We start from the raw sequence: 115343 nt of genomic DNA on the forward strand, positions 1-115343 counted from the left end.
CTATTTTCTGGCAATAGATGTGGTTTGTCTTCTTTAGTACCAACCAAGATTACTTTTTGTCGCATAGCTTTAGTTGTTTCAGTTTTTTCTGTTGGATTTGTTAACTCTCCTGTCTCCGGATTAACTTCATAAGTTTTAGTGACGGTTGTTTCCCCTTGCTCACCTGCATCTTCAACCTCTTCTTTTCCTTTTGGAAGTTCAGGGTTATCTTTTCTCAACTCAGTGATTTCTATAGGTGACACTATCTTTTCCACATTTCCAACTTTTACTATTTTGTCTTTAGCTGGAGTGTTTTCTGTTGTAGTTGCTTCTGAGATAGCTCCTGTTTCTTGATTTACTGTGTATTTTGTAGTTGATACTGTACGCCCTTTTTCACCTGGTGTTTCTTCTTCTTGCACATTGTAACTTAAATCTGGCGATGCTTTATAAATTGTCTTAAAAGGAATTTCTTGTGATTGAACTGTTGGTTTTGTTCCTACTGCCGTTATTTTCGCTTGCATTGGCTTAGCGACTTTTGTCGTTACATCTGGTTCAGTCAAGTCTCCTGTTTGTTCATTTACTTTGTAAACTTTTATTGTTGTCGTTTCTTCGTCCTGACCTTGATTTCTGACTTCTTTGACACCTTTATCAAGTGACTCATCCGCGACAAACTGTTCACCTCTTTTGGTTGTTGAGGTTGTTTCTTCTACATTTCCAACCTTAACAACTCTATCTACTGGATGTTTTTCTATCTTTGTTGAAGTGTTTTCTACTATTTTCCCAGTACTTTCATCAAAACTGTAAGAAGTAGTTGTCACTTCCTTACCATTTTCGCCTGCTACTTCTACTCGTTGCTCTTTGTAATTTAAGGCTGGTGAAGCTTTATATGTTGTTTTATAGTCCAGTACTTTTTCTTTCATTACTGGACTTGGGACAGTTGGTTGCTCTTGGGGAGCTAAAGGTTCAGGCTGAACAGCTGGAGCTGGTTCATTTCCTTGACTTGGGTTGACCTCTGGAGATGGAGCCGTTTGTTCTGGTTGTTTTTGGGTTTCTTGTGGGGCAGACTCACCAGCATCTTTTGCCCCCTCAACTGGATTCTCCAGCTGGTTCTCCTCACCCTTTTGTTCCGCAGGAGATTGATCTTCTTCGCGTCCTGATTCCACGGCTGGGCTTGCTGGTTCAGAATCTTTGGTCTCAGCAGTTTCTTTAGATGGTTGATTGGACCCAGTACCTTGTTGGGCAAGAGTTTGATTCTCCTCGCCCCCTGATTCCACGGCTGGGCTTGCTAGCTCTGGTTGCTTCGGCTCGGCTTCGGGTTTGTCAGGTGTTTGTTTCTCGCCCGGCGTTTCTTCTGCTCCTGGTGTTGGTTGTCCTATTCCATCAGCTGGTTTTTTCTCTGTTTCATTCTCTACTATTGGAGTTTTTTCAGGTTGAACTGGTCTACTTTCCTCAGATTTTGGTCCAACTTCTTCCTTAGTCCCAACTGCAATCACCTTGTTCACCGGTTCTTTTGTGATTATATTTTCTATAACTTTGCTAGATTTTTCCCCGTTAACGATAGTGACTTCCGTATAGGTGGTGCGTTCACCAACAACACCTTCTTGAACAACTTTAGTTTGCCCTTTAGCTAAGGTTGCATCTTCTTGTTCTATCGTTTGGAAAGCAACCTCCTCTGTAGTGACTAGCAATTCTGGTTTCTCTACTGTGGCATTTAACACACCTTCCTCAGGACTTGTTTTATAATCACTATTATCTTCTGCTTTCGGTTGTTCTACTTGGGGATTTCCTGCAACTTCCTCCTTAGTCCCTATGGGCACAATTTCATCAGGAGCTTGTTTGCTTACAGGAGCTTCAACAATTTTCTCAACTGCGTAGGATGGTTGAGGAGATTGCACAAAATCTTCAGTCGAGCTAAAATGAAATACAGTCTGTGGTACAATCTTCTTAGATTGAAGTTCTGAACTTTCCTCCTTTTGAGATAATGCTGGCGACTCTACCTTATCAACAGTAAGTTCCTTGCTACCACTATCTCTTACCAAATAATATCCCGTAAATTCATATCCTTGAACTCTTTCAGGACTTGGTAAAAACTGACCTTCTACTCTCTTAACAAGGGCTGGTTGCAATTCTACCAGATTTTCTAAAGCAGAGATGGATACTCCCCATCCACCAACAGCAAAGACGCTCACAAGGAAGTAAGACGCTCCCTTTTTTCTCTTGATTAAAGTGAAGGAAAGCAATAATAATCCTGCCCCCAAGATAAACATCCCATCATTAGAAAACAGACCTGTTTCTGGTAATCTTGTAGCCAATTTTCGATAGACAAAATAGTATTCTTTCCCCTCTTTTACCTCAATCTTATTTTCTTCAAACCATTGCAACTCAGATTTCAGCTTTTCAGGTAAATTCTGCTCATCCAAATAATGACTTGAAATTAGTGTTGAAGTCGTTTCTGCAGCCTGTACGGGTTGAGCACCCATACCAGCAAAAAATAAACTCGTTCCTAGCAAGACTGAGCAAGCTCCTATTGCATATTTCCTCAAAGAAAAACGCTGCTTTCTCTCAAATTGAAATTCTTTCATCCCATCTCCCATCATTCATTATTACTGTATATTTAGTATATCAGAAATAGTCTGTATTCACAAATCTTTCTAGTTATTCCCTTATCATTCCTAATTAAAGTAGACAATATACAATAATTTTTAGTTAAATGTATATCAATGTTCTTTGTTTTTCTTAACAAACGTAATACAAAAAGAGCCTGTTGCCAAGCTCTTTAATCTATTATTTCTTCTCAGCGCGAAGGGCTGACAAGATTTGTGTACGGATATCATCTACACCATTTGGTGTATTTGGTAAAAAGATCGTTTGATTACCTTTTGCAGCAAAAGTATTCAAAGTGTCCAAATACTGGTTGGTCAAGAGGATGGACATGATTTGTTCTTCTGTCATGCCAACATTGGCTTCCTTGAGTTCGGTGATAGACTCTGCCAATCCATCCACAATCGCCTTTCGTTGTTGGGCAATCCCCACACCATGAAGGCGGTCTTTTTCTGCTTCGGCTTCAGCTGCAGTGACGATTTTAATCTTATCGGCTTCTGCCAATTCTTGCGCTGCGACCCGCTTACGTTGCGCCGCATTGATTTCATTCATGGATTGCTTAACTTCTGCATCTGGCTCCACCTTAGTAATCAAGGTTTTCACGATAATATAACCGTAAGTTGTCATTTCTTCCGCCACTTGGTGTTGAACTTCAAGGGCAATCTCATCTTTTTTCTCAAACAATTCATCCAAGGTTAATTTTGGAACAGAAGAGCGAAGAGCGTCTTCGATATAAGATTTAATCTGAGATTCTGGACGCATAAGTTTATAGTAGGCATCTGTCACGCTCTGCTCGTTGACACGGTACTGGGTCGCTACATTCATCATAACGAACACATTGTCCTTGGTCTTAGTCTCAACCACAATATCACTTTGCAACAAGCGCAACTGAATCCGAGCTGCAATCGAGTCAATCCCAAAAGGCAAGCGAATATGAATACCGCTATTGGCAACCTTTTGGTATTTCCCAAAGCGTTCAATAATCGCCACCGACTGCTGACGAACCACATAAACTGTACTCAGTGTGACTATCAGCAATAGGAGCACACAAACAATCAGAAAAATCATGAAAAATATTGCCATAATGGAACCTCCACAAGTATTTTTCTAGTATTATAGCACATTTAAAGAAGGCTGTGCCGTTTTTACTGCGATTTTTCCTGAAATGTCAATAATTAGAGGTGAATTGTCACATTGTCGTCTAATCCTTGCTAAAATAACTGGTAAGGAATTAAGCGCACCATGCTAGTTCTTTCCAGACCACCCTTATTTCTATTTTAAACAATTAAGAGTCAAACTGGAAACAGACAGATATTGAGCTAATGTAAATCTGTTTGTGACAAATGTTTTTAATATAATGTTTTATCCTTCAAGTTAATGAAGAGAGTTGTTATATATAGCAATTTTACTCACAACGTAAGTTAGTTTTAATATACAAGCTGCCATACTTCAAGAATTAAGCAATGTTGATGATCTGAATGTAGTGTGATATACTATTTTTGTCATCGGTTACCGATTACGTTCCTATGGGTTCGTGAGAGGAGGTGAAACTAATGAGCCTTATCATAGAGCTCGCTCTTACTATTGTAGCGGATGTTATAGCTGGAATTATCTTGTATTTCGTCTGCAGATGGCTAGATAGTAAGGAGTAGACCGAGTGACTAGCCTATAAACACCCGTTAAATCGCTAAGATACGTCAAAAAAGCCCTTAACTACGGCAATAGTTAGGGGCTTTGGTGTTCTAATGAACCTTATCAATTAACTATATTCTAGCATATAATCTACAATAGTTCAAGCATTAAGTGACCTTGATGATCTAAATTTAGTGTGGTATAATACTTTTGTCATCGGTTACCGATTACGTTCCTATGGGTTCGTGAGAGGAGGTGAAACTAATGAGCCTTATACCAGAGCTTGCTCTTACTATTATAGCAGATGTTATAGCTGGAATTATCTTGTATTTCGTCTGCAAATGGCTAGATGGTAAGAAGTAGACCGAATGACTAGCCTATCAACACCCGTTAAATCGCTAAGATACGTCAAAAAAGCCCTTAACTATGGCACTAGTTAGGGGCTTTGGTGTTCTAATGAACCTTATACACTAACTACATTCTAGCATATAAGTCCTAATATTTCAAGCATTAAGCAATGTTGATGATCTAAATTTAATGTGATATACTATTTTTGTCATCGGTTACCGATTACGTTCCTTACGGTTCGTGAGAGGAGGTGAAACTAATGAACCTTGCCCCAGAGCTCGTTCTTACTATTGTAGCGGACGTCATAGCAGGAATTATCTTGTATTTCGTCTGCAAATGGCTAGATGGTAAGAAGTAGACCGAATGACTAGCCTATCAACACCCGTTAAATCGCTAAGATACGTCAAAAAAGCCCTTAACTACGGCCATAGTTAAGGGCTTTGGTGTTCTAATGAACCTTGCCTATCAATTTTATTCTAACATACAGGTCCAGATATTTCAAGAGTTTTATTTATTTTTTTAAAGTGCCTTAGGTATCTGAAAGGTCTATAATGAAGTTATATTCAATGAAAATCAAAGAGCAAACTAGGAAGCTAGCCACAGGCTGCTCAAAGCACTACTCTGAGGCTGTAGATAGAACTGACGAAGTCAGCTCAAAACACTATTTTGAGGTTGCAGATAGAACTGACGAAGTCAGTAACCATACGCACGGCAAGGCGACGTTAACGCGGCTTGAAGAGATTTTCGAAGAGTATTACCATCTAGTACCCCAAAAACCGACCAGCTCTTATGAACTAGTCGGTTTTTTCATCAATGCGCCAACATTTCTTGGGCGATTTCTTGGCCAGATAGGTTATCTGGATAGTAGGTTGGCCAGTTGTTCATTTCTTCAAAGAGGGCTTCTTGGCTTGTGCCTCCAAAGAAGATATGGAAATGTTCTGCCTTAACTGGGGCGATATTGTGGTCACTAAACTGAACATACTTGAATTGTCCAGCATCAGCATCTGTGGCTTCAAAGAGGAAGCGTACTCCACGATTGCCTTTCTTGTAAGTCAAGATTTTCTTGCCGACATACTTGTAGGTGAATTTCTTACTTTGTCCACCTTGAACAAATTCCATAGTATTATCAGTAATGTTGATCTTAGTGACATCCGTCTGATAGCCTTTTGTATAGTAAGCCTTGTACTCAGCTTGGGTCATCTTACCAGTCAACTTAGCCTTGTAGTCAAAGACTTGGTCAAAAGTGCCATCTTCAAGGAAAGGATAAACTGATTGCCAGTTACCTGCATAGTCACTCAAGGTGCGGTCCTTGACATCTGCATCCTCAAAGTAACCATTTTGAACTGTCTTGGTATCCTCTGCCTTTTCAGGCTCAATTGCTGGGCCTTCTTGGTCCGTTGTTTGTTTCAAAGACTTGAGGTTTTTCTCCATGATAGAGATATAATTTTCTCCCGCCTTGGTATCTTCTTCTGTCAGACTTTCTAAAGGATTAAGGACATCTGTTTTGACACCTGCCTCTTTTGAAAGTGTGTTAGCAAGGGCTTGTGAGGCATTTTCTTCAAAGTAGATATAGGCAATTTTATTTTTCTTGACGTACTCTGTCAATTCTGCCAGACGTGCAGCTGATGGCTCTGCATCTGGAGAAAGTCCTGAGATAGCGACTTGTTTGAGCCCATAGTCTAAAGCAAGGTAGTTAAAGGCTGCGTGCTGAGTCACAAAGCTCTTTTGTTTAGCTTGAGACAAGCCTTCTGCATAAGCCTTATTCAAGGCTTGCAATTTTTCGATATAGGCAGCCGCATTCTTCTCAAAGGTCTCTTTTTTATCAGGATAATCTGCTGACAAGCTATCACGGATGTGCTCTACAAGTTTAATGGCACGGACTGGTGATAACCAAACATGGGGGTCAAACTCATGGTGATGGCCTTCTTCTCCATGGTCATGGTCTCCCTCTTCTTCCTCACCACCTGGCAAGAGCAACATATCGCCTGTCGCCTTGATGGTTTTCACCTTTTTCTTATCCAAAGTATCTAGCAATTTAGGGACCCATGTTTCCATGTTTTCATTTTCATAAACGAAGGTATCTGCGTCTTGGATTTTGGCAACTGCCTTGGCAGACGGTTCGTATTCATGGGGTTCTGTACCAGCACCGATGAGGAGTTCTACATTAGCAGTATCTCCTGCGACTTGCTTGGTAAATTCATAGACAGGGTAAAAGGTTGTCACAATATTTAGTTTGCCATCTGCCTGCTTTTGATTGGAACAAGCCACTAAAAACAAGGCACATAGACTGGCTAGTAATAAGCTAATTTTTTTCATCTTAGTCTCCTATTTGATAAAACGTCTTACTAAACTAATGAGCAAGAAAACAGTTACAAAAATAATAGTAATACTTGCACTTGCAGGTGTTTCTGCATAGTAGGAAATGTAAAGTCCTGCTACCATTCCCAAAAATCCAATCGCACTGGCAAGCAGCATAACCGATTTAAAGTTTTTCCCCAGACGCAGGGCAATACTAGCTGGCAAGACCATGATGGTCGATACCAGAAGAGCTCCTGCTGCAGGAATCATAAGGGCAATAGCCACTCCTGTAACCATGTTAAAAAGAATAGACATGGTACGAACTGGCAAGCCATCCACAAAGGCCGTATCCTCATCAAAGGTCAAAATGTACATCGGACGAAGGAAGAGGAAGGTCAAAATCAAGACAACCGCCGCAATGACAAAGAGGGAAATAACCTGCTCCTCGCTAATCGTCACGATTGAACCAAAAAGATACTGGTCCAAACTCATAGAACTAGAGCTTTTTCCCTTGCTCATGACAATCAGAGAAACAGCCAGACCTGTTGACATGAGGATAGCTGTCCCGATTTCCATAAAGCTCTTGTAAACCGTACGGAGATACTCCAGGAAGACCGCCGCAATCAAGACAATAGCAATAGTAGAAACAGTTGGAGAAATCCCTAGGACCAACCCAAAGGCTACACCCGAAAGCGAGACGTGGCTGAGGGTATCACTCATCAAACTCTGACGGCGCAAGATAAGGAAGGTTCCAAGAACTGGCGAGAAAAGACTCATGGCAATAACAGCCAGAAAGGCACGTTGCATAAAGTCATAAGATAACAAACTAAGCATGGCCCACCTCCTGATCATTCTCATGAACGTTGAAACAACGCCATGGCGAGTCTTGGTTACGGACTAGATGAATATTGCGGTCCGCATAATCCTTAACTTCTTCAGGGTCATGGGTAATCATCAAAACAGCCTTGCCATGATGATGGGCGCTGTGGTGCATAAGTTCGTAAAATTCATTTTTACTTCCTGCATCCATCCCCGTTGTCGGCTCATCTAGGATAAACACATCTGGGTCCGAAGCAAACATACGAGCAATCACCGCTCGCTGCTTTTGTCCCCCAGATAGAGACCCCAAGCGTTTGTCTCGGTGTTCCCACATACCAACTGAGTCCAAACTAGCCTTGATATGCTCCTCATCATGAGCATTCAAACGACGGAACCAGCCTTTTCGCGGATAGCGACCCGACTTGACAAATTCATAAACCGTACTTGGAAAACCAGCGTTAAAACTGGCAATCTGTTGAGGAAGGTAAGCTATTCTCAATTTCTTACCCTGCGTATTTGTCTTTGAAATGGTCACCTTTCCAATGCGTGGCTGGAGGATTCCAAGACTGGCCTTGATGAGTGTCGTCTTAGCCGCCCCATTTTCCCCCGTCAAGGTAACAAATTCCCCACTATCAACACTATAATTGATATGTTCAAGAACGGGCTCCTTATCATAATAGAAGGATAAATCCTCTACCGTAATATATCTCATTATTTGATTTCTCCTACTAAAGCAGTCAAAAACCGCTGGATCACTTTTTGTTCATTTGGAGTAAACTGAGTCGCCACTTGTTCATAGGTTAAAAGTGTATGCTCATGGTGATGATGGTGCTCCTCAGCGATTGGACGAGCCAAATCAGTCAACTGATAAAAAATCACACGCGCATCCTTAGGATCTTTAGATGTTTCCAACATCCCTTCCTTGACCAAAGACTTAATGGCCTTGGTAACTGCCGCCTGACTGACATTGAGACGACGAGCCAACTCTGAATTTGTTAAAGATTCCTCCGACAAGAGCATGAGGATATGCTCCTGGGTATTGGTCAGAGCTACCTCGCTAGTACAATGACCTATTAGGATTTCATGTTGGTTTTCTGCCTGTAAAATCACCTCATTCAAAAAAGCATCGATATCCTTCGCTAGCTGTCTCATATCTGACTCCTTTCCTTTTAGACTTCTCTTTTTTAAAAGAAAAATACTATTCTTTGAAAAATTATTTACTGGTTAATTATATCACAACCAAAAAAAGAGTCAAGAAAAAACGTGAAAACTAGTTTCATCCTTGAACTCTTCTATACTATTATCTATTGAAATGCCTTGACATCTCCATCATAAGTCGCCCAGTCTTTACTGAAAAAGCGCTCATTCAGATGGTACGTCGGAGCTGGGGTGGGATTGGATAGGAAGGGATCAACGGCCTTATCAAATGCCAACCAACCTAACCAACCAAGGTGAATGGTGTCCTTCATAAAGAAAGGCTCCCCGCCGTCCTTAGAAAAATCTGCTATATTGGTAAAACCTTGACTTTCTAATTGGTAGCGAATCTTCTGCACCGTTTGTTGGTACATATCCTCTCGTAAACCAGCGTAGTCCATCCATTTTTTATTAACAGGTGGAATGATAAAAATCGGGTTTACCCTAGATTTAGAAAACTGTGTTAAAACCAACTGCAAGTCATTATACTCTGGCGACTTGAGATAGGTAAAGCTTTTCTGAGAGTCCTTTAATTTCTTCAAATCCTTCTTGATCTGCGTATTATAGAAATAATTTTCCATTCCCAGATCATTATTGGAAGTATTCTTTTCAGCATCTGCTTTAACAATATCTTCTATGGCTTGATAAGAAAACTGGTCTGGCAAGGTCTTTAAATACTTAACTACATGCTTATCATAATTGACATAGCCTCTAACTGAAAACTGACCAAAAAAGGAAGCTTGGCGTTCATTAAACCGAGCCAATAATTCAATCATTTCATTGTCTGCCGTCGACAATTCTTCTTTACTTGCCAACTTCTGAACCAAATCCTTCATAGCTACGTTTGGGAACTGCTGTAGTAAGCGAGTCGCCGCATATTGACTAGCCTGATCTCCAGATTGATGTTCCAGAAAACTGGTCAACTGGTCTCCATTAAAATACTGCTGGAAGGCTGCTGGCTCATAGCCGTTTTTACTGAACCACTGAGGTGAGATAACATACACAACTTGTTTATTCTCCAGTTGTGGCAACATCTGTTGCATTCCAAAATACTGGTTAAGCGATGCAGCTCCCCTCTGTCCTAAAAGATAAGGACGGTAGGATCGATTGTATTTCTCAGCTAATACCGCAGGATGAGCACCGTCAAAACGAAGCCATTCACTAGAGCCAAAGAAGGGAACAAAACGCATATTTGGATCAGATAGTGCTCTGACTTTTTGACTTCGCTCCTTAAAACTATCGATAGTAGTAGCCACCGCTGAACGCTTTTCAGCTCCTAGATTATGATGCATCTCAGTAGGATAAAAGAAAATGAGCAGAAAAACCAACAAACCAGCTATCAAGACCGGTCCGAAGATCATCCATAAGCGTTTAAGCATTTTGTAGCTCCACAATACCAGCTATGATTTTATTAGCTGTATTCCAGTCGTCGCGACCAAACTCTGTCACAGGGACACGAATGTCAAAACGGTTTTCAATCTCCACAATCAACTCAACCGTTCCCATACTATCCAAGACACCTGCATCAAAAAGATCTTCATCCATCATGTCAGAAACATCTTCCATAAACAACTCATCAATAATTTCGATAACTTCTGATTTGATATCCATATTTTATTTCCTTTTATTTTTTAAACCATAAATCATTCAAAAATCCAGAAAAGATTAAGAATGACAGCATGACGACATGGAAGGTGACAACCATGCCAAGCAACTGAATCCAGCGATTCTCAGGTAGAGCAGCTTTCCCTGCTTTTTTCCGTTCCTTATTGAGCGTTTTTTTCTTACGAATCCAAGCGTCATTGATAACCAGTCCAATCCCATGAAAGAGTCCATAGGCGATATAGTACCAGGTCACACCATGCCAAAATCCCATAATCAGCATATTTACAATATAGGCCACACTTGAGGTTACATTACGATTTTTAAAGATCTTCTTTCTGGTCAACACCATCACCATTCGCATAAAGACAAAGTCACGGAACCAGAAAGAGAGGCTCATGTGCCAACGATTCCAAAACTCTTTTAAATCCCTTGATAAAAAGGGCTTGTTAAAGTTGATAGGGCTACGAATTCCCATCAAATTTGAAATGGCTAAGGCAAACATAGAATAACCTGCAAAGTCAAAGAAAAGTTCCAGACCAAAGGTATACATAACTGCCAAGGCATAGAGATTAAAGAAACCACCTGACTGCAAGGCTAAATTCTTCAAAGGAGGCAACAAGGTCTCTCCTAAAACATGAGCTAAGATAAACTTGTACAAAAAGCCCCACATGATATAGCGAACAGATTCATCCAGCATATCCATCAACTCATCTCGCTCAGGAATGGTCTGATAATTTTCATTAAAACGCTTAAAGCGATCGATTGGGCCACTTGAAAAAGTCGGCATAAATAGAAGAAAGCGGAGGAATTCCCAGAAGGTAAAATCCTTAATCACTCCATCTCTCAGCTCGATGATAATTCCAACCGAACGAAAGGTCAGGTAAGAAATTCCCAAGAACCCAAGCAAAGACTGCGTTCCATTGATAGCCGGCTGCACCTTGACAAAGATAATCGGAAGGAGGGATAGAAAGCTAACTAGGTAGAAGACCCACTTGCCATCCTTACTTTTTCGATAGTGCTTGTAGAAGAGTACGAGCAATATTTCCCAGCAAAGGTAAATACCCAAGGCAACCAACTGATTGGTCTTCCCACCTACCAACATGGTGACAATAAAGAAGAGGCTAACCAGCACTTCATACCAGGCAAAGCGTTTCTTGAAAAAGAGGCCGATAAAGATGGGCAAGGTTGCAGCAATCACATAGACAAAATACTGAGGATTGCCATATGGCTCTAAATGAGGAAGCTGTTGAAAGAACTCCATCATCTCTCATTCACCTCGTTAATCAATCCTTTGATGTCAATTTTTCCATTTGGAGTCAGTGGCAGACTGTCTCGATAAAGGAATTTAGACGGCATCATGTAGGACATCATGATATCTGTTAAATCTTCCTTGATAGCCTTGGTAATATCAATATCTCGCTCAAACTGCTCACGCACACCATCTTTTAAGATGACATAGGCCAACAGATTTTGCACCTTATGATCCTTGTTATAACGTGGAACAGCAACAGCAGATTCGATAAAACGAGACTTGTTGAGGTTTTGCGAGACATCTTCTAACTCAATGCGGTAACCGTTGAACTTAATCTGGAAGTCCATGCGTCCGCCGTAGAGAAGCAAGCCCTCATCTGTCATGGTTCCCACATCGCCTGTGTGGTAGGCTGGCAGTCCTTCAAACTCAAAGAAAGCTTCCGCTGTTTTTTCAGGATTGTTCATATAACCTTTTGAAACGGCTGGTCCAGAAACAATGATTTCTCCCTGTTCGCCATTTGGCAATTTATTGCCGTCCTCGTCAATGATAAAGGTTGGAGAATCAGCCTTGGTATAACCGATTGGTAGGCGTTTGAGAGTCGCTAGCATCTCATCTGTCACGGCAACTGCGGACAGGGCCACTGTCGCTTCTGTTGGGCCGTAAGCATTGATAATACGGGCATTGGGGAAACGCTCACGTAGTTTTTGAGCTGTTTTGACCGTCAATTCTTCACCATCAAAGTAGAAATGCGTGATGTCAGGCATTTTTTCGCTATTAAAGTCTTCAGACAACATGGCCATATCTGCAAAAGAAGGGGTTGATGTCCAGATAGCGATTGGCAATGAAAAGATGGTCGTAAAGAGTTGCTTAAAGTCCTGAGTAATAGCTGAAGGAAGAGCGAAGAGCGTACCACCTAATGCCAAGGTCGGAGCCCAGTACATGACAGACAGGTCAAAAGAATAAGGTGGCTGAGCCAGCATTTGCGGACGACTTGGCGTCGCAAATTCCTTGTCCGTAATCATCCAATTGGTAAAGCTGAGGAGGTTATCATGTGAAATCTGCACTCCCTTTGGCTTACCAGTTGTACCAGAAGTAAAGATGATGTAGTAGTTATCATCTCCCTTGACTGGATGCGTGATCTCATATCTAGACCCTTGAGCAAAGGCTTCTTGAACCTGAGCTAGAGTCATCATCGGTGTAGAAACCTGCTCCAATGAAAAGTCTGAGATAGCAATAATCAAACTTGGCTCCGCTACTTCTAAAATAGCCGAAACTCGCTCCAAGGCCGAATGACTATCAATTGGAATGTAGGCATGTCCTGACTTAGTCAAGGCTACAAAAGTTGCCAACATTTCATATTCTTGGCCACCAAAAACGACCACAGGAGACTTCTCAGGCAATCCTAGTTGGTCAATGGCTGCAGCCAAACTATCCGAATCAGCCTTTAAATCGCCATAAGTGTGTTCCTGACCCAAAACATTGTAAACAGGATAGCTAGGCTGTATCTGAGCAAAATGCTCAATGGTTTCAATCATATCTACTATTGGTTTATTTGACACAATAGGAATTCTCCTTCAAGTTAAAATTCATTATAGATAAAGCTTCCTTGACCCTGACCAAGATAGCTAAAGAAGTAAAGCAGCCCTAGAAAGATAAGAAAATACAAGGCTGTCCGACCAAGAAAAAGGTACAATTCTTTTCTCTGTTTCATCAAGAAAAACCATTCATTTCTGTAATTTTTGCTAAATAAGAGTGATTCTTACTAGCTTATTTTTCTACCATTGTACCACTTTATATAGTATTTTTTCAATTGTTTACCGTATGTTTTCAATAGATTTCAGCTTATTTTAAGGATTATGCGGTTTTTCTATGTCTATTTCAAAAGAAAAAAGCCTGAGATTTCCATCTCAAGCTCTATCATCATAATTGTTTTCTAATACTCAATGAAAATCAAAGAGCAAACTAGGAAGCTAGCCGCAAGCTGTACTTGAGTACGGTAAGGCGACGCTGACGTGGTTTGAATTTGATTTTCGAAGAGTATAAACTAGAAAAGTGAGAATACAAGCACTGCCAAGGCTGCACCGATAACAGGTCCCACAACAGGAATCCAAGCATAAGACCAGTCTCCGTCTCCCTTGTTTGAAATTGGAAGGATACTGTGCATGATACGAGGTCCAAGGTCACGCGCAGGGTTCAAGGCATAACCTGTTGTCCCACCTAGTGATAGACCGATACCGACAATCAAAGTCCCCACTGCAAAGGTTCCGATACCTGCCTGAAAATCGTACAGCCCCAAAGCAAAAATTGTCAAGACCAAAACAAAGGTTCCAAGGATTTCGCTGATCAAGTTAGAAACTGTATCCTTGATGGCCGGTCCTGTGCTGAAAGTAGCCAAAATATTTCCTGCATTTTCTTCTGCCTCATAATGCGGTTTGAATTGCAACCAAACCAAAATCTGACCCAGCATAGCCCCTGCAAACTGAGCTAGGATGTAAGGGAAAACGGAAGCCCAAGGCAAACCACCTTTTAAGGCCACACCGATGGTCACAGCTGGGTTTAAATGAGCTGGACTGAGTTTGCCAGATACAAAGACTGCAACTGCAACTGCAATCCCCCAACCCATAGTAATCACAATCCAACCTGAGCTGTTGCTCTTGGTTTTTGGAAGAACCACACCTGCAACAACACCATTTCCTAGAAGAATCAGGATTAAAGTTCCCAAAAATTCTCCAAATAATTCATTCATCATCTTTCTGTCTCCATTAAAAAGGAGGAGAGGGTAGACTAGGAGTCCTGCCCGCCACCTCTTTGATTTTTTCTTAATTTTTTAATTCTGCTAAATCATTATTAGCAAGAGCTGTTTTTACATCAGCACGGTAAGTTGCTTTTTCTTCTTCTGTCCAGTCATAGAATCGTCCCATTTCATCCAAAACTGGCTCAACGATACTATCCAAACTATCACGCATAAAGAGCATATGGTTGGTACGACGAAGAAGGAAGTCAACTGGGCTAAGTGCCAACTCATTGCGCATTGCATAGTGAAGGGACAAGGTATCTGCCAAGCTGAGTCCTGGTGCTTGTTCCAAACTATGAGCAAGAGCAAAGACCTTCGGTGCATTTGAACCGTAAAGATTTGCTAGGTAATGAGCTTCCTTGCTATCCAATCCACGTGACACTCCAAGTTGTGCAAAGGCTTCGATTTCTGAATCTACATTTGCTGGGTTCAATTCCCCACCTGAAACAGGATAAGTCTTCGAGTTGATCAGTTTAAAGCTACGGTCAAATTCTGCTTTGAGGATGTCAACCACGCGCTCCATAGCTCCTTCAGCCATCTTACGGTAGTCTGTGATTTTACCACCAGCAAGGGTCAAGAGACCATTATCATCTCGGTCCAAGCTAGAACCGCGAGAAACTGCAGATGGGTCCAAATGTTTCTCAGAGGTACTGCTTTCAAGCTTGCTGACAGCAGACTCAACATCTTCACGCGTTTTTTCCTTAGAGAGATAAGATTCGACAGTAGCGATTAAGTTGTTAAAGCTTTCATCACTGATGGTCCCGTTATTTCCTCCATTATAGTCAGAAGCACTATTGCCTGCGATCAATGGACGAAGACCTGCCCAACTGCTTTCAATATCATCAATGGTGATGTTGGCTTCTGGGAAGCGGTTGTTGACAATGCCAAGTAGGTAATCTACATCTTCCTGCGTCACTTTTGGATGTTCCAAATCCCCTGTGTAGTCTGTATCAGTTGTACCGAAGTAAGTCTTGTTTTCACGTGGGAGAACAAAGACCATACGGCCATCACCCAAACCTGTATCAAAGTAAACTGGCTGTGAAACCTTGATTTTGCTTGAATCCACTACCAAGTGAACTCCCTTAGTTGGACGCATTTGTGAGAATTGGGTTCCCTTATTAGACAAATTGCGTACCTTGTCGCTCCAAGGGCCTGTTGTGTTAATCACCAGACGGGCCTTGATTTCAAAGACTTGGTCTGTCAACAAATCACGAGCTACAACACCTGTAATCTTGCCACTTTCGTCAAAGAGGAAGCCTTCTGCCTTCACGTGGTTGGCAATGAGGGCACCGTCTTGGTTGGCACGTTTGATATTTTCAATCACGAGACGCGCATCGTTGTTACGGAAGTCAAGGTAAACCCCACCTCCTACCAAACCTTCTTTCTTCAAGTTTGGTTGGCGTTCCAAGACTTCTTCCTTGCTCAAAACCTTGTTTGCAGCAGGTGTGTTGTTCACACCTGCTAAAAGATCGTACAAATCCATAGCTACTTTAAGGCGGAAGAGGCTAAAGGTCGCTCCATCTTCTTCATAAACTGGTAAGAGCATTGGGTCTGGTTTTGGAATGTGAGGTGCAATTTGTTGTACCACTGCACGTTCTGAAACCGTATCTGATACCACTTCTACGTCAAATTGCTTAAGGTAACGAAGACCTCCGTGAACCAATTTTGTTGAACGGCTGGATGTTCCTTCTGCAAAGTCTTGCATTTCAATCAATCCAGTCTCAAGACCGCTAGCTGCCGCCTGCAAGGCTACACCAGCACCAGTGATTCCTCCACCGATAATCAAGAGGTCCAGGGTGCGTTCCTGCATTTTTTTAATTGATAATTCACGTGTTTTCTTTGAAAATTCCATATTTACACACTTTCTAAATAAATCGCTTTATTCTGCCAGTATTAGTCGTCTACTTCCGCAAAGACTTGCGTTGCTTTCACAGCCTTCTTCCAGCCCTTGTAGAGTTGTTCCTTGCGCGATTCGTTCATAGATGGCTCAAAGAGTTCTCCTGTCTCGTTCAAGAGTTTCAACTCATCCAAATCCTTCCAGTAGCCTACTGACAAACCTGCTAGGAAGGCTGCTCCTAGAGCTGTTGTTTCCAAGTTTTTGGCGCGTGCGATGTCAATTCCCAAAATATCAGCTTGGAACTGCATGAGGAAATTGTTCATAGCTGCACCACCATCTACTTTCAAGACTTGGATAGCTGTCTGAGCATCCACTTGCATGGTGTCGATAATGTCACGCACTTGATAAGCAATAGATTGCAAAGTCGCCTTGATAAAGTCTTCCTTACTTGTTCCACGAGTCAAGCCAAAGACAGAACCCCGAGCGTTTTGGTTCCAGTATGGAGCGCCTAGACCTGTAAAGGCTGGAACGACATAAACTTCATCATCATTGTGAGAATCACGAGCGTATTTTTCAGATTCTGGTGAATTTTCCACCATGCGAAGACCGTCACGAAGCCACTGAATAGCACTTCCTGCGATGAAGATTGAACCTTCCAAGGCATAGTAAACCTTGCCGTTAATTCCGTAACCAATGGTTGTCAAGAGGTTGTTTTCAGACAACTGCATTTCTTCCCCAGTATTCATGATGATGAAAGAACCTGTTCCATAAGTATTTTTAACCATACCAGGTTCAAAAGCCAACTGTCCAAAGAGGGCTGCCTGTTGGTCCCCAGCCATACCAGATATTGGCACTTCTCCACCGTAGAAATGGAATGGCGCTGTCTTACCATAGATTTCAGAATTAGAACGAACTTCTGGAAGCATAGCCTTAGGAATGTTGAGGATTTCCAAAATCTCATCATCCCATTTGAGTTCTTTAATGTTATAAAGCATGGTACGAGCTGCATTTGAGTAGTCCGTCACGTGAGCCGCACCGTCAGTCAATTTCCAAACCAACCAAGTATCGATGGTACCAAAGAGCAATTCCCCTTTTTCTGCTCGCTCTTGAGCGCCCTCTACATGGTCCAAAATCCAACGAACCTTGGTAGCAGAGAAGTAAGCATCAATAATCAAACCAGTCTTTTCATGGAATTTTTCCACATAACCTTGGCTTTTTAGTTGTTCAGCCAAAGGAGCAGTTTGCCGTGATTGCCAAACGATAGCATTGTAGATAGGAAGCCCTGTTTTCTTATCCCAAACGACCGTTGTTTCACGTTGGTTGGTAATCCCGATTGCCTCGATTTGATTTGGCTTGACACCACTTTCGATGAAAGCACCCGCAATAACTGACTGAACAGAGTTCCAAATTTCATTGGCATTGTGCTCAACCCAACCTGCCTGAGGGAAAATCTGAGTAAACTCTTTTTGGCTCGAGCTGACCTTTTCTCCTTTTTTATTAAAAATAATGGCACGAGAACTTGTTGTTCCCTGGTCAATAGCCATGATGTATTTTTCTTGTGACATGTGCTGTCCTCCTGATAAAGATCTTGAGGATGTTTCCTCTTTACACTTACTAGTATATAAAATAAAGCGCTTTCTTGTTCATCAACTTTTTTTAATTTTTAAAAAAATGTGAGGAGATTGTGTGAATTTCACAAAAAAGACCTGGAACAACCAAGCCTTTTAAGTGAATAATAACTGACGAATCCCTGCCAAATCTTCCATATCCAAGTCGTTTTTTAAATAATAGACTGGGGTCTGTTCTTTCTTATGAATGGGGTTATTGGTAACCAGTAAATCATAATGCCGAGTTCGGTCATAGGCCTCAATGGTAATAAAACGGTTGTATTCCAAATACCGTTTCAAAATGGCTGCCATCCTTGAAAAGACAAGAAAACCAGATGTCAAATCCAGACCAATCCGCATATGCTGGCCACCGTTTTCAGCCATATATTCGATTAACTGGAGCCATTCCCAGAAAATTTTCTTATCTAAGTCTGTCCCCTGATGAAAAGCAGGTAGAGCATGAAAAATCTCTTCTGCTGTCTCTTTAAAATCATGTTCCATCAGCAAATAGGGATGACGATTCTCCAACTGGTACTTGTAGCGATCCTGTAAAATATAGCCCTTATAGAGATAGACTTGAGCACAAAGCTGACTGAGTTCATAGGTGACATGGTCCTCTGTATAACCGCCCAGCAACTCCTCCTTTTTCATTTCTTGAATCAATTGCGTCAGTAAATCTACCAACTGCCCTCCAAAACCAAGGATATACTCCATAGTATGAAGAGGAAGAATACGATGAGATAGGAGGAAAGAGAAGAAAATCATCATCTCACCATCCTCAGTCCCCAAAGGAATGTGTTGCCCAGCAAAAAAGGACGGAGCCTTTCTCAGCAAACGAAGGTAGAAAATATTGTCAAAATACCCTCGCATTTTCTCTTCTATGACTTGAAACTGACAGGCGTTGACCCGAAGACGCTGTTGACTGATATGAGCCCAGAGAACCAAGTCCAATTTCTGCCCCGCAGACAAACTTGCACCGCAGATTTCTTCTAGTGTAGCAATCTCCTGCTTTCTCTCTGGCTTCTGCATATGGCCTTCCCATTCCTGACTGGACCAGACCTTGCGGAAAAGACAGAAATAGAAGTAACGAATCTGATGCTCTGGACCTCGCCAACGGCCATTTTGGATGGATAAGTCAAATTCTGACAAAATCTGATTTAAACCAGCTAAGTGGCGACCAAGTGTTGCCTCGCTAATCATCAATTCTTGAGCCAGCTGATGGGCTAAAAACTGTTGGTGGTAGAGAAGATAGACCACAATCTGGTATTTAACAGCATTCTCCAAAAACAGGCTCCGAATCTCTCTCCCCTTGGTAGCTGCACCGATTGACAGATGCAAATTTTCATCTTCTAAGGAGATGTTCAGCTCTAAGCCACTATCCAAAGCCTTGTCATTGAGCAGGGTGACATATTTGGTTAGGGTTGCTTTTGAAAATCCTGTTTCCTCCATTACAGCCTTGACAGTCGTCTGAGACTCTTGTAATAGAAAGGAAAGGATTGAAAATTGACCACACTCGGCTTTCTCCATCAAATCTCCTAAATACATTTGTTACCCCTTTCATTTTCTACCTTAAGCATAGCATAAATCTTACAAATGCTGAAATAATCTGTTTCTCTTTTTATTTACCTGCTGATTTTCTGGTCCATTATCCTGAAAATCAGCAAACACACGGCTCCCCCTTTGGGCATTTTTATGCTAAAATAGTAGCTATGGATAAAATTATTAAAACTATATCAGAAAGCGGAGCCTTTCGTGCTTTTGTCCTTGATAGCACGGAAACCGTCCGCACTGCTCAAGAAAAACACAAAACCCAAGCTAGCTCAACTGTAGCGCTTGGTCGAACTCTTATAGCTAGCCAGATTCTCGCAGCCAATGAAAAAGGAAATACTAAACTAACAGTTAAGGTGCTGGGTTCTAGCTCTCTAGGGGCCATTATCACGGTCGCAGATACCAAGGGGAACGTCAAAGGCTATGTTCAAAATCCTGGCGTTGACATCAAAAAGACCGCAACTGGTGAAGTTCTAGTCGGACCTTTCGTTGGAAATGGTCAATTTCTCGTTATCACAGACTACGGCATTGGAAATCCTTATACTTCCTTGACCCCACTCATCTCTGGAGAGATTGGGGAAGACCTTGCTTTCTACCTAACAGAAAGCCAACAAACCCCTTCTGCAGTCGGCCTCAATGTCCTTTTGGACGAAGAAGACAAGGTTAAGGTTGCTGGTGGTTTCCTAGTTCAAGTCTTGCCGGGAGCCAAGGAAGAAGAGATTGCTCGCTTTGAAAAACGCATCCAAGAAATGCCAGCTATCTCAACCCTTCTCGAAAGTGAAGACCATATCGAAGCCCTCCTCAAAGCTATCTACGGTGACGAGGCCTACAAGCGTCTTTCTGAAGAAGAGATCCGTTTCCAATGTGACTGTAGCCATGAGCGCTTTATGAATGCTCTTGCCAGCCTTCCAAGCTCAGACTTACAGGAAATGAAAGAGGAAGACCACGGAGCAGAAATCACTTGTCAATTCTGCCAAACTACTTACAACTTTGATGAAAACGACCTGGAGGAACTCATTCGTGACAAATCTTAATACACCTTTTATGATTGGCAATGTTGAGATTCCCAATCGAACCGTTTTAGCACCCATGGCTGGCGTGACCAACTCAGCCTTTCGGACTATCGCAAAAGAGCTCGGAGCTGGACTCGTTGTCATGGAAATGGTCTCTGACAAGGGAATCCAATACAACAACGAAAAAACACTGCACATGCTTCATATCGATGAAGGCGAAAACCCTGTTTCTATCCAACTATTTGGTAGTGATGAAGACAGCCTCGCACGCGCAGCAGAATTCATCCAAGAAAACACTAAGACCGATATCGTCGATATCAACATGGGCTGCCCAGTTAATAAAATCGTGAAGAACGAAGCTGGCGCTATGTGGCTCAAGGATCCAGACAAGATCTACTCTATTATCAACAAGGTCCAATCTGTCCTTGATATTCCCCTTACTGTCAAAATGCGTACCGGCTGGGCCGACCCATCTCTTGCAGTAGAAAATGCCCTCGCTGCTGAATCAGCAGGTGTTTCTGCCCTCGCCATGCATGGCCGTACCCGTGAACAAATGTACACAGGCCACGCAGACCTTGAGACCTTGCACGACGTAGCTCAAGCTCTGACCAAGATTCCCTTCATCGCCAACGGTGACATCCGTACAGTCCAAGAAGCCAAACAACGTATCGAAGAAGTCGGTGCTGACGCAGTCATGATTGGCCGCGCTGCCATGGGAAATCCTTACCTCTTCAACCAAATCAACCATTACTTTGAAACAGGAGAAATCCTACCTGATTTGACCTTTGAAGATAAGATGAAAATCGCCTATGAACATTTGAAACGCTTGATTAACCTCAAAGGAGAAAACGTCGCAGTTCGTGAATTCCGTGGCCTCGCTCCTCACTACCTCCGTGGGACATCTGGTGCAGCCAAACTCCGTGGAGCCATTTCACAAGCTAGCACTCTGGCAGAGATTGAGGCTCTCTTGCAATTAGATAAGGCTTAAAATGGTTCATACTGCTCTACTGATTATCGATATGCAAAAAGCATTTGATAACCCTATCTGGGGAGAACGGAACAACCCTCAAGCTGAACAACAAGCACTGAGGGTACTGGCATACTTTCGTAAGCACGCTCTTCCAGTCTTACATGTTCAACACATATCTGACAATCCCCAGTCGAAATTTCATAACAAACAAAATCAGGTGTTTAAAAGTGGATTTGAGCCAGTTACTGCCGAACCTGTCTTTCAAAAAACGGTTAATAGCGCCTTTATTGGAACAAATCTTGAAACATATTTACGAAAAAATCAGATTTGTCATTTAGTCGTTGTTGGTTTGACCCTGCCTCATTGTGTATCTACTACGACACGAATGGCAGCAAATCTTGGTTTTGAAGTCACTTTACTAGCAGATGCTACTGCCAGTTTTACCCTATCTAACAAAAACGGTCAGGCCATCTCTCCTGAGACTATCCATGAGATTAATCTCCTTTCTCTACAAAATGAGTTTGCTCAAATTCTTACTACAGAAGAATTTTTAACCCAAGTACAAGTATAAAATAATCCGTCAACTCTTATTGAGCTGACGGATTTTCTTTGATTGTAAAAATTCAAATACTGAGGGTTATTATTGACTCAAAGCAACACTGGAAACCTTACCATCCGCTCCTGTTGTAATTTGGATGACTTTTCCTCCACCAATTTTGGCATTATACTTGCCATCATCAAGAGTATAAGAGTAGCCTCTGATAGAGTAGTTTTCTTTCTTTCCATCAGCAGATTCTACTGTGAATTGACCTCCTGATGAAACTGTGATGGTTTCGCCATTGGCTCCCTTCCAGTTGCCCGCTGCTGCTGAAAAATCACCATCCACCATTGTTAGAACACCCTTGTAGCGTTTATTTTGCTCTACTTGCTTGTCTTGAAGTTTACGGTCAGTTGTTGATTGGTTAGACTGGGCTTGAGGAGCCTGAGCAGGTGTTTGTTGATTAGACACCTCTTGACCATGTCTTTGCTCTGGTGCAGGTGTTGTTTGTGATGGTGTTGTAGTTGCTGCAGACTGGTCGGTAGACGCCTTAGCCTTTTCAGATGAAGCTGAACTTAAGGATTTCTGAGTCTTGCTTTCTTTGCTAGCAGAAGCTGCTTTAGAACTTGATGATTGGCTTGTCTTAGCAGAACTGCTTGCTTGAGTTGTTTCCTTTTTATTTCCACAAGCTCCCAGTAGCAAGGTAGAAGCCAATACAGTTGCTGCCATCAATTTGATATAAGTTTTCTTTTTCATTTTTCTACTCCTTTGTAATATTTTAGTAATATAAAGAAATCTTTTTGTAATGTAATTGTAACATTGGGATTTAAATATGTCAACAATTTATCTAAACTATTTTAAAAATCTTAAATACTTTAGATACATTTACTCCTCCTACTCTTCTATTCGTAATAAAACAGAAAAACAGGAGATTTTTCTATTAAAAATTTGAATTTATTTTTTGTAATCGCTTGCATTGCGTTGGACAAAGGAATATAATAACATTGAAATAGAATATAGGAGATGCACTCTTATGCTAAATAAGTATTACAAGTATCTTCCTTGGTTGATTTTGGGAGCTATTGGCTCTTATCAATCAGCAACTTACTATTCGCGAACTGCATTTGATGTCTTCCATCTGACTACACTCTTTATGATTGTTTATATAGCTTTGCTATTCCTACACGAAAAATATCTCAAGTATCGATACAAAGACTTCTTTACTCACATATTGAATAATCCTAAGAAAGATAGGCATCCCTAAAAGCAGTCGTAACACAAAACCATCTCATTATGGTACATAAAGAGGTCGGGAACTTTGTCCCGACCTCGTTTTTATGCAATATCAAATTTTAACTGGCCAGCTTTGACACCAATCTTAAGTGTGCTGCCTGCCTCTAATTCTCCCTTAAGAAGAAGTTCTGCCAACTTGTCCTCCACTTCTGTTTGTAGGGTTCTGCGAAGTGGACGAGCTCCCATCTCTGGGTCATATCCTTGATTGGCCAACAATTTCAGTGCGGAAGCTTGTAATTTCAAGTCAATGCCTTTTTCAGCTAAACTTGCCTCTAAAGGTTTGACCATAATCTTCACCACTTCCTGCATATGGTCACTAGACAGGCTATGGAAGACCACCTTTTCATCAATACGGTTGATAAACTCAGGTCTATAAGCTTTTTTCAGCTCTTCGAACATGCGTTTTTCCATATTTTCCTGATCAAAACGAATATCCTTAGCTCCAAAACCGACGGTCTTGTCATCCCGAAGGGCTGTCGCACCAAGGTTTGACGTCATGATGATAATGGTATTTGAAAAGTCAACCTTGCGCCCCTTGCTATCTGTCAAGACACCATCATCCAAAACCTGTAAGAGAACATTAAAGATGTCTGGGTGGGCTTTTTCTACCTCATCAAAGAGGAGAACAGAGTATGGTTTGTTGCGAACCTTCTCGGTCAACTCCCCACCTTCTTCATACCCCACATATCCTGGAGGAGCTCCGTTGAGACGACTGGCTGCGAATTTTTCCATATACTCACTCATATCAAAGCGGATAAGAGCTGATTCGTCGTCAAAGAGGACTTCTGCCAGAGCCTTGGCTAATTCAGTCTTCCCGACACCTGTAGGCCCTAAGAACATAAAGGAGCCAATCGGACGCTTGTGACTGCGAATCCCTGACTGATTGCGGCGAATGGCACGGCTAATGCTTGAAACTGCTTGATCTTGACCGATAACACGTTTGTGCAATTCAGCTTCCAAATTCAAGTATTTCTTGGCATCAGTTTGAGTCAGTTTTTGGACTGGAATACCTGACAAGCGACTCAAGGTGGTCAAAATATCAGACTCTGTCACCAAGTCTTTATAGACAGGCACTTCCTCTTCTTTTGCGATTAGCTGAGCTGCCTGTTTCCACTTGCCATCCATCAAGGCCTTGTCAGCTGGACTCAAGTCAGAATCGTCTGCTTTTACATGCTTTGATTTATTTTGCACTGTTGCTGCTGCCTCATCCAAGAGGTCGATAGCAGAGTCTGGCAAGTGACGGCTAGTCAAGTAACGATGAGCCATCTTGACGGCTGTTTCAACCGCCTCATCTGTGATTTGCACACGGTGATGTTTCTCATAAGTCGCCTTCAAGCCTTGCAAAATGGTCATGCTGTCTGCCACACTTGGCTCTTCAATCGTCACTTTGGCGAAACGACGAGAAAGGGCTGCATCTTTTTCGATATGTTTTTGGTATTCTTCCTGAGTGGTGGCACCAACCGTTCTCAAAGTTCCACGCGCCAAGGCTGGCTTCAAGATATTGGCCGCATCCAGAGTTGAGTCAATTCCACTCCCAGAACCCATGATAGTGTGAAGTTCATCGATAAAGAGGATGACTTGGCCATCTTCTTCAATATCCTTAATGATATTGTTCATGCGTTCTTCAAAGTCACCACGGAAGCGTGTCCCTGCAACGACATTCATCAAGTCAAGCTCTAACACGCGCATCTTAGCCATTTCCGCAGGTACATCACCACTAGCAATACGCTGGGCAAGACCAAGCGCCAGAGCTGTTTTCCCGACACCAGCATCCCCAACCAAGACAGGATTATTCTTGGTTTTCCGGCTCAAGATTTGAATCATACGGGATATTTCCTTGTCACGACCGATGACTGGCTCTAATCTGCCAGAGCGAGCCTGGTCCGTCAAATCATGCGTATAGTCCTCAAGTCCACCACTCGGAGTCTGGGGCATTCCCATCATATTAGCCATAGAATTTTGTTTGTCAGCCACAGCACGATGGCGTTGGCGTAAAGCCTTGAGGTCTTCACGAGTCCAGCCTGCCCGTTCTTCTAAATTTCGACGAAGAGCAGCAATCTTGACCTGATCTTTCTTGTCTTCATAAGAAAAACCAGCCCTCTCCAAGATACGAGTCGCCAAGGCATTGCCATCATGCAAAATCGCATAGAGGACGTGCTCTGTCCCTAGCACCTTAGCATGGACCACTGACGCTACATACTCTGCTTCGTCAAAAAGAACCTGCAAACGACGAGAGAACGGCAATTCCGTAAAGGTTTCATCCTGGCTATAGTCCGTTTCAGTCAGTTCCAAAGCCACCTCTTCCAAACGGTCCATCTCATATGGATAATCATTTAAAGTCGCCCCTGCCACACTATAACTGTGATTGGACATGGCAATCAACAAGTGCCAAGACTCTAGATAACGAGCTCCAAAATGGCTAGCAACCATGTAGGCACTTTCGATACATTCATTCAATGCTTTTGAATAGTTCATCTTACTTCCCTTTTCTATCTACCTCTTGTATGACCTGTCGTAGCATGTTTGCACGAACAACTGGAGCTTCTTCTCCTAGAACTCGATCCAAAGCTACCGCTACCAGCAAATTCATCTCCTGCTTGGTCATCAATTCCTGCTCAACCAAAAGCTGTAGAATATCCTCATAAATTTCTTGACTAACTCGCTCGCCAATCGAATAAAGCAACTCTCGGAGCATTTCATGATGACTAGAAAACTCAATCCGTCCTATACGAATGTAGCCTCCGCCACCACGCTTACTTTCAACCAAGTAGCCTCTACTTTCCGTAAAGCGTGTCTTGATCACATAGTTAATCTGACTAGGAACAACCTGAAAGGTATCCGCCAACTGACTCCGTTGCAACTCCACAATTCCAGATTGATCTAAAATCGCCTTGATGTAGGCCTCAATATGATCCGATGTATTTTTAAATCTCATTACAAACCCACCTCTCTCTTTGAACCTTGACTATCTTTGACTATTATACCGAAATTTTCTCATTTTTAAAAGAAAAAGGGCGCTGGTAAAGGATAATCTTCACCAACTCCCTATTTTTCTACTTATCTAAGCCTAATTCTGCCAAGATTTGACGTTTGTAGGCAATCTTTTGGACTTCCTTGTCCTCATCTTCAGACCAATCTAGTTTAATTTCTGAAACAATCTGCCCAGGGCGATTTTTCAAGACATAGATGCGGTCGCTGAGACTGAGGGCCTCCTCGATACTATGCGTGATGATCAAGGTTGTTAGCTGCAACTGCTTATGAATCTCAAGGTACCAAGCGTGGAGTTCCATCTTGGTCATCTCATCCAAGGCACTAAAGGCTTCATCTAAGAGAAAGAGCTTGTGCCCGAAAAGATAGGTACGAAGTAAGGCTACACGCTGGCGCATCCCACCACTGAGTTCATGAGGGTATTTATCTCTTACAGCTGTCAACTGAAAGGTCGCAAGAATTTCATCCGCGCGAGCAATAGCTTCCGCCTTATCCACCTTTTGAATCAAGAGGGGCAGAATGATATTACCAAGCACCGTCTTGTGCTCCAAGAGCAAGTCCTTTTGCAACATATAACTCACGCGCCCCTTGGGATTTTCTTCACCATCAAGGACAATTCTCCCTGACTGAACTTCTAAAATCCCTGCGATCAGATTAAAGAGGGTGGTCTTTCCTACACCACTTGGACCTAGGATGGAAACCACTTCACCTGAAGTCACTTTCAGATTGATGTCCTCTAAAATCCTCTCCTGACCATAGGCATAACTGACGTGTTCTAGTCTAATTTCTGTCATTATTTCACAAATTCGTTAGTGAAGCCTTTATCTGTCAAGTCTTCTTTAAGGATACCATTTTCTTTATCCCATTTGTAGAAGGCATTCCAGCGAGCTGCATCAAATTGACCCCATTTTTCCTTGTCGCTTGCGTATTCTTTTGACAAGTATTTTTGAGATTCGATGACAAAGTCACGTTTTTCCTTGAGTTCAGGTGCATTCTTAATGAGGATATCCGCAGCTTCTTCTGGATGTTCCATAGCGTATTGGTAGCCTTTTTTGATAGCTTGGATAACTTTGCGAGCTTCTTCCTTGTTGTCTTTCAAATAGTCGTTGTTGGCGATGATGACTGGTGAGTAGTAGTCAAATTCTTTAACGTAGTCTTTCAAGTACATGAAATTAGCATCTACACCTTGAGATTTAGCAAGGATACCATCCCATCCATAGTAGATCCAAGCAGTGTCAAATACTCCATTGGCAATCGGTGTGATAGAGTTTGAATCGTTGTTTGGTACTTTTTCGACTTTATCAAAGTCCCCACCTTGTGACTCTACCAATGTTTTCAACATAGCAAGTTCAGTTGGGTCATTCCAAGTTCCGTATTTCTTCCCAACCAAGTCTTTAGGACTATTGATATTGTCAGACTTACGAGAGATGATTCCTGATGTATTGTGCTCAACAATAGCTGCAACGGCAGTAATTCCTGCTCCTTTTTCCAATTTTTTAGCCATATAGTCTTGGAAATACACTGCAAATGGTGCCTTACCGTTAATGACTAAGTCAGAAGAACTTTCTTCTGGTGGCAATTTCAAATCAACATCCACTCCAGCTTCCTTGAAATAACCTTTTTCCTTGGCCACATAAAGCCCTGTGTGGTTGGTATTTGGTGTCCAGTCTAGGATAAAGTCGATCTTCTTGAGTTCTGCTTCTTTATTGTCCTTAGAAGCAGTTCCTTGACCACAAGCTACAAGCACAACAGCTACAAGAGCTGTTAAAACAGTTAAAAACACTTTCCATGTTTTCTTCATTTCAATTTCCTCTTTTCTTTTTCAGAAACATTCTTATTCTACGAACGTTTCCATTTAATAACATATTTTTCACTAATATCGACCAACTTCATACCCAGAAGACTGATAATCGATACCAGAATAATAATAGCAAACATGGTATCATACTGAAACAGTTTCTTGGACTGAATCATGTAGACACCTAGTCCTTCAAAGCCTCCCAACCACTCAGATACTACTGTTGTGATAAAGGCGTAGGAGACACTGACCCTCAGACCAGCATAAAAGTAAGGCAGGCTGACTGGAATTTTAAAATGCCACAGGATTTGCCAAGACTTGGCCCGCATCAGACTAAACAAGGTCAGCATATCCTTGTCACAATGCCTAAAACCGTCCAAAATGCTGACGATAATTGGAAAGGTTGTCGTCAAGATAATCAAGACAATCTTGGGCAAAATCCCATAACCGAGCCACAAGACCAAGATAGGAGCTATAGCAATGGTTGGAATGGTCTGAACGACCACCATCATAGGGTAAATCAGGTCATTGAGCCAAGTCAAACTATCCATAAGTATAGCCATGAGACAGGCAATCAAGACTCCCAAAATCAGTCCCAATAAAGCCACTCTCAAGGTGGCCCAGCTATGGTGCCAGAGAAATTCTCTGGCACGAACAAAGGACTGGAGAATTTCAAGAGGTGTCGGCAGGATAAACTTGGGGAGAAGTTTAAGAAAACCTGCTAACTGCCAGATTGACAAGACTCCCAGAAAGCCCAATAGACTAATGTGTCGTCTCAGTATACTTTTCAAGTTTCTCATCAATACTTAAAATCTCTCCTACATTTATTTTGACATTGGCAAAGACATTATCTGCCTCCTGCCCTGCCACTTCCAGCGCTTCTTTGAGAATACGCATAAGCTCATCAAACTCCCCTTCCAAGACCGTTTCAAATGGTGTCACCACCATGGTCACTTCTTGAGCTTGCAGATAAGCAATGACCTGATCGATAACAGCAATCCGATCAATCCCCTGTGCTAGGGGTAAAACTTGCAAGGCAATGCTTGCTTTCATAAAAACCTCCTCTTCTCATTTTCCTTTGACAAAAAGAAAAACCTTTACCATATATGGAAAAGGTGCAGAATAGACTAAGTATCGTTCCCTACGCTGGCATTACCCAGATCAGGTGCGGTCGAAGTTTAACACTTCCTCTCAGACTGTACACAGACTCCCATATATTATATAGATATATGATAGCGCAAAATAAGAAAAATGTCAAGGAAACTGCTTACAGAAAAGAGCAGGAAAAATTTCCTACTCCAATTTTCTATACTCGTTCTCCATCACTGTTTACTCTGTAGCCATCCACCGTCGTATTGACAGCTAAGGCACCCGAAGAGTAAGAATAATACCACTTACCAGAAACTTGATACCAGCCTGTTTTCATTGCCCCTGAACTATCCAGATAATACCACGAGCCATTTTCCTTTAACCATCCTGTCTGCATTTCACCAGATGATTTCAAATAATACCAGCTAGAACCATCTTTCAACCATGCCGTTGATTTAGACCCATTTGATTTGAAATGATACCAACTACCATTTATTTTCTTCCAACCAACAGTCAATCCATTATTTGAGCTATAATTAGAGCTATTTCCTGATTGATTCTGATAATTCTGTGAAGAGGTTACTCCCTCTAGCTGGATATAGCGACGACTTCCGTTATAAGCCGTATAACTCAACCACTTGTAGCCGTCTTTTTCGAGAATTTGATCATAATGAACCTTCTCCCCAGGATAATAGTAATCAATCGCAGTTGCGCTAGCTAGGGGTTCAGTTTTGATAGCAGACTTAGACTTGAAATAATGTGTTCCTCCTGTTGAAGAAAGACTAGAATTACCTAGAGGATTTTTATTCACAGCCTCCAATTGAACATAACGATAGCTTCCGTTATAAGCTGTATAACTCAACCACTTGTAGCCGTCTTTTTCGAGAATTTGATCATAATGAACATTCTCCCCAGGATAATAGTAATCAATCGCAGTTGCGCTAGCTAGTGGCTGATTTTTGATAGCAGACTTAGACTTGAAATAATGTGTTCCTCCTGTTGAAACTGAGGTTTGACTATTCCCAACACTGCCACCAGCCAAATCTTTAAAATGAATAAATCCTGTCATCGTATTTGCTTTTATACTTCGTTTATTATAGGCTTCTGTATAACCATAGTTATATTCCTCGATCTCAATCTGATCTCCCATTACATTTGACACCCAGGCAACATGCCCATAAGTTCCTGCAGTAGACCAAGCAATGGAGCCAATCGTCGGTGTATTATCTACACGATAGCCTTCACGACGAGCACGATGCCCCCATTCATTCGCATTTCCATAAGCCCTTGGAATCTCAAAACCATTGACATTACTCAAACGAAAGGCTGCAAAAGAAGTACACTGACGAGAATACATGCGCCACTGATCAATCTCCTGGCTCCCATTTTTATAATAAACAGGATAATCATCCCCTCGCGCAATCGATCCATTTCCTCCAGAATAGGCATAGACACTATCACTCGCTGCTAACATCAATCCTACTACTAAAAAAGGAACAAGCTTTTTAACTGACATCTTCAAGTAATAACTTGTCCCTCTTACTATAAACGGTAAAATTTTCATTCTTCCTCCTTGAAAATAATATAGTACTCAATGAAAATCAAAGAGCAAACTAGGAAGCTAGGCGCAGGCTGTACTTGAGTACGGCAAGGCGAAGCTGACGTGGTTTGAATTTGATTTTCGAAGAGTATAAATCGAAGATTGCCTTCACTTAAACTATTCGGAGAAAAAAGAAAAAGTGAGAAAATTTCTCACTTTAGTCAAGATAATGAATCAAATTCTTTTCTGTAAGAATATCTGAATAAGTAAAGGATTCAACATAAACATTAGCTTGTTTATCTCCTTCAACGTTCCCAAATTCCACAATAAATAGGGATGGATAAACTTCAATTAGCTTACCCAATCTATTTTTTTGGCGCTTACGTCCATTTTCCAAAGTCATTTCAATTACATGACCCTCATGTGCCTTGATTTCCTCTTTGATTTTTTTCATCTTAGCTACATCTGTAAATGCATCTGTCATTTTATGCCTCCCTTTTTGAGATACTTGAAAATTTATTGTATTCTTTTTGGAAAATCAATTCCACTGTTCCACGAGCTCCACTACGGTTTTTCTCGATAATAACTTCCACCTTATTATTTGGGATACCGTCCTCTTCTTCACCACCACGCTCATAGTAATCGTCACGATAGAGAAAGGCTACGATATCAGCATCCTGCTCAATAGACCCAGATTCACGAATATCAGACAAGACTGGTCTTTTATCCTGACGTTGTTCTACACCACGAGACAACTGACTCAGAGCGATTACTGGAACCTTCAATTCCTTGGCTAGGATTTTCAACTGACGTGAAATTTCTGAAACTTCTTGTTGGCGGTTTTCTCGCCCAGTTCCCGTGATAAGCTGCAAGTAATCTATCAAAATCAAACCTAGATTGCCCGTTTCTTGAGCCAGTTTACGAGAGCGAGAACGAATCTCTGTAATTCGAATCCCTGGCGTATCATCGATATAGATACTGGCGTTGGCTAAATTACCTTGAGCAATGGTATACTTTTGCCACTCCTCATCAGTCAATTGACCCGTACGGATAGAATGCGATTCCACCAAACCTTCTGCCGCCAACATACGATCCACTAGACTTTCCGCACCCATTTCCAGTGAAAAAATAGCAACCGTTTTGTCTAACTTAGTCCCAATGTTCTGAGCAATATTCAAGGCAAAGGCTGTCTTACCAACCGCTGGACGGGCTGCTAGGATAATCAACTCCTCCTCATGAAGTCCAGTCGTCATATGATCTAAGTCACGATAGCCTGTCGCAATACCTGTAATATCGGTCGTTTGTTGCGAGCGAGCTTCCAGATTTCCAAAGTTGAGATTCAACACATCTCGAATGTTCTTAAATCCACTTCGATTAGCATTTTCGCTGACATCAATCAGCCCTTTTTCTGCCTGAGCAATGATTTCATCAGCTGGTTGCGAAGCCTCGTAAGCTTGATTGACAGACTCTGTCAACTTGGAGATTACTCGCCGTAGCATTGCTTTTTCTGCAACGATTTTAGCATAATACTCCGCATTAGCAGAAGTTGGCACAGAATTGACAATCTCAACTAGGTAAGACAGGCCACCAATATTCTGCAAATCACCTTGATTATCAAGGATAGTACGAACCGTTGTTGCATCTATAGCATCGCCACGATCGGATAAATCAACCATAGCTTGGAAAATCAAACGATGGGCATACTTAAAAAAGTCCCGAGACTCAATATATTCTCGCACAAAAACAAGTTTACTCTCATCAATAAAGATAGCCCCCAAAACAGATTGCTCAGCTAAGATATCTTGAGGTTGTACTCGTAACTCTTCTACTTCTGCCATCAGACTTCCCTTCCTTTTACAATCTTGTCAAGAAGGTGTAAACTTATCCTTCTTTCACACGAAGATTGATTACACTTGTGATATCTTGATAGATTTTCACTGGCACATCAATCAAACCAACCGCTCGAATCGGAGCTTGTACTTGAATATGACGTTTATCAATCTTAATTCCAAATTGCTTTTGCAATTCTTCTGCAATCTTCTTATTGGTAATCGAACCAAAGGTACGACCATCTGGACCAACTTTTTCAACAAATTCTACAATAGTTTCCTCTGCTTCTAATTGGGCTTTAATTGCTTTTGCTTCTGCAATCATCTCAGCATGAGCTTTTTCTTCAGATTTTTGTTTACCACGAAGTTCACCTACAGCTTGAGCAGTTGCTTCTTTGGCTAGATTCTTTTTGATAAGAAAGTTTTGCGCATACCCTGTTGGTACTTCCTTAATTTCGCCTTTTTTACCTTTTCCTTTGACATCTGCTAAAAAGATTACTTTCATTCTTCTTTCTCCTTTTCCTTTATTTCATTTAATACAATCTCTGTCAGTTTTTCACCTACTTCTGACAAGGTTGAATCCTTAATTTGAGCTGCTGCCAAATTAAAGTGGCCTCCACCTCCCAGCTCTTCCATAATCCGTTGTACATTCAGCTTACTACGACTGCGAGCTGAGATAGAGATAAATCCTTGTGTATTCTTCGCAAGAACAAAACTCGCTTCAATACCTGACATAGCTAACATGGCATCTGCTGCCTTACTAATAACAACTGTATCATAGCATTTCGAGTCCGTAGCCTCTGCTATCAATACATCTGAACCTAATTTACGCCCCTGTAAAATCAGTTCATTGACCTCACGATATTCTTCAAAATCTGTCGCAGCGATTTCTTGGATAGCAATACTATCGCTTCCTCTCGTTCTGAGATAGCTAGCAACATCAAATGTCCGACTAGTCACTCGTGAGGTGAAATTTTTAGTATCCAGCATCATACCAGCCATTAAAACACTTGCCTGCATACGACTCAGACGATTTTTCTTAGAATTCTGGAACTGAATCAATTCTGTTACTAACTCACTGGCACTGCTTGCACCACTTTCGATATAAGTAATAACTGCATTGTCTGGAAAATCCTGATCCCTTCTGTGGTGGTCAATAACGATGGTCTGTGTAAACAAATCATAAAATTCTTTTGATAATGTTAAGGCTGTCTTTGAATGGTCTACAAGAATCAACAAAGAACGATTGGTCACCATCCCCATTGCATCCTTAACAGACAACAACTTCGTAACTCCTTCTTTTTCTAAGAATGAAACAGCTCGTTCAATATCTGGAGACATTTGTTCTTCATCATAAAGAGCATAGCTATTTTCAATCACATTGCTGGCGAATAACTGCATACCTACAGCAGAGCCCAAGGCATCCATATCTAAATTTCTATGTCCAACTACAAACACTTGATCCACACTACGAATCTTATCAGATATGGCTGTCATCATTGATCGAGTACGGGTACGAGTGCGCTTGATGGACGCAGCCGACCCACCGCCAAAGTAGACTGGATTTTTCGTTTCATCATTCTCCTTGACAACCACCTGGTCGCCACCACGTACTTCAGCCAAATTCAAGTTAAGCAAAGCAACTTTCCCTATTTCATCATGATTTCCATCGCCATAAGAAAATCCCATACTTAAGGTCAAGGGCAACTGCCTCTGTTTCGACTCTTCTCTGAAAGCATCAATAACAGAAAATTTATCATTCATCAAGCCCTCAAGCACCGTATAGTCCGTAAATAGATAAAATCGATCCATACTTACCCGACGAGAAAACATCATGTATTTTTCTGAAAACTCTGATATAAAATTAGCTACAAAACTATTGATTTGACTAATATCTGACTCAGAAGTTGCATCCTCCAAATCATCATAATTATCCACAGAGACAATCCCAATCACTGGTCGACTTGTTACCAATTCATCTGTTACGGCTTGCTCCCTGGATACATCTACAAAATACAAAACACCGGAAGAAGCATCCATATGAACAGCATAACGCTTCTCACCCAGCTTGGCATAAGTAGACGGATTTCCTACTGAAGCCTTGATAATCGTTTGAACAGCTTCCAAATCAAAATCGCCATCTTCCTTGGTCAAAATCAATTCAGCATAGGGATTAAACCACTCAACCTCTCCAGAAGATAAATTCAATTTCATAACACCTACAGGCATCTGTTCCAATAGAGATGTCAAACTTTCTTCCGCTTGGTGGTTTACATACTGTATCTGTTCTACATCACTCCTTGTATAATGCACTCTCAGTTTCTTAAATAAAAAAACATAGCCTCCTACAAAAAGAAACAAAATTAAAAGCGTCAACAGATTATTATTAACAAAAATAATGAAAGTGGATAAGACTCCAAACGCAATCAATCCTACTAGAATAGGAAAAATTGGACTTACATAAAATTTTTTCATTCCAAACCTCTTGGCACCCATTATACCATAATAACCCTCAAAAAGCGACTTTTAAAGAAGTTTATGGCTATTAGCATTAACAGTTTAGCTGTGAGTTTATACATTCAGTCTCTATTTCTTCTTGATTTGAACATAAAAAATAGAGGAAGAAGTAGTCATCCTCTATTTTCTTCATTAACGATAGTTTCTTTAACTAAAAGAGACTATTCTCCAACTTCTATCTGAAGACCTTTCAATCTTTCTTGAGCTTGGCTTACAATAGACTCTATAATAAACTTACAAGGTTTGATTTCTTTGACTAACCCCGCAATCTGACCACTCATCATTGAACCATTTTCTGTATCTCCTTCATAAACCGCTTTAGAAAGAGATCCGATAGTAATTTCCTCTAATTCCTCACGGTTAGTTCCTTTTTGCTCTAATTCAATATAATGATCAGTCATGGCATTTCGGATGCAACGAACTGGTGCCCCAGCAATCCGTCCAGTAACAGCAGTTGCCGTGTCATTTGCCTCCAAAACTGCTTCTTTGTACTCTGTAGCAATCGGACACTCATCTGAAGCTAGAAAAACAGTTCCCATCTGTACACCTGCTGCTCCTAAAGCAATGGCTGCAGCTAGCCCTCTACCATCCGCAATTCCTCCTGCTGCGATAACAGGAATCGTAACAGCATCTACAATTTGCGGGATAAGAGCCATAGTATTACTTTCTCCGATGTGACCACCTGCTTCTGAACCTTCTGCAATAACAGCATCAACTCCGAGTTCTTGCATTTTTTGAGCATGTTTCACACTAGCAATAACTGGAATAACCTTAATTCCAGCTTCCTTCAAATAAGGCATGACATGTTTTGGTGTTCCCGCCCCAGTTGTAACAACAGGTACTTTTTCTTCGATAATAACTGTAACAATATCTTTGATATTCTTCATCATCAACATAATATTGACACCAAAAGGCTTATCTGTCAACTTTCTTAACTCACGAATTTCTTCACGTAACTGTTCTCCAGTCATCCCACCGGAGGCAATAATTCCCAATCCCCCAGCTTCTGATACAGCTGCAGCTAATTGATAATGAGAAATTTGAGCCATAGCTCCTTGAAAAATTGGATATTTAATTTGTAAAAGTTTTGTAATAGACATGTGAATACTCCTTTATTTTCTGTTGCTTCTTGTTGGCGTATGGGTAGTCATCCCACCTGATCCAAGTCAACAAGAAAATGAAATCATTTGTCTCCTTATATACGACTATCCTAAAAAAATTGGTTTGCGATCTTGCCTATCTGTAAAAGGAATTATTGGAGGTCGAGAGCGTGGCACATAATCTACAAATTCTTTACCTTCTTTATCAAACTGGGCGACTGCTAAAAATTGATCATGATAAAAGAAAAATTTATAGTCATTTTCAAAAGCTTGACGGAGCCACTTCTCTTTTGCCAAGATTGATTTCATAGGGTAATCATCCACTGCAGGAACCCACAGAGAATTCCGATGAACATGTGTCAACATCAAATCTCCCATATGAATCATCGTATCCTTTCCTTGTTTCAATAGAATAATACTATGACCATTACTATGACCACTCGTACGAATCATTTGAATTTCTGGAATCACATTAATGTATTCTGAAAAAGTTGTTACTTGCTTTTCAATTGGTTCCCAGTTTTCTCTAAGATAAGTGCCTTTTGTCCGATTATTAGGATTTCGCATTTCATACCATTCGACATCGTTTACAATGATTTTTGCTTTGGGATACTTGGATACCAAGTCTCCAGAGACATCCCTATAGGTCAAACCACCTGAATGATCATGATGCATATGAGTCATGAGAACAACATCAATCTGACTAGTAGTCAATCCTAAGAGTTCCAAACTCTCCTCAACCCTGCTCTCTGATAAAATACCTAAATTTCGTCTTTGTTTTTCTGATAATTTAGCTGTATCAAAACTAGTATCAATAAGGTAATTTTTCTCCTTATATTGAATCAAAATTGGATCTGTTAGCTCAGCCATCATATTATCCTCATTGGTTGGATAATAGCGCGACCATACAACTTTAGGAACAGGGCCAAAAAGTGTTCCTGCATCAGTTAATTTATCTGCACCACGTAGCCAAGTCAACTTCATATCATGGAACTGGTATTCCTGTAGTGTGAGATTTGTCATTCTTTACTCCTTTAGCCACTGACAGGCAATTCGCTTGCGAATCGAATCTCCTGATTTACCATACATTTCAAGCGTTTTAGCATCTTTTAAATACCGGTCAATGGGAATATCTTCCACAGTATGCAGAGGGCTCATCAACCGAATAATATCCTCAGAAATCTCCAAGGCAACTTTTGTTGTATAAAGTTTAATCTGACATACAAACAAAAGTGCATCTCCCATGTTATCTTGATACGAATTAAAATACGCTTTTGCTGAACACAATTTTGTATACAAGTCTGCAAACTGATACTGATAAACAGTTGCATCTAGTAAACGCTTGCCAAATCCACGTTTAACTTTCACAAAAGACAATCCTTTTTCAAATGCACCTTCAGCAACTCCGAGGGAGACTGCACTAAGACCAAGCTGTAATTTTTGAAGAATATCATTCAATTGTTCAGCACCTGATAAGCTCAAACCCAATAATCTGTCTTGCGTCAGAAGCACATTGTCAAAGGCAACAGAACTGATGGGTAACCCCTTTAGACCTGGTTTACTAATGTCATCACCAATAACAACACCTGGGTCTCTTGTATCGACTATGAAAAAACCAAAAGAATCTTTTCCCCCATCTGCTTCTATCTTCGCAAGGATCAATAAAATATCAGCAAATCGACAATTAGACACAATTGATTTTTCACCTGATAAACGCCAACCAGTAGCTGTTTTCGCAGCAGTAGTTTCAATTACTGACAAACTTTCCATGGATTTTCCTTCAGAGAATCCCAAGCCTACTAATCTCTCACCTTTGACTAATGATTCAAGATAATGAGACTGCTGGTCTATGGTTCCAAAGCGCATAAAAGGGTAGATTCCATAGTAAGCTTGAGTCAATAAAATTGTAGAAAATGCTGGAAAATACTTTGCAATCAGACGAATAAGAGTTAGAAAAGGTACAGTCGCCCCATCAAGCTGACTATCTACACAAGAGGAAAAAATATTATATTTATCAATAAATTTAGAGAGTAACTCTCTCGGAAATTGATTTTCATCCTCCCTGTTCCTCAAATAGGGTAAAAGTAAATTCCGTAACTCTGCATCCAGTTCATGCTCCAAGGCATTATTATCAATCATCATCTTCACCTCAATTTAATTATCAGCAACAGGTTGGTAATAATCCCTCAATAGCTCTTCGTAAACATATGATTCAACCTCACTATAGGAAGATTTATATGGTCTACAAAACCAAATATTAAATGGAATCGGATCTTTAAAAGTCACTGCTTTAAAGCGACTACTATCTACTAGATGGCTAATCGGTTTAGGTAAAATCGCGATTAAGTCCGTTTGGTAAGTTGACTCAACCAAAAAGTCCCATGTAGAGGAAAGATAAGCAAATTTAGGAGAAATTCCCTGTGAAGCGAATTTTTCAGTAACCAAATCATAAGTAGTAAAGGACTTATTAAAGGTTGCTATCTCATAGTCAGATATATCTGACCATTCCAGCAATCCTTTATCTGAAAGTGGATGATTTTTATCCATATAAGCAACATACTCATCCAGTTGGATAACATGCTGATCAAACTTCTTTGTATCCAACAAGGTAGGCTCAATCAAAAATGCTAGGCTCAAATCTCCTTCCGTCATTTTTTGACGAATTTCTTTTCCCCCTCCTTCTGTCACTTGTATATGGATATGAGGGTTATTTTTGAAAAATTGTGGAAGCAAACTAGCAAAATACACACGTAAAATCAAGGATGGAATTCCAAGGTTTATTGTCCCTTTTTGTTTTTGCGCTTCACTATGAATCATGGAAAGCATTTCTTCATGACGATTCACAATCTCAGTAGCAAACCGATAAATCTTTCTTCCAGCTCCAGTGAGACTTTCTAATCTCCCATTTTTTCTATGAAATAACTGAACCCCTTCAGTCGCTTCAAAATTTGTTACAAACTGACTTAAGGCAGACTGACTGATGTGGATTTTTTTCGCAGCAATGGAAAGATTACATCCACATTCTATAATATTGATAAAATAATTCATTTGAATAATATCCACTGGCCAATCACCTCTCTTTCCTTCGCTACTATAGATACTATCTTTTTCACCAAACTTATACGCAAACAGGAAACTCTAAACTAACACAAGCTCAGTTCTATCTCCGTTATTTATACAAGCTACCCAATAATTAAATCTTATAGCAAATCATATAATTTAGAAATCTTTCAACCTCTTTTCATTAGGTATAGTCTGTTAGATAACTATTGCACTCTCATTTATAAATCGCTTACAAAAGTTATCAATATATATCATACCACACTATGAAAAAAATAGCTTCCTAACGATTGCTCATTATCAAATAGGCATGATTTTCAAATCATCTGAAACAATAACATCTCCGTCTGTCTTTTCAAGGACTTCCTCTAAAGTCACACCAGGAGCTAATTCCTTCAATAAGAATTTACCATCTTGGATTCCAAAAACAGCTAAATCAGTAATAATCAAATCCAATACTCCTTTAGCTGATAAAGGAAGGGTACACTCTTTCAACAATTTTGATTGACCATCCCCTGTCGTATGTTGAATCGCACCAATAACACGTTTTGCTCCAACCAGTAAGTCCATAGCACCACCCATACCTGGGGCAAACTTACCTGGAATAATCCAGTTTGCGATACTACCGTCTTGGCTCACTTCAAGTGCACCTAATACTGTAGCATCCACATGACCTCCACGAATAATCGCAAAAGATGTTTGCAAATCAAACAAGGCGGCTCCTGGCAACAAGGTGATTGGGGCACCTCCCGAATTTGCCAAGTTTGCATTGTATCCATCTTTGGTAGGGGTTTCCCCAAAACGAAGAGCTCCATTTTCTGCTTGAAGAATGACATTAACTCCCTCAGGGATATAATCGGCAGATGCATTTGGAATACCAAAGCCCAGATTCACAACATCCCCATCTTTAAACTCAAGCGCCACACGTCTTGCAATAATTTCTTTTGCCTTCATTTTAGTTTACCCCCGCAAGTTTCTTAGTCTCTGTCCACAAATCACCCATCATTTTATGATGCTCTTCTGGAGACAATCCCTGAACAACATAATCGACAAGGATACCTGGGATGTAAATATCATTAGGATCAATTTCTCCCACTTCTAACAACTCATTAGTTTCTACAATGACTGTATTAGCTGCCAAAGCTAGCTGAAGTGAAATATTTTTTGTCGTACCGTCCAAGTATAAGTTCCCATACTTGTCTGCCTTCGTAGCCTTAATCAAAGCTACATCAATCTTCAATGGATCATAAATTAAATATTCTTTTCCATTGCGAGTAACCTTCTCCTGATCTTTTTCCAAAATAGTACCTACACCTGTTGGTGTCAATACTGCTCCTAGACCAGCTCCAGCTGCATGTAATCGTTCAACAACAGTTCCCATTGGAGTAAATTCAACTTCCATATTTCCACTGAAATACTCGTGTTGAGCTGCTGCAGACGTTCCTACGTGAGCTGCAATGTATTTTTTAACTTGGTGATTTTCACAAAGACGCCCCACACCGACTTCCTTACCAGGTTGAGATGTTACGACTGATACCAATGTCAAATCTTGCTGGTTTTGAGAAACCAATTCTTCAATCAATTCAAGTGGTTCCCCTACTCCAAGAAAACCTGAAATTCCTACTTTATCTCCTGAGTGAATCAAGGAAATTGCATCCGATAATGTTACAACTTGCATCTTCTATCTCCTCTTTCTATTTACGCTGAAACTCAGCTTTGCGTTTCTCAACAAAAGCGCGCATTCCTTCTACCTTATCTTCTGTTGAGAAGAGGAGAGCTTCAGCTTCTGTTTCTAATCGAATCGCATTTTTCAGTGGGAGTTCTGATCCAACTTGAATAATATGCTTGGCTTTTTCAACTGCCAAAGGAGCGTTTTTCATAATAGAGACTGCCAATTCCTCAGCTGCTGTCAACAATTCCTCGGCTGCCACCAATTTATTCAAGATGCCTAATTCATAGGCTTCTTGACCTTTAACCATTCTAGCAGTAAAAATTAGTTCTTTTGTCTTGCTGGTACCAATTAAGCGAGACATTCTTTGTGTTCCAGCAAATCCTGGAATAATACCTAGGCCTACCTCTGGAAATCCTACAGTGGTCTTTTCGTAACCAATACGAATATCTGTTGATAGAGCTAATTCCAAACCACCTCCTAAAGCATAACCGTTTAGAACTGCAATAGTTGGTTGCGTTAGTTCAGATAGACGGGTAAACGTATCATTAGCATAGGTCATATAATCATGTGCTTGGATAGGAGACATTTGATCCATCTCTTTGATATCCGCTCCTGCAACAAATGCTTTTTCACCTTGTCCAGTCACAATCACAACACGAATATCATCACTTGCTTCAATTTTGTCTAAAACATGATTTAAGTCAGTCAAAACTTCTGAACTTAAAGCATTCAAAGCTGCTGGACGATTTATTGTAAGGTAACCAATCCCATTCTTCTGCTCTAATAAAACTGTTTTACTCATTATTCTGCTCCTACTTAATTTTTTTTGAGTACAGAGTACAGTGTCAACAAATACCGATACCAAATGTAAGAGCTTACATTTTTATGATAACTCATTTAAATCAATTCGTCTACTTAATCTTAGTTTATAATTCTATAAGTACAGCTTATAGTTTAATTTTGCTTCAAATAATCCCCATCAAATGAACGATAGCAATCACATAAATACATATATGAGCATTAAAAAATAGTTCATTTCAACAATATCAACTACCTTAAGTCTAGGAAAATATATAGCGAAGTGAATCTGGACTAGTGCAATATCGTTTCTAAACTAATTGATTTGAATTCAAAAATTAAATTGTTAAATTCTTGTTTCACTTTAATATAGAAGTTACTTCTTAAACGCCTTTTCCTAACAGCTCTACTACAATTCTTATCCAGCAGACTTAGATCTTAATTTAATCTATGTTCCATGGCTGCTACTAACTTACACTATCAAAAATACCTTATCACGCAGCATCATGAAGAGCATGCGTGATAAGGTATAAGAATTATCAGTTTCCAAATAAAACTCTATTTAATAATGGTATATTAAAAGAAAGACACACGACATAAATAGTTCATTAGCGTTCAACGATAAGAGCTGTGCCCATACCGCCTCCAATACATAGAGTCGCTAATCCAGTTTTGGCATCGCGCTTCATCATCTCATGTACAAGAGTCACTAGGATACGACAACCTGAAGCCCCGATTGGATGACCAAGAGCAATAGCACCACCGTTAACATTGACAATATCTGTATTGAAACCAAGCGTTTTACCAACCGCACAAGCCTGGGCGGCAAAAGCTTCATTTGACTCAATCAAGTCAAGATCATCAACTGTCAAATTGCCTTTTTCAAGAGCCTTGCGTGTCGCATAAATCGGTCCACATCCCATAATCTTAGGATCCAAACCTGCGCTTGCATAAGAACGAATGCGAGCAATCACTGGAAGTCCTAATTCTTCAGCTTTGTCAGCACTCATGACCAAGACAGCTGCTGCTCCATCATTGATACCAGAAGCATTCCCCGCCGTAACAGAACCGTCTTTTTTGAAAACAGGACGTAACTTAGACAAGCTTTCCAAGCTGGCATCTTTTCTAGGAAATTCGTCTGTATCAAAGACAACCGGATCTCCTTTACGTTGCGGAATGACCACTGGAACAATTTCTTCTTTAAAGCGTCCAGATTCTATAGCTGCCACTGCTCTTTTTTGTGATTCTAAAGCAAGAGCATCTTGATCATCTCTGCTAATACCATATTCTTCAGCCACATTCTCAGCTGTAATCCCCATATGATATTCGTTGAAGGCATCAGACAACCCATCTTTAATCATGGTATCAACAACGTTAGAGTCTCCCATGCGTCCTCCCCAGCGGAAGTTTGGCAATACGTATGGAGCTTGACTCATATTTTCTGCCCCACCAGCTACGATAATATCAGCATCCCCACACTGAATAGCTTGAGCAGCCAATTGTACTGCCTTCAAACCTGAACCACAAACCTTATTGATAGTAAAAGCTGGTGTAAATTCAGGGAGTCCTGCATGAATACTCATTTGGCGAGCCACGTTTTGACCTAAACCTGCGCCTAGGACATTCCCCATGATCACTTCATCTACCTGCTCTGATTTAATATTCGCTTTTTCCAAAACACTCTTAATTACCAAAGAGCCCAATTCGACAGCTGAAATATTCTTCAAGCTTCCTCCAAAGGAACCCAAAGGAGTACGTACCGCCGATACAATAACTACATCTTTCATGACTACCTCCATTTTTTCTAGTAAGTAAAGAACCCTTCTTTTGACTTACGTCCCAATTTTCCAGCCTCTACCATTTTCTTCAAAAGAGGAGCAGGACGGTATTTTTGATCACCAAATCCTTGGTTCAAAACACCCATAATTGCAAGGCAAACATCCAATCCAATCAAATCGGCCAAAGCTAAGGGACCAATAGGATGATTCGCACCTAGTTTCATTGCCTCATCTATTTCTTCAGCACTAGCAACTCCTTCTCCTAAGATATAAATAGCTTCATTGATCATAGGAATCAATACACGGTTTACTACAAATCCATAAGAATCTTTAACATCAACAGGAGTTTTTCCAATTTTCTTTGTAAGTTCACGGATTTCTGCCACTACTTCATCCGAAGTCTGCAAAGCTTTAATCACTTCAACTAATTTCATCACTGGAGCAGGATTAAAAAAGTGCATTCCAATCACACGTTCTTGGTTCTTAGTTGCGGCTGCAATATCTGTGATAGATAGAGAGGAAGTATTTGATGCTAGAATTGTTTTAGAATCTGTGATTTCGTCCAATTGTTTAAATATACTGAGTTTAATATCACGATTTTCAGTCGCAGCCTCGATAACCAATTGTACATTTTTCGCATCTTCATATGAAGTAGAAGGAATTAAATTGGCAACCACTTTGTCTTTCTCATCTGCAGATAGACGTCCTTTTTCAACCGAACGTTCCAACTGTTTTGTTATGTTATTCAATCCTCGTTGAACAAATTCTTCTTTGATATCATTCAAATAAACCGTAAATCCAGCTTGAGCAAATACTTGAGCAATACCACTTCCCATCTGACCAGAGCCAATTATCATTACATTTGAGATCATTTTTTCTCCTTTTTATTCTAAGTAAATCACGTTATGAAGCAAGGACGATTGAAAACAAACCCTTCAATCGTCCTAGTTCTATTAAACAAATGCACCCAATCCAGTAATTTCACGACCTACAATCAAAGCATTGACTTCGTGCGAACCTTCATAAGTATAGATTGATTCCGCATCTGCAAAGAATCGTGCCACATCTGTTTCCAAAGTAATACCATTACCACCACATGTTTCACGCGCAAGAGCTACTGTTTCACGCATTACTAAGGAGTTATGCATTTTCGCTAGAGCAGAATTGAGCATCAACTCATTACCCTCTTCCTGCATTTCAGCAATACGAGTTGAGTAAGCAAGAGCTGCTACAGCATTAGCTTGCATTCTAGCTAATTTTTCTTGAACAATTTGGAATTTGGCAATCGGACGCTTAAACTGTTGACGATCTTTTGCATATTTAAGAGCTGCCACATATGAACCACATGTTACTCCCATAGCAATATGCGCTACATCGGCACGAGTAAATGTTAGAATACGTGCTACATCTCCAAATCCATTGATGTTAACCAAACGATCTGAGTCTGGAACTTCTACATTCTTCATTGTAATATGACCATTGCGGATACAACGCAGTGCAATCTTATGTGGAATAGGCTCTGCATGGTAGCCAGGAGCACCTTTACGGACAATAAAACATTTCACCTTACCGTCTGCCACATCACGAGCAAATACAGGAACAACATCTGCTGTATCTGAGCCACCAACCCAACGCTTTTCTCCGTTCAAAATCCACTTATCTCCAACACGCTCAGCAGTTGTTGATAGACCACCAGCAATATCAGATCCAGAAAGCGGTTCTGTTAAGGCAAAACATCCTTGCCAGTCAAATGAAGCCAACTTAGGAAGAAATTCTTTCTGTTGTCTTTCATCCCCACCCAATAAAATAGTGTTATAGCAAAGTCCTCCATGAACTGTATAGAACGTTGCGATTGAAGCATCGAAGCGAGCTAGTTCCAAATATAAAAATGTGATGTACAATTCAGATGGCTTATAGCTTCCTTCACGACCTTCAAACAATTTTGGATTGTTCATGATTTGAGCACCCTTAGCGACAGCATAAAATTCTTCAAATGGGAAATCAGGTTTTTCCCAGTATTCGTTGATAACTGGACGTAGATGTTTTTCAATCAAACGACGAGTTTCTTGTAGTACTTCAGCTTCCCCTAATGTTAAACCATCAGCGTAATGAAAAAGATCTTCAGGATATAGTTCACGTAAAATTTCTTGTTTTGTTGCCATAGTAATGACTCCTTCTTTTATTTTAAGAACGCTTACATTTTATTGCTCGCTATTTGTTGACAAATCCATTCTATCTCTTCAACCAGTATTTTGTCTACTTAATAAAAATGAATAGAGCTATAAGTTGAATTTATAGATAGTTCTTCCACTTACTTTTTGAAAATTTATCCATAGCAACAAATCAGCCCTATCTTATATAATCAATAACTGTTTTCTTCCAAACTTCCATTCTACAATCTACATACCCTCTAATGTCTCAGTAATTATTTAGATATCTATTACTCCTCATAGCTACTTGTATTACAAAAGACAAAATAGATAAAAAATACTTAAACTAGACATAATCGCTTTATATAGTGAAATAAAATCTAAACAAATTGACTAGGAAATTCAATCCAATTACTAGCAATATTTTAGCACCCAATACGTTCAACTTTAATTTCAATTAGCTACACAAACTCTCTCTTTCTTGAAATATAAAAAGTGATTTACCCGAAAGTAAACCACTTTTTATATTTCATTTTTCTTAAGATTCTTTAACTTCTAACAAACCAATTTCGCCATCCTCACGACGATAAATCACATTGGTTGTCTGATCTTCAACATCCACATAGATAAAGAAATCATGTCCTAACAAATCCATTTGTAGAATAGCTTCTTCCAAATCCATTGGTTTTAAATCAATTTGTTTTGAACGAACAACTTTAGACTGGACAACATTTGAATCTTCCACCAAGGCATCTGTAAATAATTGACTAGTTGCTACCTTATTTTTATTTTTACGCTCTATTTTTGTTTTGTTTTTACGAATCTGACGTTCAATTTTATCAGTTACAAGATCAATTGAACCATACATATCTTGAGACACATCTTCTGCACGAAGAGTAATAGAGCCAAGCGGAATCGTTACTTCCACTTTAGCAGTTTTTTCACGATACACCTTCAAGTTAACTCGAGCATCCAACTCTTGTTCAGCTTGAAAATACTTTTCGATCTTTTCGAGTTTAGAAACTACATAATCACGAATTGCTTCTGTTACTTCTAGGTTTTCACCACGGATACTATATTTAATCATATGAGTACCTTCTTTCTAAACATTTTTGTTTTTATGATTTTATTATAACGCTTTCATTCTATTTTTGCAAATTTTTTCCTCATCTTACAAGGGAAAATGTTTTTACATCCTCAGCACCAGCTTCTTCCAGCAGTTTCTTCACACGATTTATAGTTGTTCCTGTAGTATAAATATCATCTATAAGTAGGATTTTCTTAGGAATAGTGACTCCACTTTTAATAAAGAAAGGAAGTTCTGTCGCCAAGCGCTCTGAACGATTTTTAGAAGAACTGGCTCTCTCTTCTCTTTTTCCTAGTAAATCCAGATACTCAAAGCCTGCTGCCTCTACCAAGCCCTCAACCTGATTAAATCCTCTGTTAGCATATCTATCAGGACTTAGGGGAATGACTACAAATTGATACTCTTTGTACTTTTTTAACTCCGCACTTAAAAATGAAGCGAAAATTTTTCTTAAAAGGAAATCTCCATCAAACTTATACCGACTGAAAAAATCCTTCATAGCTTGATTGTAAGTGAAAATCGCTCTATGACTGACTTCAACTCCTTCTTTACACCAAAGTTGACAATCTTGACACTTTGTTGACAAACCTGTTTTCATACAATTTGGACAGTTCTCTTCCCCAATTCTTTCAAAAGTAAAATCACAGTCTGAACAAAGACAGGAGTCATCATTCCTCAGAAGCAAGAGACTACTAAAAGTTAAAACAGTCTTCATAGTCTGCCCACATAACAAGCACTTCATAGACCAGCCTCCTTATTCATCATCTGAATTTCCTTAATCGTCTTCTTGATTGAATCATTTAACCCATCATGGAAGAAAAGTAAATCTCCTGTCGGTCTATCCATGCTTCGTCCAACTCGTCCACCAATTTGAATCAAACTAGACTTGGTAAACAAATGATGATTGGCCTCTACTACGAAAACATCAACACAAGGGAAGGTAACTCCACGCTCCAAGATTGTCGTACTGATAAGTATTGTCAGTTCTCCATCTCGAAAAGCTTGTACCTGCTCTAATCGATCCTCTGTTACAGAAGATACAAAGCCAATTTTCTCATTTGGAAATTGCTCCTGTAAGATTTCTTTTAATTGCTCCCCTTTCTTAATTTCTGAAGCAAAAATGAGTAACGGATAAGCTGTCTTTCTCTGCTTCTCAATATAGGACTTTAACTTTGGTGACAACCGATTTTTCTCTAAACAGTGATTAAAATCCGATAACCAGACAGGTTTAGGAATAATCAACGGATTTCCATGAAACCGTCTTGGCAAACTCAATCGTTTTAGTTCTCCTATGCGAACCTTCCTATCTAACTCATCGGTCGAAGTCGCTGTTAAAAAGATTCTCAATCCATTCTCCTTTACACTATTCTTGACAGCGTGGTAAAGCGTGGGATTGTCAACATAAGGAAAAGCATCTACTTCATCCACTATCAGCAAATCAAAAGCTTGATAAAACTTCAATAACTGATGGGTCGTCGCAACAACTAGTGGTGTTCGAAAATAAGGTTCCGATTCTCCATGTAGCAAAGCTATTCCGCAAGAAAAATCCTGTTGCAGGCGCTTATACAGCTCCAAACAAACATCTATGCGAGGACTAGCCAAACACACTGCACCACCTCCATTAATCACTTTAGCCACTACTTGATAAATCATTTCTGTCTTTCCAGCTCCTGTTACCGCATGAACTAAGGTTGGCTCCTGCTTGTCTACTGCTTGAATCAGTCCCTCTGACACCTTCTCTTGAAAAGGAGTTAATTGACCACGCCATTTAAGAACATCTTGCTTCGGAAAATCCTCCTGTGGAAAATAGTATAAAGCTTGATCACTCCTGACTCGCTTCATCAGTAAACACTCCCTACAATAGTAAGCACCGATGGGCAAATACCATTCATCTAAAATAGCACTATTACAACGTTGACAGAAAAGTTTCCCTTTCTCCTTTCTCATTGCTGGAAGTTTCTCCGCCAACTGACGTTCTTCTTCTGTTAATTCATTCTCCGTAAACAAACGACCGAGATAATTTGGATTTACTTTCATACTTCTTTATTCGTAAAAACCTAGCGCTTTAGATGATTTTTTAGTACAATTAAATCATGGAATTTAGAACAATTAAAGAGGACGGTCAAGTCCAAGAAGAAATCAAAAAATCCCGCTTTATCTGTCATGCCAAGCGTGTTTATAGCGAAGAAGAGGCTCGTGACTTCATTACTGCTATCAAAAAAGAACACTACAAAGCTACGCATAACTGCTCTGCATTTATTATTGGGGAACGTAGTGAAATCAAACGTACAAGTGATGATGGCGAGCCTAGTGGCACTGCTGGTGTTCCCATGCTTGGGGTACTAGAAAATCACAATCTCACCAATGTCTGTGTGGTCGTGACACGCTACTTTGGTGGTATTAAACTAGGCGCTGGAGGACTAATTCGTGCGTACGCAGGCAGTGTTGCCTTAGCCGTCAAAGAAATTGGCATCATTGAAATAAAGGAACAAGCTGGCATTGCTATTCAAATGTCTTATGCTCAGTACCAAGAGTACAGTAACTTCCTTAAAGAACATAATCTCATGGAGCTAGATACAAATTTTACAGATCAAGTCGATACGATGATTTATGTTGATAAAGAAGAAAAAGAAACTATTAAAGCTGCACTGGTGGAGTTTTTTAATGGAAAAGTCACTTTAACTGATCAAGGTTTACGCGAAGTTGAGGTTCCTGTAAACCTAGTGTAAACAATAGATAATACAGTGTTTCACTGATATTTTCACCGCTACTTTAATTAGCAACATAAAAAGGTTCTTGCCAAGAGTTACTAGAAAATGAAGCAATTCAAAAAGAAAACTGATAACTTTCTTCTTTACACCTATTTACTAAAATTAACTTATCACAATCGCTTAAAAATTAATGGCTTAGACCTGTGATATAAAAAAATCCTATCACTTCGATAGGATTTCTATATTTTACAAATGGTATAGATAGCGTTATACTAGATATATCTTATACAAAGAGGTATTCATATGTCTATTTATAACAACATTACTGAACTAATCGGTCAAACTCCGATTGTTAAACTAAACAACATTGTGCCAGAAGGTGCTGCAGATGTCTATGTAAAACTTGAAGCATTTAACCCTGGTTCTTCTGTAAAAGACCGTATTGCTCTTAGCATGATTGAAAAAGCTGAACAAGACGGTATTCTGAAACCTGGTTCTACTATTGTTGAAGCAACAAGTGGAAACACTGGTATTGGACTTTCATGGGTAGGGGCTGCTAAAGGGTATAAAGTTGTTATCGTTATGCCTGAAACTATGAGTGTGGAACGACGTAAGATTATCCAAGCTTATGGTGCTGAACTCGTCCTAACTCCTGGTAGCGAGGGAATGAAAGGTGCTATTGCTAAGGCTCAAGAAATCGCTGCTGAACGTGATGGTTTCCTTCCTCTTCAATTTGACAACCCAGCTAATCCAGAAGTACACGAAAGAACAACAGGAGCTGAGATACTAGCTGCTTTCGGTAAAGATGGATTAGATGCCTTTGTTGCTGGGGTTGGTACCGGTGGAACAATTTCTGGTGTTTCTCATGCACTCAAATCAGCAAATTCAAACATTCAAGTTTATGCAGTGGAAGCTGATGAATCTGCTATTCTATCTGGTGAAAAACCTGGTCCTCACAAAATTCAAGGTATCTCAGCTGGATTTATTCCTGATACACTTGATACAAACGCCTATGATGGTATTGTTCGTGTAACATCAGATGATGCTCTTGCACTCGGACGTGAAATTGGTGGAAAAGAAGGCTTCCTTGTAGGGATTTCTTCAGCTGCAGCTATCTACGGAGCCATCGAAATTGCCAAAAAATTAGGTTCAGGTAAAAAAGTCCTTGCTCTAGCACCAGATAACGGTGAACGTTATCTCTCTACAGCACTCTATGAATTTGAAGTTTAGTCTCCTAAATACAATTGGCCCTTATTATAGGGCTTTTTATTTTTACCTTGAAAATAGGAAGTTCTCCCTATAAGGATCGACTGCATAGAAAAAAGGAAGCAAATTTACTTCCTTTCTATAATTAGTTATTCAAGGCTGCTGCCATTGTAGCTGCAACTTCAGCTTCAAAGTCGTTTGCAGCTTTCTCAATACCTTCACCAACTTCAAAGCGAGCGAACTCAACTACTGAAGCGTTAACTGATTCAAGATATGCTTCAACTGTCTTGCTGTCATCCATGATGTAAACTTGTGCAAGAAGTGTGTAAGCTTGGTCAACTTTAGTATTGTCAAGCATGAAGCGATCCATTTTACCTGGGATGATTTTGTCCCAGATTTTTTCTGGTTTGCCTTCTGCAGCCAACTCAGCTTTGATGTCAGCTTCAGCTTGAGCAATAACATCATCAGTCAATTGAGCTTTTGATCCATATTTCAAGTGTGGGAGAGCTGGTTTGTTAACCATTGCACGGCTTTCGTTATCTTGGTCGATAACGTGGTTCAATTGTGCCAACTCATCTTTAACAAATTGCTCATCCAATTCTTTGTATGAAAGAACTGTTGGTTTCATAGCAGCAATGTGCATTGAAATTTGTTTAGCAAGTGCTTCGTCTCCACCTTCGATTACAGAGATAACACCGATACGTCCACCGTTGTGTTGGTATGCTCCGAAGTGTTGTGCATCTGTTTTTTCAATCAAAGCAAAGCGACGGAATGAGATTTTTTCTCCGATAGTCGCTGTTGCAGATACGTATGCAGCTTCAAGAGTTTCACCTGAAGGCATAGTCAAAGCAAGTGCTTCCTCATTATTAGCTGGTTTTCCTTCAACGATTGCTTTAGCTGTTGCGTTTACCAACTCAACAAATTGAGCGTTTTTCGCAACGAAGTCAGTTTCAGCATTTACTTCAACAACTGCTGCAATGTTACCGTCAACATAAACACCAGTCAAACCTTCTGCAGCAACACGGTCAGCTTTCTTAGCTGCTTTTGCCATACCTTTTTCGCGAAGCAATTCAATCGCTTTTTCGATATCGCCTTCCACTTCAACCAATGCTTTTTTAGCGTCCATAACACCGGCACCAGATTTTTCACGCAACTCTTTTACAAGTTTAGCTGTAATTTCTGCCATTTTTATTCTCCTATATTTTTTAAAAATAGGAGAGCCGGGCTAAGCCCCGCCCTCCTAGGTAATTACTATTTATATGAATTAAGCGTTGTCGCCTTCTACAACTTCAACGATTTCTTCAATTGAATCTGCTTGAGTTTCTGAAGCTGCAAATTCTGCTTCAACCGCTACTGCATCTTCACCTTGACGTCCTTCAATGATAGCGTCAGCCAATTTAGCTGTGATCAATTTAACAGCGCGGATAGCATCATCGTTAGCTGGGATGATTACATCGATATCATCTGGATCAGTGTTTGTGTCAACCATCGCTACAACTGGGATTCCCAATTTCTTAGCTTCTTTAACAGCGATTTGCTCTTTATGTGGGTCAACTACGTACATCACATCTGGAATACGAGGCATATCTTCGATACCACCCAAGAATTTTTCAAGACGTGCACGTTGTTTGTTAAGAAGTGCAACTTCTTTCTTAGGAAGAACTTCAAAAGTTCCATCTTCTTCCATACGTTTGATTTCTTTCAAACGAGCGATACGTTTTTGGATTGTTCCCCAGTTTGTAAGAGTTCCACCCAACCAACGGTGGTTGATGAAGTATTGACCTGAACGTACTGCTTCTTCAGCAACTGCATCAGCTGCTTGTTTCTTAGTACCAACGAACAATACAACTGCATCGTTAGCTGCTGCATCACGCATGAAGTCGTATGCTTGGTCAGCGTATTTTACAGTTTGTTGCAAGTCGATAACGTGGATTCCGTTACGCTCTGTAAAGATGTATTTAGCCATCTTAGGGTTCCAGCGACGAGTTTGGTGACCAAAGTGTACACCAGCCTCAAGAAGTTGTTTCATTGAAATTACTGCCATGAGTATTTCTCCTTTTTGTTTTTTTCCTCTTCTTGACTTCAACTCGCAAAACGACCCAAGGGCAACTGCTTCACAATTCATCAAGAATGAGTATTATCGTTCACACGACAATTTTTATTCTACCATACTTTTTCGATATTTTCAAGCTATTTTGATGGGATTTTTAATCGTTATTGTCCCTGTAACTTCTCAAAGTAACTTCCACTTGCCTGACCAAAGTGGAAATTAGTCTAAAACGGATTTTTATGGTGGAATTAAGTGTGAGACGTTTGAGTTAGAAACGAGGTCTACTATGACAAAACATAAACACCTTACCCTTTCAGACCGTAATGATATCCAATTAGGTTTAGAGCGCAGTGAAACCTTCAAAGCTATTGGACAATCCATTCTAAAAGACCCGACTACTGTTTCTAAAGAAGTCAAACGAAACAGACAAATCCGAGAGTCTACATGCCATAACCTTCCTTGCCCTCTACTCGACAAATCTCCCTTTGTCTGTAACGGCTGCCCTAAAAGAAGACAGAATTGTGGCTATAAGAAGATCTTCTACCTCGCTAAGCAAGCTCAAAAACAATACGAACAAACTCTTGTCGAAGCTCGTGAAGGAACTCCTCTTAATTCTCAGACTTTCTGGGACATAGATAAAGTCATTTCTGATGGGGTTAAAAAGGGACAACACATCTATCATATTCTGAAAACTCATAACCTCGATGTTAGCTCCTCAACTGTCTATCGACACATCCGAAAAGGGTACCTGTCTATCGCTCCTATTGACCTAGCCAGAGCCGTTAAATTTAAAGAAAGAAGAAAAAGTAAGCTACCTTCCATTCCTAAAGAAGCCCAAAAAGGCCGCTCCTATGAGGATTTCCAAAATTATTTATCCCTTAACCAACTAGACTCTTGGTTGGAAATGGACACCGTTATGGGCAGGATAGGATGTAAAGTCCTACTCACCTTTAATCTATCTTTCTGTAACTTTATCTTCGCTAGGCTTCTGGGGAATAAAACTGCCCTTGAGGTTACCAAACACCTCTATGCCATCAAGAACACTCTTCATGAAGCGGATAAAAATTTCTTCCAACTCTTCCCTGTCATCCTGACAGATAATGGTGGAGAGTTTGCCAGGGTTGATGACATCGAAATGGATGTGCGAGGAGAGAGTAAACTCTTCTTTTGTGACCCTAATCGCTCTGACCAGAAAGGGAGAATTGAGAAAAATCACACGCTGATTCGCGACATTCTACCTAAAGGAACTTCTTTTGACAATTTAACTCAAGAGGACATCAATCTCGTCTGCTCTCATGTCAACAGCGTCAAACGTGCTGCTTTGAATGGAAAGTCAGCTTATGAACTCTTTGCCTTTACTTATGGAGAAGAAATTCCTAAGCTTCTCGGCATTTCTAAAATACCTGCAGAAGACGTCTGTCAGTCTTCTAAATTACTCCAACATAAGTTCTAAAAACTAACCTAAAACCCTATTCAAACGTCTCACACTAACTTCCACCATAGCGGAACTTAATCTGAAACGCTTTCAGATAAGAGGATTTTGTGCGCTCTTTTTTTCGATTCATTTTGGCTACAAAAGCAATAAAATCAAGCATTAGTAAAACCAGTGGAACTTACCCTGACATGGATTTCCACTGGTTTTTACAATTTTTATCAGATTAACTTCCACTTCTACTAGCGGTGGAACTTAGTTTGGGAATTTACCTCGTTATTGTCCCTGGTAAAAACTGAAAAAGAGGGCTCTATTCGAGTCCCTCTGTAATTAGTCTGCATAAATATATGTCACAAAACCTTCAGAAGTCGTTGTTGGATTAAACCATCCACGGTGGTTTCCAAGTGTGCGATTACCTGCATAGTTTGATTCTGATACTTGGATACGTGTTGTTGATTCAACAGCTGTAACAACCGCTACGTGTCCATATCCACCATCGTTCCAACATGCAATTGCTCCAACTTGAGGTGTCGATCCTGTACGGAATCCTGCTGCTGCTGCACTTGTAGCCCACTGTGCTCCATTACCCCAATAGTCTCCAGCCCAAGGTGCTAATGTTTTAACTCCCCAGGTACATTCTCCAATTGGATAAGTTGAGGCATCCGTGTTATATGTTGGACGTACTTTAGCCTGAACAGGTGCTACTGCAGATTCAGATACTGCTTGTACCTGTGCTGTTAGGTTTGTATTACCTGAAGCAAGTACTGATTGTTGTTGGCTAGCTTGTTTTTCTTTATAAGCTGCTTCTGCTGCCGCAGCTGCACGTGCCTCTGCCTCAGCTGCTGCTTTTTGTTCCAATAGACTTGCTTTTTCCCCTTCAGCTGTCGCTTTCTCAGCAGCAAGACTCAATTCAGCAGCTTTTAGTTCTGCCTGTTTAGTAGTCAATGCTTGAGCATCATCTGCCAATTTTTGTTGATTAGCAATTACAGTATTGATTGCTTCATTGTTTGCTACTTGTTTTTCAGAAATAGCTTTTTTATCTGCCTTTTGTTGTTCCAACATTTTGTTGTTGGCAGATACGATTTCACTCATTGCAGCAACACGTGAAATAGCTTCTGTAATTGATTTTGAGTTTACAATGGTATTGATATAGCTAGTTGCGGCTCCATTTGTTTGAGCACTACGAGCTTGTTTTTCCAAAGATTGGTTACGAGAAACAATGTTTTTAGAAAGTTCTGTAATCTCACCCTCGAGTTTCTTAGATTCTGCTTGTAATCTATCATTTTCAGATTGCAAGTTAGATTGCTCTGCTTGAATAGCAGATACTTGCTCCTGAATTTGATCAACTTGTTTTTGTGCTTCTTCTTGTTGTGCTGTTAAGTTACTAATTTTATTATCTTGAGCAGCAATTTTGTCATCAGTCGTTTCTGCATGGGCAGTCGTCAATACTGCTGCCTGGGAAACCATTACTGTACTTAATAAAAGCGAGGCTAAGATTTTTTTCTTCATGGTTAATAAATACTCCTTCTGTTTAAGACAATACTAGTATACCAAAAAAAACTCCAATAAATATTACGCCTTTGTTACATTTATATGTCGTTCTTATAGATAATATTTTTCAAAAATAAATTGAAAAACAGTAATCCATAAAAAATTTAAAATCATCGTCGGTACCAAGCTATAGACTATAAAAATCGACATGTTATCCACTGTCAGCCCTACCATAAAAGCCAAAAGATAACTACCCATTTCAAACAGGAAGGTCAGGACAATCATAGAGAGCATTCTTGTCCAACGATTCAATAAAATAACACTATTCAATTTATGAAGAAAGGCTCCCAATAAGATAAATAAGAGAGTTGCAATCCCTATTAGATGGAAAAAGTAAACATCGTAAACCAAGCCTATCACAAAACAATAGACTAGGTAGAGATACTCTGATACTTCTATCGTCTCAAATAAGAGAAATAGAAAAAGAAAATGACTAGCCAAATGTACATGGGGGAAAAACGAGCCCAGAAGCTGGCTAATATGGGCGTCAATTAGAACAAAGAAAGGAAGCAATAAAAACACTCCAACCCGCTTCAACTGTCTCATTATGAATTCCCCACTAATTCTATCACATCTACATTATGAGTATCTGCACTCAATTTAACAGTTACTTCTCGTGTCAAATAGTCTGTACTATGAGTTGTGGCAACCACTTCACCAACAGGAATATCCGCAACGTTAAAGTTTCCTAATCCACCAGTGGTCACCTTATCTCCTGCACTAATATCGCTACTACTATTTAATTGACTAATTTTGAGAACTTCATTTTCCTTGTCATAGCCAACAATAATCCCATAAATTGTGGTAGTGCCGTGTTGAATTTTAACAGAAATCTTATCTGCATTTTCCGTATTTGTCAAAAGGTTGATCATAGTAGAGTTCTCCTCTACTTTTGAAACACTCCCAATCAAGCCACCATTTGCAATAGCTAACATGTTCTCAGAAGCCCCTTTTGATTTACCTACATCTAAGGTCAATTCCTGCTTCCAAGATACCGGAGAACGCATAATAACATCTGCTGCCAAAGTCTTTGTAGCTTGCAACTTGGACTTCATATCAAGCAATTGGCGCAGTTGTTCATTTTCCGTCTTTAAACTTTCCGCCTCATTTGATTTAACTTCTAATTGGTAAATCTGTTTCTTCAAACTTTCATTTTCATTATATGTTCGTGTCAAATGAGCCAAATCTGATTTGACAGAATCAAACCACCGAAAAGGTTTTTGCACAACTCTATCAACCAATGAGATTCCATCTCCTAATTTTGTCACAATTGTACTTGAATAAGTCGTCGCTAAGAGAGCTGAGACAAGCAGAACAGTGACAAAAATAATAATGACATATTTCGATTTTTTAAAACGGTTCATATCCCTACCTTTATATCAAAAACTGTTACAGTAACTTTTTTATAAATTCCTGAAAGCTACTAAGATTTTAAGAAAAATAAGCAACAACCAAGTACAAGAATAACAAGAATGGTCAGCGTATCCTTTCGCGTCCATTTCAATTGTCGGTATTGACTTCTACCTTTTCCACCCTGATAACCACGCGCTTCCATGGCGATAGCCAAGGAATCCGCACGTTTTAAACTTGTCGCAAAAAGAGGAATCAAAATGGGAATCATCGCCTTTACTTTTTGAACAATGCTTCCTTCACCAAAATCCACTCCACGCGCTTTCTGTGCATTCATAATCCGCGTCGTATCATCCATCAAGGTTGGAACAAAACGCAAACTCATAGACAGCATCAAACCGATTTCATGAACTGGAACTTTCACACGCTTTAAAGGCGCTAACAAAGCTTCGACAGCTGATGCCAAACTTAAGGGCATGGTCGTTAAGGTTAACAAAGTGGAAAAGAAAATAATCAATACAAAGCGACAAAAAATAATCCCAGCTTGTTGCAAAGCATAATCTGTGATTCTCACAAACGAAAACTCAAATAAAACATTCCCATTAGAAATGAAAAACAGTTGAAAAATAGTTGTGAAGGCAATCAAGAAAAACATAGATTTCAAGCCCTGAATAAAAAATGAGAGAGATACTCCTGACAAGGCAATAAATATCCCTGTCGCTATAAAAAGAATCAGATTCGTCAAGGGATTATTAGCCCAAAACACAATCAAAATCAGTAGCATCATAGCAAGCAATTTGCTACGTGGATCCAACCGGTGAACAATCGAATCCCCTGGGATATAACGCCCCAAAATCATACTATCCATTTAGCGACTCCTTGAACTCATCTATCTTAATCGGTAATCGTTTAAATAACACTCCTCTATCAGCCAATCGTTTACAAAAAGCTGTAAGTTTAGGTACTCCCAACTGCACTTCTTCCATAAAGACAACATCTTGAAAGACATCACTTGGTTTACCACCCTTAACTAAACGTCCCTTTTCCATCACATAGACTTGATTTGCATATTCAGCAACATCATCCATCAAATGCGTTACCAAGACAATGGTCATCCCTGACTGGTGGAGTTTTTTGAACAAATTCATCAGCTCTTTTCTTCCCAAGGGATCTAGGGCTGCTGTGGGCTCATCTAAGACTAATATGGCTGGTTCCATGGCAAGTATGCCTGCAATGGCGACACGCCTCATTTGGCCACCTGACAGCTCAAACGGACTACGATTATAAAGTGATTCATCAATTCCAACCAGAGCCAGTTTCTCACGCGCAATCTGCTCCGCATCTTCTTCAGAAACTCCAAAATTTTGTGGTCCAAAAGCAACGTCTTTCAATACTGTTTCTTCAAAAATTTGATTTTCAGCAAACTGAAATACCAAACCAACCTGTTTTCTAATTTGACGAATATCTTTATTTTTAGAAGTCGAGGTGATTAAGGTATCAAAAACCCGCACGCTCCCTTGACTTGGAACCAATAAACCATTTAAGAGTTGTAAAATAGTTGATTTGCCACTACCTGTATGGCCAATTAAAGCCGTATAAGAACCATCTTCAATCGTCAAAGAAACATCCGACAAAGCTGTTGAAGCTAAAGGAGTCCCTTCTTGATATGTAAAACTCACATTTTCTAGAGCAATTCCCATAGCTTATCCTCTAGCTCACTTTCTGTCAAATAATTTTCAGGCAAATCATAGCCATTCTGGCTCAAAGAATGTTTTAATTGATTGGCAAAAGGATCGTCTAATCCGATTTGATCTAAATCATTTCGAGAGAAAAGTTCTCTTGGACTACTAGTTGATTCAATTTCCCCTTTTTTCATGACCAATACGCGGTCACTCATGGCAACTTCTTCCAAATCATGTGTAATGGAAATGACCGTCATATCATAGTCTTTCCGAATTCCTTTTACTGTCTCAATCAGTTCTCTACGACCCTCAGGATCCAACATACTCGTTGCCTCATCTAGGATTAGAATCGCTGGTCTTAGGGCTACAACACCTGCAATAGCCACACGTTGCTTTTGGCCACCTGATAGACGCGCTGGCTCTCTCTTTTTAAAGTCCAACATGCCAACCAAATCCAGAGCTTCTTCCACTCTCTTTTTCATTTCTTGACGAGAAAGTCCCTGATTTTCCAAACCAAAGGCAACATCATCCTCAACAGTCGCTCCAACAAATTGATTGTCTGGATTTTGAAAAACCATACCGATTTGACGGCGTATGTTCCAAACATTTTCCTCACTTAGCCGTTGGCCATCAATTACAATCTCTCCGGATTCTGCTTCCAGTAAGCCATCAATTAAGCGAACCGTCGTTGATTTACCACTACCATTATGCCCTACAATCGAAAGCCATTCCCTACGTTTCACGTGAAACGTAATATCTTTCACATCATAATATTCCTGACTTTCCTTATAACGAAAAGAAAGATTTTTTACATCAATTATTGATTTCATTTCGAACCAAATGTCCCTTTAAATACATAGGCACTACCCTTGAAATAATCATAGCCAGAGTAGATAGTGAAAAATAAGGCTATATAAAGTAGAACTTGACCAAGCAAAGTCCAATGTAATAGCAAGAAAATAATCGCAAACATCTGACTGAAAGTTTTAATTTTTCCAGGCATTGCTGCTGCTAAAACTGTTCCACCAGTTTCAACCAATAAAAGCCTTAAACCTGTCACAGCTAACTCACGACAGATGATCACTGCAACAATCCAAGCTGGAGCCATACCTAACTCAATCAACATAATAAAAGCCGACATAACTAGTAACTTATCCGCCATAGGATCTGCGAATTTACCAAAATTACTGACCACATTCCATTTACGAGCTAAATATCCGTCTAAATAATCTGTAATACTGGCAATCGCAAAGATAATAGCTGCTACTATATGACTCTCTATCGAATTTCCTACTGTTAAAATAAAGATAAAAATAGGTATAAAGAGAATTCGACCTATTGTTAAGAGATTGGGAATTTGTTCTTTTTTCATTCGTTTTTCCTTAATTTTTAGTAAAGGTTACAGTGATTTGTCCAGTTTGAGCTGTTAACTTCGATAAATCAACAGTCTGATTATCTACTGTCAAAGTAACACCTTTTACAACACCTAACGTAATGGTTACAGGACTTTTAGTTGCAACTGTTGCTTCTGCACTTTTATTATCCGGTGATAAGGTTACACCGCCCTCAAGTTCGCTTTCTGAAACGCTGACCCAACTTGTAACATCTGAAACTGCCAATTGCAGTTTAACTGTTTCCTTACTTGTCTTATAAGCGATTTCTACATGATTTCCTTCACCTGATACACTTATAGCTGATTCTATACTAGATGAACTACTACTTGAGGAGTGGGGAACAGAGCTAGTTGAACTTATCGAACTTGTTGATTGAACCACACTGTAATTAGAAAGAGAAGGCCCCTCTGGTTGGGTTTGAATATAGTTCCAAACATAATAGGTCACAAAAATTAAAATAGATAAGGCAAAAAGGATAAAATAAAATAAAGGTAAAAAGGATGTTTTTTTCTTCTTTTTCTTACTTGAACGTCTACGACCTGTCAACTCGTCTTCATCAACATCTACTTCCTCATAAGTAATCATACTCCCAGAATCATAAGCATCCAAGACAATTTGGTCATCTAACTCAACAGCCCATGCATATTTTCTCAAGAAAGAACGCGTGTAAAAAGGACTTGGAAGTTGATCGAAATCGTCTGCTTCCATTGCTTCCAACATATCTAACTGGATTTCTGTCTTTTTCTGCAATTCATCTAAACTCAATCCCTGATTGATTCTAGCTAATCGTAAAACCTCTCCAATTGTTTTTTTTCTCATACTTGTCATCCCTTCTTTCTAGTGTCTATTATGATAGGTTACTACGATGGGAATATTGTAAAATCAACTATGTCACCATCATCTATTAAATGATGTCCAGCATCAAGGACATCCTCTAAAGTAATTTCCTGTAAAATTTTCGGCAAATCAAAAATTGTCTCACCATGTTCAAAAGCATCATATTGCGTTGCAATAAATTCAAGAGAGTTCATGCTACTGAAAAATTCGCCAAACATCTCTCTTTTGATAATATCTAAATGTTCCTCTGTAATATCTAAATCCTTTGTAAAATTACGAATGGCCTTCCTAAATTGATGAGATAAAGCAACTGGCTCTTTCGTATCCATTGTCAACATGACAAAATGAAAGCGACTTGTTACTTCAATTTCAAGAGATAAGGAAGCATCTATTTTACCTGATTCATATAACTTTTGAAAACGATCCGAAGTCCAACCAAACATCATTGCAAACAATAATTTTAATAAAATATGATATCGATAGCAATCCGCCTCAGCAACTTCTCGCTTACCTCTAATCCCAATCGCTAATTTAGGAGAAGACACTTCCATTCTCATACTGTCTGTTTGCTTTACATCTTGTAAAACAAACTTTTCTCTTGCTACTTCCTGAACATCTAAATCTTTACGTTCTTTTCTTTCAAAGTAGTCCTGTACTTGATCCACATCAAAATTACCAACTAAAAACAGAGACATGTTTACAGGTTTGTAAAATCTTGTAAAATTTTCTTGCAAATTAGTTAGATTGATTTGGAAAATGGACTCCTCACTACCAACTATATCAGTTGCTAAAGGTGTTCCTGGATACAAATTCGCTAAAGTTGAAAAGAATAAACACGAATCTGGATCATCTTGATACATTTCTCGTTCTTGCTGGATAATATCCTGCTCTCTCAGAATGGAGTCTTCAGTAAAGTGTGCTGATGTTACCAATTCATCAAGTAAGTCTAAATTTTCTAAAAAATGATCCGTTGCTGAAAAAAGATAACTTGTTTTTGTAAAGCTTGTAAAGGCATTACTATCTGCACCTAGACTCGTAAAAGCCGACATCAAGTCGCTAGAATCTTCTCTTTCAAATAATTTATGTTCAAGAAAATGAGCAATTCCTGCAGGATATTGTTTTACAGCTCCGTCAACTCCTGTGACAAGCGCATCTGCTGAACCAAACTGAACAGTGACACTCCCGTAAACCTCTTTAAATTCCTTTTTAGGCAAAAGAGCAACTGTCAATCCGTTGGCCAAACGAGTCCGATAAACCATTTCTTTTACAGCTGGATAGTATTTTTCTTCAAAAATAACCTTTGTCATTCTATTCCTTCCATAAAGTAAATCGCCTGTAGTTTCACATTATTAGCTGCTCTACAAATATCATCTTTGGCAACTTGCTCGAGTTTTGCAATCCAACTTTTAAAGTCTGCCGAAAATTTTCCAAGTAAGGCATTTTGATAAGCACGTTCAATCAATGAAGATTGATTATCTTGAGAAAGTAACAAAGACCGACGAATCATTTCCTTGGTCTGCTCTAACTCAAGCTCTGTAAAATATCCTTTTTTTAAATCAATCAGTTGATTATTCATCATTTTACGAGCCTGGTTACGATTTTCTCGATTGATACCAGCATACATCCTCAAGAATCCACTAAACAAATCAAGCTGACTTGAAATAGTATAAGCCAATCCAGCATTTTCACGGACATTTGTAAATAGTTTAGAGTGAGCAAATCCACCAAGTAAACCATTCATTACAATCATGGGGAAATGTTGCTCATCACCATATTCAGCAGAGCAATGATATCCCAACTCTAAAATAGACTGTCCCACATTTTTCCTAACCATGCCTTCTTGCAAGATATTGGAATAAGGTTGGCAATATTGAATCTTCACATCCACTTCTCGACCTTTAAAGGCAAATGATTCTAATACATTTTGAATTTCAACCTCATTAAAATCACCTAGGAAAAAGAAATCGATTCGATCATTGGCCAAAAATTCTTGGAAACAAGAATAAGAACTTTGTGGAGTTTCAGCTAAAATACGATTTCGTAAATCACTATATTCCAATTGGAGACGTTCATCATGAAAAAATAATTTATCTAATTCTTTATGTGCGAAATAAAAAGAATCATCCATATCAGCTGCTAAACTTGCTAGCAATTGCTTTTTCTCAATTTCAAATAAGGCCGAATCAAACCCATTATCAACTACTACGGGTGAAAAAAGAGTTTCTTTTACAAGTTCCAAAACCTGAGAAGTTAGCATATTTTTCCTACTTAAAAACTCATCACGAACATAGGTAAATGTCAATTCTACAATGTGACTTTGCCCTCTTCTGAAACAATTGGTTGACATATCTGTACCGTATAGACTGGCTAAATGTCTTCTCAAATCTTGAGAAGTGGGGTACATCTGATTAGCAGTCTCTAGCATACTCGCACTCAACATGCGACCTGCAATCGTATCGAGGGATAATGGAGTGGTAAAACGCACGGCGATTTTGTTCGTTTTAAACTTTTTTGATTGGATAAAATGTGTTGAAATTCCATGCACTAACTCCATGATTTACCTCCTTATATACAGACTTCTATTATATCACGAAAACCTGAAATTTTCTTGTTCTCTGTAACACTTTTGAAATAAAAATCGCTTACATTTCTCCCTGTTTCTCTCACTATTTTTAGGAAAATATGGTATAATACCAAAGATTGAGGTGAATTATGGAATACAAATTATTTGAAGAATTTATTACTCTCCAAGCACTACTCAAAGAACTTGGAATTACACATAGCGGAGGAGCTATCAAATCCTTTCTCTCTGAACATTCTGTTTACTTTAATGGGGAATTAGAGAGTCGTCGCGGTAAAAAACTTCGTATTGGCGATAAAGTTGACATCCCTGACATGAATATTGACATCTTGTTGACACAACCTACTTCTGAAGAACTAGATGAATACCAAGCTGATAAAGTTGAAAAAGAACGAATCGCTAAACTTGTTAAGGAGATGAATAAAGGAGTAAAAAAAGACAACTCTAAACCTACTTCATCACCAAAAAGCAAACAAGCTCCGCGATTCCCTGGTAGATAATCATGTGGCTACAACACCTATCTCTCAAGACTTTTCGTAATTACAAAGAGACGAAAATAGACTTTAATCCTAAATTGAATGTCTTTTTGGGACGTAATGCACAAGGAAAAACAAATATGTTAGAGGCTATCTATTTTTTAGCCTTAACGCGTAGTCATCGAACTCGAACAGATAAAAATCTCATTCATTTTGATGAGGAACAACTTCATCTTTCAGGTCTTGTTCAGAAAAAAACGGGATCTATTCCCCTCGAAATCGAACTAACACAAAAAGGACGTGTGACAAAAGTTAATCATTTAAAACAGGCACGCCTTTCAGATTATGTAGGACACATGAATGTTGTCTTATTTGCTCCTGAAGATTTACAACTAATTAAAGGAGCACCTTCGGTTCGACGAAAATTCATTGATATGGAACTTGGACAAATCAAGCCAATCTATTTATCTGACTTAACCAATTATAACCACATCCTAAAGCAAAGAAACACTTACCTAAAATCAGCTCAAAAAATAGATGAAACCTTCCTTTCAGTCTTAGATGATCAGCTAGTTGATTATGGATGTCGTGTAATGAATCACCGCTTAGATTTCATAAAAAAACTAGAGCATTTTGGTTGTAAGAAACATTTTGAACTTTCTAATCAGATTGAAGAACTGTCAATATCCTATCAATCTTCTGTAAAGATAACTGACAAGGAAGACTTATCAGAATCTTTCAAAATTGCTTTAGAAAAAAGTAGGACCAGAGATTTATTTAAAAAGAATACTGGTGTTGGGCCTCATCGAGATGATATTTCTTTTTATATAAATGGGATGGATGCTAGTTTTGGAAGTCAAGGTCAACATCGTAGTCTCGTCCTCTCGATAAAATTAGCAGAAATCGAATTAATGGAAAACATTACTACAGAATCTCCAATATTACTGCTTGACGATGTTATGAGCGAACTTGACAATACTAGACAACTAAAATTATTAGAAACGATTTCTCATTCAATCCAAACCTTTATCACAACAACAAGCTTAGATCATCTTCAAAATCTGCCAGAAAATCTAAGTATCTTTACTATTCAGGATGGTAAAGTTAGTGTAAATTAAAATTGACAATATCGTAAAAGAACTCCTGTTTTCACGGGAGTTCTTTTCATTGTTTTTTACATAGAATAATTTGGTGCCTCATTAGTAATTTGCACATCATGAGGATGGCTTTCTTTCAAACCAGCACCAGACATTTCAATAAATTGAGCATTATCATGTAGTTCTTTAAGGTTAGCCGCACCACAGTAACCCATACCAGATCGGATACCGCCAATCATTTGGAAGACAATATCAGCTGCCGCTCCTTTATAAGCAACACGACCTTCAATTCCTTCTGGAACAAGTTTGTTTGCTTCATTAACAGAACCTTGGAAGTAACGATCGCTTGAGCCTTTTTTCATAGCAGCAATTGATCCCATACCACGATAAGTCTTGAACTTACGTCCTTGGAAGATTTCAGTTTCACCTGGAGCTTCATCAGTTCCAGCAAACATAGATCCAAGCATAACTGCATTTCCACCTGCAGCAAGGGCTTTTACAATATCTCCAGAATACTTGATTCCACCGTCAGCAATGATCGTTTTTCCATATTCACGCGCAACAGCTGCAGCATCGTAGATAGCTGTTACTTGCGGAACACCAACACCAGCAATCACACGAGTAGTACAGATAGAACCTGGTCCAATCCCAACCTTGACAACATCTACACCTGCTTCGTAAAGGGCACGTGCACCTTCAGCAGTTGCAATATTTCCAGCAATCAAAGTACGATCTGGGAAGTGAGCACGAATCTCAGCAATTTTACGCAAGACACCTGCAGAATGACCATGTGCAGTATCAATAACAATCGCATCCGCTCCTGCTTCAAAAAGAGCCTCTGCACGTTCAAATGTATCTGAAGTAACACCTACTGCACCTGCAACTAGTAGACGACCAAACTCATCTTTAGCAGCATTTGGAAACTCAATAACTTTTTCAATATCTTTGATAGTAATCAAACCAGAAAGACGACCTTCTTCATCTACCAACGGAAGCTTTTCAATACGGTGTTCTTGAAGAATGCTCTCAGCTATTGCAAGATCTGTACCCACAGGAGCAGTCACAAGATTTTCACTAGTCATATGGTTTGAAATTGGTTGATTATAATCTGAAATAAAACGAAGATCTCGGTTTGTCAAAATACCAACCAATTTACGATTTTCAAGTGTTTCAACAACTGGAACACCACTGATGCGGTAACGACCCATAAGCTCATCTGCTTCAGCAATTGTATGTTCAGGCGTCAAGAAGAACGGATCAATAATAACCCCATTTTCAGAACGTTTTACCTTACGAACCTCGTCTGCTTGTTGAGCAATTGACATGTTTTTATGGATAACTCCGAGACCACCTGCACGAGCAATAGCAATGGCCATTTGACTCTCTGTAACTGTGTCCATGGCAGCGGTAATAATTGGGATATTTAAAGTCAGATTATCTGCCAATTTAGTTGTTAAATCTGCATCGTTAGGCAACACATGACTTTCAGCTGGAATAAGCAATACATCATCAAAGGTAAAACCTTTTTTCAAAAATTTAGTGTCCCAATTAGACATTCGAAGTTTCCTCTTTTCTTTCTTTTTGAGCTTGACTCTTTTTATATTGTATCTATCATACCATTCTATAAAAATTTGTCAAATGTTACAGGGGTAAATAAAAAACTATCTTTTCTTTGAGATAGAAATGATAGTTTCTTATAAAATAAACTTAGTTAAAGTAATGAAGTCCCATTGCCCCTTTAACCTCAGATAGGGTTTGACCCGCAACTTCACGCGCTCTTTCACTACCTTTTTGAAGCATATTATAAACTTCTCCCATATCCTTAGCAAATTCGATACGGCGCTCACGAATAGGACCCAGTTCACGTTCTAGTATTTCAAGTAGATAACGCTTGGTCTTCACATCACCAAGACCACCTCGTTGATAATGTTCTTTCATGTCAGCAATTTCTTGAGCATCTTCTGGGCGACCAAAAACATCTAGATAATGGAAAACCATATTTCCCTCAATCTTACCTGGATCTTCCACTCGAATATGATCTGGATCTGTATACATACTCATTACTTTTTTACGCAAAGTATCCGCATCATCAGCTAAATAAATACCATTATTAAGGGATTTAGACATTTTAGCATTTCCATCTAAACCAGGTAAACGACCCGCTCTCTCATTTTCTGGATAAATACCTTCCGGTTCTACCAAGACATCACAGTTATATGCATTGTTAAAAGAACGAACAATTTCACGAGTTTGCTCAATCATTGGCTTCTGATCTGTCCCAACAGGAACATAATCAGCTTTGAAAGCTGTGATGTCAGCTGCTTGAGCGATTGGATAGACTAAGAAGCCTGTCGGAATACTTTCTCCAAAGCCTTTCTGAGCAATCTCTGTTTTTACTGTCGGATTTCGTTCCAAACGTGCTAATGACACCAAATTCATATAATACATAGACAACTCAGCCAATTCTGGAATTTGACTTTGAATAAAGATAGTTGATTTACTTGGATCCAATCCAACTGCAAGATAATCCAAAGCCACATTTCCGATAGACTCTACAATTGTTTGAGGGTCTTTAGCATGATCTGTCAAAGCTTGTTGGTCAGCCAAGAACACAAACATATCATACTTATCCTCTTCCTGTAATAATACTCGATTTTTGAGACTTCCAACATAATGTCCAATATGCAATTTTCCTGTTGGACGGTCTCCTGTTAAAATAATGGGTTTAGTCATTTTATTCTCCTTCGATATGGTCCCTTCAATTATAGCATTTTTTTAATGAAATAACCGCAATTTATCAAAATAAATCAACCTTGCTATTTACGGATTTGTGTAAAGTATGCTGTAAATGTAATTTACACAAAATTGACAGATAAAAATTTGAATATTTCCGTATTTTCTAGTAGAATAAATATATTACACATATAGGAGAAAAACATTGCTTACAGTATCTGATGTTTCACTACGTTTTAGTGATCGCAAACTTTTTGATGATGTCAATATCAAATTTACAGAAGGAAATACTTACGGATTAATCGGTGCTAATGGTGCCGGAAAATCAACCTTTTTAAAAATTTTAGCCGGAGATATCGAACCTACTACTGGTCACATCTCTCTTGGTCCAGATGAACGTCTCTCCGTTCTTCGTCAAAATCACTTTGACTATGAAGATGAACGTGCCATTGATGTCGTTATCATGGGAAATGAAAAACTTTATAGCATCATGAAAGAGAAAGATGCTATCTACATGAAGGAAGATTTCTCAGATGAGGATGGAGTGCGTGCTGCCGAACTCGAAGGAGAGTTTGCCGAGCTTGGAGGCTGGGAAGCAGAAAGCGAAGCCTCTCAACTACTTCAAAACCTAAACATTCCAGAAGAATTGCACTATCAAAACATGAGCGAATTGGCCAACGGTGAAAAAGTAAAAGTTCTCCTCGCCAAAGCACTTTTTGGTAAACCAGATGTTCTTCTCTTGGACGAGCCTACCAACGGTTTAGACATCCAATCTATTACTTGGTTAGAAGACTTCTTGATTGACTTTGATAACACCGTTATCGTAGTATCCCACGACCGTCACTTCTTAAACAAAGTATGTACTCACATGGCCGACCTTGACTTTGGAAAAATCAAACTCTATGTCGGAAACTACGACTTCTGGAAGGAATCTTCTGAGCTCGCTGCTAAATTGCTAGCAGACCGTAATGCTAAAGCAGAAGAAAAAATTAAGCAATTGCAAGAATTCGTAGCTCGTTTCTCTGCTAATGCTTCTAAATCAAGACAAGCAACATCACGTAAGAAAATGCTTGATAAGATTGAACTTGAAGAAATTGTACCATCTAGTCGTAAATATCCATTTATCAACTTTAAAGCAGAGCGTGAAATCGGTAATGATCTCTTGACAGTAGAAAATCTAACTGTAAAGATTGATGGTGAGACTATTTTAGATAATATCAGCTTTATCTTGCGTCCAGGTGATAAGACAGCGCTTATTGGACAAAATGACATCCAAACGACTGCATTAATTCGTGCAATCATGGGAGACATTGATTATGAAGGAACTGTCAAGTGGGGAGTAACTACTAGCCGTTCTTACTTGCCAAAAGATAACTCGGCAGATTTTGCAGGAGGAGAGTCAATCCTTGACTGGTTGCGTCAATTCGCAAGTAAAGAAGAAGATGACAATACTTTCCTACGCGGTTTCCTTGGCCGTATGCTCTTCTCTGGAGATGAGGTTAACAAACCTGTCAACGTCTTGTCAGGGGGAGAAAAAGTTCGTGTCATGCTTTCAAAACTCATGCTATTAAAATCAAATGTCCTTGTCCTCGATGATCCAACCAATCACTTGGACTTAGAATCTATCTCAAGCTTGAACGATGGATTGAAAAACTTTAAAGAATCAATCATCTTTGCCAGCCATGACCACGAGTTTATTCAAACTCTAGCTAACCATATCATTGTCTTGTCTAAAAATGGCGTCATTGACCGTATTGATGAAACCTATGATGAATTCCTAGAAAATGCAGAAGTACAAGCAAAAGTTAAAGAACTTTGGAAAGACTAAATAAAACTTCAAAACTCAGTTGGGTTAACCAGCTGAGTTTTATAACATTTTATGAGGTAACATGAAATTATTTTTTAAAACATATTGGACCTATTTTGTTTCTTTCATCATTCCCATAATCATTATGATAGGAGTATATCTATCTCAAGGTATCTACTGGAATAGCGACAACTCTCCTCTATTAGGAGATGGCTTTCATCAATACGTTATTTTTGATGTAGCCTTACGAAATATCCTACATGGAAATGGTAGTCTGTTTTACACCTTTACAAGTGGCCTTGGATTAAATTTCTATGCCCTATCTAGTTATTACTTGGGTAGTTTCCTTTCACCACTAGTTTACTTTTTTGATCTAACTAATATGCCAGATGCTGTCTATCTGACAACTCTCTTAAAATTTGGATTGATTGGACTGTCAACTTACTTTAGTTTAAATAAATTATTTCAATCGATTCCTAAGCCTTTAAAACTAGCTTTATCTAGTTCCTATGCTCTGATGAGTTTCACAGTTAGTCAACTAGAGATAAAAACCTGGATAGATGTTTTTATCTTGATTCCTTTAATTATAACTGGTTTACAGCTACTTATCACTGAAAAGAAATTCCTATTGTACTTTACAAGTCTGTCAATTTTGTTTATTCAAAATTATTATTTTGGCTATATGACAGTATTGTTTCTTATTTTCTGGTATCTCTGTCAAATTTCTTGGGACTTTAAAACTCGAAAATCATCTTTTCTTGATTTCATAATCACCTCCGTTTTAGCTGGTATGGCTAGTTTGATTCTGACTCTGCCTACTCTATTTGATTTACAGACACATGGGGAAAAATTAACTGAAATTACAAAGTTTCAAACTGAAAGTAGCTGGTATCTTGATCTCTTTGCTAAACAATTCATTGGTTCCTTTGACACAACAAAGTATGGGGCCATCCCAATGATTTTTGTTGGACTACTTCCCTTTATTTTGACCATTTTATTTTTTACGCTGAAATCTATTAAGTTTCACGTGAAACTTATCTATGCAATCTTCTTTGCATTTCTAATTGCAAGCTTTTATATTGAAGCTCTTGATTTATTTTGGCAAGGCATGCATACTCCAAACATGTTTTTACATCGCTATGCTTGGATTTTCTCTACCTTGTTAATTTACACAGCAGCAGAAGTCTTAAAGCGTCTGAAAGAACTTAAAGTCTGGAATTTTTTAGTTTCGCTTTTTCTTATAGTAACAGGATTTTTAGCTACCATCTATCTAAAATCACATTATTCTTTTTTAACAGATTTGAATATTCTGCTTACTCTTGAATTTTTGGTTGTCTATTCGCTTTTACTCCTTGCAGTTATCAAAAAGTTTATCTCTGTAAATCTATTTGCCATTCTAATTTCTTTATTTATAATGGTTGAAATAAGTTTAAATGCTTCATCTCAAATAGACGGAATTGCTAAAGAATGGGGTTTTGCTTCTCGAAGTTCATATAATCGAGATATCCCAGCTATGGGATCTTTCTCAACATATATTGGGAATCCATTTACTCGTACTGAGAAACTAGAGACTCAAACAGGAAATGACAGTATGAAATTCAACTACAATGGAATCTCTCAATTTTCATCTGTTCGAAATCGTTCAGCAAGCTCTACTTTGGATAAACTTGGTTTTAAATCCTCTGGGACTAATCTAAATCTCCGTTATGCCAATAATAGTATTTTAGCTGATAGTTTATTTGGTATCCAGTACAATATATCAGAAACCCCTATTGATAAGTATGGTTTTAAAGATATCTATCAAAAAGATAATCTTACCCTATATGAAAATCAATACTCTCTTCCAATTGCATTTGCTAGTCAATCTGTTTACAATGATGTCAAGTTCAATGAACATACCTTGGATAATCAGGCCTCGTTTTTAAATCAACTTGCTAACGTCGATTTTGATTATTTTTCTCCAATCCCTTATGACAAAACAGAAAATACTAATGATTTGATTAGTGTCACAGGTTCTTCAAATGAGGATGCAGCAATCCAGTATCAAATTGAAGTGCCAGAAAACAGTCAAGTTTATCTTTCTTTCACAAACCTTCACTTTTCTAATGACAAACAAAAAAAGATTGACATCCTTGTAAATGGAGAAAAGAAAACTTTTACAACTGATAATGTCTTCTCCTTCTTTAATCTAGGCTATACAAAATATACAAAAACTTTCAATATTCATGTTAGTTTCCCTGAAAATTCACAAGTATCATTTGAATCTCCTACCTTCTACCGTTTAGATACCCAAACTTTAACTGAGGCAATTCAAAAAATTAAAGAACAACCTGTAACAGTATCAACTTCTAAAAACAAGGTTTTTGCTACATATGATGTCCAACAAGATACATCTATTTTCTTCACCATTCCTTATGACAAAGGTTGGTCTGCCTACCAAGATGGTAAGAAAATAGAAATTAAACAAGCTCAAACTGGTTTTATAAAAGTTGACATTCCTAAGGGAAAAGGAACTATTACACTTTCCTTTATTCCCAATGGGTTTGTTGTTGGAGCAATCTGTTCCTTTACTTCTCTTTTACTATTTGGAATCTATAATCACAAACGAAAGTCATCTAAGACATAAAAAAATCGACCAGTTGGTCGATTTTTTTAATCTTCTTCCATTTTCTTAGGTCGATAGGCTAGCATACCTAAACCAGTAAATAGGGCTAATATCACAGCAAGGAAAATGACTTGATGATGAATATTTCCTGTCATAGAAATTGTTTGTCGTAATCCAGAAACCGAATAACTCATTGGTAACCAAGGATTAATAGCTCTAAAGAAATTATTTGTCAAAGCAAGTGGATAGGTACCTGCACTTGATGCTAACTGTAATAAAAGCAAAATAAGAGAAAAGAAAGCTCCTATACGGCTATTCCATGTTGTTAAAGCGGTTACCATGGACATGAATACTAAACTTGTTAGGATAATGAGAATAAATGTTCTCATTTCATGATTAGCAGTTAAACCAATAAGATGAACTCCTCCATATACCAAAATTCCTGCTAAAACAGCTATAATACCATTTATTTCAGCTCGAGATTTCAACCAAGCCCAACGACTCTCTGGATGACGTCCTGAAGGCAACTTCGCAAAGATCATATTCGTTGATATTGCTGCAACAAAGAGAGCAACTGATATCATATAAGGAGCCATTGCGATTCCATTTACAGGAACTTGGTCATTGTCTGTTTTGGAAAGATTGAGTGGATTTGACAAAATCTCTGCATTTTTAGATTCCGTTGATGCTGATTTAAGTTGATCACTAGCATTACTTAGTCCTTGTCCTAAAGAAACAACTCCTGTCTGTAAACCTTCCAATCCAGAAGTTAACTTTGTTCCACCTTCTGCTAGTTTCCCAGCTCCATCTGCCAATTTATTAGCTCCACTTTCTAATTGAGAAGCACCTGAAATTAACTGACTGGATTTGTCAGCTAGTTGGCTAGATCCTGACTGCAATTTATCAACTCCTGCTATCAATTCTTGACTCTTTCGATTCAATTGATTGGAGCCAGTTGATAATTTTTCAATACTAGACACTAATTTTGGAGTTTTTTCAACTAATTGACCAACTCCTGCTGTCAAGTTAGAAGATTTTTGTGTCAAGGTAGTTGATCCTGAAACTAATTGGTTCAAACTACCTGTCAAGGTGGAATTCTTTTCACTTAGTTGACTTGCGCCTTGAGAAACTTTATCAATACCTGCAGTATATGCATTTACACCTGATGCAATTGACTGACTGGCAGGAACTAATTTGCTAGTAACAGCTCCTTGTATCTCTGTTAATCCACTTGACAATCCTGTCAAAGAAGTAGAAGCAAACGGTAATACTTGATTAGCTTGATTTTTTAAAATCGAAAGATTAGATGATTGATTTTGTAAGTTTTCTAAACTTCCCTGTAAACCTTTAACTAAAGCTACAATTGACTGAGCCGATTGAATACCATCAGTTGAATTTTGAGATACAGAAGCTCTTATCTCAGCTTGTTGCTCACTTGTCAATGATTGATAAGCTGCTGTCGATTGAATATTGGCTAATGTAGTTGTTTTTTCAGACTGAGCACTTGCTAACATTTGATTAGAAAGAGATGCTATACTTGATAAAACAGAATCTAATTGTTTTGTATCTCCAACATCAATATTTTGAATAGCTTTATTTAACTGATTTAGACCTGAAGATAATTGATTAATTTGATCTTTTTTCCCAGACGAAGCATCTAACTTGCTAGAAAGTTGTTGGATCCCTTCACTTAATTGCTCCACCCTCATTCGAAGTGTAGCTGATTGATTGGATAACTGATTAGCACCTGTTGCAAGATTTCCCACTCCGTTTGTATAAGCACTAACACCAGATGAAAATTGATTAAGACCAGCATTAAGCTGAGAAACACCGCCAGTATAGGATTCTACACCAGTATATAACTGATTGATTCCCTTTACTAATTCAGGACTTTTAGAAGATAATTGACCTAACCCGCTATCTAATTGACTCACTGCACCAGTATATGTAACTAAACCACTATTAAAATTTCCTAAGCCAAGATGAAGTTGTTCGACACCAGAAACATAAGAGGATAATCCTTTAGTAAACTGCTCCGTTCCATTTGAAAATGTTAAACTTGAAGCTGCTAAAGAGTGTAGGTTGGTAGTTAATGTTTGACTTCCTGCCACTAACTGATTCGCTCCATCAGTTAATTTTTTACTACCAGAAGCTGCTTGACTCATACCATCCTTTAAATCGACCATTTTGTTAAATAAAGCTTTAGTATAGGTCTCAGTTACATGGGTAGAAACATTCTGCTTCAATTGTGTCATCGCAGAATCGCTCATCTTGCTGGCAATAAAGCTATGACCACTTGAAGTCTGATAATCAATTTGCATTTGCTCTGGATGATCCGTTAAAATAGAAGCTGCTTTTTCAGATAAATCACTGGGTAAAGTCACTACCATATAGTAATCGCCATCTTCCAATCCCTTCTTTCCTTCATCTTCATCCACGAAATGAAAATCCAAGGTTTTATTTTCTTTTAAATTGGACACCATGTCTTTTCCTATTGCCATAGTATTACCATTATAGGAAGCCTCTTTATCATTATTGACAACTGCCACAGGTAAGTCAGACACTTGACCATATGGATCCCACATTGAGGATAAAAATATGATGTTGTATAAAGCAGGAATAAGAGAAATTCCTATCATGACAATAATAAAGGCTGGTTTTTTAAAAATTGCTTTCCATTCTTTAAACATAGTTTCTCCTTTTTTAAACATATTGTCTAAAATTTTGATATAATAGATTATACATTAAAAAATCTAAATTACAAGATAAAAAATCAATTTTTAGACACATAGTCTAATTTGTTCACAAGGAGGAAATATGAAAGAAAGTAATAAACGCTTAAAAACAAAGCGAACTATTGAAAATGCTATGGTACAATTACTAATGGAACAGCCATTTGATCAAATTTCTACTGTCAAGTTAGCAGAAAAAGCCGGAATTAGTCGTTCCAGCTTCTATACTCACTATAAGGATAAGTATGATATGATTGAGCACTATCAAAGCAAGCTATTTCATACATTTGAATATATTTTTCAAAAACATGCTCATCACAAAAGAGATGCTATTTTAGAAGTATTTGAATATCTAGAGTCAGAACCACTTCTGGCTGCCCTTCTTTCTGAAAATGGGACCAAAGAAATCCAAAATTTCTTAAGAAATAAACTTCATATCATGCTCAGTACAGATTTACAAAAGCGATTTATGCAACTGAATCTTAATACCACTGAATTAGAATATAGTAGCATCTATCTAACTCATGCACTTTTTGGTGTCTGCCAAACTTGGATTGCACACGGAAAAAAAGAAAGTCCTCAAGAAATAACAGACTTCCTTATGAAGATGCTTGGTGATACAAATTGATACAAAAAGAGGAACACAGTTGTGTTCCCTTTTATCTATACTCCGCCAGTAGGACTCGAACCTACGACATCATGATTAACAGTCATGCGCTACTACCAACTGAGCTATGGCGGATAAAATAGTCCGTACGGGATTCGAACCCGTGTTACCGCCGTGAAAAGGCGGTGTCTTAACCCCTTGACCAACGGACCTTCTATCTGTAGCAGATATAACCATTATATCAATTTCTTACTAATTGTCAATCACTTTTGAGATTTTTTCTCTAAAATATCTTTCAATTTTCTAATTTTTAACCTTGAAATAGGACAGCGATGATCTTCATAGAAAACAACTTCTAGATTCTTTCGGTCAATTTCTCTAATATTGCCTATATTTACCAAAAATGACTTATGAGGAGAATAAAATCGCTGAGCATGTTTATCCTTTTCCTGAATATCTGTCATGGTACCATAAAATTCTTTTGCAAAATTCTTACCAATAATGCGCAATTTATGAGAGACTCCTGTCGTTTCAATATATAGAATGTCATGGTAAGGAATTTTTAAATCATTTCCCTTGTAATTGTAGTCAAAATAATCTACCACATCTTCATTTTCAAGTAACATACTCTTAGTGTAGAAGATATTTTGCTCAATTCTCTTCTTAAATAACTCATCATTGATATCCTTATCAACAAAATCTAAGGCTGATACCTGGTATTTATAGGTTAGAGTCGCAAACTCTGATCGACTGGTAATAAAGACGATAATAGCATAAGGATTGTGATGACGAATAAACTGGGCAACTTCAAACCCTTTTTTCTCAATTCCATGAATATCGATATCTAGGAAATAAAGCTGATTTACTTCATCGTTTTCAATGTATTCTTCAAATTCACGAACTTTTCCTGTTGTCTTGTAAGAAATAGGAATATTCGATTCTTTCGAAATTTCATCCAATATTCTCTCTAGTCTCACTTGATGTTCAATAACATCTTCTAAAATTAAAACTTTCATTCAAATTCCCTCTTAAATCTAATGATTTGTCTAAATGTACTGCCTTCCATCTCTGTTTCTAAAATAATATTGTTGTACTTATCTAGTAGTTCTTTCACATTATTTAATCCTACCCCGCGATTTCTTCCCTTAGTGGAGAATCCTAAAGCAAATAGATCTCCTGAAGGAGTCATCGTCATTTTACATGAATTCTGAATCACAATAACTGTTTCAGTTTCCATCTTAATAACTGCTACCTCCATCTGCTTTTTATAACTATCAGCCGATCCTTCGACAGCATTATTCAATAAAACGCTCATGATACGAACCAAATCCAATAGTTCAATTGGGAGTTTGGTAATCGTATCTTTTACTTCCAGTGTAAACTCTACACCATTATTTCGAGCATAGACAATTGACTGAGCAACCAAACTTCGTAAAGCTGAATCTTCTATGTTGTTCAAATCAAAGTAAGTGTACTTATCTGAACGCAATTTGTGATTTGCTTTGACCAAAACTTCATTGTAAACTCTGTCAATTTCCTGTAAATTACCACTGTCAATTGCCATCTGCATACTGACAAGCATCCCAGCATAGTCATGTCGAAAACCACGGATTTCATTATACAGTCCAACAATTTCATCTGTATAATTCTGTAAATGTTTCTGTTCAAATTTCTTCTGCTTCAAAGCAATCTCTTTCTCCATTTGTTCTTTATGCGAATTCATTGCAAAAAAGGTCAAAAGTAGAGAAATAAAGACAATAGATGATAAAATACTTCCAAAACTATTCAAATGTTTAATCGTACTTACCATATCTGAAACAAAAGATACTATATGTAGCAGTAGTAAGGCAAAAAATAATTTTTTCAAAAAAGGATAGAGGTAGTCTTTGTCAAAATAGGCTAGTTCCAAATGGAAATAATGAATGATTTTTAAGACAACAAAATAGGTCAACACCGTTACAACGAAAAAGAATGGGTCATGATATTGTGAAACAAAGTTATCTCCTGTTATAGAGGAGAAAGTTACGGACAGAAAGTTATGAGTGCTCTCATATAAAAGAGATAGTAGTAAACTTAGGAATAGTCCTCTATCCCTCTCATACTGTTTAATCCATCGAAAATAGGAATATAAGCCCAAAGGAAATAAAAATCTTTCAATCACTATTTCATCTAAATATAGAAGATAAAAGGAAAGTTCAAGTACTGCTTCTACTAGTAATGTATAGATACCAAAAAAATATAGTTCCTTTGATTTTATTTGATCTTTACAAATTAAACGGTAACTGTGACTAATAATTAAAAAATGACCAATAACTGTCCCAAATCCAAATAAATTCATTACTCTTTCCCCTTATTTTATTACTTTTTTCTTGGGAAAATAAAATCACGGAGGATTTTTGGCAGTCTCATCTCCCCACCTTTAATCTCCTGCAAGTCTTTTTCCTTCAAGGCTACAAACTGTTCCAATTTAACTGTGTTTTTCATAATAAAATCTCCTAAAATGTTTTTTCTTGTAAGCTAACTTACAAAAACCATTATACAAAATGGAATTTCGTTTTAGATAAAATTCTCTCAACTGTCATTTTTTTCTCCTCAAGTGTACTTTTTTAAGAAAAAAGCCGGGAAAATTCCCAGCTTTACTACTATATTGATCCCAGCAGGATTCGAACCTGCGACCGTTCGCTTAGAAGGCGAATGCTCTATCCAGCTGAGCTATGAGACCTAACACAATTATTCTACCAAAAATTCAATTAAAAGTCAATTTTCTATTTATGATAGGGGGAGCCTTGCTGAATCGTAAAAGCGCGATAAATTTGTTCAGCAAGAACTAGTCTCATTAACTGATGGGGCAAGGTTAAGCGACCAAAACTGACAGAAAGATTAGCTCTCTTTTTTACAGCTGATGATAATCCTAAACTCCCTCCAATAGTAAAGGTAAGAGTAGAAAATCCTTTTATAGGAGCTTCTTCTAACTGCTTACTAAATTCTTCTGAGGAGAAAGTTCTCCCTTCGATAGCCAACACAATAACGAAATCACGGTCACCAACTTTTGATAAAATTCTCTGACCTTCTATTTCTAAAATCTTTTGATTTTCTGACTCACTGGCCTTATCTGGTGTTTTTTCATCTGCTAGCTCAATCATTTCAAGCTTAGCAAATCGAGAAATTCGTTTTGAATACTCCGCGATACCATCTTTTAAATACTTTTCTTTCAGTTTCCCAACTGTTACAACTTTAATTTTCATGACTCTATTCTAACATATTCTTTATTTTTTCACATCTTATTCACAAAATAAAAGGTTAATTTTCACCTAGAAAATCACAGATTTTTAAAAGTTATCCACAATTTGTGAAAAACTTTTGTGTTTAAGTTATAATTAAGCTAGTCAGTTTATACTTTCAGTAATTCAAAAATATGGAGGCAAATATGAAACATTTAAAAACATTTTACAAAAAAGGGTTTCAATTAGTAGTCGTTATCGTCATTAGCTTTTTTAGTGGAGCCTTGGGTAGTTTTTCAATAACTCAACTAACTCAAAAAAGTAGTGTAAGCAACTCTAACAACAATAGTACTATTACACAAACTGCCTATAAGAATGAAAATTCAACAACGCAGGCTGTTAACAAAGTAAAAGATGCTGTTGTATCCGTTATTACTTATTCGGCAAATAGACAAAATAGCGTATTTGGCAATGATGATACTGATACAGATTCTCAACAAATCTCTAGTGAAGGATCTGGGGTTATTTATAAAAAGAATGACAAAGAAGCTTACATTGTCACCAACAATCACGTTATAAATGGTGCTAGTAAAGTAGATATTCGATTATCAGATGGGACTAAAGTACCTGGAGAAATTGTCGGAGCGGATACTTTCTCTGATATTGCTGTCGTCAAAATCTCTTCAGAAAAAGTGACAACAGTAGCTGAGTTTGGTGATTCTAGCAAGTTAACCGTAGGAGAAACTGCTATTGCCATTGGTAGTCCGTTAGGTTCTGAATATGCAAATACTGTCACTCAAGGTATCGTATCTAGTCTTAATCGAAATGTATCTTTAAAATCTGAAGATGGACAAGCCATTTCTACAAAAGCCATCCAAACTGATACTGCTATTAACCCAGGTAACTCTGGTGGCCCACTTATCAATATCCAAGGACAAGTTATTGGAATTACGTCAAGTAAAATTGCCACAAATGGAGGAACATCTGTAGAAGGCCTTGGTTTCGCAATTCCTGCAAATGATGCTATCAATATTATTGAACAGTTAGAAAAGAACGGAAAAGTGACACGCCCAGCTTTGGGAATCCAGATGGTTAATTTATCTAATATAAGTACAAGCGACATCAGAAGACTTAATATTCCAAGCAGTGTAACATCTGGTATAGTTGTTCGTTCTGTGCAAAGTAATATGCCTGCAAATGGTCACCTTGAAAAATACGATGTTATTACAAAAGTAGATGACAAAGAGATTGCTTCATCAACAGACTTACAAAGTGCTCTTTACAATCATTCTATCGGAGACACCATTAAGATAACTTACTATCGTAACGGTAAAGAAGAAACTACATCTATTAAACTTGACAAGAGTTCAGGTGATTTAGAATCTTAATTGACATCTATGTAAAGAAAGCTTTACATAAGAGAAAAGATGTGTTAGTGTAGAATCATGGAAAAATTTGAAATGATTTCTATCACGGATATACAAAAAAATCCCTATCAACCTCGAAAAGAATTTGATAGAGAAAAACTACATGAACTAGCACAGTCTATCAAAGAAAATGGGCTCATTCAACCGATTATTGTTCGTCAATCTCCTGTTATTGGTTATGAAATCCTTGCAGGAGAGAGACGCTATCGTGCTTCACTTTTAGCTGGTCTAAGGTCTATCCCAGCTGTTGTTAAACAGCTTTCAGATCAAGAGATGATGGTCCAGTCCATCATTGAAAATTTGCAAAGAGAAAATTTAAATCCAATAGAAGAAGCACGCGCCTATGAATCTCTCGTAGAGAAAGGATTCACCCATGCTGAAATTGCAGATAAAATGGGCAAGTCTCGTCCTTATATCAGCAACTCCATTCGTTTGCTTTCCTTACCAGATGCTATCCTCTCAGAAGTAGAAAATGGAAAACTATCACAAGCTCATGCGCGTTCTCTAGTTGGGTTGAATAAGGAACAACAAGACTATTTCTTTCAACGGATTATAGAAGAAGATATTTCTGTAAGGAAGTTAGAAGCTCTTCTGACAGAGAAAAAACAAAAGAAACAGCAAAAAATGAATCATTTCATACAGAATGAAGAAGAACAGTTAAGAAAACTACTCGGATTAGATGTAGAAATTAAACTATCTAAAAAAGATAGTGGAAAAATCATTATTGCTTTCTCAAATCAAGAAGAATATAGTAGAATTATCAACAGCCTGAAATAAGGCTGTTCTTTTATTTTTTTATCTCACAAGGTTATCCACTATTTTTTTCGATAAAAAGCTTAATAAATCAATAGTTTCTGACTTTATCCCCAACCTGTGGATAAAAGATGATAACATTGTGGATTATTTTTCACAGCTTGTGGAAAATTCTTACTATCTATGGTAAAATAAGTCTAGTATTAAACTTTTAAATAGTAAAGGAGGAGAACGGATTGAAAGAAAAACAATTTTGGAATCGTATCTTAGAATTTGCTCAAGAAAGACTGACTCGATCCATGTATGATTTCTATGCTATTCAAGCTGAACTCATCAAGGTAGAGGAAAATGTTGCCACTATATTTTTACCACGATCTGAAATGGAAATGGTCTGGGAAAAACAACTAAAAGATATTATTGTAGTTGCCGGATTTGAAATTTATGATGCTGAGATTACTCCCCACTATATTTTCACTAAACCTCAAGATACGGCTATCTCACAAGTTGAAGAAGCTACAAATTCAACTCTTTATGACTATAGTCCAAAGTTAGCATCTATTCCTTATTCGGATACTGGGTTAAAAGAAAAGTATACCTTTGATAATTTTATTCAAGGGGATGGAAACGTTTGGGCTGTATCAGCTGCTTTGGCTGTCTCTGAAGATTTGGCTCTGACCTATAACCCTCTTTTTATCTATGGAGGACCTGGACTTGGTAAGACTCACCTGTTAAACGCTATTGGAAATGAAATTCTAAAAAATATTCCAAATGCTCGTGTTAAATATATTCCTGCCGAAAGCTTTATCAATGACTTTCTGGATCACCTAAGACTTGGGGAAATGGAAAAGTTTAAAAAAACCTACCGCAGTCTTGATCTTTTGTTAATTGATGATATCCAGTCACTCAGCGGAAAAAAAGTTGCAACTCAAGAAGAATTTTTCAATACCTTTAACGCCCTTCATGACAAGCAAAAACAGATTGTCCTAACGAGTGATCGTAGTCCAAAACATCTAGAAGGGCTCGAGGAGAGGCTTGTCACGCGCTTTAGTTGGGGATTGACACAAACTATCACACCCCCTGACTTTGAAACACGTATTGCCATTTTACAAAGTAAAACGGAACATTTAGGCTACAATTTCCAAAGTGATACTCTAGAATACCTAGCTGGGCAATTTGATTCAAATGTTAGAGATCTTGAGGGAGCCATCAACGACATCACTTTAATTGCCAGAGTAAAAAACATCAAGGATATCACTATTGATATTGCTGCAGAAGCTATTAGAGCTCGCAAACAAGATGTTAGCCAAATGCTCGTCATCCCAATTGATAAAATCCAAAATGAAGTTGGTAACTTTTATGGTGTCAGCGTCAAAGAAATGAAAGGAAGTAGACGCCTTCAAAATATTGTGTTAGCCCGTCAAGTAGCCATGTATTTATCTAGAGAACTAACAGATAATAGTCTTCCAAAAATTGGGAAGGAATTTGGTGGTAAAGATCACACAACAGTTATTCATGCCCATGCTAAAATTAAATCTTTGATTGATGAAGACGATAATTTACGCTTAGAAATTGAATCAATCAAAAAGAAAATCAAATAACTTGTGGATAACTTTCGCTTTTTTATCTTTTTTATCCACATTTTTTAAACAAGCTAAAAAACTTGGTATTCCTTACTTTTAGTCTGTTTTCCACAGATTTCACAGACTCTATTATTACTATTATCCTTCTAATACTAAAAATAAATAAAGGAGAATCCATGATTCATTTTTCAATTAATAAAAATTTATTTCTACAAGCCTTAAATATTACTAAGAGAGCTATTAGCTCTAAAAATGCCATTCCTATTTTATCAACAGTCAAAATTGACGTGACCAATGAAGGTGTTACTTTAATTGGTTCAAATGGTCAGATTTCAATTGAAAATTTTATTTCTCAAAAAAATGAAGATGCTGGTTTGTTAATTACTTCTTTAGGTTCGATTCTTCTTGAAGCTTCTTTCTTCATCAATGTGATATCTAGTCTACCTGATGTAACTCTTGATTTTAAAGAAATTGAACAAAATCAAATTGTTTTAACCAGCGGCAAATCAGAAATTACCCTAAAAGGAAAAGATAGCGAACAATATCCACGAATCCAAGAAATTTCAGCAAGCACTCCTTTGGTTCTTGAAACAAAATTACTCAAGAAAATTATCAATGAAACAGCTTTTGCTGCAAGTACACAAGAAAGTCGTCCAATTTTGACAGGTGTTCATTTTGTATTGAGTCAACACCAAGAGTTAAAAACAGTTGCAACAGACTCTCATCGTCTAAGTCAGAAAAAATTAACGCTTGAGAAAAATAGTGATGATTTTGATGTTGTCATTCCTAGCCGTTCTCTACGCGAATTTTCAGCGGTATTTACAGATGATATTGAAACTGTAGAGATTTTCTTTGCCAATAACCAAATTCTATTTAGAAGCGAAAATATTAGCTTCTATACTCGTCTCCTAGAAGGAAACTATCCTGATACAGATCGCTTGATTCCAACAGACTTTAACACTACTATTACTTTTGATGTTGTAAACTTACGCCAGTCAATGGAACGTGCTCGTCTTTTATCAAGTGCTACTCAAAATGGTACTGTGAAACTTGAAATTAAAGATGGGGTTGTTAGCGCCCATGTTCACTCTCCAGAAGTTGGTAAAGTAAACGAAGAAATCGATACTGATCAGGTTACTGGTGAAGATTTGACTATTAGTTTCAACCCAACTTACTTGATTGATTCACTCAAGGCTTTAAATAGCGAAAAGGTGACCATTAGCTTTATCTCAGCTGTTCGTCCATTTACTCTTGTTCCAGCAGATACTGACGAAGATTTCATGCAGCTCATTACACCAGTTCGTACAAATTAAGTGAAAGAGGTTGAGCCTGGCTCGCCTCTTTTATGATATAATCGAAAAAGAAAAGGAGAGTAGTATGTATCAAGTTGGAAATTTTGTTGAGATGAAAAAACCACATGCTTGTACTATCAAGTCAACTGGTAAAAAAGCAAATCGTTGGGAAATTACACGTGTAGGGGCAGATATCAAAATCAAATGCAGTAATTGTGACCATGTTGTCATGATGGGACGCTATGATTTTGATCGAAAAATGAATAAAATTATTGACTGAAAACCCTTAGTTAGAGGGTTAGCAAGTTTTCCCTTTTTGTGTTATAATATTAGGGATTGAAATGAAAACGGAGAATGAGAAAATATGGCTTTAACAGCAGGTATCGTTGGTTTGCCAAACGTTGGTAAATCAACACTATTTAATGCAATTACAAAAGCAGGAGCAGAGGCAGCTAACTACCCATTTGCAACGATTGACCCAAACGTTGGAATGGTAGAAGTTCCAGATGAACGTCTACAAAAATTGACTGAAATGATTACTCCTAAAAAGACAGTGCCAACAACATTTGAATTTACAGATATTGCAGGGATTGTAAAAGGAGCTTCAAAAGGAGAAGGGCTAGGGAATAAATTCTTGGCCAATATTCGTGAAGTAGATGCGATTGTTCACGTAGTTCGTGCTTTTGATGATGAAAATGTCATGCGCGAGCAAGGACGTGAAGACGCCTTTGTGGATCCACTTGCAGATATTGACACCATTAACCTAGAATTGATTCTTGCAGACTTAGAATCAGTCAATAAACGTTATGCGCGTGTAGAAAAGATGGCACGTACGCAAAAAGATAAAGAATCAGTAGCAGAATTCAATGTTCTTCAAAAGATTAAACCAGTCCTTGAAGATGGGAAATCAGCTCGTACAATCGAATTTACAGATGAGGAACAAAAGGTTGTCAAAGGTCTCTTCCTGTTGACGACTAAACCAGTGCTCTATGTTGCTAATGTTGACGAGGATGTGGTTTCAGAACCTGACTCTATCAACTATGTCAAACAAATTCGTGAATTTGCAGCGACAGAAAATGCTGAAGTAGTCGTCATTTCTGCGCGTGCAGAGGAAGAAATTTCTGAATTGGACGATGAAGATAAAAAAGAGTTTCTTGAAGCCATTGGTTTGACAGAATCAGGTGTAGATAAGTTGACGCGTGCAGCTTACCACTTGCTTGGATTGGGAACTTACTTCACAGCTGGTGAAAAAGAAGTTCGCGCTTGGACTTTCAAACGTGGTATGAAGGCTCCTCAAGCAGCTGGGATTATCCACTCAGACTTTGAAAAAGGATTTATTCGTGCAGTAACCATGTCATATGAGGATTTAGTGAAATACGGATCTGAAAAGGCCGTAAAAGAAGCTGGACGCTTGCGTGAAGAAGGAAAAGAATATATCGTTCAAGATGGCGATATCATGGAATTCCGCTTTAATGTCTAAAAAATTTAATGAATAGTATCAATTAGGTTGGAAAAAAATTCCAACCCTTTTGGCTTTTGAAAGGAAAAATAAATGACCAAATTACTTGTAGGCTTGGGAAATCCAGGAGATAAATATTTTGAAACAAAACACAATGTTGGATTTATGTTGATTGACCAACTAGCGAAGAAACAGAATGTCACTTTTACACATGATAAGATATTTCAAGCTGACCTAGCATCCTTTTTCCTAAATGGAGAAAAAATTTATCTTATCAAACCAACGACATTTATGAATGAAAGTGGAAAAGCGGTTCATGCTTTATTGACTTATTATGGTTTGGATATTGAAGATTTACTCATCATTTACGATGATCTTGACATGGAAGTTGGAAAGATTCGTTTAAGAGCAAAAGGTTCAGCAGGTGGTCATAATGGTATCAAGTCTATTATTCAACATATTGGAACCCAAACCTTTAATCGTGTTAAGATTGGAATCGGAAGACCTAAAAATGGCATGTCAGTTGTTAACCATGTTTTGAGTACCTTTGACAAGGATGATTATATCGGTATTTTACAGTCTATTGACAAAGTTGACGACTCTGTAAACTACTATTTACAAGAGAAAAACTTTGAAAAAACGATGCAGAGGTATAACGGATAAATGGTGACCTTATTAGATTTATTCTCAGAAAATGATCAGATAAAAAAATGGCATCAAAATCTGACAGATAAGAAAAGACAATTAATGTTAGGTTTGTCAACTTCTACAAAAGCTTTAGCAATAGCTAGTAGTTTGAGACAGGAAGATAAGATTGTGTTATTGACGTCAACTTATGGAGAAGCAGAAGGACTTGTTAGTGATCTTCTATCTATCTTGGGTGAGGAATTTGTCTATCCATTTTTGGTAGATGACTCCCCTATGGTAGAATTTTTGATGTCTTCACAAGAAAAAATCATTTCACGGGTTGAAGCCTTGCGTTTTTTGACTGATTCATCTAAGAGAGGGATTTTAGTTTGTAATATCGCAGCAAGTCGATTGATTTTACCGTCTCCAGATGTATTCAAAGATAGTATTGTAAAAATCTCAGTTGGTGAAGAATATGATCAACACGCGCTTATCCATCAGTTAAAGGAAATTGGTTATCGAAAAGTTACTCAAGTACAAACTCAGGGCGAATTTAGTCTGCGAGGAGATATTTTAGATATTTTTGAAATATCCCAGTTAGAACCTTGCCGAATTGAGTTTTTTGGTGATGAAATTGATGGTATCAGGTCATTTGAAGTCGAAACACAATTATCGAAAGAAAATCAGACAGAACTCACTATCTTTCCAGCTAGTGATATACTTTTGAGAGAAAAGGATTATCAACGAGGTCAGTCAGCTTTAGAAAAACAAATTTCAAAGACTTTATCACCTATTTTAAAATCATACTTAGAAGAAATTCTTTCAAGTTTTCACCAAAAACAAATTTATTCTGATTCTCGGAAGTTTTTATCTTTGTGCTATGATAAGACATGGACTGTTTTTGATTATATTGAAAAAGATACTCCAATATTCTTTGATGATTATCAAAAATTGATGAATCAGTATGAAGTCTTTGAAAGAGAATTAGCGCAGTACTTTACAGAAGAATTACAGAATAGTAAAGCATTTTCTGATATGCAGTATTTTGCTGATATTGAACAAATCTATAAAAAACAAAGTCCGGTGACCTTTTTCTCTAATCTTCAAAAGGGACTAGGAAATCTCAAGTTTGACCAAATTTATCAATTTAATCAATATCCTATGCAGGAGTATTTCAATCAGTTTTCTTTTCTAAAAGAAGAAATTGAACGATACAAAAAAATGGATTATACCATTATTCTGCAGTCTAGCAATTCAATGGGAAGTAAAACATTGGAGGATGTATTAGAGGAATATCAGATTAAATTGGATTCTATAGATAAGTCAAGAATCTGTCAAGAATCTGTAAACTTAATCGAGGGCAATCTCAGACATGGTTTTAATTTTGTAGATGAAAAAATTCTGGTGATTACTGAACATGAGATTTTTCAAAAGAAATTAAAACGTCGTTTTCGAAGACAACATGTTTCGAATGCAGAGAGATTAAAAGATTACAATGAACTTGAAAAAGGGGACTACGTTGTTCACCATATTCATGGAATTGGTCAATATCTAGGGATTGAAACAATTGAAATCAAAGGAATTCACCGCGATTATGTTAGCGTCCAATACCAAAATGGTGATCAAATTTCTATCCCAGTAGAACAGATTCATCTACTGTCTAAATATATTTCAAGTGATGGGAAAGCTCCAAAACTCAATAAATTAAATGACGGTCATTTTAAAAAGGCCAAGCAAAAAGTTAAGAACCAGGTAGAGGATATAGCTGATGATTTAGTCAAACTCTATTCTGAACGCAGTCAGTTGAAGGGTTTTGCTTTCTCAGCTGATGATGAGGATCAACATGCTTTTGATGATGCTTTCCCTTATGTTGAAACGGATGATCAACTTCGTAGTATTGAGGAAATCAAGAGCGATATGCAGGCTTCTCAGCCAATGGATCGACTTTTAGTTGGGGATGTTGGTTTTGGAAAGACTGAAGTTGCTATGCGTGCAGCATTTAAGGCAGTCAATGATCACAAACAGGTTGTCGTTCTAGTTCCGACGACGGTTTTAGCGCAACAGCACTATACGAATTTTAAGGAACGATTCCAAAATTTTGCAGTTAATATTGATGTGTTGAGTCGCTTTAGAAGTAAAAAAGAGCAGACTGAAACACTTGAAAAATTGAAAAAGGGTCAAGTTGATATTTTGATTGGAACCCATCGTGTTTTGTCAAAAGATGTTGTGTTTGCTGATTTGGGCTTGATGATTATTGATGAGGAACAGCGATTTGGTGTCAAGCATAAGGAAACCTTGAAAGAATTGAAAAAACAAGTGGATGTCCTAACCTTGACCGCTACGCCAATTCCTCGTACCCTTCATATGTCTATGCTGGGAATCAGAGATTTGTCTGTTATTGAAACTCCGCCGACTAATCGTTATCCAGTGCAAACCTATGTTTTGGAAAAGAATGAGAGTGTCATTCGTGATGCTGTTTTGCGTGAAATGGAGCGTGGAGGTCAAGTTTACTATCTTTACAACAAAGTTGACACGATTGACCAGAAGGTTTCAGAATTACAGGAGTTGATTCCAGAGGCTTCGATTGGTTATGTTCATGGGCAAATGAGTGAGATTCAGTTAGAAAATACTCTACTGGATTTCATTGAAGGTCAGTATGATATTTTAGTGACGACTACCATTATTGAGACAGGGGTGGATATTCCAAATGCCAATACTTTATTTATTGAAAATGCGGACCATATGGGCTTGTCAACCTTGTATCAGTTAAGAGGAAGAGTCGGTCGTAGTAATCGTATTGCTTATGCCTATCTCATGTATCGTCCAGAAAAATCAATCAGTGAAGTCTCTGAGAAGAGATTAGAAGCCATCAAAGGATTTACAGAATTGGGATCTGGATTTAAGATTGCTATGCGAGATCTTTCGATTCGCGGAGCAGGAAATCTCCTAGGAAAATCCCAGTCTGGTTTCATTGATTCTGTTGGTTTTGAATTGTATTCGCAGTTATTAGAGGAAGCTATTGCTAAACGAAACGGTAATGCTAATGCTAACACAAGAACCAAAGGTAATGCCGAATTGATTTTACAAATTGATGCCTATCTTCCTGATACTTATATTTCTGATCAACGACATAAGATTGAAATTTACAAGAAAATTCGTCAAATTGACAATCGTGTCAATTATGAAGAGTTACAAGAGGAGTTGATAGACCGTTTTGGAGAATACCCGGATGTAGTAGCCTATCTTTTAGAGATTGGTTTAGTCAAGTCATATTTGGACAAGATCTTTGTTCAACGTGTGGAAAGAAAAGATAATAAAATTACAGTTCAATTTGAAAAAGTCACTCAACGACTGTTTTTAGCTCAAGATTATTTTAAAGCTTTATCCGCAACGAACTTAAAAACAGGCATCGCTGAGAATAAGGGATTAATGGAGCTTGTATTTGATGTCCAAAATAAGCAAGATTATGAAATTTTAGAAGGTCTGCTGATTTTTGGAGAAAGTTTATTAGAGATAAAAGAGTCTAAGAAAGAAAATTCCATTTGATATTTTTCTTCTATAAAATAGATAAAAATGGTACAATAATAAGTTGAGGTAATAAGGATGAGATTAGACAAATATTTAAAAGTATCGCGAATTATCAAGCGTCGTACAGTCGCAAAAGAAGTAGCAGATAAAGGCAGAATTAAGGTGAATGGAATCTTGGCCAAAAGTTCAACGGATTTGAAAGTTAATGACCAAGTTGAAATTCGTTTTGGAAATAAGTTGCTACTTGTCAAAGTACTGGAGATGAAAGATAGTACAAAAAAAGAAGATGCAGCAGGCATGTATGAAATTATCAGTGAAACACGGGTAGAAGAAAATGTCTAAAAATATTGTACAATTGAATAATTCTTTTATTCAAAATGAATATCAACGTCGTCGCTACCTGATGAAAGAACGACAAAAACGGAATCGTTTCATGGGTTGGGTTCTGATTTTGATTATGCTATTATTTATCTTGCCAACTTTTAATTTAGCGCAGAGCTATCAACAATTACTCCAAAGACGTCAGCAACTAGCAGACTTGCAAACTCAGTATCAGACTTTGAGTGATGAAAAGGATAAGGAGACAGCATTTGCTACCAAGTTAAAAGACGAGGATTATGCTGCCAAATATACACGAGCGAAGTACTATTATTCTAAGTCGAGGGAAATAGTTTATACGATTCCTGACTTGCTTCAAAGGTGATAAAATGGAAAATTTATTAGACGTAATTGAGCAATTTTTGAGTCTATCGGATGAAAAGCTGGAAGAGTTGGCTGATAAAAATCAATTATTGCGTTTACAAGAAGAAAAGGAAAGGAAGAATGCGTAAATTCTTAATTATTTTGTTGCTACCGAGTTTTTTGACCATCTCAAAAGTAGTTAGCACAGAAAAAGAAGTCGTCTATACTTCAAAAGAAATTTATTACCTTTCACAATCTGACTTTGGTATTTATTTTAGAGAAAAGCTAAGTTCTCCTATGGTTTATGGAGAAGTTCCTGTCTATGCGAATGAAGATTTAGTAGTGGAATCTGGGAAATTGACTCCTAAAACAAGTTTTCAAATAACCGAGTGGCGCTTAAATAAACAAGGAATTCCGGTATTTAAGCTATCAAATCATCAGTTTATAGCTGCGGACAAACGATTTTTATACGATCAGTCAGAGGTAACTCCTACAATAAAAAAAGTATGGTTAGAATCTGACTTTAAACTGTATAATAGCCCTTATGATTTAAAAGAAGTGAAATCATCCTTATCAGCTTATTCGCAAGTATCAATCGACAAGACCATGTTTGTAGAAGGAAGAGAATTTCTACATATTGATCAGGCTGGATGGGTAGCTAAAGAATCAACTTCTGAAGAAGATAATCGGATGAGTAAAGTTCAAGAAATGTTATCTGAAAAATATCAGAAAGATTCTTTCTCTATTTATGTTAAGCAACTGACTACTGGAAAAGAAGCTGGTATCAATCAAGATGAAAAGATGTATGCAGCCAGCGTTTTGAAACTCCCTTATCTCTATTATGCGCAAGAAAAAATAAATGAGGGTCTTTATCAGTTAGATACGACTGTAAAATACGTATCTGCAGTCAATGATTTTCCAGGTTCTTATAAACCAGAGGGAAGTGGTAGTCTTCCTAAAAAAGAGGATAATAAAGAATATTCTTTAAAGGATTTAATTACGAAAGTATCAAAAGAATCTGATAATGTAGCTCATAATATATTGGGTTATTACATTTCAAACCAATCTGATGCCACATTTAAATCTAAGATGTCTGCCATTATGGGAGATGATTGGGATTCAAAAGAAAAATTGATTTCTTCCAAGATGGCCGGGAAGGTCATGGAAGCCATTTATAATCAAAATGGATTTGTGCTAGAGTCTTTGACTAAAACAGATTTTGATAATCAGCGAATTGCCAAAGGTGTTTCTGTGAAGGTAGCTCATAAAATTGGGGATGCGGACGAATTTAAGCATGATACGGGTGTTGTATACGCAGATTCTCCATTCATTCTTTCTATTTTCACTAAGAATTCTGATTATGATACAATTTCTCAGATAGCCAAGGATGTTTATGAGGTTCTAAAATGAGGGAACAAGATTTTTTAAATCATTTTCTCAAGAAGGGATATTTTAAAAAGCATACTAAGGTGGTGCTAGCTCTTTCTGGTGGACTAGATTCTATGTTTCTATTTAAGGTGTTATCTACGTATCAAAAAGAGTTAGAAATTGAATTGATCTTAGCTCATGTGAATCATAAGCAGAGAGTAGAATCAGATTGGGAAGAAAAGGAATTAAGGAAGTTGGCTGCTGAAGCAGAGTTTCCTATTTATATCAGCAATTTTTCAGGAGAATTTTCAGAAGCGCGTGCTCGAAATTTTCGTTATGATTTTTTTCAAGAGGTCATGAAAAAGACAGGTGCGACAGCTTTAGTCACTGCCCACCATGCGGATGATCAGGTGGAAACGATTTTGATGCGTTTGATTCGAGGCACTCGTTTGCGCTATCTATCAGGAATTAAGGAGAAGCAAGTAGTCGGAGAGATAGAAATTATTCGGCCCTTCTTGCATTTTCAGAAAAAAGACTTTCCACCAATTTTTCACTTTGAAGATATATCAAATCAGGAAAATCATTATTTTCGCAATCGTATTCGAAACTCATACTTACCAGAATTAGAAAAAGAAAATCCTCGATTTAGAGATGCAATCTTAAGTATCGGAAATGAAATTTTAGATTATGACTTAGCTATAGCTGAATTATCAAAGAATATTGATGTAGAAAATTTAGAGCAGCTATTGTCTTACTCTGAGTCGACACAAAGAGTTTTACTTCAAACTTATCTGAATCGTTTTCCAGATTTGAATCTTACAAAAGCTCAGTTTGCTGAAGTTCGGCAGATTTTAAAATCTAAAAGTCAGTATCGTCATCCGATTAAAAATGGTTATGAATTGATAAAAGAGTATCAACAGTTTCAGATTTGTAAAATCATTCCGCAGGCTGATGAAAAGGAAGATGAACTTGTGTTACACTATCAAAATCAGGTATCTTATCAAGGTTATTTATTTTCCTTTGGACTTCCTTTAGAAGGTGAATCAATTCAACAAATACCTGTTTCACGCGAAACATCCATACACATTCGTCATCGAAAAACAGGAGATGTTTTGATTCAAAATGGGCATAGAAAAAAACTCAGACGTCTATTTATTGATTTGAAAATCCCTATGGAAAAGCGAAAATCTGCTCTGATTATTGAGCAATTTGGTGAAATTGTCTCAATTTTGGGAATTGCGACCAGTAATTTGAGTAAAAACACGAAAAATGATATAATGAACACTGTACTTTATATAGAAAAAATAGATAGGTAAAAAAATGTTAGAAAACGATATTAAAAAAATCCTCGTTTCACACGATGAAATTACAGAAGCTGCTAAAAAATTAGGTGCTCAATTAACTAAGGACTATGCAGGAAAAAATCCAATCTTGGTTGGGATTTTAAAAGGATCTATTCCTTTTATGGCTGAATTGGTCAAACATATTGATACACATATTGAAATGGACTTCATGATGGTTTCTAGCTACCATGGTGGAACAGCAAGTAGTGGTGTCATCAATATTAAACAAGATGTGACTCAAGATATCAAAGGAAGACATGTTCTATTTGTAGAAGATATCATTGATACAGGTCAAACTTTGAAGAATTTGCGAGATATGTTTATTGCAAGAGATGCAGCTTCTGTTAAGATTGCAACCATGTTGGATAAACCAGAGGGACGTGTTGTAGAAATTGAGGCAGACTATACCTGCTTTACTATCCCAAATGAGTTTGTAGTAGGTTATGGTTTAGACTACAAAGAAAATTATCGTAATCTTCCTTATGTTGGAGTATTGAAAGAAGAAGTGTATTCAAATTAGAAAGAACAATTTTTAATGAAAAAACAAAATAATGGTTTAATTAAAAATCCATTTCTATGGTTATTACTTATTTTTTTCCTAGTTACAGCTTACCAGTATTTTAGTACAGGTAGTGTTGCAGGAAAAAGTGAGCAAATTAATTATACAGAATTGGTAAAAGAAATTACCGATGACAATGTAAAAGAATTAACCTACCAACCAAATGGTAGTGTTATCGAAGTTTCGGGTGTCTATAAAAATCCTAAAACAAGTAAAGAAGAAACAGGCATTCAGTTCTTTTCTCCTTCTGCTACAACAGTAGAGAAATTTTCAAGTATTATTCTTCCCTCTGATACTACAGTATCAGAATTGCAAAAACTTGCTTCGGACCATAAAGCAGAAGTAACTGTTAAGCATGAAAGTTCAAGTGGTATGTGGATTAATCTACTCGTATCCATTGTGCCATTTGGAATTCTATTCTTCTTCCTATTCTCTATGATGGGAAATATGGGGGGAGGCAATGGTCGTAACCCAATGAGTTTTGGACGTAGTAAGGCTAAAGCTGCAAATAAAGAAGATATTAAAGTAAGATTTTCAGATGTTGCTGGAGCTGAGGAAGAAAAACAAGAACTAGTTGAAGTTGTTGAATTCTTAAAAGATCCAAAACGATTTACAAAACTTGGAGCCCGTATTCCAGCAGGTGTTCTTTTGGAGGGACCTCCGGGAACAGGTAAGACTTTGCTTGCTAAGGCAGTCGCCGGAGAAGCAGGCGTTCCATTCTTTAGTATCTCAGGTTCTGACTTTGTAGAAATGTTTGTCGGAGTTGGAGCTAGTCGTGTTCGTTCTCTTTTTGAAGATGCCAAAAAAGCAGCACCAGCTATCATCTTTATCGATGAAATTGATGCTGTTGGACGTCAACGTGGAGTTGGTCTTGGCGGAGGAAATGACGAACGTGAACAAACTTTGAACCAACTCTTGATTGAGATGGATGGTTTTGAGGGAAATGAAGGGATTATCGTCATCGCTGCTACAAACCGTTCAGATGTACTTGACCCTGCCCTCTTGCGTCCAGGACGTTTTGATAGAAAAGTATTGGTTGGCCGTCCTGATGTTAAGGGGCGCGAAGCAATCTTGAAAGTTCATGCTAAGAACAAGCCTTTAGCAGAAGATGTTGATTTGAAATTAGTTGCTCAACAAACTCCAGGCTTTGTTGGTGCTGATTTAGAGAATGTCTTGAATGAAGCAGCCTTGGTTGCCGCTCGTCGCAATAAATCGATAATTGATGCTTCAGATATTGATGAAGCAGAAGATAGAGTTATTGCTGGACCTTCTAAGAAAGATAAGACAGTTTCACAAAAAGAACGTGAATTGGTTGCCTACCATGAGGCAGGACATACCATTGTTGGTCTAGTCTTGTCGAATGCCCGTGTTGTTCATAAGGTTACAATTGTACCAAGAGGTCGTGCAGGTGGTTACATGATTGCACTTCCTAAAGAAGATCAAATGCTTCTATCTAAAGAAGATATGAAAGAGCAATTAGCTGGCTTAATGGGTGGACGTGTAGCTGAAGAAATTATCTTTAATGTCCAAACTACAGGAGCTTCAAACGACTTTGAACAAGCGACACAAATGGCGCGTGCAATGGTTACAGAGTACGGTATGAGTGAAAAACTTGGCCCAGTACAATATGAAGGAAACCATGCTATGTTTGGGGCACAGAGTCCTCAAAAATTAATTTCAGAACAAACAGCTTATGAAATTGACGAAGAGGTTCGTTCATTATTGAATGAAGCACGAAATAAAGCTGCTGAAATTATTCAGTCAAATCGTGAAACTCACAAGTTGATTGCAGAAGCATTATTGAAATACGAAACATTGGATAGTACACAAATTAAATCTCTCTATGAAACAGGAAAGATGCCTGAAACAGTAGAAGAGGAATCTCATGCACTATCCTATGATGAAGTAAAGTCAAAAATGAATGACGAAAAATAACCCCAAGAGAGGCATGACCTCTCTTTTTTGTGCAGTTTAGACGGTGTAGGGAACAGAATGGATGAAATGTACCAAAAGTGTTTCTGAATCTATTAGACTGTATACAGAAAGGGGAAGATTATGATTAAAGAATTATATGAAGAAGTCCAGGGAATTGTATATAAGTGTAGAAATGAATATTACTTGCATTTATGGGAACTATTGGATTGGGACCAAGAGGGCATGATATGTCTACATGAATTGATTAGTAAAGAAGAAGGATTAGTAGAAGATATCCCTCGTTTAAGGAAATATTTCAAAACAAAATTCCGGAATCGAATTTTAGATTATCTCCGTAAGCAAGAAAGCCAGAAACGGAGATATGACAAAGAACCATATGAAGAAGTAGGTGAGATTAGTCATCGTATAAGTGAGGGAGGTCTCTGGCTAGATGATTATTATCTCTTTCATGAAACACTAAGAGATTATAGAAACAAACAAAGTAAAGAGAAACAAGAAGAACTAGAACGCGTCTTAAGAAATGAACGATTTCGAGGGCGTCAAAGAGTGCTAAAGGACTTACGTATTGTGTTTAAAGAGTTTGACATCCGTACTCATTAGGAAGTCATGCAAAAAAGTAAAAAATTTTAAAAAAGGTGTTGACAAAGTTTGAAAAGCCTGTATAATAGTAAGAGTTGAAAATAACAACTCTGGTCCGTTGGTCAAGGGGTTAAGACACCGCCTTTTCACGGCGGTAACACGGGTTCGAATCCCGTACGGACTATGGTATGTTGCAGTTGGAAATACTTGATGAAAAAAGTTTTAAAAAAGTTTCAAAAAAGTGTTGACAAGCGAAAGCGACTGTGATATACTAATATAGTTGTCGCTTGAGAGAAGCGAGTGACAAAGACCTTTGAAAACTGAACAAGACGAACCAATGTGCAGGGCACTACAACTAAGGTTGTAGTACTGAACAATGAAAAAACAATAAATCTGTCAGTGACAGAAATGAGTGAGAACTCAAACTTTTAATGAGAGTTTGATCCTGGCTCAGGACGAACGCTGGCGGCGTGCCTAATACATGCAAGTAGAACGCTGAAGGAGGAGCTTGCTTCTCCGGATGAGTTGCGAACGGGTGAGTAACGCGTAGGTAACCTGCCTGGTAGCGGGGGATAACTATTGGAAACGATAGCTAATACCGCATAAGAGTAGATGTTGCATGACATTTGCTTAAAAGGTGCAATTGCATCACTACCAGATGGACCTGCGTTGTATTAGCTAGTTGGTGGGGTAACGGCTCACCAAGGCGACGATACATAGCCGACCTGAGAGGGTGATCGGCCACACTGGGACTGAGACACGGCCCAGACTCCTACGGGAGGCAGCAGTAGGGAATCTTCGGCAATGGACGGAAGTCTGACCGAGCAACGCCGCGTGAGTGAAGAAGGTTTTCGGATCGTAAAGCTCTGTTGTAAGAGAAGAACGAGTGTGAGAGTGGAAAGTTCACACTGTGACGGTATCTTACCAGAAAGGGACGGCTAACTACGTGCCAGCAGCCGCGGTAATACGTAGGTCCCGAGCGTTGTCCGGATTTATTGGGCGTAAAGCGAGCGCAGGCGGTTAGATAAGTCTGAAGTTAAAGGCTGTGGCTTAACCATAGTACGCTTTGGAAACTGTTTAACTTGAGTGCAAGAGGGGAGAGTGGAATTCCATGTGTAGCGGTGAAATGCGTAGATATATGGAGGAACACCGGTGGCGAAAGCGGCTCTCTGGCTTGTAACTGACGCTGAGGCTCGAAAGCGTGGGGAGCAAACAGGATTAGATACCCTGGTAGTCCACGCCGTAAACGATGAGTGCTAGGTGTTAGACCCTTTCCGGGGTTTAGTGCCGTAGCTAACGCATTAAGCACTCCGCCTGGGGAGTACGACCGCAAGGTTGAAACTCAAAGGAATTGACGGGGGCCCGCACAAGCGGTGGAGCATGTGGTTTAATTCGAAGCAACGCGAAGAACCTTACCAGGTCTTGACATCCCTCTGACCGCTCTAGAGATAGAGTTTTCCTTCGGGACAGAGGTGACAGGTGGTGCATGGTTGTCGTCAGCTCGTGTCGTGAGATGTTGGGTTAAGTCCCGCAACGAGCGCAACCCCTATTGTTAGTTGCCATCATTCAGTTGGGCACTCTAGCGAGACTGCCGGTAATAAACCGGAGGAAGGTGGGGATGACGTCAAATCATCATGCCCCTTATGACCTGGGCTACACACGTGCTACAATGGCTGGTACAACGAGTCGCAAGCCGGTGACGGCAAGCTAATCTCTTAAAGCCAGTCTCAGTTCGGATTGTAGGCTGCAACTCGCCTACATGAAGTCGGAATCGCTAGTAATCGCGGATCAGCACGCCGCGGTGAATACGTTCCCGGGCCTTGTACACACCGCCCGTCACACCACGAGAGTTTGTAACACCCGAAGTCGGTGAGGTAACCGTAAGGAGCCAGCCGCCTAAGGTGGGATAGATGATTGGGGTGAAGTCGTAACAAGGTAGCCGTATCGGAAGGTGCGGCTGGATCACCTCCTTTCTAAGGATAAGGAACTGCGCATTGGTCTTGTTTAGTCTTGAGAGGTCTTGTGGGGCCTTAGCTCAGCTGGGAGAGCGCCTGCTTTGCACGCAGGAGGTCAGCGGTTCGATCCCGCTAGGCTCCATTGGTGAGAGATCACCAAGTAATGCACATTGAAAATTGAATATCTATATCAAATAGTAACAAGAAAATAAACCGAAAACGCTGTAGTATTAATAAGAGTTTATGACTGAAAGGTCAAAAAATAAGGTTAAGTTAATAAGGGCGCACGGTGGATGCCTTGGCACTAGGAGCCGAAGAAGGACGTGACAAACGACGATATGCCTTGGGTAGCTGTAAGTAAGCGATGATCCAGGGATTTCCGAATGGGGGAACCCAACAGGTACTACCTGTTACCCGCATCTGTTAAGGATGTGAGGAGGAAGACGCAGTGAACTGAAACATCTAAGTAGCTGCAGGAAGAGAAAGCAAAAGCGATTGCCTTAGTAGCGGCGAGCGAAACGGCAGAAGGGCAAACCGAAGAGTTTACTCTTCGGGGTTGTAGGACTGCAATGTGGACTCAAAGATTATAGAAGAATGATTTGGGAAGATCAGCCAAAGAGAGTAATAGCCTCGTATTTAAAATAGTCTTTGTACCTAGCAGTATCCTGAGTACGGCGGGACACGTGAAATCCCGTCGGAATCTGGGAGGACCATCTCCCAACCCTAAATACTCCCTAGTGACCGATAGTGAACCAGTACCGTGAGGGAAAGGTGAAAAGCACCCCGGGAGGGGAGTGAAATAGAACCTGAAACCGTGTGCCTACAACAAGTTCGAGCCCGTTAATGGGTGAGAGCGTGCCTTTTGTAGAATGAACCGGCGAGTTACGTTATGATGCGAGGTTAAGTTGAAGAGACGGAGCCGTAGGGAAACCGAGTCTGAACAGGGCGAATTAGTATCATGACGTAGACCCGAAACCATGTGACCTACCCATGAGCAGGTTGAAGGTGCGGTAAGACGCACTGGAGGACCGAACCAGGGCACGTTGAAAAGTGCTTGGATGACTTGTGGGTAGCGGAGAAATTCCAAACGAACTTGGAGATAGCTGGTTCTCTCCGAAATAGCTTTAGGGCTAGCGTCGACATAAAGATTCTTGGAGGTAGAGCACTGTTTGGGTGAGGGGTCCATCCCGGATTACCAATCTCAGATAAACTCCGAATGCCAATGAATTATGGTCGGCAGTCAGACTGCGAGTGCTAAGATCCGTAGTCGAAAGGGAAACAGCCCAGACCACCAGCTAAGGTCCCAAAATAATTGTTAAGTGGAAAAGGATGTGGGGTTGCACAGACAACTAGGATGTTAGCTTAGAAGCAGCTATTCATTCAAAGAGTGCGTAATAGCTCACTAGTCGAGTGACCCTGCGCCGAAAATGTACCGGGGCTAAAACAATTTACCGAAGCTGTGGATACCTTTATAGGTATGGTAGGAGAGCGTTCTATGTGTGAAGAAGGTGTACCGTGAGGAGCGCTGGAACGCATAGAAGTGAGAATGCCGGTATGAGTAGCGAAAGACAGGTGAGAATCCTGTCCACCGTAAGACTAAGGTTTCCAGGGGAAGGCTCGTCCGCCCTGGGTTAGTCGGGACCTAAGGAGAGACCGAAAGGTGTATCCGATGGACAACAGGTTGATATTCCTGTACTAGAGTATGTAGTGATGGAGGGACGCAGTAGGCTAACTAAAGCAGACGATTGGAAGTGTCTGTCTAAGCAGTGAGGTGTGAATTGAGTTAAATGCTTAGTTCTATAACATTGAGCTGTGATGGGGAGCGAAGTTTAGTAGCGAAGTTAGTGACGTCACACTGCCAAGAAAAGCTTCTAGCGTTTAAACATACTCTACCCGTACCGCAAACCGACACAGGTAGTCGAGGCGAGTAGCCTCAGGTGAGCGAGAGAACTCTCGTTAAGGAACTCGGCAAAATGACCCCGTAACTTCGGGAGAAGGGGTGCTGACTTTACGTCAGCCGCAGTGAATAGGCCCAAGCAACTGTTTATCAAAAACACAGCTCTCTGCTAAATCGTAAGATGATGTATAGGGGGTGACGCCTGCCCGGTGCTGGAAGGTTAAGAGGAGTGCTTAGCGTAAGCGAAGGTATGAATTGAAGCCCCAGTAAACGGCGGCCGTAACTATAACGGTCCTAAGGTAGCGAAATTCCTTGTCGGGTAAGTTCCGACCCGCACGAAAGGCGTAATGATTTGGGCACTGTCTCAACGAGAGACTCGGTGAAATTTTAGTACCTGTGAAGATGCAGGTTACCCGCGACAGGACGGAAAGACCCCATGGAGCTTTACTGCAGTTTGATATTGAGTGTCTGTACCACATGTACAGGATAGGTAGGAGTCTATGAGATCGGGACGCCAGTTTCGAAGGAGACGTTGTTGGGATACTACCCTTGTGTTATGGCCACTCTAACCCAGATAGGTGATCCCTATCGGAGACAGTGTCTGACGGGCAGTTTGACTGGGGCGGTCGCCTCCTAAAAGGTAACGGAGGCGCCCAAAGGTTCCCTCAGAATGGTTGGAAATCATTCGCAGAGTGTAAAGGTATAAGGGAGCTTGACTGCGAGAGCTACAACTCGAGCAGGGACGAAAGTCGGGCTTAGTGATCCGGTGGTTCCGTATGGAAGGGCCATCGCTCAACGGATAAAAGCTACCCTGGGGATAACAGGCTTATCTCCCCCAAGAGTTCACATCGACGGGGAGGTTTGGCACCTCGATGTCGGCTCGTCGCATCCTGGGGCTGTAGTCGGTCCCAAGGGTTGGGCTGTTCGCCCATTAAAGCGGCACGCGAGCTGGGTTCAGAACGTCGTGAGACAGTTCGGTCCCTATCCGTCGCGGGCGTAGGAAATTTGAGAGGATCTGCTCCTAGTACGAGAGGACCAGAGTGGACTTACCGCTGGTGTACCAGTTGTCTTGCCAAAGGCATCGCTGGGTAGCTATGTAGGGAAGGGATAAACGCTGAAAGCATCTAAGTGTGAAACCCACCTCAAGATGAGATTTCCCATGATTTTATATCAGTAAGAGCCCTGAGAGATGATCAGGTAGATAGGTTAGAAGTGGAAGTGTGGCGACACATGTAGCGGACTAATACTAATAGCTCGAGGACTTATCCAAAGTAACTGAGAATACGAAAGCGAACGGTTTTCTTGGTTTGAATAGATATTCAATTTTGAGTAGGTATTACTCAGAGTTAAGTGACGATAGCCTAGGAGATACACCTGTACCCATGCCGAACACAGAAGTTAAGCCCTAGAACGCCGGAAGTAGTTGGGGGTTGCCCCCTGTGAGATATGGAAGTCGCTTAGCTCTATTCCGCCATAGCTCAGTTGGTAGTAGCGCATGACTGTTAATCATGATGTCGTAGGTTCGAGTCCTACTGGCGGAGTAGTTAATTAAAGGAGGTTTCGACCTCTTTTTTTGTTATATAATTAATAATCTGTCTTGCCTCTAATGACAAGTGATATTTTTCTTGACGATAGAAGTCTCAGCTACCATTATTTTCGAACACTGATAGCACTTAAAAGGAATCTTAGTGTGTACCCCTATTGATAATATCCATAATTTAGAAATTAGGGTCTTTAATGTCTAGTAGTTTTGTGATAAAATGTAATTGTTCCATATGAATCTTTCTAATGATGGTTTGGTCGCTTTTCATTATAGATGATATGGGACTTTTTTTCTACAATAAAATAGGCTCCATAATATCCATAGGGGATTTACCCACTACAAATATTATAGAGCCAGAAAAGCTAATCTAGAGAAAGGGCAAATTTCGTCCTTTCTTTTTTTTTGATGTTTAGAGCGATGAAAATCCGTTTTTTTGAAGTTTTCAAAGTTCCGAAAACCAGAGGCGTTGCGCTTGATAAGTTTGATGGGATTATTAGTGACTTCTAGTTTGGCGTTAGAATAGGCTAGTTTAAGGACATTGACAATTTTCTCGTTATCTTTGAGAAATGTTTTAAAGATAGTTTGAAAAATTTGATACTATGCGTTTTTCTTATTTTAAGATTTTTACCTCAGTCTCTTTTAGTATTTAACGCAGTTAATAAGGTCTTTACAATAGTTTAATTTAGGTAGTAAATTTGGTCCTATTCTGTCAACTTTTCCTATTTTTTCTCTTGTTGAGGTTGGTATTTTAACAATTCAGGAATTATTAATGATTAATTAAAATTTTTTGTTAGAATAAGATCATAAAAAGTAAAGGAGTGTATGCTTATGCTACAAAATATTTATGATCAGATGACTGATTTCTATGACAGTATCGAAGAAGAGTATGCTACTTTCTTTGATAATAGTTGGGACTGGGAACATTTTCATTTTAAATTTTTGATTTATTATTTAGTTAGATATGGCATTGGGTGTCGTAGGGATTTTATCGTTTACCATTATCGTGTTGCTTATCGTTTGTATCTTGAAAAGATGATAATGAATCGGGGGTTTATTTCTTGTTGAGGTAATTTTAGTAAATTTCCGAACAAACTTACTTTTTCATGGCAATATAACAATAAATAGCTGGTAATTTTTCTAAAACATTTTTTAATAGTTGGAAATAGCAAATCTTTCTATTGTTTCTTCTTGATAAAAAGGCGATTTTTTCTTATAATAAATTGTAAGATATAATTGCGGGTGAGATTCCTGCCATGTATGTGAGAAAGGAAGAGCCTGAGGGCTCAGACAAGATTATGACTTCAGTTGTTGTTGTAGGTACCCAATGGGGTGATGAAGGTAAAGGGAAGATTACAGACTTCCTTTCAGCGAATGCAGAAGTGATTGCACGTTACCAAGGTGGTGATAATGCAGGTCACACGATTGTGATCGATGGTAAGAAATTTAAGTTGCACTTGATTCCATCTGGAATTTTCTTCCCTGAAAAAATCTCTGTTATTGGGAATGGTATGGTTGTAAATCCTAAATCGCTTGTGAAAGAGTTGAGCTATCTTCATGAGGAAGGTGTTACAACTGATAACTTGCGTATTTCTGATCGCGCGCATGTTATTTTGCCTTATCATATCGAGTTGGATCGCTTGCAAGAAGAAGCTAAGGGCGACAATAAGATTGGTACTACAATCAAGGGAATTGGTCCAGCTTATATGGACAAGGCTGCTCGTGTTGGGATTCGTATTGCAGATCTTTTGGATAAAGATATTTTCCGTGAGCGTTTAGAACGTAACCTTGCTGAAAAGAATCGTCTTTTTGAAAAATTGTATGATAGTAAAGCTATCGCCTTCGATGATATTTTTGAAGAGTATTATGAATATGGTCAACAAATCAAGAAATATGTGACAGACACATCTGTCATTTTGAATGATGCGCTTGATAACGGTAAACGTGTGCTTTTTGAAGGTGCACAAGGAGTTATGCTAGATATTGACCAAGGTACTTATCCATTTGTTACGTCATCAAACCCTGTAGCTGGTGGTGTGACAATTGGTTCTGGTGTTGGTCCAAGTAAGATTGACAAGGTTGTAGGTGTATGTAAAGCCTATACGAGTCGTGTAGGAGACGGTCCTTTCCCAACTGAGTTGTTTGATGAAGTGGGAGAACGTATCCGTGAAGTAGGTCATGAATATGGTACAACAACTGGTCGTCCACGTCGTGTGGGTTGGTTTGACTCAGTTGTGATGCGTCATAGTCGTCGCGTTTCTGGTATTACTAATCTTTCATTGAACTCTATCGATGTTTTGAGTGGTTTAGATACAGTGAAAATCTGTGTGGCCTATGATATTGATGGTCAACGTATTGACTATTATCCAGCTAGTCTTGAGCAATTGAAGCGTTGCAAGCCTATCTATGAAGAGTTACCAGGTTGGTCAGAAGATATTACTGGAGTTCGTAATTTGGAAGATCTTCCTGAGAATGCGCGTAACTATGTTCGTCGTGTGAGTGAATTGGTTGGCGTTCGTATTTCTACTTTCTCAGTAGGTCCTGGTCGTGAACAAACAAATATTTTAGAAAGTGTTTGGTCGTAAGAGATTTTTAAGATTTGTTTAAGATAGGTCGGGTATACTATAGACAGTTACAAGAAGACCTCCTAACTTGTTGTAACAAATATCCTAAACTTTTCTTTTTCATAATAATCTCCCTATAGAGTCACCGCATTCGGTGGCTTTTTTTGTCTTGGGATTCATGATATAATAATAAAATCGACAAGTAGAAAAAGGGAAATTGATGAATTATACAGTTGAAGAAAAAGAAGTCTTTATGAGGGAAGCTTTGAGAGAGGCTGAGATTGCTCTTGAACACGATGAAATTCCAATTGGTTGTGTGATTGTCAAGGACGGAGAAATCATTGGCCGTGGGCATAATGCGCGTGAGGAGTTGCAACGAGCGATTATGCATGCGGAGATTATGGCAATAGAGAATGCGAACCTGAGTGAGGAGAGCTGGCGCTTGCTGGATTGCACGCTTTTTGTGACCATTGAGCCGTGTGTCATGTGTAGTGGGGCGATTGGACTCGCCCGTATTCCAAACGTGGTCTATGGGGCTAAAAACCAGAAATTTGGCGCTGCTGGGAGTTTGTACGATATCTTGACAGATGAGCGTCTCAATCATCGTGTGGAGGTTGAAACGGGAATTTTGGAAGATGAATGCGCAGCTATTATGCAGGACTTTTTTAGAAATAGACGGAAAAAATAATTTTTCTTTTAAAATGAATAGGAATGTGATATAATAAATAGTGGAGCAACAGTTCTGCGTGAAGCGGGTCAGGGGAGGAATCCAGCAGCCCTAAGCGATTTGAATTGTGTGCTCTTTTTTTCGTGCTTTTTCCGAATAAATAAGATAGAATAATCTAGAATAAATGATAATAGAAAAGAGAAGATGATGAAAATTCGTGGTTTTGAATTGGTTTCTAGTTTTACAGATGAAAATTTATTGCCCAAGCGTGAGACAGCGCATGCGGCTGGTTACGATTTAAAGGTTGCAGTGCGCACAGTTATCGCTCCAGGAGAGATTGTCTTGGTTCCAACAGGGGTTAAGGCCTATATGCAGCCGACTGAGGTTCTTTACCTTTATGATCGTTCTTCAAACCCTCGTAAGAAGGGCTTGGTTTTAATTAATTCAGTTGGCGTTATTGATGGAGACTATTATGGAAATCCTGGGAATGAAGGGCATATTTTTGCGCAGATGAAGAATATCACAGACCAAGAGGTTGTTCTTGAAGTTGGAGAACGTGTTGTCCAGGCTGTCTTTGCTCCTTTCTTAATTGCAGATGGAGATGCAGCTGATGGTGTGCGAACTGGTGGTTTTGGGTCAACTGGACACTAAGATGAAGATTATCTTTGTACGTCACGGGGAGCCAGATTACCGTGAGTTAGAGGAGCGTTCTTATACGGGTTTTGGGATAGATTTGGCGCCCTTGTCTGAGAAGGGACGGCAGCAAGCTCAGGAATTGAGCAAAAATTCTTTACTCTCGTCAGCTGAAATAATCGTATCTTCTGCAGTCACAAGAGCTTTAGAAACGGCTTCTTATGTAGTTTGTACTACGGGACTTCCTTTGAGAGTAGAGCCATTATTGCATGAATGGCAGGTCTATGAAAGTAGCACAGATAATTTTGAAAAAGCTCGTACTATGTTTCTAGAAAACAAGGGGGAGTTACTTCCTAATAGTCCTATTCAATATGAGACAGCTACGGAAATGAAGTCTCGTTTTTTAGAATGTATGTCTAAGTATCGAGAACATCAGACTGTGGTAGTTGTTGCTCATCGAATGCTCATGCGTCAGTTTGTGCCAAATGATAAGATTGATTTTTGTCAAGTGATTGAGTGTGAGTTAGAGATATAGAAAGAGGTTTATCATCGCAAAGAAAAAAGCGACATTTGTATGTCAAAATTGTGGGTATAATTCCCCTAAATATCTGGGGCGTTGCCCTAACTGTGGGTCTTGGTCTTCTTTTGTAGAAGAGGTTGAGGTTGCTGAGGTAAAGAATGCGCGTGTGTCCTTGACAGGTGAGAAAACCAAGCCCATGAAACTAGCTGAGGTGACTTCAATCAACGTCAATCGAACCAAGACGGAGATGGAGGAATTCAACCGTGTACTTGGAGGCGGAGTGGTACCAGGAAGTCTTGTCCTTATCGGTGGGGATCCTGGAATTGGGAAATCAACCCTTCTCTTACAAGTCTCAACCCAGCTGTCTCAAGTGGGGACTGTTCTCTATGTCAGTGGGGAGGAGTCTGCCCAGCAGATTAAACTACGTGCAGAGCGTTTGGGTGATATTGATAGCGAGTTTTATCTCTATGCAGAGACCAATATGCAGAGTGTTCGAGCAGAGGTGGAGCGCATCCAACCAGACTTCCTCATTATTGACTCCATTCAGACCATTATGTCTCCTGAGATTTCAGGGGTGCAGGGGTCTGTTTCTCAGGTGCGTGAGGTGACGGCTGAACTTATGCAGCTGGCCAAAACCAATAACATTGCCATCTTTATCGTAGGGCATGTGACCAAGGAGGGCACTCTGGCTGGTCCGCGTATGTTGGAGCATATGGTGGATACGGTGCTTTACTTTGAAGGGGAGCGTCACCATACTTTTCGTATCTTGAGAGCGGTCAAAAATCGTTTTGGCTCCACTAATGAGATTGGGATTTTTGAGATGCAGTCGGGTGGTCTGGTTGAGGTACTCAATCCGAGTCAAGTTTTCCTAGAGGAGCGTTTGGATGGGGCGACTGGGTCGTCAATCGTTGTGACCATGGAAGGGACGCGTCCGATTTTGGCGGAGGTTCAGGCTTTGGTAACACCGACCATGTTTGGAAATGCCAAGCGTACTACGACAGGACTTGATTTTAATCGTGCGAGTCTGATTATGGCTGTTTTGGAAAAGCGGGCAGGTCTTCTCTTGCAAAATCAGGACGCTTATCTCAAATCTGCTGGTGGTGTAAAATTGGATGAACCTGCCATTGACTTGGCCGTTGCAGTTGCCATTGCTTCGAGCTACAAAGACAAGCCAACTAATCCTCAGGAATGTTTTGTGGGAGAACTGGGCTTGACAGGAGAAATTCGGCGCGTGAATCGTATCGAGCAGCGCATCAATGAAGCTGCTAAACTGGGTTTTACTAAGATTTATGTACCTAAGAATTCCTTGACAGGAATCACTCCGCCCAAGGAAATTCAGGTCATTGGCGTAACAACGATTCAGGAAGTTTTGAAAAAGGTCTTTGCATAATCCGTGACAAATCTTCTTAAAAATGATAAGATAGGAGAAATATTTGACTATCAAATTTTCAAGGAGGGAATCGTGTCGTATTTTGAACAGTTTATGCAAGCCAATCAGGCTTATGTTGCCCTACATGGGCAATTAAATCTGCCACTTAAACCTAAAACCAGAGTAGCCATTGTGACCTGTATGGACTCACGTCTGCACGTTGCGCAAGCTTTAGGTTTGGCACTTGGGGATGCTCATATCTTGCGGAATGCAGGTGGTCGAGTGACAGAAGACATGATTCGTTCGCTGGTTATTTCCCAGCAACAAATGGGGACAAGAGAGATTGTGGTGTTACACCATACAGACTGTGGTGCTCAGACCTTTGAAAATGGTCCTTTTCAGGAGTATTTAAAAGAGGAACTAGGTGTCGATGTGTCAGATCAGGATTTTTTGCCCTTCCAAGATATAGAGGAGAGTGTACGTGAGGACATGCAACTCCTTATCGAGTCTCCCCTAATACCAGACGATGTCATTATCTCTGGTGCTATTTATGATGTAGATACAGGAAGTATGACAGTCGTAGAATTGTAAAAAATTCATTTAGAAAGAAAGTGTATGAAGAAAAACAGTATTTTATTTATTTTTATCTTATTGCTATGTATTGGTTTACAGTATGAAACCATTTACTATACGGACGGTTCGATGTCAGGTGCGGAATATGGCCTAATGGGAGTTTCTATCTTTCTAGCTCTCTTTTACATGATTCCGGCTCTTTATTTCCTTTTCCGCATTGGGAAAAAATGGGAATTGCCAAAGAACGCCTTGATTTTGTCTTTATTGGGTGGGATGTTCCTTTCGGGTTGGTTGTCTAGCTTGGCGAATACCTATATCCATGATTTACTGGGTATTCTTTTCCCAGATAGTGCATTTTTAAATGCCTTTGAAAGTGCGATTGTGGCTCCTTTGGTAGAGGAACCCTTGAAATTATTGCCACTTATCTTTGTTTTGGCCTTGGTTCCTGTGCGAAAATTAAAATCTTTGTTTTTACTAGGAATTGCTTCTGGTTTGGGATTTCAAATGATTGAGGATATTGGCTATATTCGTACGGATTTGCCAGAGGGATTTGACTTTACTATTTCAAGAATTTTAGAGCGTATCATCTCAGGAATTGCCTCTCACTGGACTTTTTCAGGTCTGGCTGTAGTAGGTGTTTACTTGCTTTACAGAGCCTATAAAGGGCAGAAGGCTGGCAAGAAACAGGGGATTATTTTCCTAGGTTTAGCCTTGGGAACTCACTTCTTGTTTAACTCTCCTTTTGTAGAATTAGAGACAGAGTTGCCCTTAGCGATTCCAGTGGTTACAGCTATTACTCTCTATGGTTTTTATCAGGCTTATCGCTTTGTTGAGAAGAACGATGAGATAATGAACTAGAATATTTTTCAAAAGAATGATGCAAGGGCACAAATATGGTGCCCTTCTTTTATTTTTGATTGAAAAATAGTGCAAAAAGCGCTACAATGGTAGATGGAAAAATCTTGTGAAAAACACAAGCGATACATATATACCGGAGGAAATCATGTCTTTTTCTGATTTAAAGCTGTTTGCCCTTTCTTCTAATAAAGAATTGGCAGAACGTGTGGCGCAGGAGATTGGGATAGAGTTGGGGAAATCAAGTGTCCGCCAATTTTCAGATGGAGAGATTCAGGTCAACATCGAAGAATCAATCCGTGGGAAACACGTCTTTATCCTACAATCAACTAGCTCGCCCGTAAATGACAATCTGCTTGAAATTTTGATTATGGTAGATGCTTTGAAGCGTGCGAGTGCAGAATCTGTCAATGTTGTCATGCCTTACTATGGGTATGCACGTCAGGATAGAAAGGCGAGAGCGCGTGAGCCAATCACTTCAAAACTTGTTGCAAATATGCTTGAAGTAGCTGGAGTGGATCGTTTGTTGACAATCGACTTGCATGCTGCGCAGATTCAAGGATTCTTTGATATTCCTGTGGATCACTTGATGGGTGCTCCTCTGATTGCGGATTATTTTGAGCGTCGTGGCATGGTTGGTTCTGACTATGTGGTTGTCAGCCCAGACCATGGAGGGGTGACTCGTGCCCGTAAGTTGGCAGAATTTTTGAAAACATCTATCGCTATTATTGATAAACGTCGTAGCGTTGATAAGATGAATACTAGTGAAGTCATGAACATCATCGGTAAGGTAGAAGGCAAGAATTGTATCTTGATTGATGATATGATTGATACTGCTGGAACGATTTGTCATGCGGCAGATGCTCTTGCAGAAGCTGGTGCTGTTGAAGTCTATGCAAGCTGTACGCACCCAGTTCTTTCTGGTCCTGCTATGGACAATATCCAAAATTCAGCTATTAAGAAATTGGTCGTTTTGGATACTATCTACTTGCCAGAAGAGCGTTTGATTGATAAGATTGAACAGATTTCAATTGCTCATCTCCTAGGGGATGCTATCGTGCGTATCCATGAAAAACGCCCACTTTCTCCACTTTTCAGTATTGAGAAAAAGATTTAATGACCAAGCCTGAGATAATTCTCAGGTTTTTTTCGTCTCTTTTGCGAATAAATAGATAGTAGCAGTGAATCTAGTAAACCTAGATTTAAAAATGTGCTATTAAGACCTCACCTGTCGTCTCCTCTCTCATGCTAAAGCTATGAAAAGCCAAATCATCTGAGAAGTAATTACTATCTACGATAGCAATAGCATAAACAGGTGCGATGTGTTTGTAACTCTGGTGAGTATTGCCCTCTTGCTGGCGGATTTTTTCAAGATTTTGATTGACCTGACTACACAGATAAGCCCACAGGCGATTGATGAAAAAATTCTGATGATGGACTTGGATTTCAATGATTACTTGAGTTCCATTATCTAACTCCGCCAAAACATCTATACTGGTATAGAAATCCTGCGCTGAGTAAGGCACGGAAGGCAAGACATGAATATTACTTCCCTCTAAAATGGTTACATTTTTGGCTGGCAAGTCCAGCATATCGCGAATAAATTGACAAGTGATTTCTGGGTTGCTGAAAATTTTCTTAGCAACCAAATCATTAGTTGGGCTAATGCCCGGATGACGTACAGTCATATTTCTTCTCCTTTCATTATAGCACATTTTTAAATCTAGGTTTACTAGATTCAATGCTTCTATCTATTTATTCGGGAAAAAGTATGAAAAATACTTAGTCTGGCTCTTCCCAATGGTATTTTTTGGTGCTTTCCTTTATAATGGGTGTATGGATAAGAAAAAATTATTATTGATTGATGGGTCTTCTGTTGCTTTTCGGGCGTTTTTTGCACTCTATCAGCAGTTGGACCGTTTTAAGAATGCGGCTGGTTTGCATACCAATGCGATTTATGGTTTCCAGTTGATGTTGAGCCATTTGTTGGAGCGGGTTGAGCCCAGTCATATTTTGGTGGCTTTTGATGCGGGAAAGACGACCTTCCGTACAGAGATGTATGCGGACTATAAGGGTGGTCGGGCTAAGACTCCTGATGAGTTTCGTGAGCAATTTCCTTTTATTCGTGAGTTGCTGGATCATATGGGGATTCGTCATTATGAGTTGGCTCAATATGAGGCGGATGACATTATTGGGACACTAGATAAATTAGCTGAGCAAGATGGTTTTGATATTACCATTGTCAGTGGGGACAAGGACTTGATTCAGCTGACGGATGAGCATACGGTGGTTGAGATTTCCAAGAAAGGTGTTGCTGAGTTTGAGGCTTTTACGCCGGACTATCTCATGGAAAAGATGGGGCTCACACCGACTCAGTTTATCGATCTCAAGGCGCTCATGGGAGATAAGTCGGATAATATCCCTGGGGTGACTAAAATCGGCGAAAAGACGGGTATCAAGCTCTTGCTGGAGCATGGCTCACTCGAGGGGATTTACGAGAATATCGATGGGATGAAGGCTTCTAAGATGAAGGAAAATCTCATCAATGATAAGGAACAGGCCTTTTTGTCGAAAACACTGGCGACCATTGATACCAAGGCACCGATTGAGATTGGTTTGGAGGATTTGGTCTATAGTGGTCCAGATGTGGAAAATCTTGGGAAATTCTACGATGAGATGGGCTTCAAACAGCTCAAGCATGCTTTAAATGTGTCGTCAGCTGATGTTGCTGAAAGTTTGGACTTTACTATCGTTGACCAAATTAGTCAAGAGATGCTGAGTGAAGAGTCAATCTTCCATTTTGAGCTTTTTGGTGAGAATTACCATACGGATGATTTGGTTGGATTTGCCTGGTCTTGTGGAGATAAGCTCTATGCCACAGACAAGCTTGAGCTGTTGCAAGAGCCTATTTTCAAGGACTTTCTAGAAAAAACATCTCTGAGAGTGTATGACTTTAAGAAGGCTAAAGTTCTCTTGCATCGTTTTGGTGTGGATCTGCAGGAGCCTGATTTTGATAGTCGTTTGGCTAAATACCTCCTTTCGACTGTGGAGGACAATGAAATTGCGACTATTGCTAGTCTTTATGGTCAGACTTATTTGGTTGATGATGAGACCTTCTACGGTAAGGGTGTCAAGAGAGCCATTCCTGCACGTGAGAAATTCTTGGAGCATTTAGCTCGTAAGCTTGCTGTTTTGGTTAAAACAGAACCTATTTTGCTTGAAAAACTCAGAGAAAATGGGCAATTAGAGCTTCTTTATGATATGGAGCAACCTCTGGCTTTTGTCCTTGCCAAGATGGAAATTGCTGGGATTACGGTCAAGAAAGAGACCTTGCTTGAAATGCAGGCTGAAAATGAGCTTGTCATTGAAAAACTGACTCAAGAGATTTATGAACTGGCTGGTGAAGAGTTTAATATCAACTCGCCTAAGCAGTTGGGCGTGCTTCTCTTTGAAAAATTGGGACTTCCTCTAGAGTACACTAAGAAAACTAAGACTGGATACTCGACAGCGGTGGATGTCTTGGAGCGCCTTGCTCCGATTGCTCCGATTGTTAAGAAAATCCTGGATTACCGTCAGATTACCAAGATTCAATCGACTTATGTGATTGGCTTGCAGGACTGGATTTTGGCTGATGGCAAGATTCATACGCGCTATGTGCAGGATTTGACCCAGACCGGGCGTTTGTCTAGTGTGGATCCAAATTTGCAAAACATTCCTGTGCGTTTGGAGCAGGGCCGTCTCATTCGTAAGGCTTTTGTGCCAGAGTGGGAGGATAGTGTCCTTCTCAGCTCGGACTATTCACAGATTGAATTGCGCGTTTTGGCGCACATCTCTAAAGATGAGCACTTGATTAAGGCCTTCCAAGAGGGAGCGGACATTCATACTTCGACAGCCATGCGGGTCTTTGGCATTGAACGTCCTGAGGATGTGACTGCAAACGACCGTCGAAATGCCAAGGCGGTCAACTTTGGAGTGGTTTACGGGATTTCAGACTTTGGTTTGTCTAATAATCTGGGCATCAGCCGTAAGGAAGCCAAAGCCTATATTGATACCTACTTTGAACGCTTCCCAGGTATTAAAAACTACATGGATGAAGTGGTGCGTGAGGCGCGTGATAAGGGCTATGTGGAGACACTCTTCAAGCGTCGTCGTGAGTTGCCAGATATCAATTCGCGCAACTTCAATATTCGTGGTTTTGCGGAGCGGACAGCTATCAACTCTCCTATACAGGGTTCGGCGGCAGATATTCTCAAGATTGCCATGATTCAGCTGGATAAAGCCTTGGTTGCAGGTGGTTATCAGACTAAGATGCTTCTGCAAGTGCACGATGAAATCGTCCTTGAAGTTCCTAAATCTGAATTAGCAGAGATGAAAAAATTGGTCAAACAAACCATGGAAGAAGCCATTCAACTCAGTGTTCCCCTCATCGCAGATGAAAATGAAGGGGCAACCTGGTACGAGGCTAAATAAAAAGGGGGCTAGTCCTCCTTTTTTGTAGTAGAATTCTGCAAGCCTTTTCAAAATGTGCTATACTGATGAAAAAGGAGGATTTCTATGAGTCAAGAATTTATCAATCCAAGTGATGGCGTGATTCGTCAGTATCTCGCAACGAGTAAAACCCTTGCTGTGGTGGGCTTGTCAGACCGTGAAGAAACAACTAGCAATCGAGTGACCAAGGAAATGCAGGCTCGAGGTTATAAAATCATCCCAGTCAATCCCAAGGCGGCAGGTGGCGAAATCTTGGGTGAAAAAGCTTATGCTAGCCTAGCAGAGATTCCTTTTCCTGTAGATATTGTTAATGTTTACCGGCGCAGTGAGTTTTTGCCAGATGTGGCGCGTGATTTTCTCAAGGCTGATGCTAAGATTTTTTGGGCACAGCTGGGGCTTGAAAGTCTAGAGGCAGAAGAAATCTTGCGTGCTGGTGGATGCGATGACATCGTGATGAATCGTTGCATCAAGAGAGAACATACTCGCTTGATTGAGGAAGCATAAGAAAAGGTAGCTGATGGGCTACCTTTTGTGTTAGAAAATGCCGATAAGGGTCTGCATACCAAGACTGGTGAGGATGATGGCAATCCAGCAGATAGCTCCGAGAACAATGGATTTTCCGCTGGATTTGACCATAGCTACCAGATTGGTTTTGAGTCCGATAGCACTCATGGCCATGATAATGAGAAATTTGGAGAGTTGTTTGAGAGGGGTAAAGAAACTACTGGATACACCGAGAGAGGTCAGTAGGGTGGTTAGGAGAGATGCAAGGATAAAGTAAAGGATAAACAGTGGAAAGACTTTTTTCAGTTGTAAGCCTTGCTTATTTTTTTGTTCACGACTTTGCCAGTAGGAGAGAAAGAGAGTGATGGGGATGATAGCTAGAGTACGTGTGAGTTTGACAATGGTTGCGGATTCGAGGGTATTGGTCTGGTAGAGACTATCCCAGGCGCTAGCTGTGGCGGTTACAGAGGAAGTATCATTGACTGCAGTTCCTGCAAAGAGGGCGAAGCCGTCATTGGATAGATGAAGCCAGGTGCCGAGGGTTGGAAAGATGAGCGCAGCCAAGACATTGAAGAAAAAGATAACGGAGATGGCTTGGGCGACTTCCTTTTCCTTGGCATGGATAACGGGCGCTGTCGCTGCAATAGCAGAGCCACCACAGATAGAAGAACCTACTCCAATCAAGGTAGCCAGTTTTGTGTCCAGTGCAAAGAAGCGCTGGAAGAGATAGGCAACAATCAAGGCTATTGAAATGGTGGAAAGGATGACAGGGAGTGAAGATTGCCCTACTGCGAAGACTTGAGAGATATTGAGACCAAAACCAAGCAAGATAACGGCATACTGGAGCAATTTCTTGGAACTAAAGGTCAATCCAGCATCCAGTTGTTTATAGGGTGAGAGAAAGGGATGGAGAAGCATGCCTATGAAAATGGCAAAAACGGGCGCGCCAATCACAGGGAAGAATCCTCCTAAGTACCAAGATACGATAGAAATGAGAAGGCAGGCCAAGATACCTGCTCCATTTTTTGATAGAAATGACATAAAAACCTCCAAATAAAATCTTTTACCATTATAGACATAAAAACAGGAAAAGTAAAGTAGAAAGTGGAGCCAACAATTATTTGACAAGTAGTGCTAATTATGTGATAATAATCTTACAAGAACTGTAACGAAGTCTTGGCAAAAACAAAAATACCAGAGCTCCACCTCTGGTATTTCTTTTTGTCCAGTTACATTAAAACTAAACTCAGGTTATATTTTTTTGTCGCGCTTATCTAGCCACTTTCTGACTATCCACTCAGAAATGACATTACCGGTAATAGTAATCAGTAATGGTGCTAGAATAACTGTAACGAAGATTAGCAAAAACTCACCTCCAAACTAAGTTCGTTAGTGGAGTTGCGACAAATCCATTTTAACATACTTCAATTTATCATGCTAGTGTTATTCTATCATGTATTTTTGCGGTCGGGGGGCTTTTGTAGTATAATAGAGATACGTTTTTACAGTAGGAGGTATCTATGGACTTAACTAAGCGCTTTAATAAACAGTTAGATAAGATTCAAGTTTCGTTGATTCGTCAGTTTGACCAGGCTATTTCGGAGATTCCTGGGGTCTTGCGTTTGACCTTGGGGGAACCTGATTTTACAACGCCAGATCATGTCAAGGAAGCGGCCAAGCGAGCGATTGACCAGAACCAATCCTACTATACAGGGATGAGTGGTCTGCTGACTCTACGTCAGGCAGCCAGTGACTTTGTTAAGGAAAAGTACCAACTGGACTATGCTCCTGAGAATGAAATTTTGGTTACAATTGGGGCGACAGAGGCTTTATCTGCTACT

100 protein-coding genes, 6 tRNA genes, 3 rRNA genes, 1 other RNA gene, 4 pseudogenes and 1 riboswitch (2 of these 115 only partly in view) are annotated in these 115343 nt (G+C 39.2%); of the genes and pseudogenes, 48 read left to right on the forward strand and 66 right to left on the reverse strand.

Features of this window, described 5'->3' with window-relative positions; genetic code table 11:
• From OC529_RS08940 to OC529_RS09010, 15 genes are all read right to left on the reverse strand, one after another.
• Positions 1-2561, reverse strand: the 5' portion of a protein-coding gene (locus tag OC529_RS08940) for a ZmpA/ZmpB/ZmpC family metallo-endopeptidase (RefSeq protein ID WP_262081975.1). The gene continues 2329 nt to the left of window position 1, outside the view; 2561 of the gene's 4890 nt are visible here — the first part of the coding sequence; its start codon is at positions 2559-2561; its stop codon lies beyond the left edge, outside the window.
• A gap of 202 nt (positions 2562-2763) precedes the next feature.
• Entirely contained in the window at positions 2764-3648 is an 885-nt protein-coding gene (locus OC529_RS08945) for an SPFH domain-containing protein (protein ID WP_050390559.1), read from the reverse strand.
• Positions 3649-5370: 1722 nt separating this feature from the next.
• On the reverse strand, positions 5371-6876 hold the full coding sequence (gene adcA / locus OC529_RS08950; RefSeq protein WP_262081976.1) for a zinc ABC transporter substrate-binding lipoprotein AdcA: 1506 nt from the start codon (positions 6874-6876) through the stop codon (positions 5371-5373).
• Between the two features lie 9 nt (positions 6877-6885).
• On the reverse strand, positions 6886-7692 hold the full coding sequence (locus OC529_RS08955) for a metal ABC transporter permease (protein ID WP_000950038.1): 807 nt from the start codon (positions 7690-7692) through the stop codon (positions 6886-6888).
• A complete protein-coding gene (locus OC529_RS08960) occupies positions 7685-8389 on the reverse strand; it encodes a metal ABC transporter ATP-binding protein (RefSeq protein ID WP_001269496.1) in 705 nt (234 codons plus the stop codon). Before OC529_RS08960 ends, OC529_RS08955 begins: the two co-directional genes overlap by 8 nt.
• A complete protein-coding gene (gene adcR / locus OC529_RS08965) occupies positions 8389-8829 on the reverse strand; it encodes a zinc-dependent transcriptional regulator AdcR (protein WP_001249308.1) in 441 nt (146 codons plus the stop codon). The genes OC529_RS08960 and adcR overlap by 1 nt, the downstream gene beginning before the upstream one ends.
• A gap of 152 nt (positions 8830-8981) precedes the next feature.
• Positions 8982-10250 (reverse strand): D-alanyl-lipoteichoic acid biosynthesis protein DltD, encoded by a 1269-nt coding sequence (gene dltD, locus OC529_RS08970; protein WP_262081977.1) that lies wholly within the window; start codon positions 10248-10250, stop codon positions 8982-8984.
• Positions 10243-10482 carry a D-alanine--poly(phosphoribitol) ligase subunit DltC gene (gene dltC / locus OC529_RS08975; RefSeq protein ID WP_000351967.1) on the reverse strand — a complete coding sequence of 80 codons (240 nt, stop codon included), beginning with the start codon at positions 10480-10482 and terminating at the stop codon, positions 10243-10245. Before dltC ends, dltD begins: the two co-directional genes overlap by 8 nt.
• 13 nt (positions 10483-10495) lie before the next feature.
• The gene (gene dltB / locus OC529_RS08980) at positions 10496-11740 is read right to left on the reverse strand and encodes a D-alanyl-lipoteichoic acid biosynthesis protein DltB (RefSeq protein WP_173212889.1); all 1245 of its coding nucleotides are present in this window, start codon (positions 11738-11740) and stop codon (positions 10496-10498) included.
• Positions 11737-13287, reverse strand: a complete 1551-nt coding sequence (dltA, locus tag OC529_RS08985) for a D-alanine--poly(phosphoribitol) ligase subunit DltA (protein WP_173212891.1) — start codon at positions 13285-13287, stop codon at positions 11737-11739. The genes dltB and dltA overlap by 4 nt, the downstream gene beginning before the upstream one ends.
• Before the next feature lie 20 nt (positions 13288-13307).
• Positions 13308-13439: a teichoic acid D-Ala incorporation-associated protein DltX gene (locus OC529_RS08990; protein ID WP_000813667.1), complete on the reverse strand. Its 132-nt coding sequence runs from the start codon at positions 13437-13439 to the stop codon at positions 13308-13310.
• A gap of 333 nt (positions 13440-13772) precedes the next feature.
• On the reverse strand, positions 13773-14477 hold the full coding sequence (locus OC529_RS08995; protein ID WP_000980823.1) for an MIP/aquaporin family protein: 705 nt from the start codon (positions 14475-14477) through the stop codon (positions 13773-13775).
• A 70-nt stretch (positions 14478-14547) separates the two neighbouring features.
• A complete protein-coding gene (glpO, locus tag OC529_RS09000; RefSeq protein WP_262081978.1) occupies positions 14548-16374 on the reverse strand; it encodes a type 1 glycerol-3-phosphate oxidase in 1827 nt (608 codons plus the stop codon).
• 41 nt (positions 16375-16415) lie between these two features.
• Entirely contained in the window at positions 16416-17924 is a 1509-nt protein-coding gene (gene glpK / locus OC529_RS09005) for a glycerol kinase GlpK (RefSeq protein ID WP_049511829.1), read from the reverse strand.
• Between the two features lie 159 nt (positions 17925-18083).
• On the reverse strand, positions 18084-19511 hold the full coding sequence (locus OC529_RS09010) for a helix-turn-helix domain-containing protein (protein WP_262081979.1): 1428 nt from the start codon (positions 19509-19511) through the stop codon (positions 18084-18086).
• Between the two features lie 164 nt (positions 19512-19675).
• Between OC529_RS09010 and hslO the strand changes: the two genes are divergently transcribed.
• The 3 genes from hslO to OC529_RS09025 are packed head-to-tail and all read left to right on the forward strand — an operon-like array spanning position 19676 to position 22068.
• Positions 19676-20548 (forward strand): Hsp33 family molecular chaperone HslO, encoded by an 873-nt coding sequence (hslO, locus tag OC529_RS09015; RefSeq protein ID WP_262081980.1) that lies wholly within the window; start codon positions 19676-19678, stop codon positions 20546-20548.
• Positions 20535-21515: a tRNA dihydrouridine synthase DusB gene (gene dusB / locus OC529_RS09020; RefSeq protein WP_262081981.1), complete on the forward strand. Its 981-nt coding sequence runs from the start codon at positions 20535-20537 to the stop codon at positions 21513-21515. Before hslO ends, dusB begins: the two co-directional genes overlap by 14 nt.
• 1 nt (position 21516) lies before the next feature.
• Entirely contained in the window at positions 21517-22068 is a 552-nt protein-coding gene (locus tag OC529_RS09025; RefSeq protein ID WP_262081982.1) for a cysteine hydrolase family protein, read from the forward strand.
• Between the two features lie 69 nt (positions 22069-22137).
• Here OC529_RS09025 and OC529_RS09030 read toward each other — a convergent pair whose 3' ends face one another.
• Positions 22138-22791, reverse strand: coding sequence for a hypothetical protein (locus OC529_RS09030; RefSeq protein ID WP_262081983.1), 654 nt, complete (start codon positions 22789-22791; stop codon positions 22138-22140).
• Between the two features lie 277 nt (positions 22792-23068).
• Between OC529_RS09030 and OC529_RS09035 the strand changes: the two genes are divergently transcribed.
• A complete protein-coding gene (locus OC529_RS09035) occupies positions 23069-23299 on the forward strand; it encodes a hypothetical protein (protein WP_262081984.1) in 231 nt (76 codons plus the stop codon).
• Positions 23300-23370: 71 nt separating this feature from the next.
• Here the strand turns inward: OC529_RS09035 and OC529_RS09040 are convergent, their stop codons facing one another.
• The 24 genes from OC529_RS09040 to OC529_RS09155 form a co-directional block, all read right to left on the reverse strand.
• Entirely contained in the window at positions 23371-25803 is a 2433-nt protein-coding gene (locus tag OC529_RS09040) for an ATP-dependent Clp protease ATP-binding subunit (protein WP_262081985.1), read from the reverse strand.
• Between the two features lies 1 nt (position 25804).
• The gene (locus tag OC529_RS09045; protein ID WP_004261972.1) at positions 25805-26263 is read right to left on the reverse strand and encodes a CtsR family transcriptional regulator; all 459 of its coding nucleotides are present in this window, start codon (positions 26261-26263) and stop codon (positions 25805-25807) included.
• Positions 26264-26381: 118 nt separating this feature from the next.
• Positions 26382-27110 (reverse strand): ABC transporter ATP-binding protein, encoded by a 729-nt coding sequence (locus OC529_RS09050; protein ID WP_262081986.1) that lies wholly within the window; start codon positions 27108-27110, stop codon positions 26382-26384.
• Positions 27110-28117, reverse strand: a complete 1008-nt coding sequence (locus tag OC529_RS09055; protein ID WP_262081987.1) for an ABC transporter substrate-binding protein — start codon at positions 28115-28117, stop codon at positions 27110-27112. The genes OC529_RS09050 and OC529_RS09055 overlap by 1 nt, the downstream gene beginning before the upstream one ends.
• Positions 28118-28155: 38 nt before the next feature.
• Complete coding sequence (locus tag OC529_RS09060) at positions 28156-28914, reverse strand: ABC transporter permease (RefSeq protein WP_262081988.1); 759 nt, start codon at positions 28912-28914, stop codon at positions 28156-28158.
• Entirely contained in the window at positions 28877-29167 is a 291-nt protein-coding gene (locus OC529_RS09065) for an MTH1187 family thiamine-binding protein (protein WP_000647659.1), read from the reverse strand. The genes OC529_RS09060 and OC529_RS09065 overlap by 38 nt, the downstream gene beginning before the upstream one ends.
• 68 nt (positions 29168-29235) lie before the next feature.
• A riboswitch (TPP riboswitch) is annotated at positions 29236-29338 on the reverse strand.
• An 82-nt stretch (positions 29339-29420) separates the two neighbouring features.
• Positions 29421-30767, reverse strand: coding sequence for a choline binding-anchored murein hydrolase CbpD (gene cbpD, locus OC529_RS09070; protein ID WP_262081989.1), 1347 nt, complete (start codon positions 30765-30767; stop codon positions 29421-29423).
• A gap of 193 nt (positions 30768-30960) precedes the next feature.
• Complete coding sequence (locus OC529_RS09075) at positions 30961-31227, reverse strand: Veg family protein (RefSeq protein ID WP_000128619.1); 267 nt, start codon at positions 31225-31227, stop codon at positions 30961-30963.
• A gap of 1 nt (position 31228) precedes the next feature.
• Positions 31229-32581, reverse strand: coding sequence for a replicative DNA helicase (gene dnaB / locus OC529_RS09080; RefSeq protein WP_173269513.1), 1353 nt, complete (start codon positions 32579-32581; stop codon positions 31229-31231).
• 43 nt (positions 32582-32624) lie between these two features.
• Positions 32625-33077: a 50S ribosomal protein L9 gene (gene rplI, locus OC529_RS09085; RefSeq protein WP_000864213.1), complete on the reverse strand. Its 453-nt coding sequence runs from the start codon at positions 33075-33077 to the stop codon at positions 32625-32627.
• Positions 33074-35047 carry a DHH family phosphoesterase gene (locus OC529_RS09090; protein WP_173212929.1) on the reverse strand — a complete coding sequence of 658 codons (1974 nt, stop codon included), beginning with the start codon at positions 35045-35047 and terminating at the stop codon, positions 33074-33076. Before OC529_RS09090 ends, rplI begins: the two co-directional genes overlap by 4 nt.
• Before the next feature lie 203 nt (positions 35048-35250).
• Positions 35251-36189, reverse strand: a complete 939-nt coding sequence (locus OC529_RS09095) for a DUF561 domain-containing protein (protein WP_050242825.1) — start codon at positions 36187-36189, stop codon at positions 35251-35253.
• Between the two features lie 105 nt (positions 36190-36294).
• Positions 36295-37212 carry an MBL fold metallo-hydrolase gene (locus tag OC529_RS09100; protein WP_050242826.1) on the reverse strand — a complete coding sequence of 306 codons (918 nt, stop codon included), beginning with the start codon at positions 37210-37212 and terminating at the stop codon, positions 36295-36297.
• Between the two features lie 3 nt (positions 37213-37215).
• Positions 37216-38328, reverse strand: a complete 1113-nt coding sequence (locus tag OC529_RS09105) for an acyl-CoA dehydrogenase family protein (protein WP_175880403.1) — start codon at positions 38326-38328, stop codon at positions 37216-37218.
• 15 nt (positions 38329-38343) lie between these two features.
• Positions 38344-39252, reverse strand: a complete 909-nt coding sequence (locus tag OC529_RS09110) for a LysR substrate-binding domain-containing protein (RefSeq protein WP_160109916.1) — start codon at positions 39250-39252, stop codon at positions 38344-38346.
• Between the two features lie 297 nt (positions 39253-39549).
• A complete protein-coding gene (locus tag OC529_RS09115) occupies positions 39550-40203 on the reverse strand; it encodes a 3-oxoacid CoA-transferase subunit B (protein WP_050242829.1) in 654 nt (217 codons plus the stop codon).
• A gap of 1 nt (position 40204) precedes the next feature.
• Positions 40205-40927, reverse strand: a complete 723-nt coding sequence (locus OC529_RS09120; RefSeq protein WP_050242830.1) for a CoA transferase subunit A — start codon at positions 40925-40927, stop codon at positions 40205-40207.
• Between the two features lie 16 nt (positions 40928-40943).
• Positions 40944-41723 (reverse strand): enoyl-CoA hydratase/isomerase family protein, encoded by a 780-nt coding sequence (locus OC529_RS09125; protein ID WP_175880404.1) that lies wholly within the window; start codon positions 41721-41723, stop codon positions 40944-40946.
• A gap of 604 nt (positions 41724-42327) precedes the next feature.
• On the reverse strand, positions 42328-43506 hold the full coding sequence (locus OC529_RS09130; RefSeq protein WP_050242832.1) for an acetyl-CoA C-acetyltransferase: 1179 nt from the start codon (positions 43504-43506) through the stop codon (positions 42328-42330).
• A 17-nt stretch (positions 43507-43523) separates the two neighbouring features.
• On the reverse strand, positions 43524-44369 hold the full coding sequence (locus OC529_RS09135) for a 3-hydroxybutyryl-CoA dehydrogenase (protein ID WP_050242833.1): 846 nt from the start codon (positions 44367-44369) through the stop codon (positions 43524-43526).
• Between the two features lie 81 nt (positions 44370-44450).
• Positions 44451-45659 carry an acyl-CoA dehydrogenase family protein gene (locus OC529_RS09140; protein WP_050242834.1) on the reverse strand — a complete coding sequence of 403 codons (1209 nt, stop codon included), beginning with the start codon at positions 45657-45659 and terminating at the stop codon, positions 44451-44453.
• A gap of 526 nt (positions 45660-46185) precedes the next feature.
• Positions 46186-46734, reverse strand: a complete 549-nt coding sequence (gene hpf, locus OC529_RS09145) for a ribosome hibernation-promoting factor, HPF/YfiA family (protein WP_050142688.1) — start codon at positions 46732-46734, stop codon at positions 46186-46188.
• Positions 46735-46813: 79 nt separating this feature from the next.
• Positions 46814-47476, reverse strand: a complete 663-nt coding sequence (locus tag OC529_RS09150; RefSeq protein WP_262081990.1) for a ComF family protein — start codon at positions 47474-47476, stop codon at positions 46814-46816.
• Positions 47473-48771: a DEAD/DEAH box helicase gene (locus OC529_RS09155; protein WP_262081991.1), complete on the reverse strand. Its 1299-nt coding sequence runs from the start codon at positions 48769-48771 to the stop codon at positions 47473-47475. The genes OC529_RS09150 and OC529_RS09155 overlap by 4 nt, the downstream gene beginning before the upstream one ends.
• A 56-nt stretch (positions 48772-48827) precedes the next feature.
• Between OC529_RS09155 and OC529_RS09160 the strand changes: the two genes are divergently transcribed.
• The 3 genes and pseudogenes from OC529_RS09160 (at position 48828) to cysK (ending at position 50675) form a co-directional block, all read left to right on the forward strand.
• Positions 48828-49463, forward strand: coding sequence for a YigZ family protein (locus OC529_RS09160; RefSeq protein ID WP_000395743.1), 636 nt, complete (start codon positions 48828-48830; stop codon positions 49461-49463).
• Between the two features lie 93 nt (positions 49464-49556).
• A pseudogene (locus tag OC529_RS09165) lies at positions 49557-49652 on the forward strand (PH domain-containing protein); the annotation flags it as partial.
• A 96-nt stretch (positions 49653-49748) separates the two neighbouring features.
• Positions 49749-50675 carry a cysteine synthase A gene (cysK, locus tag OC529_RS09170; RefSeq protein WP_112444666.1) on the forward strand — a complete coding sequence of 309 codons (927 nt, stop codon included), beginning with the start codon at positions 49749-49751 and terminating at the stop codon, positions 50673-50675.
• A 121-nt stretch (positions 50676-50796) separates the two neighbouring features.
• On the opposite strand, the gene tsf is transcribed toward cysK, so the two are convergent.
• Positions 50797-51837, reverse strand: a complete 1041-nt coding sequence (gene tsf, locus OC529_RS09175; RefSeq protein ID WP_000808091.1) for a translation elongation factor Ts — start codon at positions 51835-51837, stop codon at positions 50797-50799.
• A 78-nt stretch (positions 51838-51915) separates the two neighbouring features.
• Positions 51916-52695: a 30S ribosomal protein S2 gene (gene rpsB, locus OC529_RS09180; protein WP_000268466.1), complete on the reverse strand. Its 780-nt coding sequence runs from the start codon at positions 52693-52695 to the stop codon at positions 51916-51918.
• A gap of 292 nt (positions 52696-52987) precedes the next feature.
• Here rpsB and OC529_RS09185 point away from each other — a divergent pair, with 292 nt between their 5' ends.
• Positions 52988-54154 (forward strand): IS30 family transposase, encoded by a 1167-nt coding sequence (locus tag OC529_RS09185; RefSeq protein WP_262081246.1) that lies wholly within the window; start codon positions 52988-52990, stop codon positions 54152-54154.
• A gap of 309 nt (positions 54155-54463) precedes the next feature.
• Here OC529_RS09185 and pcsB read toward each other — a convergent pair whose 3' ends face one another.
• The 10 genes from pcsB to yfmF all read right to left on the reverse strand — a co-directional run bounded on the left by pcsB (position 54464) and on the right by yfmF (position 63501).
• The gene (pcsB, locus tag OC529_RS09190) at positions 54464-55642 is read right to left on the reverse strand and encodes a peptidoglycan hydrolase PcsB (RefSeq protein ID WP_173212950.1); all 1179 of its coding nucleotides are present in this window, start codon (positions 55640-55642) and stop codon (positions 54464-54466) included.
• Positions 55643-55735: 93 nt separating this feature from the next.
• Complete coding sequence (mreD, locus tag OC529_RS09195; RefSeq protein ID WP_061654453.1) at positions 55736-56230, reverse strand: rod shape-determining protein MreD; 495 nt, start codon at positions 56228-56230, stop codon at positions 55736-55738.
• The gene (gene mreC / locus OC529_RS09200; RefSeq protein ID WP_262081992.1) at positions 56230-57048 is read right to left on the reverse strand and encodes a rod shape-determining protein MreC; all 819 of its coding nucleotides are present in this window, start codon (positions 57046-57048) and stop codon (positions 56230-56232) included. Before mreC ends, mreD begins: the two co-directional genes overlap by 1 nt.
• A gap of 59 nt (positions 57049-57107) precedes the next feature.
• Positions 57108-57902, reverse strand: coding sequence for an energy-coupling factor transporter transmembrane component T family protein (locus OC529_RS09205; RefSeq protein ID WP_084930564.1), 795 nt, complete (start codon positions 57900-57902; stop codon positions 57108-57110).
• Positions 57895-58734, reverse strand: coding sequence for an energy-coupling factor transporter ATPase (locus tag OC529_RS09210; RefSeq protein WP_262081993.1), 840 nt, complete (start codon positions 58732-58734; stop codon positions 57895-57897). The genes OC529_RS09205 and OC529_RS09210 overlap by 8 nt, the downstream gene beginning before the upstream one ends.
• Entirely contained in the window at positions 58719-59546 is an 828-nt protein-coding gene (locus OC529_RS09215; protein WP_262081994.1) for an energy-coupling factor ABC transporter ATP-binding protein, read from the reverse strand. Before OC529_RS09215 ends, OC529_RS09210 begins: the two co-directional genes overlap by 16 nt.
• Positions 59543-60088 carry a CDP-diacylglycerol--glycerol-3-phosphate 3-phosphatidyltransferase gene (gene pgsA, locus OC529_RS09220; RefSeq protein WP_262081995.1) on the reverse strand — a complete coding sequence of 182 codons (546 nt, stop codon included), beginning with the start codon at positions 60086-60088 and terminating at the stop codon, positions 59543-59545. The genes OC529_RS09215 and pgsA overlap by 4 nt, the downstream gene beginning before the upstream one ends.
• A 10-nt stretch (positions 60089-60098) precedes the next feature.
• Positions 60099-60929 carry a cytoskeleton protein RodZ gene (rodZ, locus tag OC529_RS09225; protein ID WP_262081996.1) on the reverse strand — a complete coding sequence of 277 codons (831 nt, stop codon included), beginning with the start codon at positions 60927-60929 and terminating at the stop codon, positions 60099-60101.
• 41 nt (positions 60930-60970) lie between these two features.
• A complete protein-coding gene (gene yfmH / locus OC529_RS09230; RefSeq protein ID WP_262081997.1) occupies positions 60971-62254 on the reverse strand; it encodes an EF-P 5-aminopentanol modification-associated protein YfmH in 1284 nt (427 codons plus the stop codon).
• A complete protein-coding gene (gene yfmF / locus OC529_RS09235; protein WP_112445431.1) occupies positions 62251-63501 on the reverse strand; it encodes an EF-P 5-aminopentanol modification-associated protein YfmF in 1251 nt (416 codons plus the stop codon). Before yfmF ends, yfmH begins: the two co-directional genes overlap by 4 nt.
• A gap of 158 nt (positions 63502-63659) precedes the next feature.
• On the opposite strand from yfmF, the gene yaaA reads away from it, so the two are divergent.
• Positions 63660-64028, forward strand: coding sequence for a S4 domain-containing protein YaaA (gene yaaA, locus OC529_RS09240; protein WP_061438545.1), 369 nt, complete (start codon positions 63660-63662; stop codon positions 64026-64028).
• A 2-nt stretch (positions 64029-64030) separates the two neighbouring features.
• Positions 64031-65122, forward strand: a complete 1092-nt coding sequence (gene recF, locus OC529_RS09245; protein WP_112445429.1) for a DNA replication/repair protein RecF — start codon at positions 64031-64033, stop codon at positions 65120-65122.
• Positions 65123-65178: 56 nt separating this feature from the next.
• Here the strand turns inward: recF and guaB are convergent, their stop codons facing one another.
• On the reverse strand, positions 65179-66657 hold the full coding sequence (guaB, locus tag OC529_RS09250) for an IMP dehydrogenase (protein ID WP_000073402.1): 1479 nt from the start codon (positions 66655-66657) through the stop codon (positions 65179-65181).
• A gap of 151 nt (positions 66658-66808) precedes the next feature.
• On the reverse strand, positions 66809-67834 hold the full coding sequence (trpS, locus tag OC529_RS09255; RefSeq protein ID WP_000165450.1) for a tryptophan--tRNA ligase: 1026 nt from the start codon (positions 67832-67834) through the stop codon (positions 66809-66811).
• Positions 67835-68039: 205 nt separating this feature from the next.
• Between trpS and OC529_RS09260 the strand changes: the two genes are divergently transcribed.
• Positions 68040-69662, forward strand: coding sequence for an ATP-binding cassette domain-containing protein (locus OC529_RS09260; RefSeq protein WP_000958774.1), 1623 nt, complete (start codon positions 68040-68042; stop codon positions 69660-69662).
• Between the two features lie 61 nt (positions 69663-69723).
• A complete protein-coding gene (locus tag OC529_RS09265; RefSeq protein WP_262081998.1) occupies positions 69724-72267 on the forward strand; it encodes a YfhO family protein in 2544 nt (847 codons plus the stop codon).
• Positions 72268-72293: 26 nt separating this feature from the next.
• On the opposite strand, the gene OC529_RS09270 is transcribed toward OC529_RS09265, so the two are convergent.
• Entirely contained in the window at positions 72294-74936 is a 2643-nt protein-coding gene (locus tag OC529_RS09270; RefSeq protein WP_262081999.1) for a YhgE/Pip family protein, read from the reverse strand.
• A 127-nt stretch (positions 74937-75063) separates the two neighbouring features.
• On the opposite strand from OC529_RS09270, the gene OC529_RS09275 reads away from it, so the two are divergent.
• Positions 75064-75606: a TetR/AcrR family transcriptional regulator gene (locus OC529_RS09275; RefSeq protein ID WP_000665088.1), complete on the forward strand. Its 543-nt coding sequence runs from the start codon at positions 75064-75066 to the stop codon at positions 75604-75606.
• A 40-nt stretch (positions 75607-75646) separates the two neighbouring features.
• On the opposite strand, the gene OC529_RS09280 is transcribed toward OC529_RS09275, so the two are convergent.
• The 7 genes from OC529_RS09280 to rlmH all read right to left on the reverse strand — a co-directional run bounded on the left by OC529_RS09280 (position 75647) and on the right by rlmH (position 78830).
• Positions 75647-75720: transfer RNA gene (locus OC529_RS09280), tRNA-Asn, on the reverse strand.
• A 5-nt stretch (positions 75721-75725) separates the two neighbouring features.
• A tRNA-Glu gene (locus OC529_RS09285) sits at positions 75726-75797 on the reverse strand.
• A 51-nt stretch (positions 75798-75848) separates the two neighbouring features.
• Entirely contained in the window at positions 75849-76601 is a 753-nt protein-coding gene (gene comE / locus OC529_RS09290) for a competence system response regulator transcription factor ComE (RefSeq protein WP_261022868.1), read from the reverse strand.
• Positions 76598-77923, reverse strand: coding sequence for a competence system sensor histidine kinase ComD (comD, locus tag OC529_RS09295; RefSeq protein WP_261022867.1), 1326 nt, complete (start codon positions 77921-77923; stop codon positions 76598-76600). Before comD ends, comE begins: the two co-directional genes overlap by 4 nt.
• A gap of 20 nt (positions 77924-77943) precedes the next feature.
• Complete coding sequence (gene comC / locus OC529_RS09300) at positions 77944-78069, reverse strand: competence-stimulating peptide ComC (protein ID WP_000799683.1); 126 nt, start codon at positions 78067-78069, stop codon at positions 77944-77946.
• Positions 78070-78233: 164 nt separating this feature from the next.
• Positions 78234-78307: transfer RNA gene (locus OC529_RS09305), tRNA-Arg, on the reverse strand.
• Positions 78308-78350: 43 nt separating this feature from the next.
• Complete coding sequence (gene rlmH, locus OC529_RS09310) at positions 78351-78830, reverse strand: 23S rRNA (pseudouridine(1915)-N(3))-methyltransferase RlmH (RefSeq protein WP_261022865.1); 480 nt, start codon at positions 78828-78830, stop codon at positions 78351-78353.
• 182 nt (positions 78831-79012) lie between these two features.
• Between rlmH and OC529_RS09315 the strand changes: the two genes are divergently transcribed.
• The 22 genes from OC529_RS09315 to OC529_RS09420 all read left to right on the forward strand — a co-directional run bounded on the left by OC529_RS09315 (position 79013) and on the right by OC529_RS09420 (position 101330).
• Positions 79013-80194 (forward strand): S1C family serine protease, encoded by a 1182-nt coding sequence (locus OC529_RS09315; protein ID WP_262082000.1) that lies wholly within the window; start codon positions 79013-79015, stop codon positions 80192-80194.
• 57 nt (positions 80195-80251) lie between these two features.
• Positions 80252-81010: a ParB/RepB/Spo0J family partition protein gene (locus OC529_RS09320; RefSeq protein WP_262082001.1), complete on the forward strand. Its 759-nt coding sequence runs from the start codon at positions 80252-80254 to the stop codon at positions 81008-81010.
• A gap of 212 nt (positions 81011-81222) precedes the next feature.
• Positions 81223-82584 carry a chromosomal replication initiator protein DnaA gene (dnaA, locus tag OC529_RS09325; RefSeq protein ID WP_061438534.1) on the forward strand — a complete coding sequence of 454 codons (1362 nt, stop codon included), beginning with the start codon at positions 81223-81225 and terminating at the stop codon, positions 82582-82584.
• A 158-nt stretch (positions 82585-82742) separates the two neighbouring features.
• The gene (gene dnaN / locus OC529_RS09330) at positions 82743-83879 is read left to right on the forward strand and encodes a DNA polymerase III subunit beta (RefSeq protein ID WP_262081080.1); all 1137 of its coding nucleotides are present in this window, start codon (positions 82743-82745) and stop codon (positions 83877-83879) included.
• 64 nt (positions 83880-83943) lie between these two features.
• Positions 83944-84138 (forward strand): DUF951 domain-containing protein, encoded by a 195-nt coding sequence (locus OC529_RS09335; RefSeq protein WP_000285186.1) that lies wholly within the window; start codon positions 83944-83946, stop codon positions 84136-84138.
• Positions 84139-84222: 84 nt separating this feature from the next.
• Complete coding sequence (gene ychF, locus OC529_RS09340) at positions 84223-85338, forward strand: redox-regulated ATPase YchF (protein WP_061438533.1); 1116 nt, start codon at positions 84223-84225, stop codon at positions 85336-85338.
• A 72-nt stretch (positions 85339-85410) separates the two neighbouring features.
• On the forward strand, positions 85411-85980 hold the full coding sequence (pth, locus tag OC529_RS09345) for an aminoacyl-tRNA hydrolase (protein ID WP_262082002.1): 570 nt from the start codon (positions 85411-85413) through the stop codon (positions 85978-85980).
• Positions 85981-89490: a transcription-repair coupling factor gene (mfd, locus tag OC529_RS09350; protein ID WP_262082003.1), complete on the forward strand. Its 3510-nt coding sequence runs from the start codon at positions 85981-85983 to the stop codon at positions 89488-89490. It begins immediately after the preceding gene.
• Between the two features lie 57 nt (positions 89491-89547).
• Positions 89548-89814 (forward strand): RNA-binding S4 domain-containing protein, encoded by a 267-nt coding sequence (locus OC529_RS09355; RefSeq protein ID WP_001234978.1) that lies wholly within the window; start codon positions 89548-89550, stop codon positions 89812-89814.
• Entirely contained in the window at positions 89807-90175 is a 369-nt protein-coding gene (locus OC529_RS09360; RefSeq protein WP_000041912.1) for a septum formation initiator family protein, read from the forward strand. The genes OC529_RS09355 and OC529_RS09360 overlap by 8 nt, the downstream gene beginning before the upstream one ends.
• A gap of 4 nt (positions 90176-90179) precedes the next feature.
• Complete coding sequence (locus OC529_RS09365; protein WP_000429334.1) at positions 90180-90302, forward strand: SP_0009 family protein; 123 nt, start codon at positions 90180-90182, stop codon at positions 90300-90302.
• A complete protein-coding gene (locus OC529_RS09370; RefSeq protein WP_262082004.1) occupies positions 90295-91563 on the forward strand; it encodes a serine hydrolase in 1269 nt (422 codons plus the stop codon). Before OC529_RS09365 ends, OC529_RS09370 begins: the two co-directional genes overlap by 8 nt.
• Positions 91560-92837, forward strand: coding sequence for a tRNA lysidine(34) synthetase TilS (gene tilS / locus OC529_RS09375; protein ID WP_262082005.1), 1278 nt, complete (start codon positions 91560-91562; stop codon positions 92835-92837). The genes OC529_RS09370 and tilS overlap by 4 nt, the downstream gene beginning before the upstream one ends.
• 4 nt (positions 92838-92841) lie before the next feature.
• Positions 92842-93384 (forward strand): hypoxanthine phosphoribosyltransferase, encoded by a 543-nt coding sequence (hpt, locus tag OC529_RS09380; protein ID WP_262082006.1) that lies wholly within the window; start codon positions 92842-92844, stop codon positions 93382-93384.
• A 15-nt stretch (positions 93385-93399) separates the two neighbouring features.
• Positions 93400-95358 (forward strand): ATP-dependent zinc metalloprotease FtsH, encoded by a 1959-nt coding sequence (gene ftsH / locus OC529_RS09385; RefSeq protein ID WP_050242876.1) that lies wholly within the window; start codon positions 93400-93402, stop codon positions 95356-95358.
• Positions 95359-95478: 120 nt separating this feature from the next.
• Positions 95479-95958 (forward strand): sigma-70 family RNA polymerase sigma factor, encoded by a 480-nt coding sequence (locus tag OC529_RS09390; protein WP_262082007.1) that lies wholly within the window; start codon positions 95479-95481, stop codon positions 95956-95958.
• A gap of 91 nt (positions 95959-96049) precedes the next feature.
• Positions 96050-96121 (forward strand) — tRNA-Glu (locus OC529_RS09395).
• A 243-nt stretch (positions 96122-96364) separates the two neighbouring features.
• A 16S ribosomal RNA gene (locus tag OC529_RS09400) occupies positions 96365-97910 on the forward strand.
• Positions 97911-97961: 51 nt separating this feature from the next.
• Positions 97962-98034: transfer RNA gene (locus OC529_RS09405), tRNA-Ala, on the forward strand.
• Between the two features lie 124 nt (positions 98035-98158).
• A 23S ribosomal RNA gene (locus OC529_RS09410) occupies positions 98159-101059 on the forward strand.
• 76 nt (positions 101060-101135) lie between these two features.
• Positions 101136-101251 (forward strand): 5S ribosomal RNA (gene rrf, locus OC529_RS09415).
• Together the 16S, 23S and 5S rRNA genes with 3 tRNA genes alongside form the textbook arrangement of a ribosomal RNA operon.
• A gap of 5 nt (positions 101252-101256) precedes the next feature.
• Positions 101257-101330: transfer RNA gene (locus OC529_RS09420), tRNA-Asn, on the forward strand.
• A gap of 77 nt (positions 101331-101407) precedes the next feature.
• On the opposite strand, the pseudogene OC529_RS09425 reads toward OC529_RS09420, so the two are convergent.
• Positions 101408-101564, reverse strand: a pseudogene (locus OC529_RS09425) (ISL3 family transposase); the annotation flags it as partial.
• Positions 101565-101694: 130 nt separating this feature from the next.
• Positions 101695-101929, reverse strand: a pseudogene (locus OC529_RS09430) (transposase); the annotation flags it as partial.
• Between the two features lie 231 nt (positions 101930-102160).
• Here OC529_RS09430 and comW point away from each other — a divergent pair.
• From comW to OC529_RS09480, 10 genes are all read left to right on the forward strand, one after another.
• Positions 102161-102397: a sigma(X)-activator ComW gene (gene comW / locus OC529_RS09435; RefSeq protein WP_262082008.1), complete on the forward strand. Its 237-nt coding sequence runs from the start codon at positions 102161-102163 to the stop codon at positions 102395-102397.
• 230 nt (positions 102398-102627) lie between these two features.
• Positions 102628-103914, forward strand: a complete 1287-nt coding sequence (locus OC529_RS09440) for an adenylosuccinate synthase (protein WP_262082053.1) — start codon at positions 102628-102630, stop codon at positions 103912-103914.
• Between the two features lie 199 nt (positions 103915-104113).
• The gene (gene tadA, locus OC529_RS09445; protein ID WP_261042966.1) at positions 104114-104581 is read left to right on the forward strand and encodes a tRNA adenosine(34) deaminase TadA; all 468 of its coding nucleotides are present in this window, start codon (positions 104114-104116) and stop codon (positions 104579-104581) included.
• 32 nt (positions 104582-104613) lie between these two features.
• Positions 104614-104711: signal recognition particle sRNA small type (ffs, locus tag OC529_RS09450), an RNA gene on the forward strand.
• A gap of 56 nt (positions 104712-104767) precedes the next feature.
• Positions 104768-105211: a dUTP diphosphatase gene (locus OC529_RS09455; protein ID WP_000701987.1), complete on the forward strand. Its 444-nt coding sequence runs from the start codon at positions 104768-104770 to the stop codon at positions 105209-105211.
• Positions 105171-105728 (forward strand): histidine phosphatase family protein, encoded by a 558-nt coding sequence (locus OC529_RS09460; RefSeq protein WP_261013517.1) that lies wholly within the window; start codon positions 105171-105173, stop codon positions 105726-105728. The genes OC529_RS09455 and OC529_RS09460 overlap by 41 nt, the downstream gene beginning before the upstream one ends.
• A 13-nt stretch (positions 105729-105741) precedes the next feature.
• The gene (radA, locus tag OC529_RS09465) at positions 105742-107103 is read left to right on the forward strand and encodes a DNA repair protein RadA (protein WP_077804517.1); all 1362 of its coding nucleotides are present in this window, start codon (positions 105742-105744) and stop codon (positions 107101-107103) included.
• 72 nt (positions 107104-107175) lie between these two features.
• Positions 107176-107673, forward strand: a complete 498-nt coding sequence (locus OC529_RS09470) for a beta-class carbonic anhydrase (protein ID WP_004237611.1) — start codon at positions 107176-107178, stop codon at positions 107671-107673.
• A gap of 24 nt (positions 107674-107697) precedes the next feature.
• Positions 107698-108513, forward strand: coding sequence for a PrsW family intramembrane metalloprotease (locus OC529_RS09475; RefSeq protein WP_262082010.1), 816 nt, complete (start codon positions 107698-107700; stop codon positions 108511-108513).
• A gap of 145 nt (positions 108514-108658) precedes the next feature.
• Positions 108659-109627, forward strand: a complete 969-nt coding sequence (locus OC529_RS09480; protein ID WP_262082011.1) for a ribose-phosphate diphosphokinase — start codon at positions 108659-108661, stop codon at positions 109625-109627.
• A 100-nt stretch (positions 109628-109727) separates the two neighbouring features.
• Here OC529_RS09480 and OC529_RS09485 read toward each other — a convergent pair.
• Positions 109728-110198: pseudogene (locus tag OC529_RS09485) on the reverse strand (PD-(D/E)XK nuclease family transposase); the annotation flags it as partial.
• A 148-nt stretch (positions 110199-110346) separates the two neighbouring features.
• Here OC529_RS09485 and polA point away from each other — a divergent pair.
• Positions 110347-112980, forward strand: coding sequence for a DNA polymerase I (gene polA, locus OC529_RS09490; protein WP_262082012.1), 2634 nt, complete (start codon positions 110347-110349; stop codon positions 112978-112980).
• An 84-nt stretch (positions 112981-113064) separates the two neighbouring features.
• Positions 113065-113502 (forward strand): CoA-binding protein, encoded by a 438-nt coding sequence (locus OC529_RS09495; protein ID WP_000076477.1) that lies wholly within the window; start codon positions 113065-113067, stop codon positions 113500-113502.
• A 30-nt stretch (positions 113503-113532) separates the two neighbouring features.
• Here OC529_RS09495 and OC529_RS09500 read toward each other — a convergent pair whose 3' ends face one another.
• Positions 113533-114543: a YeiH family protein gene (locus OC529_RS09500; RefSeq protein ID WP_262082013.1), complete on the reverse strand. Its 1011-nt coding sequence runs from the start codon at positions 114541-114543 to the stop codon at positions 113533-113535.
• A 479-nt stretch (positions 114544-115022) separates the two neighbouring features.
• Between OC529_RS09500 and OC529_RS09505 the strand changes: the two genes are divergently transcribed.
• Positions 115023-115343, forward strand: the start of a protein-coding gene (locus OC529_RS09505; protein ID WP_262082014.1) for a pyridoxal phosphate-dependent aminotransferase. It continues 849 nt past the right edge of the window; the window shows 321 of its 1170 coding nt (coding positions 1-321); the start codon lies at positions 115023-115025; its stop codon lies beyond the right edge, outside the window.

This window comes from Streptococcus sp. Marseille-Q5855, assembly GCF_946901985.1.
Classification (GTDB): domain Bacteria; phylum Bacillota; class Bacilli; order Lactobacillales; family Streptococcaceae; genus Streptococcus.

What these genes read in the sequence shown, in the direction of transcription:
- polA (WP_262082012.1), top strand. Translation starts at nt 110,347, where the DNA reads ATGGATAAGAAAAAATTATTATTGATTGATGGGTCTTCTGTTGCTTTT.
- OC529_RS09270 (WP_262081999.1), bottom strand. Translation starts at nt 74,936, where the DNA reads ATGTTTAAAGAATGGAAAGCAATTTTTAAAAAACCAGCCTTTATTATT.
- OC529_RS09150 (WP_262081990.1), bottom strand. Translation starts at nt 47,476, where the DNA reads ATGAAGTGCTTGTTATGTGGGCAGACTATGAAGACTGTTTTAACTTTT.
- hslO (WP_262081980.1), top strand. Translation starts at nt 19,676, where the DNA reads ATGGATAAAATTATTAAAACTATATCAGAAAGCGGAGCCTTTCGTGCT.
- OC529_RS09090 (WP_173212929.1), bottom strand. Translation starts at nt 35,047, where the DNA reads ATGAAAAAATTTTATGTAAGTCCAATTTTTCCTATTCTAGTAGGATTG.
- dnaB (WP_173269513.1), bottom strand. Translation starts at nt 32,581, where the DNA reads ATGGCAGAAGTAGAAGAGTTACGAGTACAACCTCAAGATATCTTAGCT.
- cbpD (WP_262081989.1), bottom strand. Translation starts at nt 30,767, where the DNA reads ATGAAAATTTTACCGTTTATAGTAAGAGGGACAAGTTATTACTTGAAG.
- OC529_RS09130 (WP_050242832.1), bottom strand. Translation starts at nt 43,506, where the DNA reads ATGAAAGATGTAGTTATTGTATCGGCGGTACGTACTCCTTTGGGTTCC.
- OC529_RS09035 (WP_262081984.1), top strand. Translation starts at nt 23,069, where the DNA reads ATGCTAAATAAGTATTACAAGTATCTTCCTTGGTTGATTTTGGGAGCT.
- comC (WP_000799683.1), bottom strand. Translation starts at nt 78,069, where the DNA reads ATGAAAAACACAGTTAAATTGGAACAGTTTGTAGCCTTGAAGGAAAAA.
- trpS (WP_000165450.1), bottom strand. Translation starts at nt 67,834, where the DNA reads ATGACTAAACCCATTATTTTAACAGGAGACCGTCCAACAGGAAAATTG.
- guaB (WP_000073402.1), bottom strand. Translation starts at nt 66,657, where the DNA reads ATGTCTAATTGGGACACTAAATTTTTGAAAAAAGGTTTTACCTTTGAT.
- adcR (WP_001249308.1), bottom strand. Translation starts at nt 8,829, where the DNA reads ATGAGACAGCTAGCGAAGGATATCGATGCTTTTTTGAATGAGGTGATT.
- OC529_RS09010 (WP_262081979.1), bottom strand. Translation starts at nt 19,511, where the DNA reads ATGTATTTAGGAGATTTGATGGAGAAAGCCGAGTGTGGTCAATTTTCA.
- OC529_RS09115 (WP_050242829.1), bottom strand. Translation starts at nt 40,203, where the DNA reads ATGAAGGCAAAAGAAATTATTGCAAGACGTGTGGCGCTTGAGTTTAAA.
- OC529_RS09275 (WP_000665088.1), top strand. Translation starts at nt 75,064, where the DNA reads ATGAAAGAAAGTAATAAACGCTTAAAAACAAAGCGAACTATTGAAAAT.
- OC529_RS09315 (WP_262082000.1), top strand. Translation starts at nt 79,013, where the DNA reads ATGAAACATTTAAAAACATTTTACAAAAAAGGGTTTCAATTAGTAGTC.
- tsf (WP_000808091.1), bottom strand. Translation starts at nt 51,837, where the DNA reads ATGGCAGAAATTACAGCTAAACTTGTAAAAGAGTTGCGTGAAAAATCT.
- rodZ (WP_262081996.1), bottom strand. Translation starts at nt 60,929, where the DNA reads ATGAGAAAAAAAACAATTGGAGAGGTTTTACGATTAGCTAGAATCAAT.
- OC529_RS09030 (WP_262081983.1), bottom strand. Translation starts at nt 22,791, where the DNA reads ATGAAAAAGAAAACTTATATCAAATTGATGGCAGCAACTGTATTGGCT.
- comW (WP_262082008.1), top strand. Translation starts at nt 102,161, where the DNA reads ATGCTACAAAATATTTATGATCAGATGACTGATTTCTATGACAGTATC.
- OC529_RS09460 (WP_261013517.1), top strand. Translation starts at nt 105,171, where the DNA reads ATGGTGTGCGAACTGGTGGTTTTGGGTCAACTGGACACTAAGATGAAG.
- recF (WP_112445429.1), top strand. Translation starts at nt 64,031, where the DNA reads ATGTGGCTACAACACCTATCTCTCAAGACTTTTCGTAATTACAAAGAG.
- OC529_RS09390 (WP_262082007.1), top strand. Translation starts at nt 95,479, where the DNA reads ATGATTAAAGAATTATATGAAGAAGTCCAGGGAATTGTATATAAGTGT.
- mreD (WP_061654453.1), bottom strand. Translation starts at nt 56,230, where the DNA reads ATGAGACAGTTGAAGCGGGTTGGAGTGTTTTTATTGCTTCCTTTCTTT.
- OC529_RS09025 (WP_262081982.1), top strand. Translation starts at nt 21,517, where the DNA reads ATGGTTCATACTGCTCTACTGATTATCGATATGCAAAAAGCATTTGAT.
- OC529_RS09155 (WP_262081991.1), bottom strand. Translation starts at nt 48,771, where the DNA reads ATGAAAGTAAATCCAAATTATCTCGGTCGTTTGTTTACGGAGAATGAA.
- OC529_RS09185 (WP_262081246.1), top strand. Translation starts at nt 52,988, where the DNA reads ATGACAAAACATAAACACCTTACCCTTTCAGACCGTAATGATATCCAA.
- pcsB (WP_173212950.1), bottom strand. Translation starts at nt 55,642, where the DNA reads ATGAAGAAAAAAATCTTAGCCTCGCTTTTATTAAGTACAGTAATGGTT.
- comE (WP_261022868.1), bottom strand. Translation starts at nt 76,601, where the DNA reads ATGAAAGTTTTAATTTTAGAAGATGTTATTGAACATCAAGTGAGACTA.
- OC529_RS09045 (WP_004261972.1), bottom strand. Translation starts at nt 26,263, where the DNA reads ATGAGATTTAAAAATACATCGGATCATATTGAGGCCTACATCAAGGCG.
- OC529_RS09135 (WP_050242833.1), bottom strand. Translation starts at nt 44,369, where the DNA reads ATGATCTCAAATGTAATGATAATTGGCTCTGGTCAGATGGGAAGTGGT.
- dltC (WP_000351967.1), bottom strand. Translation starts at nt 10,482, where the DNA reads ATGGATATCAAATCAGAAGTTATCGAAATTATTGATGAGTTGTTTATG.
- OC529_RS09480 (WP_262082011.1), top strand. Translation starts at nt 108,659, where the DNA reads ATGTCTTTTTCTGATTTAAAGCTGTTTGCCCTTTCTTCTAATAAAGAA.
- OC529_RS09075 (WP_000128619.1), bottom strand. Translation starts at nt 31,227, where the DNA reads ATGACAGATGCATTTACAGATGTAGCTAAGATGAAAAAAATCAAAGAG.
- OC529_RS09210 (WP_262081993.1), bottom strand. Translation starts at nt 58,734, where the DNA reads ATGGGAATTGCTCTAGAAAATGTGAGTTTTACATATCAAGAAGGGACT.
- OC529_RS09335 (WP_000285186.1), top strand. Translation starts at nt 83,944, where the DNA reads ATGTATCAAGTTGGAAATTTTGTTGAGATGAAAAAACCACATGCTTGT.
- OC529_RS09360 (WP_000041912.1), top strand. Translation starts at nt 89,807, where the DNA reads ATGTCTAAAAATATTGTACAATTGAATAATTCTTTTATTCAAAATGAA.
- pgsA (WP_262081995.1), bottom strand. Translation starts at nt 60,088, where the DNA reads ATGAAAAAAGAACAAATTCCCAATCTCTTAACAATAGGTCGAATTCTC.
- OC529_RS09100 (WP_050242826.1), bottom strand. Translation starts at nt 37,212, where the DNA reads ATGACAAATCTCACACTACAGGAATACCAGTTCCATGATATGAAGTTG.
- OC529_RS09050 (WP_262081986.1), bottom strand. Translation starts at nt 27,110, where the DNA reads ATGACAGAAATTAGACTAGAACACGTCAGTTATGCCTATGGTCAGGAG.
- OC529_RS09060 (WP_262081988.1), bottom strand. Translation starts at nt 28,914, where the DNA reads ATGAGAAACTTGAAAAGTATACTGAGACGACACATTAGTCTATTGGGC.
- OC529_RS09215 (WP_262081994.1), bottom strand. Translation starts at nt 59,546, where the DNA reads ATGAAATCAATAATTGATGTAAAAAATCTTTCTTTTCGTTATAAGGAA.
- ftsH (WP_050242876.1), top strand. Translation starts at nt 93,400, where the DNA reads ATGAAAAAACAAAATAATGGTTTAATTAAAAATCCATTTCTATGGTTA.
- OC529_RS09455 (WP_000701987.1), top strand. Translation starts at nt 104,768, where the DNA reads ATGAAAATTCGTGGTTTTGAATTGGTTTCTAGTTTTACAGATGAAAAT.
- OC529_RS09370 (WP_262082004.1), top strand. Translation starts at nt 90,295, where the DNA reads ATGCGTAAATTCTTAATTATTTTGTTGCTACCGAGTTTTTTGACCATC.
- OC529_RS08995 (WP_000980823.1), bottom strand. Translation starts at nt 14,477, where the DNA reads ATGATGAATGAATTATTTGGAGAATTTTTGGGAACTTTAATCCTGATT.
- adcA (WP_262081976.1), bottom strand. Translation starts at nt 6,876, where the DNA reads ATGAAAAAAATTAGCTTATTACTAGCCAGTCTATGTGCCTTGTTTTTA.
- dltB (WP_173212889.1), bottom strand. Translation starts at nt 11,740, where the DNA reads ATGATGGAGTTCTTTCAACAGCTTCCTCATTTAGAGCCATATGGCAAT.
- OC529_RS09475 (WP_262082010.1), top strand. Translation starts at nt 107,698, where the DNA reads ATGAAGAAAAACAGTATTTTATTTATTTTTATCTTATTGCTATGTATT.
- hpt (WP_262082006.1), top strand. Translation starts at nt 92,842, where the DNA reads ATGTTAGAAAACGATATTAAAAAAATCCTCGTTTCACACGATGAAATT.
- yaaA (WP_061438545.1), top strand. Translation starts at nt 63,660, where the DNA reads ATGGAATACAAATTATTTGAAGAATTTATTACTCTCCAAGCACTACTC.
- OC529_RS08990 (WP_000813667.1), bottom strand. Translation starts at nt 13,439, where the DNA reads ATGAAACAGAGAAAAGAATTGTACCTTTTTCTTGGTCGGACAGCCTTG.
- OC529_RS09265 (WP_262081998.1), top strand. Translation starts at nt 69,724, where the DNA reads ATGAAATTATTTTTTAAAACATATTGGACCTATTTTGTTTCTTTCATC.
- OC529_RS09495 (WP_000076477.1), top strand. Translation starts at nt 113,065, where the DNA reads ATGAGTCAAGAATTTATCAATCCAAGTGATGGCGTGATTCGTCAGTAT.
- rpsB (WP_000268466.1), bottom strand. Translation starts at nt 52,695, where the DNA reads ATGGCAGTAATTTCAATGAAACAACTTCTTGAGGCTGGTGTACACTTT.
- OC529_RS09140 (WP_050242834.1), bottom strand. Translation starts at nt 45,659, where the DNA reads ATGGCAACAAAACAAGAAATTTTACGTGAACTATATCCTGAAGATCTT.
- glpK (WP_049511829.1), bottom strand. Translation starts at nt 17,924, where the DNA reads ATGTCACAAGAAAAATACATCATGGCTATTGACCAGGGAACAACAAGT.
- OC529_RS09105 (WP_175880403.1), bottom strand. Translation starts at nt 38,328, where the DNA reads ATGATTGATAATAATGCCTTGGAGCATGAACTGGATGCAGAGTTACGG.
- cysK (WP_112444666.1), top strand. Translation starts at nt 49,749, where the DNA reads ATGTCTATTTATAACAACATTACTGAACTAATCGGTCAAACTCCGATT.
- tadA (WP_261042966.1), top strand. Translation starts at nt 104,114, where the DNA reads ATGAATTATACAGTTGAAGAAAAAGAAGTCTTTATGAGGGAAGCTTTG.
- OC529_RS08960 (WP_001269496.1), bottom strand. Translation starts at nt 8,389, where the DNA reads ATGAGATATATTACGGTAGAGGATTTATCCTTCTATTATGATAAGGAG.
- OC529_RS09040 (WP_262081985.1), bottom strand. Translation starts at nt 25,803, where the DNA reads ATGAACTATTCAAAAGCATTGAATGAATGTATCGAAAGTGCCTACATG.
- OC529_RS09320 (WP_262082001.1), top strand. Translation starts at nt 80,252, where the DNA reads ATGGAAAAATTTGAAATGATTTCTATCACGGATATACAAAAAAATCCC.
- mreC (WP_262081992.1), bottom strand. Translation starts at nt 57,048, where the DNA reads ATGAACCGTTTTAAAAAATCGAAATATGTCATTATTATTTTTGTCACT.
- OC529_RS08945 (WP_050390559.1), bottom strand. Translation starts at nt 3,648, where the DNA reads ATGATTTTTCTGATTGTTTGTGTGCTCCTATTGCTGATAGTCACACTG.
- glpO (WP_262081978.1), bottom strand. Translation starts at nt 16,374, where the DNA reads ATGGAATTTTCAAAGAAAACACGTGAATTATCAATTAAAAAAATGCAG.
- yfmH (WP_262081997.1), bottom strand. Translation starts at nt 62,254, where the DNA reads ATGACAAAGGTTATTTTTGAAGAAAAATACTATCCAGCTGTAAAAGAA.
- yfmF (WP_112445431.1), bottom strand. Translation starts at nt 63,501, where the DNA reads ATGGAGTTAGTGCATGGAATTTCAACACATTTTATCCAATCAAAAAAG.
- OC529_RS09160 (WP_000395743.1), top strand. Translation starts at nt 48,828, where the DNA reads ATGGAATTTAGAACAATTAAAGAGGACGGTCAAGTCCAAGAAGAAATC.
- tilS (WP_262082005.1), top strand. Translation starts at nt 91,560, where the DNA reads ATGAGGGAACAAGATTTTTTAAATCATTTTCTCAAGAAGGGATATTTT.
- OC529_RS09440 (WP_262082053.1), top strand. Translation starts at nt 102,628, where the DNA reads ATGACTTCAGTTGTTGTTGTAGGTACCCAATGGGGTGATGAAGGTAAA.
- rplI (WP_000864213.1), bottom strand. Translation starts at nt 33,077, where the DNA reads ATGAAAGTAATCTTTTTAGCAGATGTCAAAGGAAAAGGTAAAAAAGGC.
- OC529_RS09055 (WP_262081987.1), bottom strand. Translation starts at nt 28,117, where the DNA reads ATGAAGAAAACATGGAAAGTGTTTTTAACTGTTTTAACAGCTCTTGTA.
- OC529_RS09365 (WP_000429334.1), top strand. Translation starts at nt 90,180, where the DNA reads ATGGAAAATTTATTAGACGTAATTGAGCAATTTTTGAGTCTATCGGAT.
- OC529_RS09205 (WP_084930564.1), bottom strand. Translation starts at nt 57,902, where the DNA reads ATGGATAGTATGATTTTGGGGCGTTATATCCCAGGGGATTCGATTGTT.
- OC529_RS09095 (WP_050242825.1), bottom strand. Translation starts at nt 36,189, where the DNA reads ATGTCTATTACAAAACTTTTACAAATTAAATATCCAATTTTTCAAGGA.
- OC529_RS09120 (WP_050242830.1), bottom strand. Translation starts at nt 40,927, where the DNA reads ATGCAAGTTGTAACATTATCGGATGCAATTTCCTTGATTCACTCAGGA.
- pth (WP_262082002.1), top strand. Translation starts at nt 85,411, where the DNA reads ATGACCAAATTACTTGTAGGCTTGGGAAATCCAGGAGATAAATATTTT.
- OC529_RS09125 (WP_175880404.1), bottom strand. Translation starts at nt 41,723, where the DNA reads ATGAGTAAAACAGTTTTATTAGAGCAGAAGAATGGGATTGGTTACCTT.
- comD (WP_261022867.1), bottom strand. Translation starts at nt 77,923, where the DNA reads ATGAATTTATTTGGATTTGGGACAGTTATTGGTCATTTTTTAATTATT.
- OC529_RS09500 (WP_262082013.1), bottom strand. Translation starts at nt 114,543, where the DNA reads ATGTCATTTCTATCAAAAAATGGAGCAGGTATCTTGGCCTGCCTTCTC.
- rlmH (WP_261022865.1), bottom strand. Translation starts at nt 78,830, where the DNA reads ATGAAAATTAAAGTTGTAACAGTTGGGAAACTGAAAGAAAAGTATTTA.
- OC529_RS09065 (WP_000647659.1), bottom strand. Translation starts at nt 29,167, where the DNA reads ATGAAAGCAAGCATTGCCTTGCAAGTTTTACCCCTAGCACAGGGGATT.
- dltD (WP_262081977.1), bottom strand. Translation starts at nt 10,250, where the DNA reads ATGCTTAAACGCTTATGGATGATCTTCGGACCGGTCTTGATAGCTGGT.
- OC529_RS08955 (WP_000950038.1), bottom strand. Translation starts at nt 7,692, where the DNA reads ATGCTTAGTTTGTTATCTTATGACTTTATGCAACGTGCCTTTCTGGCT.
- OC529_RS09355 (WP_001234978.1), top strand. Translation starts at nt 89,548, where the DNA reads ATGAGATTAGACAAATATTTAAAAGTATCGCGAATTATCAAGCGTCGT.
- hpf (WP_050142688.1), bottom strand. Translation starts at nt 46,734, where the DNA reads ATGATTAAATATAGTATCCGTGGTGAAAACCTAGAAGTAACAGAAGCA.
- mfd (WP_262082003.1), top strand. Translation starts at nt 85,981, where the DNA reads ATGGTGACCTTATTAGATTTATTCTCAGAAAATGATCAGATAAAAAAA.
- dnaN (WP_262081080.1), top strand. Translation starts at nt 82,743, where the DNA reads ATGATTCATTTTTCAATTAATAAAAATTTATTTCTACAAGCCTTAAAT.
- ychF (WP_061438533.1), top strand. Translation starts at nt 84,223, where the DNA reads ATGGCTTTAACAGCAGGTATCGTTGGTTTGCCAAACGTTGGTAAATCA.